This window comes from Roseovarius sp. CH_XMU1461, assembly GCF_037027165.1.
GTDB lineage: Bacteria > Pseudomonadota > Alphaproteobacteria > Rhodobacterales > Rhodobacteraceae > Roseovarius > Roseovarius nubinhibens.
Map to the genome: position 1 here is coordinate 163,567 of NZ_JAYMDV010000004.1, position 93,723 is coordinate 257,289.

Genomic DNA, 93,723 nt, shown 5'->3' on the forward strand with positions numbered 1-93,723 from the left:
GCGACGAGGGGATTTTCGAGAATGCCGCCAAGATGGCGCCGATCTGGGAAGAGATGCTGCACAGCTTTGCCGATGTGCCGGATGTGATCGACATTCGCAACATGGGGCTCATCGGTGCGATGGAGATCGACCCGAATTCCAGCCGCACCGCGCCGGAGCTGGCCAAGAAGGCCTGGGACATCGGGCTGAGCTTCCGGCCGATTGGCAATAATTTCGCCATGTCGCCGCCGCTCACCATCGACGAGGAGCATATCGGCAAAGTGAAAGATATGCTGACCAAAGTCCTGCGCTAAGCCTGTGTAAAAAAACGACAAAGCGGCCTGATCCCGTGCCCCGGGGTCAGGCCGTTTGCGTCTCTGCAGCGACCTCGGCGCGCAGCCAGTCGGCAAAGGCGCGGCTGGCGGGGGTTTCGGCATGGCGCGGCGGCGGGATCATGAAATAGACCTCGGAGAGCGGCAGGCGCTGATCCGGCCAAGGCTCGATCAGCGCTGAGGTCGCCTGCAGCGCGCGGGTCATGAAGCCCTGGCCCATGGCGAGGCCTTGGCCGTTGAGCGCGGCGGAGAGCGAGATCACATAGGTGGACATGAGTTCGACCCGCTGGCCGGGGGCGAGCGGGCGGCCCGCCGCCTCGGCCCAGCTGTGCCAGCCCGAGAGCACGCCCGCGCAATCCATCAGCGGATCGCGGAGCCAGTCGGGCGCGTCACCCGCAAAGCCCGGAGCGCAGACCGGTGAGAGGCTCTCGGTGAAGAGCAGCTCGGCATCGGCGGACATTTCTTCAGGGCGCAGGAACCAGATCTCAAAGTCGGTGTTGCCGGGCTCCATCTGCGGGCCCCAGGTGGCGGTCATCACGTGGAGTTGCAGCCACGGCAGGGCCTCGCGCAGCCGTCCCATGCGCGGGGCGAGCCAATAGGCGGCGAAGGACATGTTGCAATTGAGCCGGAGCCGGTGCCCCCGGTCGCCGCCGACCAGCGCCCGGGTGCCGCCCGCCAGCAGCTGAAACGCCTCACGCACCACGGGCAAGTAGTTTGCCCCGGCTTCGGTCAGCGACAGGGCGCGGGTGCGGCGCAGAAAGAGATCATGGCCGAGCCATGTCTCGAGGCTGCGCACATGCTGGCTGATGGCCGATTGGGTGAGGTTGAGCTCTTTGGCGGCGAGGGTGAACGACAGGTGCCGCGCGGCGGCCTCATAGGCGCGAAGCCAGGTCAGCGGGGGCAGGTCGGGGCGGCTCATGCTCTATGCGCAATCCATGGATAAGTGTAGCTAATGCCATAGCCTCAAATCCATCGCTCGTCAAAACCCGATGCGCGCCGCAGGATGGGGTGAAACGCAATTGTCAAAAGGAATGCCCCCATGTCCATCGCCGCGCATCTGAGCGAGATCAGCAACCTCAGCCATTGGCAGGAGCGCATTGAAATGGCCGCCGCCTTTCGCTGGACCGAGCGGCTCGACATGCATGAGGGGGTGGCCAATCATTTCAGCCTCGCGGTGAACGAGGATGGCACGGAATTCCTGATGAACCCCAATCAGAAGCATTTCTCGCGCATCAAGGCGTCGGATCTCTTGCTTCTCGATGCCAAGGACCCGTCGACCATGGACAAGCCCGGCGCGCCGGACCCGACGGCCTGGGGGCTGCATGGGGCGATCCATCGCCATGTGCCGCATGCGCGCTGCATCATGCATGTGCATTCGATCCATGCCACCGTGCTCGCCTGTCTCAAGGACAGCCGCCTGCCGCCGATCGACCAGAATTGCGCGACGTTTTTCAACCGCTATGTGATCGATGAGGGCTATGGCGGGCTCGCCTTTGAGAGCGAGGGCGAACGCTGTGCCGGGTTGCTTGGTGATCCGCGGGTCAAGGTGATGATCATGGGCCATCACGGGGTGTTGGTGATCGGCGAGGATGTCGCCGACACGTTCAACCGGCTCTATTATTTCGAGCGCGCCGCCGAGACCTATATCCGGGCGTTGCAGACCGGGCAGGAGCTTCGGGTGCTGTCGGATGAGGTGGCGGAGAAGACCGCGCAGGAGCTGGAGGACTATCCCAGCCAGGCCGCGTCGCATCTGGCCGAGCTGATGGGCATTCTCGACGATGAAGGATCGAATTACGCGAGTTGATCGCGGCAGAGAGCACGCGCAGAGAGCACGCGCAGGGAGGAGAGCGCCGATATGCATGATTTTGCCCATGATCCGGAGGCCGAGCGTTGGAATTATCGGCCAGAGGCGCCGGTGGCGCTCAACCCGCTGTTTCACTGGCCGCCGCGCCCGATGGCGGTGCTGCGCTGGTATCGCGGGGCGTGGCTGACGCTCGGCTCGCTCAGCCTGTGTTTGGCGATGGCGGTGGCTGTCTACCTCTGGGTGATGCCGCCGCTGAGCGAAATGCGGGAGTTCGCGCCGGGCTGGATGATCACCGTCTGGCTGATGAATGTGGTGCCGCAATGCCTGGTGGCGGGGTCGCTGCATTGGTGGCTCTATATCCGGCGCGGGCAGGGGATGCGCAAGAAATTCGACAAGCGCGATCTCACCCGCAAGAACGGCAGTTTCACCTTCCGCAACCAGGTACTCGACAATATCTGGTGGACGCTCGGCAGTGCGATGAGCGTGGCGACGCTGTATCAATGGGGGATATTCTGGGCCATGGCCAATGGCTATGCGCCGGGGATCAGTTTCGACAGCGCGCCCATCTGGTTCGTGCTCTGGATGGGGCTCATTCCGATGTGGTCGAGCCTGCATTTCTATTGGGTGCATCGGCTCGAGCATCATCCGCGGCTCTATCGGCATGTGCATGCGGTGCATCACCGCAATGTCAATGTGGGGCCGTGGTCGGGGATCTCGAACCATTGGTATGAGAACCTCTTTTACTTCACGACCTATTTCATCCATCTGGTCGTGGCCTCGCACCCGCTGCATCTGCTCTATCATGTGTATTTTCAGCAGCTGAGCCCGGTGCTGTCGCATTCGGGGTTCGAGAAGCTCATCGCGCGGGACCGCGAGGCGATGCGGGCGGGGGATTTCTTTCACCAGCTGCATCACCGCTATTTCGAGTGCAATTACGGCACCTCGGAGATCCCGTTCGATCGCTGGTTCGGCACCTTCCATGATGGCAGTGCCGAGGCCACGGCGCGGACCCGGGCGCATAAGACGCAGATGTACACGCGGTGAGGTCTAGCCGCGTGTCATCAGCCGTCCGCGCAGCAGCGTCGAGAGCAGGAAGAGCCCGGCGGCGACGCAGACGATGGTCGGGCCGGCGGGCGTGTCATAGTGATAGCTGAGCCCGAGCCCCGCGAGCCCTGAGAGCGCGCCGATGGCGGCGGCGGCGACGGCCATGCGTTCGGGCGTCGTGGCGAGAGGCCGGGCGGTGGCGGCGGGGATGATCAGGAGCGCGGCGATGAGCAGCACGCCTACCACCTTGATCGCGACGGCGACGACGAGGGCCAGCGCCAGGGTCAGCACCGCCTGTTCGCGCGCCGGGTTGACGCCTGCGGCATGGGCCAGATCGGTGTTGAGCGTCGCGGTCAGAAGCGCCGACCAGCGCCACGACAGAAGCGCCAGCACCAGCGCCGCTCCGGTCCAGATCACCAGCAGGTCGAGCCGCGACACCGCGAGAATCTCGCCAAAGAGATAGGCCATGAGGTCGATGCGCACCCCGTCGAGGAAGGAGACCGCAACGAGCCCTACGGCCAGCGCCGAATGGGCCATGACGCCGAGGAGCGTGTCCATGGCGTGGCCGCGTTGGCTCAGCATCGTGATGGCCACGGCCATGATCAGCGCCACGGCGAGCGCGCCTGCAAAGATCGGCAGCGACAGCGCCAGCGACAGGGCGACGCCGAGGATCGCGGCATGCGAGGTGGCGTCGCCGAAATAGGCCATGCGGCGCCAGACCACGAAACAGCCCAGCGGGGCGGCGGCCAGCGCCACGCCGACGGCGGCCAGTGCGGCGCGGATCAGGAAATCGTCGAGCAGGCTCATTCGGCGGCCTCGTGATCATGCGGGTGATCGTGGTCATGGTCGTGGTCGTGGGCACAGCCGGGGCCGTGCACATGGTCGTGATCATGGCGGTGATTGTGGTCGTGGCGGTAGAGCGCCAGCGCGCCCTGCGTGCCCGAGCCAAAGAGCGCGCGGTATTCCTCGGCCTGGGCCACCTGTTCGGGCGCGCCTTCGCAGCAGATATGGCCGTTGAGGCAGATCACCCGGTCGGAGGCGGCCATGACGACGTGGAGATCATGGCTCACCATCAAGACGGCGCAGCCAAGCTCGGCCCGGACCTGTTCGATCCGCTGGTAGAAGGCCGCGGCGCCGGGCTGATCGAGACCTTGGGTGGCCTCGTCGAGAATGAGCAGATGCGGGCGGCTCAGAAGCGCGCGGGCGAGAAGCACGCGTTGAAACTGGCCGCCGGAGAGCCGCGCCATCTGACGTCCGTAAAGATCGCCAGCCCCGGCCCGGTCGAGCGCCTCGCGGGCGGCGGCGGCGCTGACCCGGCTCGGCAGCGACAGGAACCGCGCCACGGTGAGCGGCAGGGTCGGGTCGATATGAAGTTTCTGCGGCACATAGCCGATGCGCAGCCCCGGCGCGTGGCTGATCTCGCCCCGGTCGGGGCGCTGGGCGCCGATGAGACAGCGCAGCAGGGTCGATTTGCCAGAGCCATTGGGGCCAACCACGGTGGTGATCTCGCCCGCGCGCAGAGTCAGCGAGATGTTGCGCAGCACCGGCGCATCGCCAAACTGGACGCCGAGATCGGTGATCCGCGTCAGGGTCGTGTCTTTGCTCTGGGTCATAGAGGGGTCCGGGTCATGCGGGGGCCTGAACCTCGGTGCCATCCTGGCAATTGGGGCAGGTGCCTTCGGCCTCGATCACCGCGCGGTCGACGGTAAAGCCCGCCTCGCTGGCGGTGTCGGCCAAGAGGCCACGGGCGTCGCGGGCGCGGATTTCGGCCACCGCGTCGCAATGGCGGCAGATCAGGAAGGCGGGGCTGTGATCGGTGTCGGGATGGCAGCAGGCGACAAAGGCGTTGAGCCGCTCGATCTTATGCGCGAACCCGTGTTTCACGAGGAAATCGAGGGCGCGATAGGCCACCGGGGGCTGTGAGCCAAGGCCTTCGGCGCGCAGATGGTCGAGCAGGTCATAGGCGCCCATGGCGCGGTGTTCGGTGGCCAGAATTTCGAGCGCCCGGCGGCGCACCGGGGTGAACTGCAGCCCGCTCTTGGCACAGCGCGCCTCGGCCGCGTCGAGCGTGTCGGCGATGCAGCTGTGGTGGTCATGGGCGTCAAAGGCGAGGCGGCTCATGGTCTGGTCCGTTCTGTCGTGTTCAGGGCTTGATATGTTATATTATCTCATCTATCAACCCCGACGCCGGGATTGCCCGGAGTTTTTTAGCACGGATTAGCATGGAGCGCAGCATGACGGGAACAGGCAAACATTGGGTTGGGGCGATGACGCTTGTGGCTGGGCTGGGGCTTCCGGTGGCGGCGGCGGCAGAGCCTGCGGTGGTCACCGATATCGCGCCGGTCGAATCGCTCGTGGCGCGGGTGATGCAAGGCGTGGGGACGCCCGGACGGCTGGTGCCGCGCGGCGCCTCGCCGCATGATGCGCGGCTCAAACCCTCGGATGCGGCGGCGCTGGCCAAGGCCGATCTGGTGGTGATGGTGGGCGGCGGGCTGACCCCGTGGCTCAGCGAGGCGCAGCAGTCGCTCGCGCCCGAGGCCCATGTGATCCGGCTCATGGAGGCGGAGACCAGCATCGTGCTGCCGACCCGGGACGAGGTCGAGTTTGCCCATCAGGATCACGGGCATGAGGCGCATGGTCACGAAGAGCATGGGCATGATGAGCATGGTCACGATGAAAAGGGTCATGATGACCACGGGCATGACGATCACGGGCATGATGAGCATGCGCACGATGAAAAGGGCCATGACGACCATGGTCACGACGACCACGCGCATGACGAGAAGGGTCATGACGGTCATGGCCACGACGAGGCGGGCCATGACGGGCATGATCACGGGCCGAACGATCCGCATGGCTGGCTCGACCCGGAGAACGCGCGGGCCTGGGCGCGGCTGATTGCCGATGAGCTGATCGAACAAGACCCTGAAAACGCAGCGGTTTACCGTGAGAACCTCGCGCAGGCGGATGCCGAGATCGTGGCAGCGCAAGACAAGGCGCGCGCGGTGCTGGCGCCGGTCAAAGACGTGCCTTTCGTGGTCTCGCATGATGCGTTCCAGTATTTCGAGAAGGCTTTTGACGTGACAGCCGCCGGGGCGATTGCGCTCAGCGATGCGCGGGCGCCGGGGCCGAAACGGGTGGCCGAAATCCGCGAGGTTCTGGAGAAACGCGGGGTGGCCTGTGTGCTCACCGAGCCGGGGCTCAACCCGGCGCTGGCGGAATCGGTGGCCGAGGTGACCGGCGCGCGTCTGGTGGCGCTCGATCCGATGGGGCTCGAACTGCCAGAGGGCCCGGGGCTCTATCCGGCGATGATCGTCGAGATGGCAACGCGGCTGGCGGGTTGTCTGAGCGACAGCTGAGCCAGGGGTGAGAGATCAGGCCGCGGCGATGCTGCGGCTCTGATCGAGCACATAATCGACGAAGGGGCGTAGATCGGGCCGGTCGCGGGCATGGTCATTGACCTGCAGGAAATTGGCCCGCTCGACCCGGAGCACATGGGGATGCGCGGGCACCAGCGTGCCGCGCGTCAGGTCCTCGGCCACGATATGGCGCCAGCCGAGGATGACCCCTTCGCTGCGCCGGGCGGCGTCGATCAGGATCGGATTGCAATTGGTGCTCAGCGGGGCGGGCCGGGGCACATGGGTGATGCCGAGGCTGTTGAACCACGAGACCCAAGTCAGCGGCTGCCAGTTGATCGCCCGCGATTGCCAATGGCTGTCGTGGAGGTCGAGTAGCGGCTGACGGGTGAGGGTTTCGGCATCGTCAAATGGCCCGTTTTGGGCGAGGAATTCGGGGCTGCAGACCGGTTGGACCATCTCGGGGAAGAGGTAATAGAGCTCGTCGCCGGCGCGGCTGCGGTCATTGCCACAGATCAGCGCGATATCGACCCCGGCGGCGCGCGACAGGCGGTCATCCTCATCCGAGGCGAGAATGGTGAAGCAAGTGTCGGGATGGGTCTCGCGATAGGCGCGGGTGAGGGCGGTGATCCAATGGCTCGCGACGCCGATGGTGGCGGCGATGGTGATCGGCTGATCCACCTGCGGCGGGGCCGAGAGCGTCGCGATGGCCTCGGTCAGCCGGTCGAGCCCGTCGCCCACCGCGCCGAGCAGCGTGGCGCCCGAAGGGCTCAGCTCGAGCCCGCCGGGGCTGCGCCGGAAGAGCGAGGTGTCGAGCGCGGTCTCGAGCGCGCGGATCTGCTGGCTCACCGCCGCCTGGGTCACGTTCAATTCGCGCGCGGCGGCGGTAAAGCTCAGATGTTTGGCGGCCACCTCGAATGTGGCGAAAGCGCCAAGCGAGGGCAGGTGGCGGCGCGACAGGCGGGGCATGGGCGGTCCTTCGGTGGTTCCCTCTCACTGTGCCGATGTGACCGGGCAAGGCAAGGGGGCGGGGCGGCGCGCCATTGACATGGCAGGGCTTTTTCGGGCTGGCTTGGCGCGCAGCCAGAGGGAGAGAGCATGCGTATCGTCGACATCCGGGAGGTGACCAAGCCCATCGCGTCACCCATTCGCAACGCCTATATCGATTTCAGCAAGATGACCGCGAGCCTCGTGGCGGTGGTCACCGATGTGATCCGCGACGGGCGGCCGGTGGTGGGCTATGGGTTCAATTCCAATGGGCGCTATGGGCAGGGCGGGCTCATCCGCGAGCGGTTTCGCGACCGGGTGCTCGAGGCGGAGCCGGCGAGCCTGATGAACGAGGCGGGCGATAATCTCTGCCCGCACAAGATCTGGGCCACGATGATGCAGAACGAAAAGCCCGGCGGCCATGGCGAGCGGTCGGTGGCGGTGGGCACCATTGATATGGCGGTCTGGGATGCGGTGGCGAAGATCGCGGAGAAACCTCTGTTTCGGCTGCTGGCCGAGCGCGAGGGCGGCACGGCCGATCCGCGTGTCTTTGTCTATGCGGCGGGGGGCTATTACTATCCGGGCAAGGATGAGAGCGCGTTGCGCCGCGAGATGCGGTCCTATGTCGAGCGCGGTTATACTGTGGTCAAGATGAAGATCGGCGGCGCGTCGCTGAATGAGGATCAGCGCCGCATCGAGGCGGTTTTGGCGGAGATCGACGGCGAGGCACAGCTGGCGGTGGATGCCAATGGGCGGTTCGATCTCGAGACGGCGATTGCCTATGGGCGGATGCTCAGCCGTTATCCGATCTTCTGGTATGAAGAGATCGGCGATCCTCTCGACTATCAGCTGCAGGCGGCGATGGCGGGCTATTACGCGCCGCCGATGGCCACGGGGGAGAACCTCTTTTCCCATCAGGATGCGCGCAATCTCTTGCGCTATGGCGGGATGCGGCCGGATCGGGATTGGCTTCAGTTCGACTGTGCGCTGTCCTACGGGCTGGTGGAATATCTGCGGACGCTGGAGGTGCTGGCCGAGGCGGGCTGGTCGCGGCGGCGCTGCATTCCGCATGGCGGCCATCAGATGTCTCTCAATATCGCGGCGGGGCTGGGGCTTGGCGGCAATGAGAGCTATCCGGACCTGTTTCAGCCCTTTGGCGGCTTTCCCGATGGGGTCGAGGTCAAGGACGGCCATATCACCATGCCCGAGCTGCCCGGCATCGGGTTCGAGGGCAAGGGCGATCTGATCTCGGTGATGCGAGATTTGGCGCAGTAGGGTGGGGGCGCGCGCGGGCGGTGAGGCCCGCGCAGGCCCGATTGGCCAAGCTTATTCGACGGTGACGGATTTCGCGAGGTTGCGCGGCTGATCCACATCGGTGCCTTTGGCGACGGCGGTGTGATAGGCCAGCAGCTGTGCCGGGATCGCATAGAGGATCGGGGTCAGCGCGTCGCGCACCGTCGGCATGACGATCTCTTGCCAGATGCCGTCGCGGGCGGTGTCGGCCCCGGCCTGATCGGTGATCAGCATCACCTTGCCACCACGCGCCATGACCTCTTGCATGTTCGACACGGTCTTGTCGAAGAGCGCATCCTTGGGGGCCATCACCACCACCGGCATATGTTCGTCGATGAGCGCGATGGGCCCATGTTTGAGCTCGCCGCTGGCATAAGCTTCGGCATGGATGTAGCTGATTTCCTTGAGTTTCAGCGCGCCTTCATGGGCGAGCGGATACATCATGCCACGGCCCAGGAAGAGCACATCCTTGGCCTGCGACAGGCGCTGGGCGGCGGATTTGATCGTGCCCTCGACCTCGAGCGCGGTGTTGAGAACCGACGGCAGGTTGCGCAGGCTCGAGATCATATCCGCGAGCTCGTCATCGCTCATCCGGCCGCGTTGATGGGCGGCCTCGAGCGCCATGAGGAAGAGCACGGTGAGCTGGCAGGTGAAGGCCTTGGTGGAGGCCACGCCGATTTCGACCCCGGCGAGGATGGGCAGGGCCACATCGCTTTCGCGGGCGATCGAGCTTTCGGGGACGTTGACCACCGAAAAGATGCGGTCGGCCTTGCCTTCGCAATAGCGCAGCGCCGCGAGCGTGTCGGCGGTCTCGCCCGATTGGCTCACGAAGAGCGCGGCGGTGCCGGGGGTCACGGGCGGCTGACGATAGCGGTACTCCGAGGCGATATCGACCTCGACCGGCATCCCGGCGAGCTGTTCGAACCAGTATTTCGCCGTGAGGCAAGCGAGATAGGCTGTGCCGCAGGCGACCATGGTAAAGCGTTCGATCTTCGTGAAATCGATGTCCGCGCCCAGGGTGATGCGGCCGGCCTCGGCGTCGATGTAATGGCTCAGCGCCTCGGAAATGACGAGCGGCTGTTCGGCGATTTCCTTGGCCATGAAATGCTTGTGCCCGGCCTTGTCGACCGCGCCGCTGTCGATATGGACCTGACGGATCTCGCGGTTGACCGGCGTGCCATCGGCATCGGTGATGCGCAGATCGTGGCGCGAGACGACGGCGATGTCGCCCTCTTCGAGATAGGTGATCCGGTCGGTCATCGGCGCCAGCGCTATGGCGTCGGAGCCGACATACATCTCATCGTCGCCATAGCCCACGGCGAGCGGGCTGCCCTTGCGGGCGGCGATCAGCAGATCCTCTTCGCCGTCGAAGAGGAAGCAGAGCGCATAGGCGCCTTCGAGCTTGGCGATGGTGGCGCGGGCGGCCTCTTCGGGGCTCGCGCCCTTGGCCATCAGGTGATGGGTCATCAGCGCGACGGTTTCGGTGTCGGTATCGGTTTCATGGCCGATGCCGTTCTCGGCCAGCTCTGCGCGCAGCTCGCGGTAGTTTTCGATGATGCCGTTATGGACGACGGCCACCGGCCCGGCCTGATGCGGGTGGGTGTTCGACAGGTTGGGCGCGCCATGGGTGGCCCAGCGGGTGTGGCCGATCCCGGCCTTGCCGGCGAGCGGCTCATGGACGAGAAGATCGGAGAGGTTGACCAGCTTGCCCACGGCGCGGCGGCGGTCGAGAGCGCCCTCGTTCAGCGTGGCGATCCCGGCGCTGTCATAGCCGCGATATTCGAGCCGCTTGAGCGCCTCGACCAGTGTCGGCGCAACCTCGTGTTGACCCAAGATACCTACAATACCGCACATTATGCTGCTCCCTCATCGCGTTTTTTCTTTTTGTATTTTAGAATTTCGAACATTTTCTTGGCGAGGCCGGGTTTCACGACCTGTTCGGCGCGGGCCAGGGCCAGCGCGTCATCCTCGACGTCGCGGGTGATCACCGAGCCCGAGGCGGTCATCGCCCCGTCGCCGACGCGCACCGGCGCCACGAGCATCGTGTCAGAGCCGATGAAGGCGCGTTTGCCGATCTCGGTGCGGTGCTTCATCACGCCATCGTAATTGCAGGTGACGGTGCCCGCGCCGATATTGGCATGTTCGCCCACCGAGGCGTCGCCGATATAGCTCAGGTGGTTGACCTTGGCGCCCTCGTCGAGCGTGGCATTCTTGATCTCGACGAAATTGCCGATGCGCACATCTTCGGCAAGCTCGGTGCCGGGGCGCAGCCGCGCATAGGGGCCGATGATGCCGCCGCGCGACACGTGGCAGCCTTCGAGATGGGAAAAGGCGCGGATGCGCGCGCCGCTCTCAACCGTGACGCCGGGGCCAAAGACCACGTTGGGTTCGACCACCGTGTCGCGGCCAATGACCGTGTCATAGGCGAAATAGACGGTTTCGGGGGCGGCGAGGGTCACGCCGTCCTCCATCGCGATCTGACGCATCCGGGCCTGAAACACGGCCTCGGCGGCGGCGAGATCGGCGCGCGAGTTGACGCCGAGCGTTTCGGCCTCGTCGCAGGCGATGGCGGTGGCCGAGAGACCGCGGGCGCGGGCCACTTCGACGATGTCGGTGAGGTAATATTCGCCGGAGGCATTGTCATTGCCGACCGCCTCGATCAGCGAAAAGAGCGTCTCGGTCTTGGCCATGACCACGCCCGAGTTGCAGAAGGTGATGGTGCGTTCCGCGTCGTTTGCGTCCTTGAATTCGACGATCCGATCGAGCCTGTCGCCCGACATCACCAGCCGACCGTAGCGGCCGGGATCGGCCGCCTCAAAGCCCAGGATCACCACGTCATGCGCGGCGCGGGCCTCGGCCATGCGCGAGAGCGTTTCAGGCAGGATAAAGGGCGTGTCGCCATAGAGCACGACGGCATCGCCCGGGTGATCGCCCAAGAGCGGCGCGGCCTGCGCCACCGCATGCGCGGTGCCGAGCTGTTCGGTTTGCAGCGCGACCTGGGCCTCGTCATCATAGTCTTGGGTGGCGGCGGTGACCGCCTCGGCACCGTGGCCCGCGACAACGACGGTGCGATCCGGTTCCAACAGCTGACCCGCGCGCAGCGCGTGGTGCAGCATCGGCGCACCCGCGATCTGATGGAGGACTTTTGGTAAATCAGAATTCATGCGCGTGCCTTTACCGGCCGCAAGAACTATCAAAGCTACAGACATACAGGATTCTCTTCGCGTTTTAATTGCTGCCGTTTTATCCGCTGGCAGGTCTGGCGCAAGCTTTGTATGGATCAAAGAAGATTGCGGAATGTAACAGGTTTCGGCGGTTTCGCGCCAGATCCTGTAGAGAAGGGAGCACAGCATGGTCCAGACGGTGATTTTCGACCTCGATGGGACGCTGGCCGATACGAGCGGCGATCTGATCGCGGCGGCAAACGCCTGTTTCCGGTCGATGGGCGAGGTGGATCAGCTCCATCAGGAGCGCGATGCGCGGGCGGCGCTGCGGGGCGGGCGGGCGATGCTGACCCTTGGGTTCGAGCGGCTGGGCCGGGGCGGCGATACGGCGCTGGTCGACAGCTTTTACAAGCCCTTGCTCGATCATTACGAGACCGCCATCGACACCCATACGCGGTTCTATCCCGGGGCGCTTGAGACGGCGGCTTTGTTGCGGGCGGAGGGCTGGAAGCTCGCGGTCTGTACCAACAAGCCTGAGTATCTCGCGCATCTGCTGCTGACCCGGATGGGGGTGCTCGATGCGTTCGACGCGCTGGTGGGCGCCGATACGCTGCCGGTGCGCAAGCCCGACCCCGAGCCTCTGCGCGAGGCGGCGCGGCGGGCTGGCGGCGATCCGGCGCGGGCGGTGATGGTGGGCGATACGCTCACCGATCATGCCACGGCGCGGGCGGCGGGCGTGCCGTCGATCCTGGTGAATTTCGGCCCCGGCGGCGAAGATGTGGCGGCGCTCGAACCCGATGCGATCCTCGGCAGTTACGAGGAATTGCCCGCGATCCTGCGGCGCGTCGTCGGATAGTCCGAAACCATCCGTCGGCTAATCGAAAAGGTCATCAGCCCTGATTGACCGGCGCAGCAAGTGACCTCAGGGTGGCGATATGACAGAGCGATTCACAGGCAATTTCACCCAGCAGGAACCGATCCCCGACGAGGGTATCGCGGCGGCGCTCGAGGTGATGAAATCGGGGCGGTTGCACCGCTATAATCTGGTGGGCGACGAGGTCGGCGAGACCGGGATGCTCGAGCGCGAATTCGCGGCCTATACGGGGGCGAAATATGCGCTGGCGGTGGCCTCGGGGGGCTATGCCATGGCCACGGCGCTGCGCGCGATTGGCGTGAAGCCGGGGGAGAAGGTGCTCACCAATGCCTTTACGCTGGCACCCGTGCCCGGCGCGATTGCCAGCATGGGCGCGGTGCCGGTGTTTGTCGGCGTGACCGAAGGGCTGACCATTGATCTCGACGATCTCGAGGCCAAGCTCGGTCAGGCGCGGGTCTTGATGCTCAGCCATATGCGGGGCCATCTGTGCGACATGGATCGGCTGATGGCGCTGTGCAATGACGCGGGCGTCACGGTGATCGAGGATTGCGCCCATACGATGGGGGCTGCGTGGTGCGGTGTGCCGTCGGGGCGGCATGGGCTCATCGGCTGTTATTCGACCCAGACCTATAAACATATGAATTCGGGCGAGGGCGGGCTTTTTGTTACCGATGATGACGAGGTCATGGCGCGGGCGACGATCCTGTCGGGGTCCTACATGCTCTATGGGCGCAATGGCACGGTGCCGCCGGCCGAGGTGTTCGAAGAGGTGAAATATCACACGCCGAACGTCTCGGGGCGGATGGATCATCTGCGCGCGGCGATCCTGCGGCCACAGCTGGCCCGGCTCGATGCGCAATGCGCGGCGTGGAATGCCCGCTATCAGACGGTTGAGGCGGGGCTGCGCGACACTGGCGGTCTCACCATCGTGGAGCGGCCTGAGGAGGAGACCTATGTCGGCTCGTCCATCCAGTTTCTGCTGCTCGATTGGAGCGAGGCCAAGATCGACGAGGTGGTGAGCCGCTGCAAGGCGCGGGGGGTCGAGCTCAAATGGTTTGGCGGGGCCGAGCCTGCGGGCTTTACCAGCCGCTATGACAGCTGGCGCTATGCGCCGAGCGAGCGGATGCCAAAGAGCGACCGTATCCTGAAGGGCATTCTCGACATGCGCCTGCCGCTGACCTTTACGGTTGAGGATTGCGCGCTGATCGCGCGGATCATCCGCGCCGAGGTGAGCGCGGTCTATCAGGCGGGATAGGCGGGATCAGACGCTCAGAACTCGAGAATCTCATGTTCGCCAAGATCGGGAGACCCGGCGGTGAGATTTGCCATGGCGAATTGATAGAGCGATTGGGTGGTGCCCTTGGTGGCCCAGATCTCGGCCCGGGTCGGGCGAAAGGCCACGAGACAGACCCGATCATCGTCGCGCCCGCCCTCGAACCAGGCGGTGGCCATCGGCGTCCAGATGTCATCGAGCTTGTCGCGGCTGGTCTCGACCGAGAGCTGGCCGTCGATCGTGGCATAGAGCTTGGCATCCGGGCTGCTCACCACATGGCGGGCGTTGGCGCGGCGATTGGCGGCCTCAGCCACGTCGCTTGCCTTGTCGGTGAGAAACCAGAGCGCGTTGTCTTCGCTGCGCACGGCATGGGCCATGGGGCGCGGATCGGCCCCGTCAGGGATCAACATACCGGCCCGGATTTCGGACAGGCGTTTCCAGAATATGGCCTTGTTCCCTGAGTTCATGATCTCTCCGGTTTTCGGGTGTTGGGAGCCAACGCCAGCACCTCGGAATTTGTTCCGAATTTTTTCGAAATTTTTCTACCTAAAGTTATCTGGACCTAATTCCGAATGCATTTTGGCCCTATTGCCCGGAGATTTCCCTTGCGTAAGGTGGTGGGCAGCCTCGATGAGCTCTGTCGCGATATGGCGCTCGGGGGCCCCCAAGTGGAGTAAAGGTACGATGGATAATGTTGTATTGCTCGCTGTCGATGGCAGCGCCGGATCGGATCGGGCGCTTGACCATGCCCTGAAACGGGCCAAGACCGCGGGATCAAAGCTGGTGATCGCTTTTGTCATCGAATGGTCGCCCTACACCTTCAACACACCGGAAGAAAACGCCCAGCGCCACGAGCGCCGGGAGGCCGAGATCGACCGCGCCAATGAGATGGTGGTGGCGCCGGCGCTGGCCCGTGTCACCGGCGAAGGGATCGAGGCCGAGGGCGTGGTGCGCCATGGCCAGCCCGCCGAAACCCTGATCCGGCTCGCCCGCGACCACAACGCCGCGCAGATCGTCATCGGTCGGCGCGGGCAGGGTGGGCTCAAATCGCTGATCTTTGGCTCGGTGGCGGGCAATCTGATCCAGACCGCGCCGGTTCCGGTCGTCGTTGTGCCGTAACGGATCAAGCAAGGACCGAAGGCAAATACCCAAAAAATAAAACGACAAGGAGGTGCGTGATGACACGTGTACTGATGCTGCTGCTGGCGGCGGTTCTATTTAGCGGTCCGGCCCATGCCGGGATCGACGATGCGATCAACAATTTCACCGCGCCGATTGCGACGGTGATCGGGCAGATCGTCTTTTTCAAGATCACCATTGCCGGGGCCGAGCTGCCGCTCGTGGTGCTGTGGCTGGTGGCCGGGGCGGTGTTCTTTACCTTCTACATGGGGTTTGTGAACATCCGTGGCTTTGGCCATGCGATCCGGCTGGTGCGGGGCGATTATGCCGATCCCGACAGCGCCGGGGAGGTGAGCCACTTTCAGGCGCTGGCGACGGCCGTGTCGGGCACGGTGGGCATCGGCAATATCGGCGGGGTCGCGGTGGCGGTGACCGTCGGCGGCGCGGGCGCGACCTTTTGGCTGATCGTGGCCGGGTTCCTCGGCATGTCGACCAAATTCGTCGAATGTACGCTGGGCGTGAAATACCGCAATGAAAACCCCGACGCCTCGGTGTCCGGCGGTCCGATGTATTACCTCCGCCATGGCCTGAGCGAGCGGGGCATGCCGGGCTTTGGCAAGTTCATGGGCACGCTCTATGCCATCGGGATTTTTGTCGGAGCCCTGGGCATCGGCAATATGTTCCAGTCGAACCAGGCCTATGTGCAGCTCAACAATGTGGCGGGCGGGGCGCTCGACGGCTATGGCTGGCTGGTGGGGCTCATCCTCGCCTGTATCGTGTTTTCGGTGATCATCGGCGGTATCAAATCCATCGCCAGCGTGACCGAAAAGATCGTGCCCTTCATGGCGGTATTCTACTGTGTCTTTGCGCTCATCGTGATCATGATGAACGGCTCGGCCATTCCGCAGGCCATTGCCAATATCTTTACCGGCGCCTTTACCGGCGAAGGTGTGGCGGGCGGGGCGCTTGGCGCGCTGATCATCGGCTTTCAGCGGGCGGTGTTCTCGAACGAGGCGGGCATCGGCTCGGCCTCGATCGCCCATGCCGCGGTGCGGACGGATGAGCCGGTGACCGAAGGCTATGTCTCGCTGCTCGAGCCGTTTATCGACACGATCGTGATCTGTACCATCACCGCGCTGGTGATCGGGACGAGCCAGGTGGCCGACCCGAATTTCGCGGGCGACGCCACCGGCATCGCCATGACCTCGGCCGCGTTCGAGCGTCAGCTGAGCTGGTTCCCCATCCCGCTGGCCTTTGCCGGTCTGCTCTTTGCCTTTTCGACCATGATCTCGTGGTCCTATTATGGGCTCAAGGGCTGGACCTATCTCTTTGGCGAGGGGGAAATGGGGCAGAACGGCTATAAGGTGCTCTACTGCCTGTTCGTCGTGCTCGGCTGTGTCGTGCAGCTCGGTCCGATCCTCGATATCTCGGATGCGCTGGTCTTCCTGATCTGTGTGCCGAACATCCTCGGCCTCTATTTCCTGGCGCCGATCGTCAAGCGGGAGATGCAATCCTACATGGCGCGGCTGGAAAGCGGCGAGATCAAGAGCTTTCGGCACTGATCGCTGAGACATGGAGATCAAGCCCCGGCCGCCGCGCCGGGGCTTTTTTGTTTGCCAGCCCGGGCGACCGAGGGAATCGTTGACGCGATGGGGTGGCTGTCGTTATAAATGAACAAGCGTTCAATAAACTTTGGGAGGTTTGGGGATGTTCAACGCGGTGATGCAGTATGACCTTGGCGAGGATGTGAACGCGCTGCGCGAGATGGTGCACCGTTGGGCGCAGGATCGGGTCAAGCCCTTGGCGGCCGAGATCGACCGCAAGAATGTCTTTCCCAACGAGCTCTGGCCCGAGATGGGGGAGCTTGGCCTGCTGGGCATCACCGTGCCCGAGGAATATGGCGGCGCGGGCATGGGCTATCTCGCGCATGTGGTGGCGGTCGAGGAGCTGGCGCGCGCCAGTGCCTCTGTGTCGCTGAGCTATGGGGCGCATTCGAACCTCTGTGTGAACCAGATCAAGCTCAACGGCAGCGACGCGCAAAAACAGAAATACCTGCCCGGTCTCGTGTCGGGGCAGCATGTCGGCGCGCTGGCCATGTCCGAGGCGGGCGCCGGGTCGGACGTGGTGTCGATGAAGCTGCGCGCCGAGCGCCGCAACGATCATTACCGCCTCAACGGCAACAAATACTGGATCACCAACGGACCCGATGCCGACACGCTCGTCGTCTATGCCAAGACCGACCCGGAGGCGGGCAGCAAGGGCATCACCGCTTTTCTGATCGAAAAGAGCATGACCGGGTTTTCCACCAGCCCGCATTTCGACAAGCTCGGCATGCGCGGCAGCAACACGGCCGAGCTCATCTTTGACAATGTCGAAGTGCCGTTCGAGAATGTGCTCGGCGAAGAGGGGCGCGGGGTGCGCGTGCTCATGTCCGGGCTCGATTATGAACGGGTGGTTCTGGCGGGGATCGGGCTTGGCATCATGGCGGCCTGTTTGGACGAGATTATGCCCTACCTGTCGGAGCGCAAGCAATTCGGCCAGCCGATCGGGAATTTTCAGCTCATGCAGGGCAAGATCGCCGATATGTACACGGCGATGAACTCGGCCCGGGCCTATGTCTATGAGGTGGCCAAATCCTGTGACCGGGGTGCTGTCACCCGTCAGGACGCGGCGGCCTGCTGTCTCTATGCGAGCGAACAGGCGATGGTGCAGGCGCATCAGGCGGTGCAGGCGATGGGCGGCGCGGGCTTCCTCAATGATGCGCCGGTGGGCCGTATTTTCCGCGATGCCAAGCTCATGGAAATTGGCGCGGGCACCAGCGAGATCCGCCGTATGCTCATTGGGCGCGAGCTGATGGGAGCGATGGGGTGAGGGCGCCTGCCGCGCTGGCCCTGACGTGGTGACGAAGATGCTGACAGCCAAAGCCGATTACGACAGCCTCTATGCCGGGTTCAACTGGGCCCTGCCGGCGCATATCAATATGGCGGCGCAGGTCTGTGACGACTGGGCCGCGCGGGCGCCCGAGCGGGTGGCGATCATCGACCTCACGCAGGGCCGTCGCGATGTGAGCTATGGCGAGCTGCAATCCATGGCCGATGCGCTGGCCCATGATCTCGTGGCGCGGGGCGTGCGCCGGGGTGACCGGGTCGGCGTGCTGCGCAGCCAGGAGGCCTGGACTGCCGCCGCGCATATCGCGATCTGGAAAATCGGCGCGATTTCAATTCCTTTGTTCAAGCTCTTCATGCGTGATGCCTTGCAGAGCCGGTTGCAGGATGCGGGCGCGCAATTCGTGGTGACCGATGCCGAGGGGGCTGGGATGCTCGATGGGCAGGTGCCGGTGTTTCCCGAAGAGATCACGCTCGGTGCCGCGCCCTTTACGGCGGTCGAAACCGGACCGGAAGATCCGGCTGTATTGATCTATACCTCTGGCACCACGGGCAGCCCCAAGGGGGCGCTGCATGGGCATCGGGTGCTCGCGGGTCACCTGCCGGGGGTGCAGATGTTTTGCGAGTTTCCGGGCGAGAGCGGCGAGGATGTGCTCTGGACCCCGGCGGATTGGGCCTGGATCGGTGGGCTCTTCGATGTGCTGATGCCGGGGCTGGCGCTCGGCGTGCCGGTGGTGGCGGCGCGCCTGCCCAAGTTCAGCCCCGAGGATTGCGCGAATGTCGTGCGCCAAGCCGCTGTGACACATGCGTTTTTCCCGCCCACCGCGCTGCGCGTTCTCAAGGCCGCCGATACGCAGATCGACGGGTTCAAGGCCATCGGCAGCGGTGGCGAGCCGCTCGGTGCCGAGATGCTCGATTGGGGGCGGCGGGCCTTTGGCGTGACGATCAACGAATTCTATGGCCAGACCGAATGCAATCTGGTGGCCTCGTCCTGTGGCGCGCTCTTTGCGCCGCGCCCCGGCGCCATTGGCAAGCCGGTGCCGGGTCATGAAATCGCCGTGCTGGGCGAGGATGGCCGCCCCACCGAGGGCGAGGGCGATGTCGCAGTGCGGCGCGGTTCGGCGAGCATGATGCTCGGCTATTGGAACCGGCCCGAAGAGACGGCGGCGAAATTCACGGGGGACTGGATGCTGACCGGAGACCGGGGCATCTGGGAGGGCGATTACCTGCGCTTTGTCGGGCGCGAGGATGATGTGATCACCTCGTCCGGCTATCGCATCGGGCCGGCGGAAATCGAGGATTGCCTGCTCATGCATCCGGCGGTGGCGACCGTGGGCGTGGTGGGCAAGCCCGACGCGCTGCGCACCGAGATCGTCAAGGCCTATGTGGTGCCGCGCGGTGGCGTGGCCCCGTCTGACGCTTTGGCGTCCGAGCTTCAGTCCTGGGTCAAGGAACGGCTCGCAAGATATTCATATCCAAGGGAAATCGGGTTTCTGGAGGCGCTGCCCATGACGGTGACGGGCAAGGTGATCCGCAAGGAACTCAAGGCGCGCGCTGCGCGCGAAACGGAGGGGGCCGCATGAAACTGCAAAGCCAGATACTGACCGGATCAGAGGATTTTGCCGCCAATCGCGCGGCCCATGAGGCGGCCTTGGCCGAGATCCGCGAGGCGGCGGACTGGGCCGCGGCGGGTGGCGGCGCGGGGGCGCGGGAACGTCACGTGGGACGCGGCAAGATGCTGCCCCGGCGCCGGGTGGCCAATCTGCTCGACCCTGACAGCCCGTTTCTCGAGCTGGGCGCCACGGCGGCGCATGGCATGTATGACGGGGCCGCGCCCTGTGCCGGGGTGATCACCGGCATTGGCCGGGTGCAGGGGCGCGACTGCATGATCGTGTGCAATGATGCGACGGTGAAGGGCGGGACCTACTACCCGATGACCGTCAAGAAACACCTGCGCGCGCAGGAGATCGCCGAGGAATGCCATCTGCCCTGTATCTACCTTGTGGACAGTGGCGGGGCGAACCTGCCCAATCAGGATGAGGTCTTCCCGGATCGTGATCATTTCGGCCGGATTTTCTACAATCAGGCGCGGATGTCGGCCAAGGGAATAGCCCAGATCGCGGTGGTCATGGGGTCCTGTACGGCGGGCGGGGCTTATGTGCCGGCGATGTCGGATGTGACCATCATTGTAAGGGATCAGGGGACGATTTTCCTCGCCGGGCCGCCGCTGGTCAAGGCGGCGACGGGCGAGGTGGTGAGCGCCGAGGACCTCGGCGGCGGCGATGTGCATACGCGGCTCTCGGGTGTAGCGGATTACCTGGCCGAGGACGATGCCCATGCGCTGGCGCTGGCGCGGCGGGCGGTGGGATCGCTCGGCGGGGCGGCGCTGGCACCGGTGACCGGCGGCGGCGAAGAGCCGGCCTATGATCCGGAGGAAATTCTCGGCGTGGTGCCGGGCGATCTGCGCACGCCCTATGACATTCGCGAGGTCATCGCGCGGGTGGTCGACGGCTCGCGGCTCGACGAGTTCAAATCGCGCTTTGGCGAGACGCTCGTCACCGGGTTTGCCGAAGTTCAGGGCATGCCGGTCGGGATCATCGCCAACAATGGCGTGCTGTTTTCCGAGGCGGCACAGAAGGGCGCGCATTTCGTCGAGCTTTGCAGCCAGCGCAAGATCCCCTTGGTTTTCCTACAGAATATCACCGGCTTCATGGTCGGCCGAAAGTACGAGAACGAGGGTATCGCGCGTCATGGCGCCAAGATGGTGACCGCCGTGGCGACCACCAGCGTGCCCAAGATCACCATGCTGGTCGGCGGCTCTTTTGGGGCGGGCAACTATGGCATGTCGGGCCGGGCCTATCAGCCGCGGTTCCTCTGGACCTGGCCCAACAGCCGGATTTCGGTGATGGGCGGCGAGCAGGCGGCGGGGGTTCTGGCGACGGTGAAACGGGACGCGATCGAGCGCAAGGGCGGCAGCTGGTCGGCGGAGGAAGAGGCCGAATTCAAGCAGCCCACCATCGATATGTTCGAGCGTCAGAGCCATCCGCTCTATGCCAGTGCGCGGCTCTGGGATGATGGGATTGTCGACCCGCGCAAGACGCGGACGGTGCTCGGGCTGAGCCTGCGGGCGGCGCTCAACGCGCCGATCGAGGACACGAAATTCGGCGTCTTCCGGATGTGATCGCCCATGTCCAGCCGTCGCAATATCAATCGGTTTTACCGGGGCGCACGCAGACATCCCAAATGGGATATGGGGGCAGTGCCGAACCCGCGTGGGCGCAGTCCGTTCCGGGCCGCGCGCCGGAGGAGAGGACGAGGACTATCGGTTATCCTATTGGCGGCAATAGTAATTTTTGGGCCGAATGTTCTGGATGCGGCGAGCCTTATGTGGCGCAAAAGTGAGGGCTGTGCGGTCTGGTCGGTGGTTGATGGCGACACGGTCCGGATGGTCTGTCCCGATCTGGGCGCGGTGTCCGGGCGCATCCTGAGCTATGACACGCCCGAGCTCAAGGCGCGCTGTCCGAGCGAGTTGGGCAAGGCGGTTGCGGCGACGTTCTACCTGCGCTGGCAGCTCTGGACAGCAGGCGAGGTGACGGCGCGGCCGACGGGAACGGATCGCTATGATCGGGCGCTGACGGTGCTGGCGGTGGATGGCGAATTGGTCGGCCGGAGCCTGGTCGAGGCGGGGCTGGCACGGTGGTATAATGGGGGCAAGCGGCGCAGCTGGTGTGGCGCATGAGCGGTGTCGGTAACACGTCGGTATTGCGTCGGCAAAGCGACAGTGGGGGTTTGGCCGGGTCCGGGGCCGGTTTAGACTGGGTGAATGGTGGATGTGTTTGTACGGGCGATAGGGATCACGGGGCTGACCGTGGGCGGCTGGCTGCTGCTGGTGCGGCTGGGGCCGGAGAGTGTGGCCGATCCGATGGCGGGCTGTGCGGTGAGCTATGTCTATGACGGCGACACCGTGGCGCTCGACTGTGGGGCGGAGGCGGAGATGACCGCGCGGCTCGTGGGGTTTGACACGCCGGAGACCAAGAGCCCGGGCTGTGCCGAGGAGCTGGCGCATGGGGCGCTGGCGACGGACCGGCTCAGGGCGCTGATCGGGCAAGGCGCGGTGCGCTATGAGCTGCGGGGCCGCGACAAATACGACCGGCTGCTGATCGCGCTGCAGGTGGCGGGCGAGGATGTGGGCGCGCGGCTGATCCGCGAGGGGCTGGCGGTGGCCTATGACGGGGGTGGGCGCATCGACTGGTGCGCGCGGCTCGGCGCAGAGGCCAGCGCAGAGGTGGAGCCGGAGTGATGGGCCTGGAATGAGCGGGTCTGAGAGAGATGAGACTGAACGGCAAGTTGAAAGGGCGCGGCGCGCCCGGCAGAGAGGAAATGCCATGTTTGACACGATCCTGATTGCCAACCGGGGCGAGATTGCCTGCCGGGTGATCGAAAGCGCACGGGCCATGGGGGTGCGGTCGGTCGCGGTCTATTCCGACGCGGACCGGGGCGCGAAACATGTGGCGCTGGCGGATGCGGCGGTTCATATCGGCGGCTCGGCCCCGGCAGAGAGCTATCTGCGCGGCGCGCGTATCATCGAGGCGGCCAAGGCGAGCGGCGCGCAGGCGATCCATCCCGGCTATGGGTTTCTCAGCGAGAACCCCGATTTCGTCGAGGCGGTCGAAGCGGCGGGGCTGGTGTTCATCGGGCCCTCGGCCAAGGCGATCCGGGCGATGGGGCTCAAGGATGCCGCCAAGGCGCTCATGGAAGAGGCGGGGGTGCCTGTGGTGCCCGGCTATCACGGCGAAGAGCAGGACCCCGAATTTCTGGCCCAACAGGCGGCAGAGATCGGCTATCCGGTTCTGATCAAGGCCGTGGCCGGTGGTGGCGGCAAGGGGATGCGTCTGGTGGAGGAGCCGGGCGCGTTCGGGGAGGCGCTCAAGAGTGCGCAAGGCGAAGCCGCCACCGCCTTTGGCAATGAGGCGGTGCTCATCGAGAAATACATCCAGCAGCCGCGCCATATCGAGGTGCAGGTCTTTGGCGATGGTGAGCGGGCCGTGCATCTCTTTGAGCGCGACTGTTCGCTGCAGCGGCGGCACCAGAAGGTGATCGAAGAGGCCCCGGCGCCCGACATGCCGGAGGCGGTGCGCGCGGCGATGGGCGCGGCGGCGGTGCGTGCGGCCGAGGCCATCGGTTACAAGGGCGCGGGCACGGTCGAGTTCATCGTCGACGGCTCGGACGGGCTGCGCGCCGATGGGTTCTGGTTCATGGAGATGAACACGCGGTTGCAGGTCGAACACCCGGTGACCGAGGCCATCACCGGCGTCGATCTGGTGGAATGGCAGCTGCGCGTGGCGGCGGGCGAGCGCCTGCCCAAGGCGCAAGACGAGCTCAGCATCACCGGTCATGCCTTTGAGGCGCGGCTCTATGCGGAGGATGTGCCGAAAGGGTTCCTGCCCGCGACCGGCGTGCTGCGGCATCTGAAATTCCCCGAGGGCGCGCGGGCCGACAGTGGCGTGCGCTCGGGCGACGAGATCAGCCCGTGGTATGATCCGATGATTGCCAAGATCATCGTCCATGGCCCGACGCGGGACGTGGCGTTGCAGCGGCTGGCCGATGCGCTGGCGCGTTGTGAAGTGGCGGGGACGGTCACCAACCTGAGCTTTCTCGGCGCCTTGGCGCGGCACGAAGGCTTTGGCCGGGGCGAGGTCGATACCGGGCTGATCGCGCGGGATATAGACGCGCTCACCGCCATGCCCGCACCGCGCCCGGCGCATTTTGCGCTGGCCGCCTTGGCGGCGCTGGACCTGCTTGGCGATGTCGCCGGGGACACCGGGTTCAGCCTCTGGGCGCCGCTCAACCGTCAGGTGGTGCTGCGCCGGGGCGAGGAGGAAGAGGAGCTTACCCTGCGGGCGCTTGGGCCGGATGCGCATGACGTGGTGATGGGCGAGGCGGTGATCGCGGCGCGGCGCGTCGGCGGGCGCTGGATGCTCGATGGCGAGGTGGCGCCGCCGGTGGTGGTCACGGGCGATCTGGTCACGGTCTTTGCCGATTATGGCATCGGCTTTCATGTCATCGACCCGCTGGCGCGGGCCTCGGCGGCGGGGGGCGATGCGAGCGTCATCGAGGCCCCGATGCCGGGGCTGGTCAAGGCGATGTTCGCCACGCCCGGCGCAGAGGTCAAGGCGGGCGACAGGCTCGCCGTGCTGGAAGCGATGAAGATGGAACATTCTCTACTGGCCGCGCGCGATGGCGTGGTGGCCGAGGTTCTGGCCAAGGAGGGCGCGCAGGTCGAGGCGGGCGCGCCTCTGGTCCGGCTTGCGGATGAGGAGGAGGCCGCGGCATGATCCGGCTGCACCATGTGCCGCTTGGCCGGTCGTTTCGGGTGATGTGGCTGCTCGAAGAGCTCGGGCAGGAGTATGAGGTGGCCTATTATTCGATCCGCGACGGGTCGATGCGCAGCCCGGAGTTTCTGGCGCTGTCGCCTGCGGGGCGGGTGCCGGCGCTCGAATGGGACGGCGAGGTTCTCTTTGAGAGCGCGGCCATCGTGCAGAGCCTCTGTGAGCGCCATCCCGAGGCGGCGCTGGCGCCGCTGCCGGGGGCGGCGTCGCGGGGGCGGTATCTCGAGATGCTGTCCTATGCCGAGACGGTGGGGTGTCTGCTCGAGAACCTCAATCTCAACCGGGTGTTTCTGCGCGACCCGGCGCAGGCCTCGCCGGTGGTGATCAAACTGCTGACCGCGCGGCTGCGCGCGGCGCTTGGCGCGATGGAGGCGCGGTTGACGGGCGCGTATCTGCTGCCCGAGGGGTTTTCGGCGGCAGATATCATGTTCGCCTACAGCTTCGAGCTTGGCCGGTATTACGTGCATCTGGAAGAGTTCCCGGCGCTCATGGCCTATTGGGCGCGGCTGCAGGCGCGGCCGGCCTATCAGCGGGCCAAGGCGCGGGATGGCGAGCAGGATCTCTATGATCGGGACTTTTACCCGCTGCCGGAGGGGTGAGCATGGGCGAATATGTGGAAATCTTTGAGGTGGGGCCTCGCGACGGGCTGCAGAACGAGGCGCGGGATATTCCCGTGGCGGAGAAGATCGCGCTTGTCGATTGTCTGAGCGGGGCCGGGTTCCGGCGCATCGAGGTGGCGAGTTTCGTGAGCCCGAAATGGGTGCCGCAGATGGCCGGGTCGGCGGCGGTTCTGGCCGGTATCAGCCGTGTGCCGGGCGTGTCCTATGCGGCGCTCACCCCGAATATGCGGGGCTTTGAGGATGCGCTGGCGGCGCGCGCCGATGAGGTGGCGATCTTCGGTTCGGCTTCGGAAGGGTTCAGCCGCGCCAATATCAATGCGAGCATCGAGGAAAGCCTGGCGCGGTTCGCGCCGGTGGCCGAGGCGGCGCGGGCGGCGGGCATCCCCATGCGCGGCTATGTGAGCTGTGTCAGCGATTGCCCCTATGACGGGCCGGTGGCGCCCGAGGCGGTGGCCCGGGTGGCGGCGGCGCTGGCCGAGATGGGCTGTTACGAGGTGAGCCTTGGCGACACGATCGGGCAGGCCACGCCAGAGCGGATCGACGCGATGCTGGCGGCGGTCTGCGAGGTGGTGCCGGCCCAGAAGCTCGCCGGGCATTACCATGACACGGGGCGCCGGGCGCTCGACAATATCGAAGTGTCGCTTGCGCGCGGGCTGCGGGTGTTTGACGCGGCGGTGGGCGGTCTGGGCGGCTGTCCCTATGCGCCGGGGGCTGCGGGCAATGTGGCGACCGAGGCGGTGGCCGAGCGGCTCGCGGCGCTGGGCTATGACACCGGGCTCGACCTCGGCATCGTGGCGCGGGCGGCGGATATGGCCCGCGCCATGCGACTTGAGACAGGAACACGGGAGAGCGGTAAATGAGTGACACGATCAGCATCGAGCATGACGCGCGGGGGGTGGCGACGCTCTGGCTCGACCGGGCGGAGAAGCATAACGCGATGTCGGCGCAGATGATCGCCGAGCTGCACCGCGCGGCGGAAAAGCTCGGGGCGGATGCCAGCGTGCGGGCGGTCATTCTGGCGGCGAAGGGCAAGACCTTTTGCGCGGGCGGCGATCTGGGCTGGATGCGCGAGCAGTTCGAGGCGGACCAAGCGACCCGGTCGCGCGAGGCGGCCAAGCTGGCGCATATGTTGCAGGCGCTCAACACGCTGCCCAAGCCTTTGATCGGGCGGGTGCAGGGCAATGCGCTCGGCGGGGGCGTCGGCATGGTGTCGGTCTGCGATGTGGTGATCGGCAGCGATCAGGTGGTGATGGCACTGACCGAGACGCGATTGGGCCTGATCCCTGCGACCATCGGCCCCTATGTGGCGGCGCGGATGGGCGAGGCCAAGGCGCGGCGCGTCTTTATGTCGGGGCGGCGCTTTGGCGCGGAGGAGGCGGTGGCGCTCAACCTTCTGTCGCGGGCGGTGCCGGAGGCCGAGCTTGACGCGGCGGTCGAGGAAGAGGTGCTGCCCTATCTCTCCTGCGCGCCCGGGGCGGTGGCCCGCGCCAAGGCGCAGCTGCGCGGGCTGGGGCCGAAGATCGACGAGGAGACCATCGCCGCATCCATCGCGCTCTTGGCCGAATGCTGGGCGGGCGATGAGGCCCCGGAAGGCATCGGCGCGTTTTTCGACAAGCGCAAGCCGCGCTGGGCGGATTAACGCGCCTCGGGATAGGCGCGCATGAGACGGCGCATCATCCGGCAATAGAGCCGGAAGGCGAGGCGGTTCGCGCCCAATCGGATCGCGGCGACGCAGGGCAGGATCGTGGCCCAATAGAGGGTGCGGAGCCTCGTTTTGCCGCGTGGGTCGCGGGCGAGCGCGGCACAGATGGCCGGGGCGCTGTCGTAATATTGCGCGATGAGGGCCGCGCCATCGGGGTGGGCGCGCAGCCAGCCGTCGCGAAAGCGGCGCAGCGTGGTGAGTTCGGTGCAATCATCGGGCCGGCCCATCTCGGCACAGCAGGCGGTGGTGAGAAAACAGCCCGAGGCTTTGCATTTGCCCGGCTCGAGAAACCCGTCGCGATGCGACAGCGCGTCGGACGCGTCGGCCAGCGCCTGCGACAGGCCGCGGCCCGCGAGCCGGTGATCCGAGAGCTTGACCCAATCCGTCATGTCGCCGCCCTTGGCAAAGAGCGCCATCATCAGCAGAGGCTTGTCGAAAATCAGGGCCAGCGCTTCGTCGCGGCTCGCTTTGGTGCTGACCGGCTGGGCGCTCCAAAGCTCGCGATCCTTGATCTCGGTCACCCCATCCTTGGTCTTGTGGGTGTAGCGGTTGTAGCGGTGGGTGAAGGTGAAGTTGAGCTGAAGCCGGTGGTCCTGACCCACGGGCTGGATCAGCAGGGCGAGCGTGCGCTCGGCCGAGATGCCGCCCTGGGTGGATTTCTCGGCAATCGGCACCGAGGTTTTTTTGGGGGCAAGTTCGGCCCGGGTCGAGGCGATCACCTTGTCGAGCTGGTCATCGCCCAGGATGATCGAGACGCGCCTGGTGTCGGGCGCGGGCGGGGTCTCTGCACTGCGCGGGGTGACCGGGCAGGTGAAGGTGAGTTTGGGGTTTGCGGCCGCGAGGCGCAGGTGCTGGGGCCGGGGGGTGTCGGGTGTCGTGGCGTCGCTCATCGAGAGGCCGATCTGCCAATCCCCGACGGTCTGTGAGGCGCCGCAATCAGAGACGGCGGCACGGGCCACGCTGGGCAGGGAGGCGAGGGCGGGACCGAGGGTCAGCCCCCGGGTGATGGCGCGACGGGAATAGGATCGGGTCAAGGGAAAGCTCCTCTACCAAATGATTTTGCGAGGCGCGGCGGCGGCGGCCCGGATCAATAATGGAAGGAAGCCTAGCATAAAAATGCGCATTAATCGACTGATCCCGCAGTGGATGTGCGGATGTGTCGAGGGGTGGGCGCCAGCCCCGTGACCTCTATGCCCGAGCCCGTTTAGGTCGTCGCCTCGGGATAGGCGCGCATGAGGCGGCGCATCATGCGGCAATAGAGCCGGAAGGCGAGGCGGTTCGCGCCCAACCGGATGGCGGCGACGCAGGGCAGGATCGTGGTCCAATAGAGGGCGCGGAGCCGCATCGCGCCGCGCGGGTCGCGGGCGAGGGCGGCGCAGATGGCGGGGGCAGCGTCATAATACTGCGCGATGAGCGCCGCGCCCTGCGGCTGGGCGCGCAGCCAGCCGTCGCGGAAGCGGCGCAGCGTGGTGAGTTCCGTGCAATCATCGGGCCGACCCATCTCGGCACAGCAGGCGGTGGTGAGAAAACAGTCGCTGTCTTTGCGGCAGGTGGCCGGATCGCCATTGCCGCTGGCCTCGATCTGATCATAGACCATGTCATAGGCCCGGTTGACCGCGCCGTAGAGGTCGTTTGTGTCGATCTCGATCTCGCGCAGCCGGGTCCATTTGCCCGCCGCCTCGTCGCGATAGCCAAAGCGCAGCTGGACGCGGTTTTCGGCGCTCATCAAGATGTGCTGGGTGCGCAGCACATCGGGCATTTCGGTCTCGCGTTCGGGGTGCCAGCCCTGGGTGCTCGGGTTGGTGGGATGCAGCCGGGGCAGCCTCTCGGGATGGGTCTTGAGCACGCAGGCGCCTTCGGTGAGCCGCGCCAATTGCCAGGCGTAGGCGTCGTCTTGATAGTCGTTCTTGCACAGCGCCATCGGGGTGAAGCGCATCACGATGCTGGCCGATTGATCGCTGTCGGGATCGACGATGGTCATATAGGTGCGCACCCGGCGCGGTGTGTCGCCCTGATGATCCGGGGTGAAGAGCTCGAGATAATGATGGTCGGGCAGGTGCAGCCCGCCGGATTTGCCCGCGTCGCGGAGTTTCTTCATTTCGGCGTCGTCATCATGCTGGTGCAGGCCGAAGCGGAGACCGGTGGGACGATGCTCGCCCGTGGTCTGGCTCTCGTAGCCGATGAATGAGTCGTTCGTGTAGCGGGCGACGAATTGCGTCTTGATCACCCAGTCGCCATGGCTGAGCTGCGCCTTGCAGCTTGGGGCGTCATAGCTCTGGGCGAAGAGCGGCAGGGCCGGGGTGGTGAGGCTGGTGGCGGAGAGCGTGCCGAGCAGGCGGCGGCGGGTCAGATGCGGCATGTCTGTCTCTTTGGTGTCTTCTCAATGGCTTGGCGGCAGGGTGCGAAATCCGCCGCCATGGGTCAAGACGTCCTAAAAATTAGGTGTACCTCGCCGGATTGTGGCGAACGTGGCGGTGCCGGGCCATCCGGATTGGCGCGGGCCGAGCTGCTGAATGTCTGTGCGCAATAGAGCGGCAGGGGGCAGATTTGCGGCATGGGGCGAACAAAGACACAAAATTTCGATCTATCCGGCGCAACATGGGGTAAAAAATGAGACCGGCTTGATTGACCCTGCCGAGGGGCAGGGGTAAACCGACATCTGACACGCAGCCATCTGACGGCGCGCCCATGCGGGGCCGCATGAAAGGAGCCACACCTTGGAAGAGATGCTGAGAGAATACCTTCCCATTCTCGTTTTCCTGGCCGTTGCCATTGGCCTTGGCCTTGTTCTGATCTTTGCTGCCATCATCGTTGCCGTCCGCAATCCCGACCCGGAGAAGGTCAGCGCCTATGAATGCGGGTTCAACGCCTTTGACGATGCGCGGATGAAATTCGACGTGCGCTTCTATCTCGTGTCGATCCTGTTCATCATTTTCGACCTTGAGATCGCCATGCTTTTCCCTTGGGCCGTGGCCTTTAAGGATGTGTCGATGGTGGGCTTCTGGTCGATGATGGTGTTCCTGGCCGTGCTGACCGCCGGCTTTGCCTATGAGTGGAAGAAGGGGGCGATGGAATGGGAGTGAGCACGGGAGCCAACAGCGCCGGGGCCGACCGCGAGGTCGCCACGCAGGCGCTCAATGCCGAGCTGCAGGACAAGGGGTTTCTGCTGACCTCGACCGATGATCTCATCAACTGGGCCCGGACCGGTTCGCTGCACTGGATGACCTTTGGTCTGGCCTGCTGCGCGGTGGAGATGATGCATGTGGCGATGCCGCGCTATGACGCCGAGCGGTTCGGGTTTGCGCCGCGTGCCAGCCCGCGCCAGTCGGATGTGATGATCGTGGCCGGGACGCTGACCAACAAGATGGCCCCGGCGCTGCGCAAGGTCTATGACCAGATGCCCGAGCCGCGTTACGTGATCTCGATGGGCAGCTGTGCCAATGGCGGCGGCTATTACCATTACAGCTATTCGGTGGTGCGCGGCTGTGACCGGATCGTGCCGGTCGACATCTATGTGCCGGGCTGCCCGCCGACCGCGGAGGCGCTGCTCTATGGCATTTTGCAATTGCAGCGCAAGATCCGCCGCACCGGGACGATCGTGCGCTAAGGCGCGCAGCAAGGACGACAGCGCGGCCTTGGGTGGCTGTGCGGGAAGAGGACTGAGACTATGAGCGAAGCCCTGAAGGAACTGGGCGCCTATATCGAGGCCAAACGCAGCGATTGCGTGCTGTCCTGGGAGGTGGTGCATGGTGAGCTGACCGTTGATGTGGCCCTGGCCAATATCACCGGGCTGGTGGAATTCCTGCGCAACGATCAGACCTGCCGGTTCTCGACCCTGGTCGATATCACGGCGGTGGATTACCCGGCGCGGCCCAAGCGGTTCGACGTGGTCTATCACTTCCTGAGCATGTACCAGAACCACCGCATCCGTCTGCGCGCCGCCGTGCGCGAAGAGGATATGGTGCCCTCGATCACCGATGTGCACCCCTCGGCCAACTGGTTCGAGCGCGAAGTTTTCGACATGTTCGGCATCCTGTTCTCGGGCCATCCCGATCTGCGCCGCATCCTGACCGACTATGGGTTCCGGGGCTATCCGCTGCGCAAGGATTTCCCGACCACGGGCTATACCGAAGTGCGCTATGACGAGGCGCTCAAGCGCGTGGTCTATGAGCCGGTGAGCCTTGTGCAGGAATATCGGCAGTTCGATTTCATGTCGCCCTGGGAGGGTGCGGAATACATCCTGCCCGGCGATGAAAAGCAGGAGGAACCGAAATGATGGACGGCTCCAAAGGATTTCAGGACGCGCTGACCGGCGAGCAGAAAATCCGCAATTTCAACATCAACTTCGGCCCGCAACACCCTGCGGCGCACGGGGTTCTGCGTCTGGTGCTCGAGCTGGACGGCGAGATTGTCGAACGCTGCGACCCGCATATCGGCCTGCTGCATCGTGGCACCGAGAAGCTGATGGAGAGCCGCACCTATCTCCAGAACCTGCCGTATTTCGACCGCCTCGACTATGTGGCGCCGATGAACCAGGAACATGCCTGGTGTCTCGCCATCGAAAAGCTCACCGGGGTGGAAGTGCCGCGCCGGGCGAGCCTGATCCGGGTGCTCTATTCCGAGATTGGCCGTATCCTCAACCATCTGCTCAACGTCACGACGCAGGCGATGGATGTGGGCGCACTCACCCCGCCGCTCTGGGGCTTTGAAGAGCGTGAAAAGCTCATGGTGTTCTACGAGCGGGCCTGTGGCGCGCGGCTGCACGCGGCCTATTTCCGGCCCGGCGGTGTGCATCAGGATCTGCCCGAGGATCTGATCGACGATATCGAGACCTGGGCCAAGGCGTTTCCCAATGTGCTCGCCGATATTGACGGTCTGCTGACGGAAAACCGGATCTTCAAGCAGCGCAACGCCGATATTGGCGTGGTGACCGAGAAGGATATTCTCGACTGGGGCTTCTCGGGCGTGATGGTGCGTGGCTCGGGTCTGGCATGGGATTTGCGCCGTGCGCAGCCCTATGAATGCTATGACGAGTTCGAATTCCAGGTGCCGGTGGGCAAAAACGGCGATTGCTATGACCGCTACCTGTGCCGGATGGAAGAGATGCGCCAATCGCTGCATATCATCCATCAAGCCATCGAGAAGCTGCGCGCGCCGGACGGCAAGGGCGACATTCTGGCCCGGGGCAAGATCACCCCGCCGAAGCGTGGCGAGATGAAGACCTCGATGGAGGCGCTCATCCATCACTTCAAACTCTATACCGAAGGGTTCCACGTGCCCGAGGGCGAGGTCTATGCCGCCGTCGAGGCCCCCAAGGGCGAATTTGGCGTCTATCTCGTGTCGGACGGGTCCAACAAACCCTATCGCTCGAAAATCCGCGCGCCGGGCTTCCTGCATCTGCAGGCGATGGATCACGTCGCGGGCGGGCATCAGCTCGCCGATGTGGCGGCGATCATCGGTACGATGGACGTGGTGTTCGGGGAGATCGACCGGTGATGCGGATTGTGTCGAGCGTGGCGCTGGCCCTGTGCGGCACGGCGGCCTTGGCGCAGGCTGCGCCGGAGGCGGCGCGGGTCGCGCTCTTTGCCGAGGTCGTGGCCAAGGAGCCCGCCTGCAAGGTCGACAACCGCAACCCGAGCGAAAGCTTTCTCGCGGCGATGGAACAACATGGGTTCGACAAGACCGAGACCAAGGCCATCGCGCAGGTTCTGATCGAGGCGGGCGACGCCACCTATGCCGACCCGACTTTTACACTGACAACAGGGGAGTGCGCATCGTGATCGATCACCTGATGCAAGATGCCGCCACGCCCATGACTACGATGCACGGAAAGGCTGTCTGATGCTGCGCCGTCTGTACAAAGACCAACCCGAAAGTTTCGCCTTCAGCGCGGCCAACCAGGCCTGGGCCGAGGGGCAGATTGCCAAATATCCCGAAGGCCGTCAGGCCAGCGCCATCATCCCGCTGCTGTGGCGGGCGCAGGAGCAGGAAGGCTGGCTCACCCGGCCCGCGATCGAGCATGTGGCCGATATGCTTGGCATGGCCTATATCCGGGCGCTCGAGGTTGCGTCCTTCTATTTCATGTTCCAGATGCAGCCGGTGGGCAGCGTCGCGCATTTCCAGATCTGCGGCACCACGTCCTGCATGATCTGTGGCGCCGAAGACCTCGTGGCCGTGTGCCGCGAAAAGGTCGCGCCGAACCCGCATGAGCTCTCGCCTGATGGCAAGTTCTCGTGGGAAGAGGTCGAATGTCTGGGCGCCTGCACCAATGCGCCGATGGCGCAGATCGGCAAGGATTACTACGAGGATCTCACCGCCGAGCGGTTCGCCGAGATCATCGACGAGATGGCAGCCGGCAAGACGCCGCTGCCGGGGCCGCAGAATGGCCGCTATGCCGCCGAGCCGAAATCGGGGCTGACCAGCCTGACCGAGTTCGACAGCGGCCGCACCAAATACAATGGCTCGGTCCAGCGCGCCGCCGATATTGGCGACACGATCAAGCGGATCGACGGCACCGAAGTGCCGCTGCTGACGCCTTGGGTGACCAAGGGCGCGATGCACAAACCGGCGAAACCCGGCAAGAACATCGCGGCAGAAGAGGGCGACACGCCCGCCAAGACCGCCAAGAAGACCGAGGCCAAGGTGACCAAGGCACCCGCCGCCAAGGAAGCGCCGAAGGATGAGGTGTCGGACAAGGCCGCCGAGGCGCTCAGCAAAAAGTCCAAGGGCCGCCCGGCGTCAAAACCTGAGACCGCAGGCGAGGCCGCGCGCGCCGATGCGCCCGCCAAGGCCCCCAAGGCCAAAAGCGCCAAGGGCGATGTGCCGATGGCCGGGACCAAGGATGGCACGGCAGAGGGCCCCGCACAGGGCAAGAAGCCGCGCACGATGAAAGCACCGCGCAAGGCCGGGGCCGATGATCTCAAGATGATCAAGGGCGTTGGTCCGAAGCTCGAACAGATGCTGCATGGCATGGGGTTCTATCATTTCGACCAGGTGGCGAAATGGAGCGCGGATGAGGTGTCTTGGGTCGACCAGAACCTCGAAGGATTCAAGGGCCGGGTGAGCCGCGACAATTGGGTCGAGCAAGCCAAGCTCTTGTCGGAAGGCAAGGAGACCGAGTTCTCCAAACGCGCCAAGAAGGGGGGCGTTTACTAGGGTAGTTTGAGTAAAGGGGAAGAGCGATGACCAATGGACCGGATACGAGCAATTGCACGTTTATGTGCTGGCTGGGCGCGGGGCTTTTCGGCCTTGTGGTGAGCTATTTTGCGTGGCCGGGGGTCGGGCTGTTCCTCATGCTGCTGATCGCCTTGGGGATCGCGGTGCTGACCGGTTTTGTGCTGACCCAGCTGTTTTGCCGGGCGGCGCCGGAGGCCCCGAGGGCGGCAAGCGCTGAGCCTGCCAAGTCCGAGCCGGTGAGCCGGGCGGCCGAGAGCGAAGCGGCAGCCGGGGCGGCGCTGGCCGCGGCCCCTGCGGCGGCGGCGACGGTGCCTGAGACGGACACGGTGACGGAGACTGTGACCGAAACGGTCACGCCGGAGCCTGCAGCTGCGCCGAAGCCGGAGCCGAAACCGGAGCCGGAGGTGGCGTCCGAGGACGACGTGGTGGTGGTTGAGAAAGTGGCGGCGGGCGATACGGGGCAGAAGCCTGCGACGCTCGAAGCGCCGCGGGCTGGCGGGGCCGATGATCTCAAGCGGATCAAGGGCGTCGGTCCGAAGCTGGAAGATTTGCTGCACGGCATGGGCTATTACCATTTCGACCAGATCGCCCAATGGGGCGCGGCCGAGGTGGCCTGGGTCGATCAGAACCTCAAGGGGTTCAAGGGTCGGGTCAGCCGTGACAACTGGGTGGCGCAGGCGAAAACGCTGGCCGCCGAGACGGGCAATGGGTAACGACGGGCAAGGGTAAGGATGAAGTCGAACAACAGGCAATCCCAGATGGGGCGTCAGGTGGCGCTAATCATCGCCGGTGTGGCGGTGTTCTGGGTTGTTGCGCTGTGGATCGGCGGGCAGATGGGCGTGAGCCAGCGGGTGCTGGCGCTGTTCGATCTGATCGCGCTGGCGGGCTTTGTCTTTGCGTTTTGGAAGATTTATCAAATCTGGCGCATGCGCCGGGACAATGAAGGATAGGGGCGTCATGTTGAAGGACGAGGACCGCATCTTTACCAATCTCTACGGGATGCATGATCGCAGCCTGAAGGGGGCGCTGGCGCGCGGCCATTGGGATGGCACGGCGGGCATCCTGGCGAAGGGGCGCGACTGGATCATCGACAACATGAAGGCCAGCGGGCTGCGCGGTCGGGGTGGGGCGGGCTTTCCCACCGGTCTCAAATGGTCCTTCATGCCGAAGGAAAGCGACGGGCGTCCGGCCTATCTCGTGGTGAATGCCGACGAATCCGAGCCCGGCACCTGCAAGGACCGCGAGATCATGCGCCATGATCCGCACACCCTCATCGAAGGTTGTCTCATCGCCAGTTTCGCGATGAACGCGCATGCCTGCTATATCTACATTCGCGGCGAATATATCCGCGAGCGCGAGGCGCTGCAGGCGGCGATCGACGAGGCCTATGAGGCCGGTCTGGTGGGCAAGAACGCCTGCAAGTCGGGCTGGGATTTCGACATCTATCTGCACCATGGCGCGGGCGCCTATATCTGTGGCGAGGAAACCGCTCTTCTGGAAAGCCTCGAGGGCAAGAAGGGGATGCCGCGGATGAAGCCGCCGTTCCCGGCGGGTGCCGGTCTCTATGGCTGTCCGACCACGGTGAACAACGTCGAATCCATCGCCGTTGTGCCGACCATCCTGCGCCGGGGCGCGGATTGGTTCGCGGGCTTTGGCCGTCCCAACAACGCGGGCACCAAGCTTTTTGCCATTTCGGGCCATGTGAACAACCCCTGCGTCGTCGAAGAAGCGATGTCGATCTCCTTCGAGGAGCTGATCGAGAAACATTGCGGCGGCATTCGTGGCGGCTGGGACAATCTGTTGGCGGTGATCCCCGGTGGCTCGTCCGTGCCTTGTGTGCGCGGCGAGAACATGAAGGACGCGGTCATGGATTTCGACGCGTTGCGCGAGGTCGGATCGAGCCTCGGCACCGCGGCGGTGATCGTCATGGACAAGCAGACCGACATCATCAAGGCGATCTGGCGTCTGTCGAAATTCTACAAGCATGAGAGCTGTGGCCAGTGTACGCCCTGCCGCGAAGGCACCGGCTGGATGATGCGGGTCATGGACCGGCTCGTCAAAGGCGAGGCCGAGGTCGAAGAGATCGATATGCTCTTTGACGTGACCAAGCAGGTCGAGGGCCACACGATCTGTGCGCTTGGCGATGCGGCGGCCTGGCCCATTCAGGGTCTGATCCGCAACTTCCGCGATGTGATCGAGGATCGCATCAAGGCCCAGAAGACGGGCCGGGTGAGCGCGGTGGCCGCGGAATGAACGATCTCCGGACCATAGCAGGCGATGCCGGGCAGGGAGGACGCGCGCGATGAGCGAGCTGTTCGCCCCCTATGCCCATGCGATTGCCGCCATGGCCGGAATGGCCCTCTTGGTGCTTGTCCTGTCGCCGGTGACGGGCTGGATGAAGTCCAAGCTCGGCCTGGCGCCGGGGGCCGCACCTGCGGCGGATTATGGCAATCCCGCCTATCGCTGGCACCGGGCCCATGGCAATGCGGCGGAGAACGCGGCGAGCTTTGCGCTGGTGACGCTGGCGGCGATCCTGGCCGGGGCGAACCCGGTCTGGGTCAATTGGCTGGCGTCGCTCTACCTCTCGTCGCGGCTGGTGCTCTTGGTGGTGCATGTCGGCGGCATCGGCCGGGCCGATATGGGGCCGCGCAGTTTCCTGTATGTCTTCGGTTGGCTGCTTTGCATAATTCTCGGCCTGATGGCCATAATCGCGGTGGTATAGACGATGAAGTTGATGAAGCGTCCAGTTCTGTCCCACGGGGTTCGGGCCCACGGTTTTCGGGCCCACGGTTTTAAGGCCCTCGGTATTCTGGCCCTTGTCGGGCTGGCGGCCTGTGGCGGCGGCGACCGTGTGTTGTTCGACGGCAAATATTACCCGGCCAAGGCCAAGAAGGACGGTGCGCTCGAGCGGTTCGTCGTGACCGTGCGTCGCGCCGATCAGGGGCTTGAGGGCGCGCGCGAGGCGGGGCGCTACGAGGGCACCGATTACTGCATCAAGAAATTCGGCACATCGACCATCGCCTGGGCCCCCGGCCCGGATATGGACCGTGCCGCGATCCTCACCGACGGCGGCAATGTCGTGCTGCGGGGCACCTGCAACAAATGGTAGGTTTTACCCGACATATCAGGGCTTTGACAGGCAAGAACACGCCGGTGTTATTGCATAACAAGGCTGCGGGTCTCCATCTCGGACGCGACCTGCCTTGCATGAAATGCAAGGCCGGCGTGTTTGGATCAAAGGAGACCAATATGCGACTGATCAAGACTGCCCTGCTGGGCCTCACCCTTGCCGGTGCCACCATGGCGAGCGCCTCGGCGCAGCCGGGGCTGGCCAAGGAAAAGGACATCAACGCCGGGCTGCTCGTGGTGGCCGTGGCCGACAAGATCCGCCGCGAGTGCGACAGCATTTCGGCGCGGTTCTTCACCGCCCGGAGCTATGCGCAATCGCTCAAGGATATGGCGTCGGCGCGCGGCTATTCCGAGGCCGAGATCGACAGCTACATCAACAATGACGCCAACCAGGCCGCGATGCGCGAACGTCGCAACGCCTATTTCAAATCGAAAGGCGCGAGCAATCTGGATGCACAGAGCCTCTGTGTGCTGGGCCGCGCCGAAATCTCCAAGAAGAGCCAGATCGGCTCTCTTCTGAAAGCAAAGTGATCGCCAATGTCTGACCTTCGCAAGATCATCATCGACGGGACCGAAATCGAAGTGGATGGGGCGATGACCCTGATCCAGGCCTGTGAACAGGCGGGGATCGAAATCCCCCGTTTCTGCTATCACGAGCGGCTGTCGATTGCCGGGAACTGCCGGATGTGTCTTGTGGAGGTCGTTGGCGGCCCGCCGAAACCGGCGGCTTCCTGCGCGATGCAGGTGCGTGATCTGCGGCCTGGCCCCGAGGGCCAGCCGCCCGTCGTCAAGACCAACAGCCCGATGGTCAAGAAGGCCCGCGAAGGGGTGATGGAGTTCCTGCTCATCAACCACCCGCTCGACTGTCCGATCTGCGATCAGGGTGGCGAATGCGACCTGCAGGATCAGGCGATGGCCTATGGCGTCGATTTCTCGCGCTACCGCGAGCCGAAGCGGGCGGTCGAGGATCTCGATCTGGGGCCGCTGGTCGAGACCCATATGACCCGCTGCATTTCCTGCACCCGCTGCGTGCGTTTCACCACCGAGGTGGCGGGCATTCACCAGATGGGCCAGACCGGCCGCGGTGAGGATGCGGAAATCACCGCCTATCTCGGCGAGACGCTCGACAGCAATCTGCAGGGCAATATCATCGACCTGTGCCCGGTGGGCGCGCTGGTGTCGAAACCCTATGCGTTCACCGCCCGTCCCTGGGAGCTCACCAAGACCGAGACCATCGACGTGATGGACGCGCTCGGCAGCAATATCCGGGTCGACACCAAGGGGCGCGAAGTCATGCGCATCCTGCCGCGCAACCATGATGGCGTGAACGAGGAATGGATTTCCGACAAGACGCGCTTTGTCTGGGACGGTCTGCGCCGTCAGCGGCTCGACAAGCCCTATGTGCGCGACAATGGCAAGCTGCGCCCCGCCAGCTGGGGCGAGGCGCTCGGCCGGGTGGCCGAGGCGATGAAGGGCAAGAAGATTGCCGGTCTCGTGGGCGACCTCGTGCCGGTCGAGGCGGCCTTTGCGCTGCGTCAGCTGATCGAAGGGCAGGGCGGGTCCGTCGAATGCCGGACCGATGGGGCCAAGCTGCCCGCAGGCAACCGGGGCGCCTATGTCGGCAACGCGACGATCGAGGATATCGACGACGCGCGGTTCATTCAGATCATCGGTTCGAACCCGCGCCTGGAAGCGCCGGTGCTCAATGCGCGGATCCGCAAGGCCTGGACCAAGGGCGCGCAGGTCGGGCTCATCGGTGAGGCGGTCGATCTGAGCTATGATTACGCCCATGTGGGCCATGACCGCGCGGCGCTGCAGGGCCTGCTGGATGCCAACCATAAAGACGAGGTTCTCGAGGCGCCGAGCCTGATCATCCTCGGTCAGGGTGCCATTTCGGAAGCCGATGGCGAGGCGGTTCTGGCCGCCGCGCAGACGCTGGCCGAGGCGACCAAGTCGAAGCTCTTGATCCTGCACTCTGCCGCGGCACGGGTCGGCGCGATGGATGCGGGCTGTGTCACCGAGGGCGGGCTGAGCGCGGCGCTCGACGGGGCCGAGGTGGTTTATAACCTTGGCGCGGATGAGGTCGAAATCGCCGCCGGGCCTTTCGTGATCTATCAGGGCAGCCATGGTGACCGGGGCGCGCATCGCGCCGATGTGATCCTGCCGGGCGCGGCCTATACCGAGGAGCAGGGGCTTTTCGTCAACACCGAGGGCCGTCCGCAATTGGCGCTGCGTGCGAGTTTCGCGCCGGGCGAGGCCAAGGAAAACTGGGCGATCCTGCGGGCGCTGTCGGGTGAGATGGGCGCGCAGCTCGGCTATGACAGCCTCGCGCAGCTGCGTCAGGCGCTGGTCGCCGAAGTGCCGCATCTGGCGCAGATCGACGAGGTGCCGGAGAATGAGAGCGTGGCGCTGCCTGCGAAACCGCTCGGGAAATCCGGCGCGGCCTTCCGCAATGCGGTCAAGGATTTCTACCTGACCAACCCGGTGGCCCGGGCCAGCCAGCTCATGGCGGAACTGAGCGCCAATGCGAAAGCCCGTCTCGAGACGCCGGTGGCCGCAGAGTAATGCAGCACGGCGCCATCATATCCCTGATCAGCCTGGCGGCGCTCGCCGGGCTGGCGGGCTGTGACACCTCCGCCTCGGGCGATGAGGTGAGCCGCTTTGCGCCGCAATATGACAGTGTGGAAACCCGTCTTCTCGATGGGGATCTGGTGAATTTCCACGTCACGATGCGCGGCGCACGCGGCATCGAGGATGTGGACCGCTATGCCGCCTGCGCCGCGGCGCAATACACGCTCATCCGGGGCTATGGATTTGCCCGGCATGTGCGCACGAATGTGGCGGAAGAGGGTGGCGTCTGGCGCGGGGATGCGGTTTATACGATCTCGGCTGCGCTGCCCCGCGGCCTCAAGACAATCGACGCAGAAGTCGTCGCCGCAGATTGTGCGGAACAAGGAATACCGATGGTATGAGGGACTGATGGCAGATTTCTTTTCAACCCCGCTGGGCACCCTGGTGATCATTCTCGCGCAATGCCTTGCTGTGCTGGGCTTCGTGATGGTCAGCCTGTTGTTCCTCGTCTATGGCGACCGCAAGATCTGGGCCGCTGTGCAGATGCGGCGCGGCCCGAACGTGGTCGGCGTTTTCGGTCTGCTGCAGTCTGTGGCCGACGCGCTCAAATACGTGGTCAAGGAGGTGGTGATTCCCGCCGGGGCCGACCGCACCGTGTTCATGCTCGCGCCGATGATCAGCTTTGTGCTGGCGGTGATTGCCTGGGCGGTGATCCCGTTCAACGACGGCTGGGTTCTGGCCGATATCAACGTGGCCATCCTCTATGTCTTCGCCATGTCCTCGCTCGAGGTTTATGGCGTGATCATGGGCGGCTGGGCGTCGAACTCGAAATACCCGTTCCTTGGAAGCCTGCGCTCTGCGGCGCAGATGATTTCCTATGAGGTGTCGATCGGCCTGATCATCATCGGGGTGATCATCTCGACCGGCAGCATGAATTTCGGCGATATCGTCCGGGCGCAGGATGGCGACTGGGGCATGTTCAACTGGTACTGGCTGCCGCATTTCCCGATGGTCTTCCTGTTCTTCATCTCCTGTCTGGCCGAGACCAACCGCCCGCCTTTCGACCTTCCGGAAGCGGAATCCGAATTGGTGGCGGGCTATCAGGTGGAATACAGCTCGACCCCGTTCCTGCTGTTCATGGCCGGTGAATATATCGCCATCTTCCTGATGTGCGCGCTGACCTCGCTGCTGTTCTTTGGCGGCTGGCTCTCGCCCATTCCGGGCCTGCCCGATGGGGTGCTCTGGATGGTGGCGAAGATGGCCTTCTTCTTCTTCATCTTCGCGATGGTGAAGGCGATCACGCCGCGCTACCGCTATGATCAGCTCATGCGGATCGGCTGGAAGGTCTTCCTGCCGCTGAGCATCGGCTGGGTTGTGATCGTGGCGTTTCTGGCGAAATTCGAAGTGCTCGGCGGCTTTTGGGCGCGCTGGGCGATGGGGGGCTAAGCGAAAATGGGGGTGGATGTCGCTCTTTTCGACCGGCTTGTTGAGCTCTCCACGCGGTTTCAACCGCGTGGGCGCACGCTCATGCTTGGTCGTCAGAGCTTCACGATCCAGACCCGGCATCGCAATGCCTATGACGAGTCGCTGGCCCGGCATGGCATCGACGCCCGCCGCTTTGATTTCCTGCAAGAGGACGGTTTCGCCGAAACCTTGATGGAAAAGCTCGGGTTCGGGCAGATCGAGACCATGGATTTTTCGGATTATGAAGGCGCCGCGATCCTGCATGATCTCAACAAGAAGCCGGAGCGCAAGCTGTGGAACCAGTTCGACTTTATCTTTGACGGCGGCACGGTCGAGCATGTGTTCAACGTGCCGATGGCGCTCGAAGGGCTGTACCGGATGCTCAAACCCGGTGGCCGGCTGATTTCGGCGAACGGGCTCAATGGCTGGTACGGGCATGGCATGTATCAGTTCAACCCTGAGCTGGTCTGGACCTTCTGGCGTCGTGCCTGCAATTGCAACGTGATCGATTGCCGAGCGGTGCCTGTTGACCCGGACGACGAGTTCGGCCAAGTCGAGTTTCGGGACCCGGCCGAGACGGGGGTTCGGCTCAAGCTCAAGAACCAGATCGGCCCGGGACGCACCTATCTCTATTACGAGGTCGAAAAGACCAAGGAGAGCCACCTGCCGGATTTCGCGCTGCAAAGCGATTATGAGACCCGCTGGAACGGACATGAAAACGCAGGTGCGACGCACCTCGAGACGGAAACGAGGACCTGAGGATATGGCAAATATCGATTATGGGCGCGCGGCGGGCTACTTTCTGCTCAGCGACTTTGTCAAAGGGTTCAAGCTGGGGCTGAAGTATTTCTTCGCGCCGAAGACCACGCTGAACTACCCGCATGAAAAAGGCCCGCTGAGCCCGCGGTTCCGGGGCGAACATGCGCTGCGCCGCTATCCCAATGGCGAAGAGCGTTGCATCGCCTGCAAGCTCTGCGAAGCGATCTGCCCGGCGCAGGCGATCACCATCGACGCCGAGCCGCGCGACGATGGCAGCCGCCGCACCACCCGCTATGACATCGACATGACGAAATGCATCTACTGTGGTTTCTGCCAAGAGGCCTGCCCGGTGGATGCGATCGTCGAGGGGCCGAATTTCGAATTTGCCACCGAGACCCGTGAAGAGCTGTTCTATGACAAGGAACGTCTGCTCGACAATGGCGACCGCTGGGAAGCCGAGATCGCCCGCAACCTCGAAATGGATGCGCCCTACCGATGAGCGACACGCCCAAGAACCCCTTTGCCGAGATGATGGCCCAGGCGCAGGAGATGGCGAAAGCCTTCAATCCGGCGCTTGAATCCTTCTCGCCCAAAGGGTTCGAGGCCCTCTGGCCCACCATGCCCAAGGAACTCATGGAGATGTCCTTTGGCAAGGGGTTGAACGAGAAGGGGCTCGATGCCAAGACGCGGCTTCTGCTGGCGCTGGCCGGGTTCACGATGCTTGGGGCGCAGAACGAGACACAGATCCGCATGACGGTGCGCCACGCGCTGACGGCGGGTGCCACCGAGGATGAAATTGCCGAAACCATCGCCCAGATGACGATGTTTGCCGGTATCCCGTCGATGACCCGCGCCATGGAATTCGCGCGCGAGGTCTTCGCGGAAAACGAGACGAAGGGACAAGACACATGACCGTCTTTGCACTGGCCTTTTACCTGTTTGCGACCTGTGTGATCGTGGGCGGGCTGTTCACCGTGATCAGCCGCAACCCGGTGCATTCGGTCCTGTGGCTGATCCTGAGCTTTCTCAGCGCGGCGGGGCTTTTCGTGCTGCTTGGTGCCGAGTTCGTGGCGATGCTGTTGATCATTGTCTATGTCGGCGCGGTGGCGGTTCTCTTCCTTTTCGTGGTGATGATGCTCGACGTGGATTTCGCCGAGCTCAAGGCCGAGATGGCACGCTACATGCCGCTGGCCCTGCTGATCGGGGTGGTGCTGTTGATGCAATTCGCGCTCGCCTATGGCGCGTGGGATTTTGCCGAAGGCGCCGAAGCGGCGCGCGGCGCGGTCACGCCCGATGGGGTCGAGAACACCGCGGCCCTCGGCCTGCTGATCTATGACAAGTATTTCCTGCTGTTCCAACTGTCCGGTCTCATCCTGCTGGTGGCGATGGTGGGGGCGATTGCGCTGACCTTGCGCCACCGTCAGGACGTCAAGCGCCAGAACGTTCTGGCCCAGATGTACCGCGATCCGGCCAAGGCGATGGAACTGCGCGATGTGAAACCGGGGCAGGGGCTCTGAGCCCCGGACCAACCGGATGACGAAACGAAGCAATCGGTCCGCGCCAGTCGCGGGCCAGCGACGCACAAAGAAACGGGCACGACCCGGAGGGACGACATGATTGGACTGGAACATTACCTGACGGTGGCGGCGGCGCTGTTCGTCATTGGCATTTTCGGGCTCTTTCTGAACCGCAAGAACGTGATCATCCTGCTCATGTCCATCGAGCTGATGCTCTTGTCGGTCAATATCAACCTGGTGGCTTTCTCGAGCTATCTCGGTGATCTGGTGGGCCAGATTTTCACGCTCTTCGTGCTGACCGTGGCGGCCGCCGAAGCGGCCATCGGCCTCGCAATCCTTGTGTGTTTCTTCCGTAACCGCGGCACCATCGCCGTGGAAGACGTGAACGTGATGAAAGGCTGAGCCAGATGATTTTCAAGACAATCCTCTTTGCGCCGCTCATCGGGGCGCTCATCGCGGGCTTTGGCTGGCGGATCATCGGCGACAAGGGCGCGCAATGGGTCGCGACTGGCCTGCTGTTCCTCGCCTGTCTGCTGAGCTGGGTCGTGTTCCTCGACGGGGCGCATCATGCCGATCCCGTTCACATTCTCACCTGGGTGCAATCCGGCACGCTCGACAGTGCCTGGGCAGTGCGGGTCGACCGTCTGACCACGATCATGCTGATCGTGATCACCAGTGTCTCGGCGCTCGTGCATCTCTATTCCATGGGCTACATGGCGCATGACGAGAATTTCGCAGAAACCGAGAGCTATCGCCCCCGGTTCTTTGCCTATCTGTCTCTGTTTACCTTTGCCATGCTGATGCTGGTGACGGCGGACAACCTCGTGCAGATGTTCTTTGGCTGGGAAGGCGTGGGCCTCGCGTCCTATCTGCTCATCGGGTTCTACTATCGCAAGCCTTCGGCCAATGCCGCGGCGATCAAGGCCTTTGTGGTCAACCGGGTCGGCGATTTCGGCTTTATCCTCGGCATCGCGGGTCTGTATTTCATGACCGACTCGATCCTCTTTGACGATATTTTCGCAGCCGCCCCGGAGCTGGCGGAAACCAGCGTGAGCTTCCTGTGGACCGAATGGAACGCGGCGAACCTGCTGGCCTTCTTGCTCTTTGTCGGCGCGATGGGGAAATCGGCCCAGCTCTTCTTGCACACATGGCTGCCGGACGCGATGGAAGGCCCGACCCCGGTGTCGGCGCTGATCCATGCCGCGACCATGGTGACGGCGGGCGTTTTCCTCGTCTGCCGCATGTCGCCGCTGATGGAATACGCGCCTGAGGCGACGGCATTTATCACCTTCCTCGGGGCGACCACGGCCTTTGTCGCGGCGACCATCGGTCTCGTGCAGAATGACATCAAACGCGTCATCGCCTATTCGACCATGTCGCAGCTTGGCTATATGTTCGTGGCCGCCGGTGTCGGTGTCTATTCGGTGGCGATGTTCCACCTCTTCACCCACGCGTTTTTCAAGGCGATGCTGTTCCTCGGCGCCGGTTCGATCATCCACGGGATGCATCACGAGCAGGACATGCGGAACTATGGCGGGCTGCGCAAAAAGCTGCCCTATACGTTCTGGGCGATGATGATCGGCACGCTGGCAATCACCGGCGTCGGCATCCCGCTCACCACCATCGGTTTTGCCGGCTTCCTCAGCAAGGATGCGGTGATCGAGAGCGCCTATGCCGGCACGCAAGGGGGCTATGCCTTCTGGATGCTGGTGGTGGCCGCGCTCTTCACCAGCTTCTACAGCTGGCGTCTGATGTTCCTCACCTTCTGGGGCGCGCCGCGGGGCGACAAGCACACCCATGATCACGCGCATGAAAGCCCGATGGTTATGCTGGTGCCGCTGGGCGTGCTGGCGCTTGGTGCGGTGTTCGCCGGGATGATCTGGTACAACAGCTTCTTTGGGAAAACCGACAAGGTTGCCAATTTCTTCAACGTGCCTTTCGTGGCCGAGGCAGCCCATGGCGACGATCATGGCGCGGCCAAGGATGACCATGGCGCAGAGGCCAAGGCCGATGACCACGGTGCAGAAGCGAAAGCCGACGATCATGCAGCGGCTGACGCGGGTCATGGCGAGGACAAGGCCCATGGCAAGGCAGACGGCAAAGCCGCCAAGCCGCATTACGTCCTGAGCGGCAAGCCGGGTGCAGGGGCGATTTACGCCGGGCCCGACAATGACGTGATCAACGAGGCGCATTACGTGCCGAAATGGGTCAAGCTCAGCCCGTTCATCGCGATGCTCATCGGTCTGGCCACCGCGATCTGGTTCTATCTCGTGAACCCGAGCCTGCCCGGCCGTCTCGCGCAGAACCAGCGTCCGCTCTACCTGTTCCTGCTCAACAAATGGTACTTTGACGAGATCTATGATTTCGCCTTTGTCCGTCCGGCCCGTGCGCTTGGCGCGCTGCTGTGGAAACGCGGTGACGGCAATGTCATCGACGGCACGATCAACGGGGTTGCGATGGGGATCATCCCCTTCTTTACCCGCCTCGCTGGCCGCGCGCAGTCCGGCTATATCTTTACCTATGCCTTTGCCATGGTGATCGGGATCGCGGTCCTTGTCACATGGATGACGATCAGCGGGGGAGCTGAGTGATGTCGAACGTCCTGACTATGACAACCTTCATCCCGCTGATTGCCGCAGCGATCCTTGCGATCTTTCTGCGCGGTGAGGATGAGTTTGCCCAGCGGGCGGCGAAATGGGTGGCCCTTGTGGCCACGGTGCTGACCTTCCTCGTCTCCATCGCCATTCTCGCCCAGTTCGACCCGGCCAACCCCGGCATGCAGATGGTCGAAGAAGCGCCCTGGCTCATGGACATCAAGTATAAGATGGGCGTCGACGGGATCAGCATTCTTTTCGTCATGCTGACCACCTTCATGATGCCGATCACCATTGCGGCCTCGTGGAACGTGACGACGCGGGTCAAGGAATACATGATCGCCTTCCTCGTGCTCGAGACGCTGATGCTCGGCGTGTTCATGGCGCTCGATCTCGTGCTCTTCTACCTCTTCTTCGAGGCGGGTCTGATCCCGATGTTCCTGATCATCGGGATCTGGGGCGGCAAGGAGCGTATCTACGCGAGCTTCAAGTTCTTCCTCTACACCTTCCTCGGCTCGGTTCTGATGCTGGTGGCGATGGTGGCGATGTTCGCGGATGCCGGCACCACCGATATCGTCGCGCTGATGAAGCATGAGTTTGCCTCGGAGAGCTTCTCTGTCCTCGGCATTCATGTGCTGGGTGGGATGCAGACGCTTCTCTTCCTCGCCTTCTTTGCGAGCTTTGCGGTCAAGATGCCGATGTGGCCGGTGCACACCTGGCTGCCCGATGCGCATGTGCAAGCGCCGACCGCCGGGTCGGTGGTGCTGGCGGCGATCCTGCTCAAGATGGGCGGCTATGGCTTCCTGCGCTTTTCGCTGCCGATGTTCCCGGTGGGCGCCGATGTGCTGACCCCGCTGATCCTGTGGATGAGCGCGATCGCCATCGTTTACACCTCGCTCGTGGCGCTGGCCCAGCAGGACATGAAGAAGCTCATCGCCTACAGTTCCGTGGCGCATATGGGCTATGTCACCATGGGGATTTTCGCAGCCAACCAGCAAGGCATCGACGGCGCGATCTTTCAGATGATCAGCCACGGCTTTATCTCCGGCGCGCTCTTTCTCTGTGTCGGCGTGATCTATGACCGGATGCACACCCGCGAGATCGATGCCTATGGCGGGCTCGTGAACCGGATGCCGGCCTATGCGCTCATCTTCCTGCTGTTCACCATGGCCAATGTCGGCCTGCCGGGCACCAGCGGGTTCATCGGCGAGTTTCTCACCATTCTCGGGGTCTTCCAGGTCAACACCTGGGTGGCGCTGGTCGCGGCGACGGGGGTCATCCTCAGCGCGGGCTATGCGCTCTGGCTCTATCGTCGGGTGGTGATGGGCGAGCTGATCAAGGAGAGCCTCAAGTCGATCTCGGACATGACCACACGCGAACGCGCGATCTTTGCGCCGCTGGTGGTGATGACCCTGCTGCTGGGTGTCTATCCCAGCCTCGTGACCGATATCATCGGCCCCTCGGTCGAGGCGCTGATCACCAATTACGATACCGCGGTGTCGGAGGCGCAGGCTGTGACACAGCATGCCGCGACCTCGGCAACCTCGCATTGACGGAGACCTAAGATGATCCAGGCTGATCTGAATATTCTGCTGCCCGAGATTGTGCTCGCGGTCTATGCGATGCTGGGCCTTCTGGGCGCGGTCTATACCGGCAAGGACCGGATGGCGGGGATGCTGGTCTGGCTGACCGCCGGGCTGTTCGTGGCGCTGGCCTTCTATATCGCCTCGGCCACCGGCACGCGCACGGCCTTTGGCGGCATGTTCATCGACGATGGCTTTGCCCGCTTTGCCAAGGTGACGATCCTGCTCAGCGCGGCGGCGGTTCTGGTGATGAGCCAGGATTACATGGCGCGGCGCAACCTGCTCAAGTTTGAGTATCCGATGCTTGTGGCGCTGGCCGCGGTCGGCATGATGGTGATGGTGAGCGCGGGCGATCTGATGGCGCTTTACATGGGGCTCGAGCTGCAATCGCTGGCGCTCTATGTGATCGCCGCATTGCGTCGCGACAGCGTCAAATCCACCGAGGCCGGGCTCAAGTATTTCGTGCTGGGCGCGCTCAGCTCTGGTCTGCTGCTCTATGGGGCGTCGCTGGTCTATGGCTTTGCCGGGACGACCTCCTTTGCCGGGATCATCACCGCGGCCGAGGGTCACGCGCCGCTGGGGCTGCTTCTGGGCCTCGTCTTTGTGATCTCGGGCATGGCGTTCAAGATCTCGGCGGTGCCGTTCCACATGTGGACGCCCGACGTCTATGAAGGCGCGCCGACCCCGGTCACCGCCTTCTTTGCCACCGCGCCCAAGATGGCGGCGATGGGGCTTTTCGCACGGGTGGTCTATGACGCCTTTGGCGGCATCATGTCCGACTGGCAGCAGATCGTGGCGCTGCTGTCGGTGCTGTCGATGTTCCTCGGCGCCGTGGCGGCTATCGGTCAGCGCGATATCAAGCGGCTCATGGCCTATTCCTCGATCGCGCATATGGGTTATGCGCTGATGGGGCTGGCAGCCGGGACCGAGCTTGGCGTGCAGTCGATGCTCATCTACATGGCGATCTATGTGACGATGAATGTCGGCACCTTTGCCTTTATCCTGTCGATGAGCCGGGACGGCCAGCCGGTGACGGATATCCAGGGTCTCAACATGTATGCCCGCGCCAACCCGGTGCGTGCGCTGTCGATGCTGGTGCTTCTGTTCAGCCTCGCGGGCGTGCCGCCCTTCCTTGGCTTCTTTGGCAAGTTCTACGTGCTGCGCGCGGCCTATGAAGGTGGGCTCGCGTGGCTCGCGATTGCCGGTGTGGTGGCCTCGGTGATCGGAGCCTATTACTATCTGCGGATCGTCTTCTTCATGTATTTCGGCGAAGAGCGCGAGCCGCTGGATCGGCCGCAATCGCCGGTGCTCTGGGGCTTTCTCGTGGCCTCGGCAGGTGTGATGACAGTGGGGATCGTGTTCCTCTTCGGCATCGAGAACGTGGCGCAGGCCGCGGCCCTGTCGCTCATCAAATGATCTGAGTTCCGGCCCTTCGGGGTCGGGACGCTCGAGACACCAGAACGGCGCGCCTTGAGGGGCGCGCCGTTTGCGTTTGGTACTGGTGTTCGGTGTCATGTCATGGGCCGCGCGTGGGGCAGGCCATGGTTTCGGGGTATTTGAAACCAGAAAGAGGGGCTGCTGTGCCCGAGTGATGCGGTGCTGCGGGCTTAGCCGCGGGGCATGGTCAGCACGACATTCTTGCCGCGTTTGACGTAGCGCAGCTCGCTGCTGCCGATGGCCGAGACCGAGCCGCCGTCGAGCCTGTCGCCGACCTTGACCTTCTTGTAGCGGCCATTGGAGAGCCGGACGAGGGCGCGGCGGCTGTTGGCCGAGCCATAGACGCCGATGAGATTGACCTTGCGCAGGTTGATCACATTCTGCTCGGTCGCCTGTTTCGAGACAGAAGCCGCCGAGGGGCGCGAGGGCGCGAGGCTCTGTGCGGCGGGGACCGGCGTGCTGGCGGCCACTTTGCGGGCGCGCTCGACCTTGTCAGCAAAGCCGCGCGGGCGCGGTTTGGGTTGCGGCGAGATCTGCACCGCCTGACGGGTGGGAGAGACGAAGGCGCCGCGGGCCGGGTCGGTGGCGGCAACATTCGCCGTAGAGGCGGCGGCCACGGCTGCGGTGATCGCGGCCGTATCGACGGCGGGGGTCGCAGGCTCGGCCGCGGGCTCGGGTTCGGGCTCTTGCGCGGCGGCGGCTTGCACCACGCTTTGAGGGCGCAGGCGCGGGCGATTTTGCGCGAGTTCGGAATTTGCGGCGGGTGTTTCCACCTCGGTGGCCAGATCTTCGGGGCGGAGTTTTGGAGCGACCTCGGCCAGGCTGGCAAGGGCGGCAGTGTCACTGGCGGCTACTGTCGTCTCGGCCGTGGAGGCCTCGGCGCTTGCAGCATCCGCCGGGCGGGCCATGTCGCGCGGTGGGGTGCGCTCGGGTCGGCCGGCGATGACGCGTACGCCTGTCTCCGAGCCTGTGTCGGTTGCCGCCACGGCGGGCCCTGTGCTGGGTTCTGTGCCGGGCCCAGTGCTGAGCTCTGCGTCGAGCGAAATGGCGGGGGTCGCTACCGCGCCTGCTTCGGACGGGGCCAAATCGCCCAATGCGGCGAGGCGGAGCAGGGCGCTCGGCTCTGGGCGCGACAGCGGGAGATCGGCGCTTGTCAGGCCGAGGCTGCCGAGCGGGGTCGCGGCGGGCTCTTCCGGGGCGGCGGGGGCCATCTGCCAGATACCGGTGGCGGCATAGCGAGCGCGCGCCTCATCGGCGGTGAGCGCCACGGGGACCACGGGCGTGGCCGGGCGGCTGGTGTCTTGCGAGCTATCGCTTTGCGGGTCCGGGCGCACCACTCGGGCGGGGGTGGCCTGCGTGCCGGTGGCGAGCGCTATGGGGTCCTCGGGGTCGGGCTGGCTGCTCAGCGCGACGGTCTCTGTGGTCTCAGCTTGATTGTCTTTGAAAAGGCCTGCGAGCCCTTCGTCGAGGGTCGAGGCCCAGAGCGCCACGGCGACCAAGAAGACGATCAGCGCGGCGGTCAGAATTAGGCCGAGAAAGCGCGGCTTACCACCCACCTGCTGTTCGCGCGCGCCAAAGACGGTCAGGCGGTTCTTTTCCTCGTCGCGCGGCCTGGTCCCGGGTCTGGCGGGCTTGCGTGCCTGTGCGGGACTGTCTGCAGCGCTGTCCTTGGCGGATTTCGCCGGAGAGGTTTTGCGGCGGCGGGAAAAGAAGCTGCCCGATGATGTGGCCTCCGGCGTCGCCTCGGCGCGCGGAGAGGCGGCAGGGCGCGACGCCGCGGTGGCGGCGAGAGGGGCGGCGTTCGCAGCTTTGGGAGCGGCAGTGGCCAGCGGGCTGAGCCGCGACACGCCTTCGAGGCGCGGCGCGTCGTCAGCGGCATCGTCACCGCGCTTGGCGCGAATGCTGGTGAACCCGGCCTTGGCGGCGGGGGCGCTGTCATCGCTGCTTAGGCTCTGGGCCAGCGCGTCGCGCATCTCGGTCGAGGGCGGGATGTCTGGCTTTGGGGCAGGGGCTTTGGCAGGCGCGGGTGCCGTGAGATCGACCTCGGGCAGGGCGAGGGTGATCTTTGGCGCGGCGGTCTCCGGCGCCTGATCCGGCAGTGCTGACTCTGCCGTGGTCTCGGGCTCTGCAGGCGCGGGCGAGGCCTCGGCCGGCGCGTCGAGCGGTGCGCTCTGCACCGGGATGACATGGATGCGCGACATGTCGCGATCAACAGTTTCCCCCTCCGCTAGATAGCGACCTGCCACCGAGGTGGTGCCAAAGAAAGGCTCGCCGGTGAAACATTCCTCGGCCGGGAGTGCCACGAAACTGACCGGGGCAAAGTCATGCTCGACGGCAAAAGCCTCGGCCTCGGCCAGAGTTTCACGGGCCACGGCGGCAATTTGCACCCGGTCGCCCGACACCGACCAATCATAGGCCAGATCGGAGAGCGCATAGGGCGTGGCCCCGTCAAGCGCCGCCGCCACGAACCCGGCGCGATCCTCGGCCCAGCTCTCATCCGTTGGCAGATCGAGATATTTGATCTGACCATCCGGGATCACAAGCTTGGTGGTAAAGCCGGAGGGCGCGAATTTTTCCGCCTGGAGCCGCAGGTCGGCCAGCGCCTTGCTCAGGTCCGGCTGATCGAGATCGACCTCGCCCACCTGATGCCAACCCATATAGGCGCGGCGCAGAAGGCCGATCCCGTCGAACGAAAGAGAGAGGGCAAAATTCGGTTTCATCGGCTCAAATTTATCACTGGCTCATACTCGGCGCGAGTCATCATGACAGGCGGGCGCAGGAGGAGGCGGTTTCCTGCTGGAACAGGGGGGATGGCCGATCCGCGAACCGGCCATCCAGAGGTGTCAGCTGCGCTCAGCCATGCGCTGCATTCAGCGCCTGATCGAGATCGGCCATGAGATCCTTGGCGTCTTCGATGCCGATCGAGATTCGCACCACATTGGGCGCGGCGCCGGCGGCCTTTTGCTGCTCTTCCGTGAGCTGGCGGTGGGTAGTCGAGGCGGAATGGATCACCAAGCTGCGCGTGTCGCCGAGATTGGCCACATGGCTAAAGAGTTCGAGACTGTCGACGAATTTGACACAAGCGTCATAGCCGCCCTTGAGCGCCACGGTGAAAAGCCCGCCAGCGCCCTTGGGGCAGATCCGCGCCACCCGGTCATGATAGGGCGACGAGGCGAGACCGGCATAGGTCACGGCCTCGACATGGGGGTGGTTTTCGAGCCATTCGGCGATCTTCTGGGCGTTGTCCACATGACGCTCCATGCGCAGCGACAGTGTCTCGATCCCCATCAGCGTGTAATGCGCCGCCTGCGGGTTGAGCGTCATGCCGAGATCGCGCAGCCCGATAGCGATGCCATGGAAGGTAAAGGCCAGCGGGCCAAAGGTCTCGTGGAACTTGAGCCCGTGATAGGCCTCTTCCGGGGCGCTGAGCGACGGGAACTTGTCCGAGGCGGACCAGTCGAACTTGCCCGAATCCACCACGACGCCGCCGGTCACGGTGCCATTGCCGGTGAGGTATTTGGTCATCGAATGCACCACGAGAGTCGCGCCATGTTCGATGGGACGGCAGAGATAGGGCGTGGCCGATGTGTTGTCGACGATGAGCGGCAGGCCCGCCGCATCGGCGATCTTGGCCAGCGCGTCGATATCACTGACATAGCCGCCCGGATTGGCGATGGATTCGCAGAACACGGCGCGGGTGTCGTCATCGATGGCCGCCTCCACCGCCGCGAGATCATCGGTGTCGACGAATTTCGCAGACCAGCCGAACCGCTTGATCGTCTGGCTGAACTGGGTGATCGAGCCGCCATAGAGCCGGGTCGACACCACCACATTGCGCCCCGGCGCCATGAGCGGAAAGAGCGCCATGATCTGCGCCGCATGGCCCGAAGAACAGCACACCGCGCCAACCCCACCCTCGAGCGTGGCGATCCGTTCCTGCAGCACGGCCACCGTCGGGTTGGTCAGCCGCGAGTAGATGTAACCCACCTCTTGCAGATTGAAGAGCGCGGCGGCGTGTTCGGCGTCGCGAAACACATAGGCCGTGGTCTGATAGATCGGGGTCTGACGGGCACCGGTCGCCGGATCGGGGCGGGCGCCTGCGTGGATCTGCAGCGTGTCGAAGCCATAGCTGGGGGCGTCGGTCATAGGGATATCCTCCTCGGTTGGTTGCGAGAATTGTTAGGGGATCGGCGGGCGGGTCACAATCTTTATCGGCCCCTCAATCGGCACTCTCGCGGTGTCAAATCTGACGAAGACCTTGCCTCTTTCTGGGTCCAAATACCCAAAACCCACGGCCCGGTCCCGGCGGATCATTGGCGTTCAGCGCATCCAGAAGCCTTCGCGCTTGATCTTGTTGCGGATCGCCTGTTCGCGGCGGGGCAGGTCGTTTTGATCGAAGAGCGCGCGCACCTTCTGACCACGGCCCTGATAGACCATGCGCTTGATCGGGTCATAGCTCTTGGCGACCTTCTTGACCCGGTTGGGGGCGAGGGCGGCCTCGATCTCGGCCACAACGGCATCGGATTCGCGCGCATAGAGCAGCGGCAGGATGCGGTAGTGACAAGACACCTCGCCATCGAGAAGCCCGCTGGGCAGGGCCTCGCGGCCACCGCCGAGACTGTGGATCACGAGCGGCAGCGCCACCTGATCGAGCCAGGGATCGAGCTCCTGACAGATCAGCTCTTCGGGGGCGTCGTCGCGGATATGCACGGCGTAGTCGAGAAAACGCTGCCCAAAGACACGCGGGCATTTGTAGAAAAAATAGCCCGCGTTGAAATAGAGATAGCGCTTCCAATATTCATCGGGCTGGCTCAGATCGAGAGAGCTGGCGAAATCGAGGCCGAACTTGTCGTAGAGCGATTTCCACGTGGCGGCATAGCCCGGACCGTAGAGCTCGATCTGCGGCCAGGTGCCTTCGCGGCGCAGCGAGGCGGTGGGGCGGTCGAAATCAAACGGCACCCGCGACAGATCGCCGGTGATGAGCGTGTCCGTGTCGAAAAAGACAAACGGCTCCCCCTCGGGCAGGGCAAAGAGCGCCTCGATCTTGTTGCCATAGGGATAGCTTTGCCCGAAATGCAGGCTCTCGAAGGGCAGGATCTCGGCACCCAGATCCTGCAAGAGCTCGCGGGTCTCGTCGTGTTTGATGCGCGGATCGGAAGTGCCCCAGGCGGGGCCAGGCTGCGGCTCGGCGACGAAAAGCCGGCCTTGAAAATCGGGATTGTTGCGGCGGAATGAGCTGCAGAAAATCACCGCCTCATATTGAAGACGGCCGCCCTGACCGATGATCATCACGTTATAGGGTGAAGAAGGGGTCACCTTGCGCGTCATGCCTGTTCCGTTCACTCGATACTGCTCGGGCGTCACTATAGGCAGAAAAATTCCATGGCAGAAGGGGGAGATGTGCCGATCTCGGGCCAAATCCTTGCGGGGCTTGCAGAATCGCGGCCCGCGCCGGACCATGCCCGCCTATCATCTGCGGAGCCATCATGACCCAAGAGCCATCCCACGCCGATCACAGCACCCATGCCGCAGAAGAAGACGCGCGCAACGAGGCGATCAAGATCTACGTCAATGGCGAGATCTTCCCCAAAGCCGAGGCCAAGGTATCCGTCTATGACAGCGGCTTCATGCTCGGCGATGGCATGTGGGAGGGGCTGCGGCTCTATGATGGCGAATGGGCGTTTTTCGACGAACATATGGACCGGCTGTTCAATTCGCTCAAATCCGTGTCGCTCGACAGCGGTCTGACGCCTGCGGGCGTGCGCGATATTCTCGACCGGACGGCGGCGGCCAATGGCATCACCAGCGACGCGCATTGCCGTCTCATGATCACCCGGGGCCGCAAGGCCAAGCCCTTTCAGCATCCGCAGCTGTCGCGCTTTGGCCCGACCGTGGTGGCGATCATCGAGCATTCGCGCCCCTCGGAGGCGGTGCAGGTCAAAGGCATCCGGCTCGCCACCGTGCCGCAGGTGCGCGGGTTGCCGATGAGCCAGGACGCGAAATACAACAGCCATTCCAAGCTCAACTGCGTGATCGCCTGCCTTCAGGCCGAACAGGCGGGGGCGGATGAGGGGCTGATGCTCGACCCGAACGGCTTCGTGAACACCACCAATGCCTGCAATTTCTTCATCGTGCGACGCGGCGAGGTTTGGACCTCGACCGGCGATTACTGCATGAACGGGGTGACGCGGCAAAAGGTGATCGATCTTTGCATGGCCAATGGCATTCCGGTGCGCGAGAAGAACTATTCGCTTTATGAGGCCTATGGCGCGGATGAGGCGTTTCTCACCGGCACGTTTGGGGCGCAGACCCCGGTGGCAGAGATCGACGGCAAGCGCATCGGTATTCATGAGGGGGCGGGGCCGATGACCCGGCGTATTCGCGCGCTCTACAAGGAGCTGGTGGCCGAGGACGTGGCCAAGCAAAAGGCCGCGCGGGGGTGACGCGCGGCCTATCTAGGTTTTAAACCAGCCGGTTAGACCGTGTAGTTGAGGCCCAGACGCCCGCCGTCGACATAGATCGACTCGCCGGTGATATAGGCGGATTTCTTGGAGCAGAGGAACGCCACCACATCGCCGATTTCACGCGCCGTGCCGGGGCGGCCGAGCGGGGTGCGCGACATCGCGACCTTATAGGCCTCGGGGTTGGCGTTGACGCCGGCCATCATCTCGGTGTCGATCGAGCCGGGGCCGATGGCGTTGACGCGGATGTTGTGCTTGGCCAGCGCGATCGCCGCCACTTTGGTGAGCTGCATGACGCCGCCCTTGGAGGCGCAATAGGCCGGGATCGCGGGGATCGCGAGCTGGGCGTTGATCGAGGACATGTTGACGATGGCGCCTTCGATGCCTTTGTCGACCATGGTGCGGCCGGCGCGCTGCGTGGCGACGAAAACACCGCGCAGGTTGATGCCGAGCACCTTGTCGAAATCCTCGAGACTGTAGCTCAGGAAATCGCCGGGATTGGCGATGCCCGCGTTGTTGACCAGCGCCGCGACGGGGCCGATCTCGGCTTCGATCTTGTCGAACATGGCGTGGATGGCCTCCACGTCGCCCATGTCGCAGATGAGACCCGTCCCGCCGAGCGTCTTGGCCGCGTCATGGACGCTCTCCTTGATGTCGGCCAGCACGATGTAATAGCCGTCTTCGGCGAGGGCTTGGGCGCTGGCATAGCCGATGCCTTGGGCGCCGCCGGTGATCAGGGCAATGGGTTTGTCGCTCATGGTATATCCTCAGTCTTTCAGGTCATAAATCTCGCGGGCCTCGGTGGCGGTGATCTTGCCCGCCTCCAGATCCCGGCGTACCGCATCGCGGTCGCGCTGCACAGGGGGGCCATAGCCGCCGCCGCCCGGCAGGCTCAGCCGCAGGCGCTCGCCATTGCGCACCTTCTGGCGGCCTTTGGAGCGCAGTTTCGTGCCATCGGCAAGCTCGACCCGGCCCGGTGCACCGGGCGCACCGCCTTCGCGGCCTCGGGCCGGATGTTCGACCCGGTCGAACATGGCGTTGAACCAGAAATCATAGCCCTCGCGCGCCTCGATCTCGATCACCTGACCGAGACCGCCGCGCTGCGCCCCGGCGCCGCCCGAGCCTTCGCGCAGATCCTTGCGCCAGACGATGATCGGCCCGACATGTTCGGTGGCCTCGACGCTCATTGTCGAGACGCCCGAGGGAAAAGCGGTGGCGGAAAGCCCGTCGACCTTGGGCCGCGCGCCGGTGCCGCCCGAGTTGAACATCAGGATTTCGCGCGCGGGCAGGCCGCTTGCGGGATCGCTGGCGCGGGCGGCGATCTGGATGTTCCAAAGCGCCGAGGCGCCTTCGGCGGGCACCACGCCGGGCAGCGCATGGTGCAGCGCGCCGAGCACCACATCGGGCACCAGATGGCCAAGCACATGGCGCACGGACACGGGCGCCGGGCGTTTCGCCGCGAGGATACAGCCCTCGGGCGCGGAAATCTCGAACGGTGCGAGAGAGCCCGCGTTATTGGGCACTTCGGGGGCGATGGCGCATTTCAGCGCATAGCAGGCATAGGCGCGGGTATAGACCTCGGGCACGTTGACGCCAAAGGCGCTCATACCGCTGGTGCCGGTGAAATCGGCGCTGATCCGGTCGCCCGAGACCGCCAGCGCCACCGCCATATGCACCGGCGCGTCATAGCCATCGACATCCATCGTGTTGGCATACTGCCCATCCGGCACCTTGGCGATGGTGGCATGGGTGGCGCGGCGGCTGGCCTCGATGATGTAATCGGCAAGCCCTGCCAGATCGGCGATGGAAAACTCGTCCATCATCGCCTGCAGCCGCCGGTCGCCCGCCTCGTTGCAAGCGGCGAGGGAATAGAGATCGCCCACCGTCTGATCCGGGGTGCGCACATTGGCGCGGATCATCTGAATGAGCAGCGGTGAGACCTGACCGCGTTCGGCGAATTTGGTGATCGGGATCAGCAGTCCTTCTTCATAGACCTCGCCCGCATCGGGGCCAAAACCGCGCCCGCCGATGTCCACCACATGGGCGGTGCAGGCGAAATAGCCGATATGCGTGCCTTGCCGGAACACCGGGGTGACCACGGTGATGTCATGCAGATGGCCGGTGCCGAGCCACGGGTCATTGGTGAGGTAGACATCGCCCTCAAAGGTGTTTTGCGGCCCGATCTCGGCGGCGAAATGTCCGACGCTTTCGGCCATGGCGTTGACATGGCCCGGCGTGCCGGTGACCGCCTGCGCCATCATCCGTCCCTGCCGGTCAAAGAGCCCGGCCGAGAGATCGCCCGCCTCGCGCACCGAGGTCGAAAAGGCTGTGCGGATGAGCGTCGTCGCCTGTTCCTCGACCACGGCGATCAGCCGGTTCCACATGATCTGATAGTCGATGTCGGTGGGGCTCATGCTGGGGCTCCTTTCCGGATCAAGAGCAGGCTGCCGTCGCATTGCGCGATGGCGCGATAGGCCGAGGTGACGATGGTGGTGGTTTCGCGTTCGGTGATGACGGCGGGACCGTCGGCGCGCATTCCGGGGCGGAGCGCGTCGCGGGCGATCTCGGCGGCCTCGACGAAATCGCGCTGGGCGGCGTCATAGATGCGGCGCTGTCGGGTGACCGGCGCGGCGCTTTCGCCCTCGGGCATGGCCACCGGGCGCGGCGCGGGCAGGCGGGTCTGCACAACGAGCGACCAATTGGTGATCTCGGCCTCGAGCCCCTCGATGATCCGGCCAAAGAGCCCGCGATAGGCCGCCTCGAACCGATCCCGAAAGAGCGCCGCGTCGGCGGCGGTAAACGTGCCATGGGGCAGGGGGACCGGGATTTCCCAGCCCTGACCCGCGTAGCGCATGAAGGCGGTGAGGCGGATTTCGGTCTCTTGCCCCTCGCTGCCTTGGGCGACAAAGCTGCGCGCCTCGTCTTCAAGCTCGGCCAGCGTAGTGTTGATCGCCTCGGGGGCGAACTGCGACAGGCGCTGAAAGAAACCGCGCGTCGCCTCATAGCTGAACGGTGCCTTGAGAAAGCCGATGGCCGAGCCGACGCCTGCGCCGGGCGGGATCAAAAGCGCGGTGATGCCCAGTTTCTCGCAGAGGCGGCAAGCATGGAGCGGCGCGCCGCCGCCAAAGCCCACCATGGTGAAATGTTCGATGTCGCGGCCATTTTCGACCGTATGCACCCGCGCCGCGTTGGCCATGTTCTCATCCACCATCTCGGTGATACCAAAGGCCGCGTCGGTGGCCTCGAACGCGGCGAGCTTGTCGGCCACGGCGGCCTCGGACAGGGCAGGATCGAGCGGGATGGCGCCGCCTGCGAAATTCTCGGGGTCGAGACGGCCGAGCATCAGGTTGGCATCGGTCACGGTCGGGTTCTCGCCGCCGCGCCGATAGCAAGCGGGTCCGGGCTCTGATCCGGCCGAGCGTGGGCCGACCTGAATGCGGCCCATGGCGTCGATCGAGGCGATCGAGCCGCCGCCTGCGCCGATTTCGACCATTTCCACCACCGGGGTCGAGACGGTCATGCCCGAGCCTTTCTTGAACCGGTAGGTGCGGGCAACTTCAAAGGAATTGGCGGTCTTGGGCTGGCCGTCCTCAATCAAGCAGATCTTGGCCGTGGTGCCGCCCATGTCAAAGCTCAGCACCTTGTCGAGCCCATGACCGCGCGCCAGTTCGGCGGCAAAGATCGCGCCACCGGCGGGACCGGATTCCAAGAGGCGCACGGGCTGTTCCGCGGCGGTTTCGACCGACATGAGCCCGCCGCCGGAATGCAGCATAAAGACCGGCGCGGTGATGCCGGTGTCGCGCAGCCTTGTGACCAAGCGGCCAAGGTAATCGGCTACCTGCGGCTGCACATAGGCATTGGCGATCACCGTGTTGAACCGGGGCAATTCGCGCATCTGCGGCGACACGACCGACGAGATCGACACCGACAGATCCGGCGCCGCCGCGCGCAGGGCCTGGGCGAGCCGCACCTCATGCGCGTCGTTGGCATAGGCATGCATGAAGCCGATGGCGACCGCCTCATAGCCGCCCGCGATCACCAGATCGACGAGCCGCGCCACGTCTGCCTCTTCCAACGGCAGCAGGACATCGCCCTGCGGGCTCATCCGTTCATGGGCGGTGAGCCGGTGCTGACGCGGGACAAGCGGCGCGGGCAGTTCGAGGTTGAGATCATATTGCTCGAACCGGTTCTCCGAGCGCATCTCGATCACATCGCGAAAACCTTCGGTGGTGATAAAGGCGGTCTTGGCCCCGCGCCGTTCGATCAAAGCATTGGTGACCAGCGTGGTGCCATGGATCACCTGTCCGATCCGCTCGGGCGAGACCTGGGCCGCCGCACAGGCCTGAGCAATGCCATCGAGAATGGCCTGTTCGGGGTTGGCGTAATTGGTCAGCACCTTGGTCGTGGCGAGCCCGCCGGGATGGTCGAGGGCCACATCGGTGAAGGTGCCGCCGATATCGACGCCGACGCGAATGTCTTGCTTGGTCATGTCACAGGCTCTTGATGATCTGATTTGCGGTGAATGCGCCTTGATAGAGGCGCGACAGGATTGGGGCGCCGGTCACCGGCGCGGGATCCGAGAGGGGCAGGGGCAGGATCTCGGCGGGCGATCCGGCGATGAGATCGACCATCGCCCGGCCAAAGAGCGTGCCGGTGGTGATGCCACGCCCATTATAGCCGATGGCGGTATAGAGCCCCTCGTCGAGGGCGCAGATGCGCGGGAAATGATCGGGCGTCATGGCGATCTGGCCGTGCCAGGCCTCGTCAAAGTCAAACGGCCCGAGATCGGGAAAGAGCTGCGCCAGCTTCTTGCGTGCCCAGCGCCGCGAGAGGCCGCGCTTGGCATCGCCAAAGACCGTGCCCATCGAGCCGATCACCAGCCGGTCCTGCGCATCGCGGCGCAGCGACATCATCACCCGACCGGTGTCCCAGAGCCCCTGACGTTCGGGCAGGATATGCGCCGCTTCGGGGCCGAGCGGCGGGGTGGCGAGCTGAAAGAAATGGATCGGGGTAAAGCTGCGCTGCAACCCGGGCCAGAGCGTGTCGGTATAGGCATTGGTGGCAAGGATCACATGACGCGCCAAAAGCGTGCCCTGATCGGTGGTGACCCGCCACTGCCCGGCCTTGCGGGCGAGGCCGGTCACCGTGACGCCGGTGCTGATCTCGGCCCCATGCGCCAACGCGGCGCGTGCCAGACCCCGGCAATAGCCCATCGGATTGATCGTGCCCGCCCGGTGATCGAGCAGCCCGCCGTGAAAGGCGTCGGTGCCGGTGAGCCGGGTCATCGCCGCGCGGTCGAGCAGGTCCACCGGTTCACCCATACGCTGCCATTCGGCGTGACGGCCCTGCAGATCGCGCAGCCCCGAGGGCCCGTGCGCCGCATGCAAGGTCCCGGTCCGCGTCACCTCACAGCGGATCTGGTGTTTCTCGATGAGGTCAAAAACCCGAGAAGGCGCTTCGCCAAAGGCCTTGAGGAACTTGGCGCCTTGCGTCTCGCCCATCTTGTCGCGGACCTCGGCAGGGGGCAGCCAGATGCCCGCGTTGACCAGCCCGACATTGCGGCCCGAGCCGCCAAACCCCGGCTTTTCCGCCTCGAGCACATGGGCCGAAAGACCGAGCTCGGCGGCATGCAGCGCCGCCGACAGCCCGGTGAACCCGGCGCCCACGATGGCGATGTCGACGCTTGCGCCATCCTCGGCAAAGCGGCGGCTGACATCGGCCTCTTCAGAGGAGGCATCCCAGAGCGAAAGTGGCATCTGTGGCGGCAAAGGGGTCGACATGGCAAAGCTCGTTTTCAAGAAGGGCTGGCCGCGAAACCGCGCCCGCCCTAACCTGTTGTCAGACGCCAAATGCTGTGTCAATTATTGAAATAAATGTGCTGATATACGGAACAACTCATGCCCAAGCTCAAGAAAACTGCCGCAGAAATGGTCGCCGAGGCGCGCGCCCGGATCACCGAGGTTGAGACGCCCGACCTGATCAAGATGCTCGACGATCCCGATGTGGTCGTGGTCGATATCCGCGACGTGCGCGAACGCCAGCGCGGCGGTTATATCCCCGGCAGCGTGCATGCGCCGCGCGGCATGGTCGAGTTCTGGGTCGACCCCGACAGCCCCTATTTCAAGGAGGTGTTCGGGCAGGAGGGCAAACGTTATGTCTTTCACTGCGCCTCGGGCTGGCGCTCGGCGCTGACGGTGGCGACGCTTCAGGACATGGGGTTTGACGCAGCGCATCTGCGCGAAGGGTTTTCCACCTGGGAAGCGCAGGGCGGGCCGGTCGAGAAGGCCGAGGGCTGATTTAACGGCTGGCGAGCCGGGCACAGACCGTGTCGGCCGCCTGTCGCACGATCTTGCCGAGCCGCGCCAGATCGCCGTCGCGCAGATTGACCTCGGGCATGGAAATGCCCAAGGCCGCCACCGCCTGTCCCTGAGGCAGGCAGATCGGCGCGCCAAAGCCGATCACCCCTTCGCGAAACTCGCCACGATCAAAGGCAAAGCCGTTCTTTTGTGCCAGCTGCAGATCGGCGTCGAGCTTGTCCAGGCTGGTGATCGAGCGGTCGGTATAGGCGGTCAGACGGCTCGCCAGCGCATTGCGGTACTGGCTGTAATTCACCGACAGAATCGCCTTGCCGGTGCCGACGCATTGGATCGGGGCCGCGCCGCCCACCGGGTTCCAGGAACGGATCGGCTGCTGGCTGTCGATCTTGTCGATATAGATGACGCTAAACCCTTCGGGCACGCCGAGATAGACCGTCTCGAGGCTCTCGCGGGACAGCATCTGCATGGCATCGGCGGCAAGGTCGCGCAGGTTGAGATTGTCGACCACCCGGCGGCCCACCTGCCATGTCTTGAGCGTCGCCTCATAGCGGCGGTCCTGGGTCGAGCGGGCAAACCCCATGGCGCAGAGCGTCTGCAAGAGACGAAACACCGTGGATTTGGTGAGCGACAGATCGCGCGACAGTTCCGTGACACCAAGCCCGCCGGGGGCGGCGGCCAATGCCTCGAGGATCACCAGCCCCTTGGACAGGGTGCTGTCGAGCTTGAGCCCGGCGGGCGGCTGCTGATCGGGGGGCGTGTCGGGCATGGATGGGTCCTGATGCGGTCAATCGGGCGCAGCATAGGCCAAGATAATCTAGGCCGCCACCAGGGACGCCACCAGGGCTGGCGACAGCCGCGAGGCCCGAAGGCGCAGGGTTGATATGTCAGGAGAAAATGGCTGGGGTGGTAGGATTCGAACCTACGATACACGGTACCAAAAACCGATGCCTTACCGCTTGGCTACACCCCATTTGTGGCGCGGTAATTACTCCGGGGTGGCGAGGTGTGCAAGGGTGGATTTGGAAAAATTTCAGCAGTTTTTTACAAAAGCGGCCATGACCCTTGCAGCATTGGCCTCTCAGTCGAGGATTTCCCCGGGTTTCACCCCCCAGAGCGCGGATTTCGGCGCCCACCCCTTGTAGCCTGCCACCGCGAGCCGGCACCATTGGGCGGAACATTCGCGAATGCGGGCGACGACGCCGAGCTCGAGCTGGGCCACGATCGGGGCCTTGGGGTCGGGCTGTTTGCGCAGTTGCAGCATGTCCTGCTCCACCAGCACCGTGCGCGCGCCGGACAAGAGCGAATAATGCATCCAGCCACCAGCCCCGTCGCGGTCGCGCACACGGCGCCAATGGCCATGTTCGGCGGTGATTTCCAGCGGGATATTGGGCTGTTTGAAGATCCAGTCGATGCGATGGGTGCGCGAAGGGCCGCGTCGGACATAGCCCTCGGAGGTCTTCATAGACACGAATCGTGGCAGCGGGAGATTCGTCACCGGGCCGCGATCCTGCGAGGCCGCCATGCTGGCGGACAGGATGGGAAGAATCGCCACAAGGGCGGCGGTCAGCATCACATGTCGCATCAATAAGCTCGAATACTTGCCTGATTTTTTTGCCTGTCTTGGGCGTCCGGGTTCTTGTGTCCCGTGGCGTCCTTTGTCACTCTGGCAGCGCGCAGCAGAAATGAAAAGGTCGGGGAGGACCAGCATGCGATCTCAGCCTCTGAGTGTTGTCGTAACGCGACGCCTGCCCGAGCGGGTCGAGGCGCGGCTGAGCGAGCTGTTCGGGGCCGAGCTGCGCGAGGGCGATGCACCGCTGACGCGCGAGGCGCTCATCCGGGCGGGGCGCGAGGCGGATGTTCTGGTGCCGACGATCACCGACCGGATCGATGCCGAGATGCTCGATGCGATGGGCGACCGGCTCAAGCTCATTGCCAATTACGGGGCAGGGGTCGACCATATCGACGTGCAGGCGGCCCGCCAGCGCGGCATCATGGTCACCAACACGCCGGGCGTGTCGGCCGATGACACCGCGGATATGACGCTGGCGCTGATCCTTGGGGTGGCGCGGCGGCTGCCCGAGGGCATGACCACCATGCAGGAAGGCAATTGGGGCGGCTGGTCGCCCTCGGCCCTGCTGGGGGCGCGGATCACCGGCAAGAAGCTCGGCATTCTGGGGCTTGGCCGCATCGGCCAGAAGGTGGCGCGGCGGGCGCGGGCCTTTGGCATGGAAGTGCATTACCACAATCGCAACCGGCTGCGGCAGGAGACCGAAGAGGAGCTCGGCGCGACCTATTGGGAAAGCCTCGATCAGATGGTGGCGCGGATGGATGTGATCAGCCTGCATTGCCCGCACACGCCGTCGACCTTTCATCTGATGAACGCCCGGCGGCTCAAGCTGATGCGGCCGGAGGCCATTCTCGTCAACACGTCGCGGGGTGAGGTGGTGGATGAGAACGCGCTCACCCGGATGCTGCGGGCGGGCGAGATCGCCGGCGCGGGGCTCGATGTCTATGAGCAGGGATCGGGGGTCAATCCGCGTCTGCGGGCGCTGCCCAATGTGATGCTCTTGCCGCATATGGCCTCGGCCACCCGCGAGGGGCGGATCGAAATGGGCGAGCGTGTGGTGATCAATATCAAGGTCTATGAAGACGGGCACCGGCCACCGGATCAGGTGCTACCCTCCCATATATAAAGGATAAATCCCGATGCGCTTCTGGCTCTACTCGTCGCTTTTCGTGATCTTGGCAGGGGCGGCGTCGGGCCAGCAGGCCAGCGATTCCGTGGCGCCGGAGATTGGCGGCACGGGGCAGGTCGCCACGTCGCAGGCGGTGGCCGAGGCGCAGGCGCGCAAGGCCGAAGGACGGCCCGTGGAGGCGCAGGATTGGATGGTTGTCGCGGCGCATCCGCTGGCGGTCGAGGCCGGGGCAGAGGTTCTGGCGGCGGGGGGCACGGCGGCGGATGCCATGGTGGCGGTGCAGGCGGTGCTGGGTCTGGTGGAGCCGCAAAGCTCGGGTCTGGGGGGCGGTGCCTTCCTCGTCTGGTGGGATGCCAAGAGCGGCGCGATGACCACGCTCGATGGGCGCGAGACCGCGCCTTTGGAGGCGACGCCGCGGCTCTTTCAGGACGCAGATGGCCAGCCGCTTCAGTTCTACGATGCGGTTGTGGGCGGGCGCAGCGTCGGCGTGCCGGGGACGCCCGCGCTCTTGCAGGAGGCGCATGAGAGATGGGGGGCGCGGCCTTGGGCGGGGCTGTTTGATCGAGCGATCACGCTGGCGGAAGAGGGATTCGCGGTGAGCCCGAGGCTCTCGGCCTCTGTTGCGGGCGATGCCGATCGGCTCGGTCGGTTCGAGGCCACGGCGCGCTATTTCCTGCCGGAGGGTGCGCCATTGCAACCCGGCGCGCAGTTGCGCAACCCGGACTATGCCGAGACGCTGCGGACGCTGGCCCATGAGGGCGCGCGGATCTTTTACAGCGGCGAGATCGCCAAGGACATCGCCGCCACGGTGCAGAACGCGCCGGGCAATCCCGGTGTGCTCAGCGAGGTAGATCTGGCGCTCTACCGCGTCAAGGAACGCGCGGCGGTCTGTGCGCCCTATCGCGCCTATGAGATCTGCGGCATGGGGCCGCCAAGCTCGGGCGCGGTGGCGGTGGGGCAGACGCTGGGCCTGCTTGCGCCGTTTGATTTGGCCGGGTTTGGCCCGGAAAGCCCCGACACCTGGCGGCTTTTGGGGGATGCGTCGCGTCTGGCCTTTGCCGATCGGGGAAAATTTTTGGCCGATACGGATTTTGTTCCGGTGCCGGTCAAAGGCCTGTTGGAGAAAATGTATCTCGAAAACCGTTCCCAATTGCTTAACGGCGGGGTCGCGCTGCCTGAGGCGGCCCCGGGCGCGCCGGAATTTGACCATGCGCTGAACTGGGCGATGGACGCGGCGATCGAGCTTCCCTCGACCTCGCATATCTCGATAGTTGATTCTCACGGCAATGCGCTGTCGATGACGACCACGGTCGAAAACGCCTTTGGCTCGCGGCTCATGGTGCGGGGGTTTTTGCTCAACAATGAGCTCACGGATTTTTCCTTTCGCAGCCATCGCGACGGGGTGCCGATTGCCAATCGGGTCGAACCGGGCAAACGGCCCCGGTCGAGCATGGCACCGACCATCGTGATGGCGCAGGGCCGGCCGGTTCTGGTGCTCGGCAGTCCGGGGGGCAGCCGGATCATCCCTTATGTGTCCAAGACGCTGGTGGCGATGCTCGATTGGGGGCTCGATGCGCAGGCGGCGGTGGATCTGCCGCATCTGGTCAACCGCTTTGGCACCTATGATCTCGAGGTCGGGACGGCGGCAGAGGCGCAGGCCGAGGCGCTGCAAGCCATGGGATATGCCACAGCGGTGCGCGATCTGACATCGGGGCTGCATGTAATCGACCTGCGCGACGGACGGCTGCGGGGCGGGGCCGATCCGCGCCGCGAGGGCGTCGCCTTGGGCCAGTGACGCGGTCAGTGACGCGGCACTAACGCGACAAGAGATTCGCGCAGGACAGGGGGCGCAAATCGCCCGTATGTCGCAATTTCGATGTTTCTGGTCGGATGGACCCTTCGCCGATTTGCGCCTCTGCTATTGAGTGCGGCAAGAACAACATGCTCGTGGGAGAGCCGTATTATGAAAACCCAGGTCAAAGCTCTGGTCGTGGGCGGCGGTGCCGTCGGAACATCGATTGCCTATCATCTGGCGAAAGCCGGTTGGGAGGACGTCATGCTCTTGGAGCGCGACGAGCTCACCTCGGGCAGCACGTGGCACGCGGCGGGTCTGCTGCCCTTGTTCAACATGTCCTATGCCACGACCCATATTCACAAATATTCGGTCGATTTCTACAAGACGCTCGAAGAGGAAACCGGGCTCAATGCGGGCTTTGCCGTGGTCGGCAACCTGCGCTTGGCGCAGACCGACGAGCGGATGGACGAATACCGGCTCTATGCCTCGACCGCCGAGACCTGTGGCGTCAAATATGAATGGCTGAGCCCCGATCAGATCAAGGAACGCTGGCCGCTGATCGAGACCGGCGATCTCAAGGGCGCGATCTATCACACCGAGGACGGCTATATTAACCCCGCCGACGTGACCCAGGCGATGGCCAAGGGCGCCCGTCAACGCGGCGTGATGATCGAGCGGAAATGGCAGGCGGATGCCTTCCATTGGACCGGTGAGGCCTGGGAAGTCACCTGCACCAAGATGGTCGAGAAGGGCGGCAACCTCGTGCCCTCGGACGAGCAGGTCGTGATCACCGCCGAGCATGTCGTCACCGCCTCCGGCAACCATGCGCAGCGCACCGCCAAGATGCTCGGCATCAAGATGCCCGCGATCCCGGTGGAACATACGTTCATCGTGATGGATCAGGACCCCGAGCTCGTCAAATGGCGGGCGGCGGGCAATGCGGAACATCCCGTGGTGCGTGACGCCGACAATGAATCCTATGCCCGCGAAGAGCGTGGCGGCTGGATCCTCGGCATCTATGAGCATGGCGCCCCGGCGCGGTTCGAATATGGCGTGCCCGACAGTTTCCGCGCCGATCTCTTCCCGCTCGATCTCGACCGGATTGCCGATCAATACATGGCGATGGCCGAGCGCGTGCCGTCCTGTGCCGAAAGCGGTCTCAAGGATGATTTCAACGGTCCGATCTGCTATACGCCCGATGGCAATCCGCTCGTCGGTCCGGCACCGGGGCTGCGCAACATGTGGCTGGCGGAAGGGTTCTCCTTTGGCATCACCGCGGCGGGGGGCACCGGCTATTACCTCGCGCAGATGATGGTCGAGGGCGAGGCCGAGATCGACATGGCGAGCCTTGATCCCAAGCGCTATTCGCAGAACTGGATGACCACCGAGTTCGCGGCGCGCAAGAACGAGGAATGCTACGAGCACGTCTATATCCTGCACCACCCGGATGAAGAGCGCGAAGCCTGCCGTCCGCTGCGCACCGCGCCGGCCTATGACCGGCAGAAAGCGCGCGGCGCCCAGTTCGGCTGGGTCAATGGCTGGGAGCGGCCCAACTATTTCGGCCCGCTCGATGCGCCGGAGAACTTCGACAAGGAGGCGCGCAGCTTCCGTCGTGGGGGCTGGTGGAAACACGCGGTCGAAGAGGCGCGGGCGATCCGCGAGGGCGTTGGGCTCGTCGATGCGACGGCCTTTACCAAACATGTGGTCAAAGGCCCGGGCGCGACGGCGTTCCTCGACTGGTTCACCTGCAACAAGCTGCCCAAGGTCGGGCGGATCAACCTGACCTATGCGCTCACCAGCCATGGCACGACGCGCACGGAATATACGATCGTGCGGATGAAGGAGCATGAATATTACCTCGTCTCAGCCGGGGCCTGGACCGAATATGACGCGGATTTCCTGCGCAAGGCGGCCGAGGATAAGGCGGAAGAGTTCGGCTATATCGAGATCCAGGATGTGACGACGCAATGGGGTGTCTTTGCCATCGCCGGGCCGAAATCGCGCGATGTCCTCAAAGAGATCATCAAGGATGCCGAGCCCGAGACCGCGCTGTCGAACAAGCGCTTCCCGTGGCTGTCGGCGCGCAAGATCGAGCTCGGCATGTGCCCGGTCAACGCGATCCGCGTGGCCTATACCGGCGAGCTCGGCTGGGAGCTGCATCACCCGATCGAGATGCAGAACTATCTCTTCGATCTGCTTGAAAAGGCAGGGGAAAAGCATGGCATGAAGCTGGTCGGTGCGCGGGCGCAGAACTGGCTCCGTCAGGAGAAATCCTATCGCGCCTTCGGCAATGAGCTGGGCCGTGATGCGACGCCGCTCGAGGCCGATCTGCCGCGCTTTGTCGATCTCGACAAGGAGTTCCACGGTAAGGCGAAGATGGTCGAGACCGGGGTGCGGGTGAAATGCTGTACGCTGCTCATCGACGGGCCGGAGGATGCCGATCCCTGGGGTCGCGAAGTGCTCTATACGCCCGAGGGCGAGCGGGTCGGCCGTCTCACCTCGGGAGGCTATTCGGTGGCCTTTGAGAAGAGCATCGGCATGGGCTATGTGAAGCCGGATTTCGCGGTCGAGGGCACCAAGCTCAAGGTCAAGATCATGGACACGCTCTGGGACGCGACGGTGACCTGCGACAGCCCCTATGATCCGAGCAACGCGACCATTCGTGTCGACGGCTAACACGCTCTAGAAAAACAGAAAACGGGCCGCGCGAGCGGCCCGTTCCCGTGAGTGGCTTGCCGCCATCCAGCGCGTTGTTCAGCGCATGAATTTGCCGAGAATATCGTCCATCGCCGAGCCGTCGCCATCGGCGTCGAGCAGATTGTTCAGCGCCGAGAGATCAAAGCCGCCGCCCCGCGCATCAGCGCCGGATTTCTTGCCGCCCAGCAGCCCGCCGATCATCCCCATGAGACCGCCGCCGGAGGCCTGAGCGCCGCCGCCGAGCTGGCCCATCATGCCGTCGATCTGATCGTCGGGCATCTGCTTTTGCAGGCCGCCCTGAACCATCGCGGCGAGCGCGGGCAGGAATTGTTCGACGATATTGGGCTCGGCGCCGACGCGGGTCGCGGCCTCTTGGGCGAGGCCTTGGGCCTGTTCGCGGCTGCCGAGGATTTTCTCAAGAAAAGCAGTGCCTTGCTGTTGGCCTTGCGTGCTGACCGCGGCGCTTGCATCGTCGAACATGCTGGCCTGATTTTCGCCCTTGAGCGCGCCCAGAACGTCGCCCAGACCGCCGCGTTCGGCGCGTTGTTTGGTGGCCGAGCCGATGGCCGGGGCGAGCATCCCGGCGAGCTGATTGGCCTTGTCCTCGTCGAGGCCGAATTGCGCGGCGAGCTGGTTGAGGCCCTGACCGTTCTGGGCCTGTTGAAGCAGTTTCAAAATAGACATGTGAGTACCCCCGAAAACATTGGCATTTGCCCGCGTAGGGTGACAGCCGGGGGCGGTGAGGGGCAGGGGAATAGTGGGGGGAATATCCCCCAAGTCGGGGATTGGCGCGAATCAAGGGGTTAATGCCTTGAAATCATGGAAAAACGACCTGCGGCAACACGTCGGTATTACGACGGTAAAGCGACAGTATGGAGTTCGCGATTTCGGGGGTGCGGCAGGTGTGACCCGACCGCACGCCGGGGCAGGGAAATCTTTAGCCGCCCTTCATATAAGGCATCAGCACGACCTCGCTCTCGGGGCCGATTTCGGTGAACCACGCCTCGCGGTAGATGCGCCCGTCGAGCGCGAGGGACACCCCGCGCTCGATCTGTGGTGTGAGCCCCGGATAGCGCGCCGAGAGCGCGTCGAGCAGCTCTTTGAAGTTGCGCGCCTCGACCGTAACCTCGGTCTCGCCCTCGGCGGCGTCGCGCAGGCTTCCCCAGAGGGTGACCGTGACCATGGGATCAGCCCCGGTCGGTGATCGCCTTGAGGATCTTTGGCGGCGACATCGGCAGTTCGTGCAGACGCACCCCCGCCGCGCGGCTCACCGCGTTCGACAGCGCCGCGAGCGGCGGCACGATGGAGGTCTCGCCCACGCCGCGCACCCCGTAAGGGTGGCCCGGGTTGGGGATTTCGAGGATCACCGTGTCGATCTCGGGCAGGTCGGAGGCCACCGGCACGCGGTAGTCGAGGAAGCCCGCGTTTTGCAGCACGCCATCCTCGCCATAGATATATTCCTCGTTCAGCGCCCAGCCGATGCCCTGCACGGCACCGCCCTGCATCTGGCCTTCGACATAATCGGGATGCACCGCCTTGCCCGCGTCCTGGAACACGGTGTAGCGGATCACCTGCGTATAGCCGGTTTCGGGATCGACCTCGACATCGGCGAGATGCACGCCAAAGCTCACCCCGGCGCCATCGGCATTGACCTCGTAATGGCCGGCAATCGGCCCGCCGGTGTTCGACGAGATCGCGGCAATCTCCTTGATGCTCATCGGTTCGAAATCGCCGGCATTCGGGCCCGAGGGCTTGGCATAGCCGTCTTCCCAGATCACCGCGTCCTCGTCGATGCCCCAGATTTTCGCCACGCGCCCGCACATCTTGCGGATCGCGTCACGGGCGGCCTCGATCGTGGCGAGGCCCACGGCAAAGGTCACGCGGCTGCCGTCGGTCACGTCGTTATGGCCGAGCGAGCTCGTGTCCGCGATGATGGTGCGCACGTCGGAATAGGGGATGCCCAGTTCCTCGGCGGCCATCATCGAGATCGAGGCGCGCGAGCCGCCGATGTCGGGGTTGCCCTCGGTGATGCCGACGGTGCCGTCATCATTGAGGTTCATCGTCACGCAGGTGTTGCCGCCGAAGTTGAACCAGAAGCCGCAGGAGACGCCGCGCCCTTGGTTTTCGCCCAGCGGGGCGGAGTAATGCGGGTGTTTCTGCGCCGCTTCCAGGGTGGCAACGAGGCCGATCTGATCGAAGGTCGGGCCATAGGCGGCCTTGGTGCCTTCGCGGGCGGCGTTCTTGAGCCGCACCTCGAGCGGGTCGAGACCGAAATGCTGGGTCAGCTCGTCCACCACGCTTTCCACCGCATAGATCGCCATCGGCGCGCCGGGGGCGCGATAGGCGGCCTCTTTGGGGCGGTTGGTGAGCGCGTTCCAGCCTTCGGATTTCACCGCCTCGAGATCATAGGCGGCAAAGGCCGCCTGCGCCCCGAAACTATAGGTGGCACAGGGGAACGCGCCGCCCTGATAGCGGAACTTGGCATGGGCGGCGGTGATGCGGCCGTCCTTGGTCATGCCGATCTTGACGGTGGAGGAGGAGGACACGGTCGGCCCGGTGGCGCGGAACACCTCGTCGCGGGTCATCACGATCTTGACCGGGCGGCCCGATTTGCGCGAGAGCGCCAGCGCCACCGGTTCGATGAACACGGTGGTCTTGCCGCCGAAGCCGCCGCCGATTTCAGACGCAGTGACGCGCAGTTGGCTCGCCTCCATGCCGAGGATCGCCGAGCAGAGCGAGCGCACGTTGAACTGACCTTGGGTGCAGCACCACAGATCGGCCTTGCCGTCATTGGTCATCGAGGCGAGGCAGGCGTGGGGTTCGATATAGCCCTGATGCGCGGCGGCGGTCTTGAACTCGCGTTCGATGATGTGGTCGGCCTTGGCGAAGCCCGCCTCCACATCGCCATGACCGAATTCGCAATAGCCGGTGACATTCTCGGAATGCTCGGGTTGGACGTTTTCCTCTTGGCGGCCCGATTGCACCACCGGCGCGCCGGGTTTCATCGCCGCATCCACATCGGTGACATGGGGCAGGGGCGTATAGTCGACCTTGATCAGCTTGAGCGCTTTGCGGGCGGTCTGGGCGTCCTTGGCGGCGACACCGGCCACGGCATGACCGTGGTAGAGCACCTTGTCGCGGGCGAGGCAATTGTCGGCGATGTCGATCATCTCGTCATCGTCGAGCGCGGCGAAATCGGCGCGGGTGACCACCGCCTTGACGCCGGGCAGAGCCTTGGCCTCGGAAGTGTCGATGCTGTTGATCGTGGCATGGGCATGCGGGCTGCGCAGGATCGCGCCGGTGAGCATGCCGGGCACGACGAGATCGGCGCCATATTGGGCGCGGCCCGTCACCTTGTCGATGCCGTCGGGGCGCTTGACACGGGTGCCGACGACTTTGAACTGGCCTTTTTCTCGGGTGATCTTGTTCATGCTGTTTCCCCCCGCATTTCGGCGGCGGCGATTTTCACCGCCTTGATGATCTTGTCATAGCCCGTGCAGCGGCAGAGATTGCCCGCCAGCCAATAGCGGATCTCGCTGTCGCTCGGATCGGGATTGCGTTCGAGCAGCGCCTTGGCGGCGACGAGAATGCCGGGCGTGCAGATGCCGCATTGGAGCGCGGCGTTGTCGATGAAGCTCTGCTGCAGCGGGTGCAGCTCGCCGCCATGGGCGAGGCCCTCGACGGTGCTGATCTCGGCGCCCTCGGCCTCGGCCCCGAGCACCAGGCAGGAGCAGACGAGACGGCCGTTGAGCGTCACGGAGCAGGCGCCGCAATCGCCGGTGCCGCAGCCTTCCTTGGCGCCGGAAAAGCCGAGCCGGTCCCGCAGCGCGTCGAGCAGCGTTTCCTCGGGCGGGCAGAGGAATTCGACCTCGTCGCCGTTGACCTTGGTGGTGACGTGAATTTTCTTCATTGCTTCTCTCCTGCGCGGTCCTTGGCGATCAGCGCGGCGCGCTTGGCCAGCACGCCTGCCACCTGGGTGCGGAATTCAACCGTGCCGCGTTTGTCGTTGATCGGGCTGCAGGCGGCGCGGCAGGCCGCCATCAGCGCGTCGAGCGCCGCATCGTCGAGCGTGGTGCCCTCGATGGCGCGGGCGGCGTCCTCGACCAGCGCGACCTTGGGGCCGACCGCGCCGAGCGCCACGCGGGCGTGGGCGATGCTGCCATCCTCGGCGAGCTCGAGGCTCACCGCGGCGGAGGCCACGGCGATGTCCATCTCGGTGCGCGGGATAAAGCGCAGATAGGCGTCGGAGGCGCGTTTCGGACGGGCGGGCAGGAAGATCGAGGTGATCAGCTCACCCGGCTTCAGATTGAGCTTGCCGGGACCTGCGGGGATGTCGGCCACGGGCACATCACGGCTGCCGTCGGGACCTTCGATCCGGGCCACGGCATTGGCAGCGACCATCGGCGGCACGCTGTCGGCGGCGGGCGAGGCGTTGCAGAGATTGCCGACCATGGTGCAGCGGCCCTGAACCTGGGTCGAGCCGATCAGCTCGCAGCCTTCGACGACGCCGGGCCAGAGCGCCACGACGCCCGCGTGTTCGCCGAGCATCTGCCCCGGCACGCCGGCGCCGATGCGGTAGCCGCCGTCTTCCTCGGTGATCTCCATCATGCCGGGGATTTTCTTGATGTCGATGATCGTGGCCGGTTCGACCATGCCCGATTTCATCTGCACCAAGAGATCGGTGCCGCCCGCGAGCACGCGGGCCGCGCCGCCGCTCTCGGCCAGAAGCCGGGCCGCTTCGGCGGTGGATTGGGCTGTGACAAACTGCATGGCTGTCCTCCTGATTCTGTCGGCCCGGCCGGGGTGGGGCCGGATATTATCTGTGTTTCACTGCGGACCCTGACCCTGTTGCGGGCGAAATGCAAGCCGCGTCGCGGGCGGGATTTGCCCATGGCCCTGTCGCCCGGAGGCTGTGGCGCTAGCCGCCCTCTGCGCCGCTCTGGCAACGCTGAGAGAGGCTTGCGCTGCAGGGGCGACGCGGGGCCGCGCGCTGAGTGTCGCAGGCTGCGCGGCGGGGCTGCGGGGAATTCGGTTTGCCCCGGGGTAAATCCCTCATAGACTTGGCTCTGTGTCCTGTTGCGTTGAAATCTAGAACGGGATATTGATTGACGAGTCAATTAAAAATACTCGCAGGGAGAAGATCATGAACAAATTTGTACTGGGCGCCGTTGCGGCGATGCTGGCCAGCGCAGGCCATGCCGCCGAAATGGGCGCGGTGGACGAGCCGATCAAACTGGCCGTCAACGAATGGACCGGCCAGCATGTCACCACCCATGTGGCGGGCGAGATGCTCAAGGCCGCGGGCTATAAGGTGGATTATGTCACCGCCGGGATGATGAACCAGTTCCAGGCGCTGGCCGATGGCGATCTGCATGCGACGCTGGAAATCTGGTCGTCCAACGTGTCGGATGAATATGCCAAGAAACTGGACGAAGGCACCGTGGTCGAGATCGGTGATCTCGGGCTCGATGCGAAAGAAGGCATTGCCTATCCCGCCCATGTCGAAGAGCTCTGCCCCGGTCTGCCGAACTGGGAAGCGCTGCGCGATTGCGCGGGCGTCTTTGCCGCGGCGGAAACGCTGCCTGCCGGTCGTCTGGTGGATTACCCCGCCGATTGGGGCACGCCGGGTGCTGACCGCATGAAGGGCTTTGATTTGCCGTTCAAGGCCGTGCCTGCCGGGTCGGAAGGCGCGCTCATCGCAGAGCTGCGGGCCTCGACCGAGAAGAAATCGCCGCTGCTCATCACCTTCTGGCAGCCGCATTGGGCGATGTCGGCCTATGATGTCAAATTCGTCGACCTGCCCGAGGGCAACGAGGAATGTTTCAACGATCCGGCCTGGGGCACCAACCCCAACGCGACCCATGATTGCGATTTCGCCCCGAGCCGCATTTTCAAGGCGAGCTGGTCCGGCTTTGCCGAGAAATGGCCTGCGGCGGCCGAAATCCTCTCCAATTATCAGCTCGCGGTCGAAGACCAGCAGCCGATGATGGGCAAGGTCGATGTCGATGGCATGGCCGTGGAAGAGGTGGTCGCCGCCTGGATGGCCGAGAATGAAGGCAAGTGGAAGCCTGTCGTCGACGCCGCGACCGAGTGATCGCGCCCTCATGATTTTGGCCGCGTCCCCGAGGGGGGCGTGGCCTGACAGCTCGTGGCGGGGACCACGAGACCCAATAAAAATGGACAATGGGGATGGCGATGAGTGACAGAGACGGGACCAGTGTAGAGACTGGCGCGCCTGCGATCCGCTGCGAGAATGTCTGGCAGGTCTTTGGCAGCAATGCCACGCAAAAGCTGCGCGCGGCGCAGGAGGCCACCGGCGGCGACCGCGATGCGACGGCGGAACGGTTGCAGGCCGAGGGGCTTGTCCCGGCGGTGCGGGATGCGAGTTTCGAGGTCCGCGAGGGCGAGCTTTTCGTCATCATGGGCCTGTCGGGATCGGGCAAATCCACCATCATCCGCTGTATTTCCCGGCTTCTTGAGGCTTCGGGCGGCAAGATCGAGATTGCCGGAGAAAACATCCTCACCGCCAATAAGGCGCGGATGATCGAGCTGCGGCGTGACAAGCTCGGCATGGTGTTTCAGCATTTCGGCCTCTTCCCGCATATGACCGTGGCCGAGAACGTGGCCTTTCCGCTCAAGATGCAAGGCCAGGGGCGCAAGGCGCGGCTGGAGCGGGCGCATGAGGTGATCGACCTCGTCGGCCTGTCGGGGCGCGAGGCCTCCTATCCGCGCGAATTGTCGGGCGGCCAGCGGCAGCGGGTGGGCATTGCCCGGTCGCTGGCGGTGAACCCCGATATCTGGTTTCTCGACGAGCCGTTCAGCGCGCTCGATCCGCTCATCCGGCGGCAATTGCAGGATGAGTTCATCAAGATCCAGGCGACGCTTCGCAAATCCATCGTCTTTATCACCCATGACATAGCCGAGGCTCTCAAGATCGCCGACCGGATCGCCATCATGCGCGACGGCAAGATCGTGCAGATCGGCACGCCCACCGAGATCGTTCTCAACCCGGTGGATGATTACGTGCGCGAGTTTTCCAAGGATGTGGTCAAGGGCCGTCATGCGCGGATCAAATCCGTGCTGCGCCCGCTGTCGGAGGCGCCAGAGACCATGCCGGACGATCCGGGCATCCGGGCCGATATGACGCTCGAGGCGGCGCTGGCGGCGTGCATGAGCTGTTACGAGCCGGTGCCGGTGCATGATGCGAGCGGCGCGGTGGTGGGGATCGTGCATCCCTCTGATCTCGCCGCTGCCTTGCAGGTGGACGAGGCATGAGCGCGGCAGGCGAAGGCGCGGGGGCCGTGCCGGGGGGGGGCGCGCGGCTCAGCCGGGGGACCTGGGCGGCGCTTGTGGTTCTCTTGACCGGGGCGCTGTGCATGGCGCTGGCGGGCAAGCTGCCGTGGCTGGTGAAATTTCCCGAGGCCTGGGCGCTGCCGATGACGCAATGGGTCGGGCAGGGGATGGAATGGCTCTTGGGGCTCATGAAGCCCGCGATGCGGCTGGTCTCGGCGGGGCTGGGCGTGGTGATGGAGGCGGTGAACTGGCTCTTTAACGCGCTGCCTTGGCCGGTGCTGATCGGGCTTGTCACCGGCTTTGGCTGGTGGGCCGGGGGGCTGCGGCTCGCCGCGCTTGGCGGGATCGGCATGTCGCTGGTGCTCGCCTCGGGCTATTGGACCGAGAGTATGAACACGCTCACCCTGGTGGCGGTGTCGGTGCCTCTGGCCCTCATCGCGGGCGGCGCGGTGGGCATCCTCGCCTATGAGTTTCCGCGCATCAAAGGGCTCGTGCAGGGCATCATGGATGTGATGCAGACGGTGCCGACATTTGCCTATCTCACGCCGCTGCTGCTGCTCTTTGGCTTTGGGCCGGTGGTGGGGCTCATCGCCAGCGCGATCTATGCCGCGCCGCCGATGGCGCGCAATGTGCTTCTGGGGCTGGAACGGGTCGAGAGCGACATCAAGGAAGCCGCGATCATGTCCGGCGGCACGCGGTTGCAGCAGCTCTTTCTGATCGAGATCCCGGCGGCCAAGACGCAGATCATGGTCGGTGTGAACCAATGTCTGATGGCGGCGCTGAGCATGGTGATCATCGCGGCGGTGATTGGGGGCTTTGAGGATATCGGCTGGGAAGTGCTGTTGACCATGCGCAAGGCGCAGCTCGGCCCGAGCCTCCTGGCCGGGATGGTGATCGTGGTTTTTGCGGTGATCATCGACCGGATGAGCCTGCATCTGGCGATGACGCGCGAACGCCATGACCTGCGGATTGCGGGGGCGATTGCGGGCGTCGGCGTGGTGGTGGCGATCTTGCTCTGGGGCCGCGCCGCGCCGGGCGAGGTGGCGGTGATGGAGCCTGCGAAGCAATGGCTCGACACGACGCTGTCGCGGGTGCTGACCCGCAATGCCGGGACGCTCGATGCGATCAAGAATGGCGCGATGTTCTATGGCCTTCTGCCGGTGCGGATCGGGCTCGATGGGGCGGTTCTGCCCTTTACCTGGGGGTTCCAGTGGACGGCGGCGATGAGCGCGTGGTTCCTCGGTGCTGCGGCGCTGGCGGGGCTGGCGCTGGGCCTTGCGGGGCGGATCACGGCGGGGCTGGTGCTGCTCATCCTGGCGGGGGTGTTGGAAACCGGTGTCTCCGAGCTGCCCTGGCCCTTCCTTCTGGTGGCGGTGGCGGCAATCGGCTGGACCGCGGGGGGCTGGCGTCTGGCGGCGCTGACCACCGGGCTCATGGTGCTGGTGCTGTTCAGCGGGCTTTGGCAAAAGGCGCTTTTGTCGCTCTATCTGGCGGGGGTTTCGGTCTTTGCCTGTGCGGTGATGGGCGGGCTGATTGGCCTTGCCAGCGCGGCGAGCCCGATGGTCTGGCGCGTGGTGCGGCCGATCTGCGACATGCTGCAGACGATCCCGCTCTTCGTCTTTCTCATCCCGGTGCTGATGTTCTTTCAGATTGGCGAGTTCTCGGCCTTTCTGGCGATCTGCATGTACGCCATCGTGCCGATGATCCGCTATACGCGGCAGGGGCTGGTGAGCACGCCCGACGAGCTTATCGAGGCGGCGATCAGTTCGGGCGCGACGAGCTGGCAGGTGATGCGCGAGGTGCGTGCGCCCTATGCCGCGCCGACGATCCTCTTGGGGCTCAACCAGACGATCCTCTATGCCTTTGCGATGCTGGTCATTGCGGCGCTGGTGGGGACCACGGGGCTGGGTCAGTCGATCTTCTTGGCGCTTGGTCAGGCGGATGTGGGCCTTGGCATCGTGTCAGGGGCGGCGATGGCCATTCTGGCGCTGGTGGCGGATCGGCTGGTGCAGGGGTTTGCGACCAAGCGCCGGGCGGCGCTTGGCCTCTGATGCGACCTCGGTCACGCGACTGTAGAACGTCGGTATTGCGACGGTGCGGATTTCAGTAGAGATCGGCCACCCGGCCACGGGGGCCGAGCCCCATTTCGCGGCGCAGATGGGCGCGGGCGCGGGCCAGCCGTGACATGACCGTGCCCTCGGGCAGGCCGGTGCGGCGGGCGATGTCGCGCGGGCTTGTCTCGCCCTCCATCACGAGGCGCAGGAGCGCCGATTGCTCAGAGGGCATGGCGTTCAGCACCTCGAAAAGCTCTTGCAGCGCCAGCACCGGAAAGACCTCGGGCGCGCAGGGCTCTTCGGGCAGCGTCTCGAGCGTGTCCTCGCGGCCCAGCCCGCTGCGCCGCCGGTGCAGGTTGCGCAGGATGGTGCGGGCATAGCCGCGCAGATCGTCGATCTCGGCCAGAAGCTGTGGGCGGTGCAACAGCCGCAACATCGTGTCCTGCACGAGATCCTGCGCGCGGTCGCTATCCCCGGCGAGAAAGCGGGCGAGGCGCGTCAGATCGGGCACCAGGGCGGCGCATTGAAGGGGCAGGGCGGCAGCGGAGGAGGCTGCTGCGGGCATCGGAGAAGCATTTGGTCTCATAAACTCGAACCTTGCGAAATGACATGTGTCGCGCTCACTAATGGTCGGGTTCAGCGCACAATCAATGGGGGATTTCCGCCGGTCCACCTCTGGAAGGGGTTGTCGGCGAGGCTTGGCGCACGCGCCGGTAGAATTTGGGCAAACTGTTGCCAATGGGGAATAATTTCGCACCGGGTCGGGACGCAAATCGCCTCTCGATGCCTCCTGTTGTGTGAGGGCCGCAAGAGGCGGCTTTCGAGTGTTAATTACGGACCTGAAACGGGAGACCGACTGTTATGACGAAATATATCGCGCTTGTTCTTGGCATGGGCCTGATGGCCAACGCAGCCTTTGCAAACGAAGGCATCGCCGAGCTCGACACCAATGGCGACGGGCTCATCACCGCCGATGAGCTGAGCGCTGTTTTCCCCGACGTGACCGCAGAAACCTTTGCCGAGATCGACGCCGACGGCAATGGCGCCATGGATGACGAAGAAATGGCCGCAGCGGTCGAAGCCGGGCTGATCCCCGAGAAGGCGCAATAAGCCACTCACGGCGGCCAGTCAGACTGGCAGCGCCCCCGGACCTATGCAGGTCCGGGGGTTTTTTGTTGTGTTTGGCCTAGCTGGTCTGGCGCTGCCATTCTTCCCAGACGAAGGGATACTCCCAGACGCAGTCATGCGTCTTGTCGAGATCGTGCCGGATGCTGTCGCGCAGCGCGGCAAAGCCGGGTTCAAAAAGGTGGAACTGCACCTGCAGCCGGGCGATGGCGGCGATCTGGCCGCCCGCGATCAGCGCCGGCAAGAGATCATATTCGCCGCCCTCGATATTGAGCTTGGCAAGGTCGATCCGGGGCAGCGGCGTGTCGGCAAAGAACTGGTGCACCGGGACGATCTGCGCCTCGAAGGCGCGCTCATGGGCGGCCACGCCCGAGGAGGCGTCGCCCGCATCCGAGAGCCGCAATGTGCCCGGCTCGGAGCCCAGCGCGAAATCATGCACGATCACCCGCGCGTCGCCTGCGAATTTCTCGCGCAGGTCTTGGGCAAAGCCGGGGTGCGGCTCGAAGGCGTGGATGGTGCAGTCGGGCTGGGCCGCGAGGACGAGATCGCTCCATTCGCCGCGAAAGGCGCCGATGTCGAGCACCACCGCCCCGGCGGGCAGGCTCGCGTAATCATAGAGCCGCGCCGGGCCCTTTTCACGTCTCCAGCGTTTGAACGCATCGTAGAAGACGCCTTTCCACGGGTTGCGGCGGCGGTCGAGCCATTTCTTGAGCGATGCCATGCGGGCCTCTTAGCTGACGGGCAATTGCCCTTGCTTAGCCGGTTTTCGGCCTTGGCAGAAGCCCGCAATGACGCGGCGTCAGCCTTTGGCGCGTTGCACCATGCCGAAGAGGTCGCGCGGATCGTCGGGATCGGCGAGCAGATCGAGATCGTGATACATCTCGGTGCCCTTGATCCGGTCGCGCACATAGCGCAGGGCGCTGAAATCCTCGATGGCAAAGCCGACGCTGTCGAAAAGCGTGATCTGATCGGCGCGTGTGCGGCCCTTGGCGGTGCCGTTGATCACTTGCCACATCTCGGTGACGGGATGATCCTCGGCCAATTGCTGAATCTCGCCCTCGATCCGGGTCTGGGGCGGGAATTCGACGAAGATGTCCGAGCGGTGCAGGATCGCCGGGGCCAGTTCCGTCTTGCCGGGGCAGTCGCCGCCGATGGCGTTGATATGCACGCCCGAGCCGACCATGTTGTCGGTGAGGATCGTGGCATATTGCTTGTCGGCGGTGCAGGTGGTGATGATCTGGGCGCCCTGCATCGCGTCTTCGCGGGTGTCGGCCACGGTGACCGAGAGCCCCATGCCCGAGAGGTTGCGCGCCGCCTTGGCGCTGGCGGCGGGGTCGATGTCATAGAGACGGATGTTTTTGACGCCGCAGATGGCCTTCATCGCGAGGCTCTGGAATTCCGACTGCGCGCCGGCGCCGATCATCGCCATCGTGTCGGCGCCCTTGGGCGCGAGGTGGCGGGCAACCATGGCCGAGGTGGCGGCGGTGCGCAGCGCGGTCAGAACCGTCATTTCCGACAGGAGCACCGGGTAGCCGGTGCCGACATCGGCCAGCAGGCCAAAGGCGGTCACGGTCTGCAGCCCGTCGCGGGTGTTCTTGGGGTGGCCATTCACATATTTGAACCCGTAGACCTCGCCATCGGAGGTGGGCATCAGCTCGATCACGCCTTCGGCGGAATGGGACGCGATGCGCGGGGTCTTGTCAAAGAGCTCCCAGCGTTTGAAATCGGCCTCGATATAATCGGCGAGCCCGGTCAGCATCTCTTCGATGCCGATATGGTGGACGAGCTTCATCATATTGTCGACCGAGACGAAGGGCACCAGCGCCTTGTCGGAGGGGGAGAGATTGGTCATGCGACTTGTCCTTTTGAACGGGTGCGGGGCGCGAGGTGGACCCCGGCGAGCATGCAGCGCACCGAGCCGCCCGCGCGTTCCAGCGTGGGGATGGAGAGGGGGAGGAGGCCGGTGGCGGCCTCGATCCGGGAGAGCTGATCCGGGGTGAGGGCGGCGCGCGCCGTCTCGGACAGGGCGAGCACCGGGCCCGCGGGGGTCGACAGCTCGATCGCATTGCCGGCAAAGGCGCGGATCTGGGCCTCGGAGAGGGAGATCACATCGCGGCCGGGTTCGGCCAGCCGGTCGAGGATTTCGGCGCGGCGGGCGGCATCGGGGATCATGCCATCGCCGATGAGCGCAATCCCCGTGCCCACCGCCATCAGCACATTGGTGTGATAGACCGGCGTGCCGCTCGCGTCGCGCGCGTCAAAGACGATGGGTTCATAGCCGAGCCGGGTGCAGACCCGTTCCAGAAGGATCGGATCAGCGCGGTGCGAGCGGGCGACATAGGCGACGCGGCTGATATGGTCGATGACCATCGCGCCGGTGCCCTCGAGAAAGAGCCCATCGGGTTCGAGCCCAGAGAAATCCGCCACTTCCTGCACCCGGTAGCGGGCCTTGAGCAGTTCGATCACGTCCCAGCGGCGCTCGGCCCGGCGGTTTTCGGCATACATCGGGTAGAGCGCCACATAGCCGCCCGAATGGGTCGAGAACCAATTGTTCGGAAAGACCGCATCGGGGGTGTCGGCGCCGCTGTCTTGGAATTCATGCACGGTGATGCCCGCCGCGCGCAGCCGGGTGACGGCGGCGTCGAATTCCGACTGGGCGCGGGCGGCGGTGTCCTCCTCCGAGAGGTCCGAGGCGGTCTGGAACACGTTGTCGCCCGCGGTTTGCGGGTTGGGACGGAAACGGTCGGGGCGGATCATCACCACCGCCGAGGGGGCTTGGACGCTCATAATCTGGCTCAGGTAAAGGCGCGGGTCGGGCGGTCGAAGACCCGGCGGCCCAGCGCGGAGGCGGCGAGATCGACCATCACCTGGGCGGTGCGGCCGCGTTCGTCGAGAAACGGGTTCAGCTCGACCAGATCGAGCGAGGTCATGAGGCCGCTGTCGCAGATCATCTCCATCGCCAGATGCGCCTCGCGCATGGTGGCGCCGCCCGGCACGGTGGTGCCGACGGCAGGCGCGAAGGAGGGATCGAGGAAATCCACGTCGAGCGAGACATGCAGCGCGCCGCCTTGCGCCTCGACATGGGCGAGGAAATCCTTGAGCGGGCGGGCGATGCCGCGTTCGTCAATGGCGCGCATGTCGATATAGCGGATGTCGGAGCCTTGCAGCGCGTCGCGCTCGGCCGCGTCGACAGAGCGCAGGCCGAGGATGCAGATATTGTCCTGCGGCACCGGGTTGCGGACTTCTGGGAAACCGGCAAAGCCTTCGCGCCCGGTGACATAGCCCAAGGGCGTGCCATGGAGATTGCCCGAGCCCGAGCTCTGCGGCGTGTGGAAATCGCTATGGGCGTCGAGCCAGAGCACGAATTGCGGCCGGCCTTGGTCGGCGGCGTGATTGGCGACGCCTGCGACAGAGCCGAGCGACAGGGCGTGATCGCCGCCGAGGAAAATCGGCAGCCCATCGGCCATCGCGGTTTCAGCCGCCTCGATGAGCGTCGCGGTCCAGCCCGCGACCTCTTCGGCGAGATGGGTCTGGGGCGGCAGCCCGTCGATGGGCGCGGTGGCGCGCGGGGTGAGATTGCCGCGGTCGGTGACGCTATGGCCGAGATCGGTGAGCGCGCGGGTGATATTGGCGACGCGGTAGGCGTCGGGCCCCATGAGACAGCCCCGGCGGCGTTTGCCGCAATCCACCGGTGCGCCGATCAAGATGCAATTGGTCACAGCGAGAAATCCCCTCAGATGTCGTGATTGATCTGAGATTTACGCACAATTGGGTTGAAGTGAACTGGCTATTTTGCACGAATGGGAAGGCATTTGAACGAATCGTCAGTTGGAGCGTGCGAAATGGATGAAGTTGATCGCAGGTTGATCTCTGCCTTGCGGCACAATGCAAGGGCGTCGCTGTCGGATCTGGCGATCGAGCTTGGCGTGTCGCGGACCACGGTGCGGTCGCGGATCGAGCGGCTCGAACGGTCGGGCGAGATCGTCGGCTTTAGCGTGGTGGTCAAGGGCGACGCGGCGCAAGACCCGGTGCGCGGGCTGATGATGCTTGCCATCGAGGGGCGCGGCATGGACCGGATCTTGCGGCAGCTCAGCGGGCTCAGCGCGGTGCGCAACCTGCACACGACCAACGGACGCTGGGACGTGATTGCCGAGCTGGGGACGCGGACGCTCGAAGAGCTCGATGCGATCCTGGCGCAGATCCGGCGGTTCGAGGGGGTGGCCCATTCGGAGACGAGCCTGCTTTTGTCGACGCGGAAATCAGGATCGTGACTTAGCTGCGGCGGTAGGCCAGGAACCACAGCGCCGCGAGGCCGAGCGAGAGAATGCCGTTCCAGCTCGCCATCGAGAGGCCGAGCAGCTCCCATGCGACATCGTCACAGCGCACGACAGGCGCGGTCATGATCTTGTCGAAGAGATCGTCGGCGCTCAGGCCAGAGGTGCCGGAGGAGGTACAGGTGGTCGGGCCTTCCCACCAGCCGCGTTCGACCCCGGTGTGATAGAGCCCGACGCCAGCGGTGGTGAGCGCGGCCGCCAGGCCCAGAAGCGGCAGCAGCCGGCCCCGGATCGCCACGGCGGCGACACCGATCAGCACGGCGAGCGCATGCGGGTAGCGCTGCCAGATGCAGAGCTTGCACGGCGGCAGCCCGCCCAGATGCTGAAACCCGAAGGCGCCGACCAGAAGCGCCAGCGAGCCGAGAGAGGCGAGACCGATCAGAACATTGCGTTGCATCAGTTTCATAGCATTTTCACCGCGTAGACGCCGCCCAGGAGCAGCAGGACAAAGAGGATGAACATGAGGCCGAGACGGCGCTCGATAAAGTCACGCACCGGCGCGCCGAATTTCCACAACAGCCCGGCCACGATAAAGAAGCGCAGGCCACGGGCGAGGATCGAGGTGGCGATGAACGTGCCGAGCGGCATCGAGGTCCAGCCCGACATGATGGTGATGACCTTGTAGGGAAAGGGCGTGATCCCTGCGGTGAGAACGGCCCAGAAGCCGAAATCGTTGAACCGCGTGGCGAACTCTTCCATCCGGTCCGCCTTGCCCAGCGCCTCGAGAATGGGCTGGCCGAGCTGATCATAGGCGAAATAGCCGATGGCATAGCCGAGAAGCCCGCCGAGCACCGAGGCGACCAGCGCCACCAAGGCGATGAGCCAGGCCCGCGACGGGCGCGCGAGGATCATCGGGATCATCAAGACATCGGGGGGAATCGGGAAGACCGAGCTTTCGATAAAGCTGACCAGTGCCAGCACCCAGAGCGCACGCGGGTGATCGGCGAGCGACATCGTCCAGTCATAGAGACGTTTGAGCATGAAACGGTCCTTTTCCCTGCTGCACGCGGTTGATCATGCAGGGCAGGGCGGGTCAAGAGGCCTGCGCGCAAACCGGCGTGATCGCGTGCAACGGGTCTGGACGAGCCGCGCGGCTTTGGGTAGAGACATCGCGTGGCCCAAGTGGCGGAATGGTAGACGCAGGGGATTCAAAATCCCCCGGCTTAACGGCCTTGTCGGTTCGAGTCCGACCTTGGGTACCATGCCACCTAATTTGCACTGATTTTATTGACTTTTTTCGGCGTTTTGTCCCACGCGGTTTTGCCGTGGGACACTTTGGGGTATCAGACCAGCTTCAAGTCCCCCATGAGATGCATGGCTTCGGATGCGAGTCGGCGCCGCTCAGCGCTCTTCGTGTAGATCGAAGATGTGGTCGGTTCTGTGTGGCTGAGAATGGACATGATCTGCAGCTCGGAGCATCCCATTTCACCCAAGAGGCCACCCAAGGCTTTGCGAAGGCCATGCGAGGATCGCTTCGATAGCCCGGCTTCTGCTGTCCAGAGCTGCACGCTGTTCCCGAGCACTTCGGGTGTTCGGAAGGGGCGTCCGTGTTTGTTGAGAAGGTAGGTACGGCCTTGAACCTTCATTGCTCGAGTAGCCTGCAGCAGCTGCGGTGCCATAGGTAGGCTGGCGGGTGCGCTTCCCTTCTTGGCTGGCTGCCAGTCCAACCAGGTGATGCCTTCGCGCTGTGTTTCATGGGAGCGGCCTAAGACAGTGAGATCGCCGCGCCGAGCGCCGGTGAAGAGTGCTAGGAGAAGCCAAAGCCTTGGCGTCGACCCCTCTTTGTGGTGCTTGAGGAACTTTTTCAGATCTGCAGGCGTCCATGGGGTCGCGCCACCCTTGTTGCGATGGACCCGCCGCACGCCTGTCGTGGGGTTCTCTTGGGCCCGCCCGCGCTCGATGGCCCATTCATAGGCGGCGCGAAAGGCCTTGATGCAGTTGTCGGCTTGAGCTGTGCGGGCGCCCCAATGGTCACGGATGTGAACCATGGCTTCGCGGGGCATGTCACAGTGTAGCGATCCCATCCGTTCGCCTTCAGGCGAAAGGGCGTCACAGGCGCGCAACATCAAGTTTCGTCTTTGACGCAATGTGTGGGGCGAGGCGTTGCCTCCGTCGACGCTGATTTCAAGCGCGGCGATATAGTCCTGTACCAGCGCGTCCAATGACGCCGCCGGCGCCGCCTTTTCTTTCGGCTCCGCAGTTATGGAATGGCCCATTCTGGCGGCATAGTAATGCTCGGAGAACGCAGGATCGTCGGGGCCGACAGGGATCACTATTCTGCGCTTAGGTTGCCCTTCCACGCGCACCCGGTGCCGGATCGCGCCACTGGGCAGGCGCTCTGGCACATAGCCTTTGAATTTCACCTGCACATCGCTCATCCCTTCTGACCCCATCTCTTGGGTTCAGATTGTCCGTCGCACGGTGATTCTGCCAAGGCTTTATCTTTGGCCTCGACGGTGAAGCTTCCATCAGATCCAACGCGCACCGCCCCCGGGACCATGCCGCAGGCAATCAGTGCCTCGATCACGTTCTTGACTGACGCCTGAGAAGGGCGAGCTCTGGACATGATCGCCTCCGGTGATCTATTTCACACGAAGCTCGACGCCGTCGAGGTCTTCGATGCTGATCGGGTTATGCGCCGGGCCGGGTGAAAGCGGAAAGACAGCGTGGTGGGCCCATTCGGACCCGTCCTCGAGAACATTGGCGGCGAACATCACATACAAATTTCCGCATGCGATATTTGCCCGCCATTGTTCGCGAGGGAGCTTTCTGATTTCCGACATTGGTGGTCTCCCTTCCTGGGTTAACTGGATTGCCGGACCGCGCCGGTTTCTGCGGCAGCCATGTCGGCACAATTCGCCGCGGCTAAGGCTTGAGCCATGATCGGGGGCACGGAATTGCCGCACATGCGGGTCTGGGCGGTTTTGGTGAGGGTTTCGCCCTGCGCGCCGTGGTCGATCTCATAGTTGTCGGGGAAGCTCTGTGCGCGGAATTGTTCGCGCGGGGTAAGCATCCGCATCCCGATATCGGTAATGGCATAGGTGGTCCCGTCGATCTCGACCGTGACAAGCCCGAAGGTGTCGCGCGTCGAAACCGTGTGGCACGGATCCGCGAGGGTTTGGCCAACGCCTTGCCCATAGTATTTCTGCAGGAACGCAGCGACTAGGGCGCCATGCTGGCCACCCGCGCAGATGGAGGGGTGAGGATCGCCCAGGGCGCGCGCGCTGCGATGGCTTCCGTGCATGTTCATGAGATGCGCGGCCACCACCTGTTGCTGGGTGCCGCGCGTGGTCAGGGTGCTGAGCGGCTCCGTCGCGGCGCGGCCAGCGTTGCTTTCCATGCGTGGCCCGGCGTTGTGCTGGGCGAGGAAGGTCGAGATCAGCGCGTGTTTTCCGCCACCGGCAACGATCGTGCCTAGAGGCTTGTCGAGCCCCGGCACGCGCGGTTGCTGCCCGGGCTGTTCGCCATACCCGGTTTGCATCAATGTCGGCACGCAAATGGCGTTCTGGTCCTTGGTGCTGGCGGTGATGGTGTGCAGGGGTGCAAGCCCGGATCGGTTCGCGCCGCCGTGCTGTCCATAGGTCACGACAAAGGTCTCTGCGGCCTCGATCACATAGCGCATTACGCCGCGCGCAATGCGGCGCATGGTGGCATCCTTGAGCGGGCGCTGCGCGCGCAGCCCGTGCTTTTCCCTGATCTCTTCTCTGGTGTCGAAAATCGACGGGCAGGGCAGGGACCAATCAATGATCGCAGCGGCGGGCACCCATGGCTTCTTGAGCCCTGCCGCCACAGCAACGCTATCGGGCGCGCCGTGTGTTTGCTCGGGCCAAACGATTGACCGGCCATCGCATCTGGCGATCAAAAATAGCCGCTTGCGGATGGTTGGGGCGCCGTAGTCACAGGCGCGCAATTCGCGCCATTCGACCTTGTAGCCGAGGCGGCGCAGCCGGTTCACCCACTGGCGGAAGGTATCGCCGCGCCGATCCTTGTCGGGCTTGTTCTCGGCGGTGAGCGGTCCCCAATCTTGAAATTCTTCGACATTCTCGAGCATGATCACGCGAGGGCGCACACGCTCGGCCCAATGCACCACCACCCATGCGAGGTCACGAATATTCTTCGAGACAGGCTTGCCGCCCTTCGCCTTGCTGTGGTGCTTGCAATCCGGGCTGAACCACGCGAGCCCAACGGGCCGCCCGCCGGTGGCCTCAACCGGGTCCACGGCATAGATGGAGTTGATCAGGTGGCGGGTGTTCGGGTGGTTGGCTTCGTGCATAGACAGGGCCACGGGGTCGTGGTTGATCGCCACGTCAGGGCTGCGGCCAAGGGCCAATTCGATGCCAGTAGACGCGCCGCCGCCGCCTGCGAAACTGTCGACAATGATCTCGCCACCTTTGTGGCGGAGCGGCGGGGCGGGAAAGGGAAGAAGGTCGGAGCTGTCCATATCACTCGCCCATCCGTGTCATGCGATCGAGCGCGCGCATCATGCTGCGTTCAAACTCGGTGGCGGCGGGAAGACTTGGCGCGTCCTTGGCGTGGGAGCCGCCAAACATTCCGTAGACGAACACGCCGACTGCCATGAACAGCGAGATGCAGATCAGGAGGAAATAGATCATATCGACCATGCGTCTGCCTCCGTAGGGGTTCCGGCAGGCCGTTCTCCAGGCCGGAATGTGAGTGATGGCGGGGCGGACGGGGTCACAGTGTGCCCGGAACGGCCCCGGTCGGAAACTTGTGCGCTCAGTAGTGGCTACGGCGCAGGTGGCATCTGCGGCAGACCCGTTCGGGCATCTGCGCGCTGCTGCGCCAGTCGTGACGGCCTACACGGCAGAGAAAACGCATCCAGAGTGTCATGAGCAGCGCCCTGTCTTCTGATCGTAGCGGCAACCACTAGGGCGGCCGCAGCTAAGGGTGTCAGCGTGCCAGAAGCTGCATGGTTGGCTGGCGATCTTGCCGGTCCAAGCGTCGAACTCTGTTCGCAAGATCTGGAACTTCAGCTTGGCGGCGCTGTCACTATCCAACTGCCGGCGGCTTTCGATCTTGCAGTAAGTCCTGACGAACTGCGCCGCCGCGCTTTCATTGAACTGCCGCCCTTGGCAGTCGCAAGCTTCTGCCGCGAACCGTTGGAACCGCGCGTCATTACACAGGATGCCGGCCTGCTGCGAGGTGAAGAGGGAGTGGAAGGGCTGGCGAGAGCTCATGCCGCGTCGCCACCCTGATTAGGTAAACGGCGCACCGCAGCTTTGATGGCAGGCTGGGCGCGCTCAATGGCGCGGGCGAGTTCACTGCGCTCGGGATCGGGCTGGACCTCTGCCGGGATCATCTGGGGGATGTTCTCGGGCCGGAATACACCGCCGCGCGCTTTGACCAGAGTTGCGTAGGCGGCGAACCGGGCCTGATCGAGCTGGGTAAAGGCCTGCGCGGTCTTCGGCCCGAATGATTGAGCAACTTCCTTTTGGCGCAGATAGAGGAGTTCGTTGCAGAGTTCTGGCAAAGCGATAGCTAGTATTGCCCGTGTCTCGGGGTCAAACTGACCGCATATTTGAAGGTAACTGGGCCTCGCCAATTGGGTCAGCAGATCATCGCTGATCAATGACGGATTATCACTTGTGTGCATCGCTGTCTCCATCGGTCCAATGGAGTACGTTGTGGTGGGTAAAAATACCTAAGTCAACCATAAAAGGTAAAAATACCTACTTCATGAGCGGCGCGATTGAGGATGTTGGCTGGGTGTGAACCGGTTTTTGTAGCTAATTTTAAATGTTTCTAGGCTCATGGCGCGCAGTTATCTGCGACTCGTAGCAGTTCGGTTTTGATGGGCCGCGATAGTTTAGTGGTTCTTTAAAGGTGCGGTTTGCCATTCGCGGTCTCGTAGCGTCTCGCTACGTCCACGGCGGTTTCGAAGGCTGTGATAAACTCTTTGGTTGCAATTAGTTGGGGATCGCAACCAGGGCGGGTGGGGCGAGGCTCTGTGTGCTTTAGGGTCCTAGTGAGCTCTCTGGATGTTTTGAGTAGTTGCTTTTTCAACAGGTGTTCCCTTAATGTTCCGGAAAGGCGGGAGGGTCTGTTGAAAAAGGAAGAGATTATTTCTTGTCTTGAGGAGGCGATTTCTGCGTCATCTGCCGCGCATCGCGCATCCCTTCTGCGTAGGTTGCAAGGCGAATTTTTTCTTCAGTTGTTAGCTGAGACAGTAAGTCCCGAATACGTTGATTTTCTGCGTCAGCAGGCACTGCCGCTGACTGAAAGGCCCCCGACATAAAATCTTCCAGTGTCGTACCCAGGGCAGCACATATCTTTATTGCCGTGTCGATGCGGGGGTTTTTAGCTTTGCCGGACAGCAGGGATCTGATGGCGCTATTATCTAAGCCAGCTTTCTTCGCCAAACCTGCCGGGGTTAGGTCGGGATTGCTGTCAATGACAGCTTGCAGTCTCTGAGCAAATGTTCGGTCGGACATAGGGAAATAATCCTAGATCGAAGCGACTTGCGCCATCGGTAAATTTACCCTTGCAAATGATCGGTATTTTTACCTACAAGGGGCTATGGAGCATTTTATGGAATTGGTGCGTGCCTATGCTGGTGCGCTTGGGGTCCGCCCCTCGACGGTCGTGCAGCGAGCTGCGCAGGTCGGCGGAGTTGCGTGGGCCAAATGGGAAGCGGGCGACGGGTCGCCGACGCTGCGGACCGCGGACAAAATATTGAAATATATGGAGGAAAATCCCGTCCCTGTGTCCCCGAGTCATGCGGGTATCGAAGCCTATGACCCCATTGAGAGGGCGAGCTGATGCAGGAATGTGTGTGGGGCGTTTCATGGGCTCACGTTGCACTGCTTCTCATTGGGGCGACAGGAAACGAGGTTTCCTGTGATGTCTGATTTCCGGAAGATCGTGCGTGCGAACATGAAGTCTCTGGTTGACTGGTTTGGCTGCTATGACGCGGTCGCGGAAACCTTCAACGCGCGGTGGGGTGGGGGTGCCAGCAAGGGGACGGTAAGCAAGAAAGTCAGCGGCAATTTGGACTGGACAGTTGCCGATGTCATTGCGCTGGAGGATGCGTCAGGCCGCTACCCTGTGACCCGCATGCTGGCGCGCCGGCTCGAGCGCAGCCCTGCGCTTGCAGGCGGCAGCCTTCTGCAGGATGGCTGCAGCATCGCGAAGGAGAGCGGAGAAGCGATTTCCGCAATCTTGGCGGCCGATCAGTCCACCTGCGCAGACGAAAAAGCGCAAGCCATATCGGAAGTGGATGAGGCGCTCTTTGCGCTGCGCCAGGCACGCTCCCGGTTGGAAGCTTCCATGAGCCCGGGAGCGTCCACATGACTGTTTGTTTCTATCCCCGCCGCCATTCAGCCCCATCCCAGCGGCGGGTTCTGGCGTCTGCGTTTTGGCCCTCTGCCTGTGGGCCTTCTGCCGCGCGACGCCAGCCTTGTGCCCCGGAGGCTTGTGTCTGCTCGCGCCGGGGCACCTTTCTCTCCCTGTTGGCTGGACCCTATCGGGCGGTTGGGTCCTGTCGACTGGTGCGCCGAGGCCCGTCCTCGATGAGGTCGGGGTACTCCTCCCTGTCCTCGGCGCACCTTTTTTATCTGCGAGGGGTGGTCGCATGAGCAAGCAAAGCCCGACCTTCGAGCTGGTCACTGACGATGAGATCGACCCGCGCAGCTGTCGCGCGCTGTGGTGTGCGGTGCTCGAAGAGCAGTTCCGCCTCGCGATGCAGACCAAGGCCTTTGATCGGCCCATCGAGACAAAGCTCGCGCGCCGCTGGTTCGGCAGCAAGGACTTCTTCATGGTCTGCTCGCTGGCCGGCGTTGATGGCACCTGGGTGCTGTGGGGCGTCCGGCGACACCTCGAAGAGCAGGGGGTGGCGTGATGGGACGGCGGATCTACCGGGAACTTGAGACCCGTGTCGCGGAGGAGGTGAAGCCATGAAGGCCAGCTCTCTCCAGGTCGTGGATGCAGATGACATCGAGATCTATCCGATCTCTTCAACCGAACGCCTGGACTCGCATTACTTTGTGCCTTGGAACCTGAAGCGATGGCGGGGCAGCGAGTTCCGCCGCTTTGGCTATGCAGATCCCGAAGTCGGTTGGTTCGGCATGGAGCTGTTCTTTCTGGCCCAAGATGAAACTCCTATCGGCACGCTGCCCTGCGATGATGAGGCGTTGGCCTTTCTGCTGCGCATCCCGCCCACGCGGTGGCGCGAGCTGAACAGCCGGGACGTCTCGCCCTTGCACGGTTGGCATCGGGTGCATTGCGACAATGGGCAGGTGCGCTTGGCGCATCCGGTTGTCACCGAGGTGGCGCGAGAGGCCTTGGGGTCCAGAAAGCGCAATGACGCCAGGAATGCCGACGAGCGGATGCGCAAACGCCTGGGCACGATCATCGGACATCTGAAAGCTCTGCCGGGGGCCGCGCGCATCGCGGAGATGGAAGAACGGGTGAACGCGATCAGCGATTGGATCGAGGCCCAATATCCGGGCGGGAGCGCCACGCTGAAGCGTGTCAGGGAGGCTTTGAATGACCTGTCTTCGCGGCAGTGATTTCTTCCCAAAATCTTCCGCCGGAAGAAACCGGAACTTCCTGAGGCGGTTTTTGGAAGTTTTTATTTTTTCCGAAAACCGAGCCGCTGAAAGGACACGAGAAGAAATCAAAAGAAAAAGAAACTACCGGGCGCGCCAATTTCGACCGGATGGGCCTGTGGATAAGTCGGATTGCTGAGAAGAGGGGGAAGAGCTTTGGAAGGTCAGGAATTGAAGGACGGCAAGGCGCGGGTCAGGCTCCATCTGATCGAGCCTTTGGTGAGCGGAGGCATGATGCGCAAGCGGGGTCAGAAGGTCGAGGAGCATGAGCGCTTCCTGTCGAGCCTCGAGGCGCGGCTGGCCTATATGGCGGCAGACCGGTTGCAGGCCTTGGCGGAGGTGGTCGAGCGCTATGCCGGTGGGCCGCAGAAGAACATCTGGCCTGCCGAGGTGTCGATCATGAACTGGGCGCGGCGTCTGCAGGAAGCCCCGGCCAGCGAGAGCCGCCTGGTGCGCTCCTATCTGCAGTCTGGCGCGGGCGAGGCTGCGAAGTCCGGCGGCTATCTGGTTGAGCTCTTCAGCTATCTCAAGCGCTTCGGCATGCCGCCGAATGACTTCGCCATGAAGGAGATCCGGGACCGCTCGGAAGCGAACCAGCGCAAGCGGTCGCAGATCCAGCGGGAGCGCGAAGCGGGGCGGGCGAGCCCGAGCGATCTGGACTGGTTGCAGCGCTACATGGAGGCGCGGCGACGCTGCCTCGACATCATCAAGGCCAAAGAGCAGAGGACAGCAGCATGAGCGTGATTGAAGATATCTGGGCGCGGATGGAAGAGCAGGCGGAGCGGCAGGCGGCGGAGGTGGCGCGGCTCGATGCGGTGCGGGCGAAGGGCTATGTTCCGTCCGAGGTGGGGCCCGAGATCCCGGAGGCGCCGGCGCGGGGCCCGGTGCGGATGGTGGAGATGATGGCCTCCTATCCGAAGGGCGACGATGGCTTTGAGGTGAAGCCTTCCGGGTTCATGGGGCGCAAGACGCTGCAGCGGGCGGACAGCTTTGACGTGATGGCGGCGAAGGCGGCGCGTCACAAGAAGCCCGCGCCGTTCAGCCCGTCGCAGGTGGCGATGGGGCGCTTCTATCGCGATCTGGTCGAGAAGCATGCGAGTGCGGGGATGAAGTGCTCGTCTATGGAAAGCTTGTCGCAACGCGGCTCGGGCAGTGATGGCGGCGGGTATATGGATGCGGTGCTGCGGGACAGCGCGCGGATCGCGGCGCTGCACAAGCGGATAGGCGATGGCTCGGCGCTGGTTGTGCGTCGCATCCGGCCTTCGGCCCGTGGCTCACGGGTCAGCATCACGGATCGGCGTCTGGTCGACATCATCTGTCTGGAAGAGGGCAC

Annotated in this window: 94 protein-coding genes and 2 tRNA genes (1 of these 96 only partly in view); 57 read left to right on the top strand and 39 right to left on the bottom strand. The window is 64.2% G+C overall.

Annotated elements, in window-relative coordinates:
• Window positions 1–293: the end of an aminotransferase class III-fold pyridoxal phosphate-dependent enzyme gene (locus tag WA237_RS13760; protein ID WP_336098318.1), read on the top strand. The gene continues 1,009 nt to the left of window position 1, outside the view; 293 of the gene's 1,302 nt are visible here — the last part of the coding sequence; the start codon falls outside the window, past its left edge; the stop codon is at window positions 291–293.
• 46 nt (window positions 294–339) lie between these two features.
• Here the strand turns inward: WA237_RS13760 and WA237_RS13765 are convergent, their stop codons facing one another.
• Window positions 340–1,230 (bottom strand): LysR family transcriptional regulator, encoded by an 891-nt coding sequence (locus tag WA237_RS13765; RefSeq protein WP_336098321.1) that lies wholly within the window; start codon window positions 1,228–1,230, stop codon window positions 340–342.
• 120 nt (window positions 1,231–1,350) lie between these two features.
• On the opposite strand from WA237_RS13765, the gene WA237_RS13770 reads away from it, so the two are divergent.
• Complete coding sequence (locus WA237_RS13770; protein WP_336098323.1) at window positions 1,351–2,115, top strand: class II aldolase and adducin N-terminal domain-containing protein; 765 nt, start codon at window positions 1,351–1,353, stop codon at window positions 2,113–2,115.
• A 51-nt stretch (window positions 2,116–2,166) separates the two neighbouring features.
• Window positions 2,167–3,159: a sterol desaturase family protein gene (locus WA237_RS13775; RefSeq protein ID WP_336098324.1), complete on the top strand. Its 993-nt coding sequence runs from the start codon at window positions 2,167–2,169 to the stop codon at window positions 3,157–3,159.
• A gap of 3 nt (window positions 3,160–3,162) precedes the next feature.
• Here WA237_RS13775 and WA237_RS13780 read toward each other — a convergent pair whose 3' ends face one another.
• From WA237_RS13780 to WA237_RS13790, 3 genes are read right to left on the bottom strand one after another with little or no spacing between them, the layout of a single operon-like run.
• On the bottom strand, window positions 3,163–3,966 hold the full coding sequence (locus WA237_RS13780) for a metal ABC transporter permease (protein WP_009814842.1): 804 nt from the start codon (window positions 3,964–3,966) through the stop codon (window positions 3,163–3,165).
• Window positions 3,963–4,772, bottom strand: coding sequence for a metal ABC transporter ATP-binding protein (locus tag WA237_RS13785; protein ID WP_336098327.1), 810 nt, complete (start codon window positions 4,770–4,772; stop codon window positions 3,963–3,965). The genes WA237_RS13780 and WA237_RS13785 overlap by 4 nt, the downstream gene beginning before the upstream one ends.
• 13 nt (window positions 4,773–4,785) lie before the next feature.
• Window positions 4,786–5,280 (bottom strand): transcriptional repressor, encoded by a 495-nt coding sequence (locus WA237_RS13790; protein WP_336098330.1) that lies wholly within the window; start codon window positions 5,278–5,280, stop codon window positions 4,786–4,788.
• Between the two features lie 113 nt (window positions 5,281–5,393).
• Here WA237_RS13790 and WA237_RS13795 point away from each other — a divergent pair, with 113 nt between their 5' ends.
• The gene (locus WA237_RS13795) at window positions 5,394–6,518 is read left to right on the top strand and encodes a zinc ABC transporter substrate-binding protein (RefSeq protein ID WP_336098331.1); all 1,125 of its coding nucleotides are present in this window, start codon (window positions 5,394–5,396) and stop codon (window positions 6,516–6,518) included.
• 15 nt (window positions 6,519–6,533) lie between these two features.
• Here the strand turns inward: WA237_RS13795 and WA237_RS13800 are convergent, their stop codons facing one another.
• The gene (locus WA237_RS13800) at window positions 6,534–7,484 is read right to left on the bottom strand and encodes a LysR family transcriptional regulator (RefSeq protein WP_336098332.1); all 951 of its coding nucleotides are present in this window, start codon (window positions 7,482–7,484) and stop codon (window positions 6,534–6,536) included.
• A 129-nt stretch (window positions 7,485–7,613) separates the two neighbouring features.
• Between WA237_RS13800 and WA237_RS13805 the strand changes: the two genes are divergently transcribed.
• A complete protein-coding gene (locus tag WA237_RS13805; protein ID WP_336098333.1) occupies window positions 7,614–8,777 on the top strand; it encodes a mandelate racemase/muconate lactonizing enzyme family protein in 1,164 nt (387 codons plus the stop codon).
• Window positions 8,778–8,828: 51 nt separating this feature from the next.
• Here WA237_RS13805 and glmS read toward each other — a convergent pair whose 3' ends face one another.
• Window positions 8,829–10,649 (bottom strand): glutamine--fructose-6-phosphate transaminase (isomerizing), encoded by a 1,821-nt coding sequence (gene glmS / locus WA237_RS13810; protein WP_336098335.1) that lies wholly within the window; start codon window positions 10,647–10,649, stop codon window positions 8,829–8,831.
• Window positions 10,649–12,004: a bifunctional UDP-N-acetylglucosamine diphosphorylase/glucosamine-1-phosphate N-acetyltransferase GlmU gene (glmU, locus tag WA237_RS13815; RefSeq protein WP_336098337.1), complete on the bottom strand. Its 1,356-nt coding sequence runs from the start codon at window positions 12,002–12,004 to the stop codon at window positions 10,649–10,651. The genes glmS and glmU overlap by 1 nt, the downstream gene beginning before the upstream one ends.
• Before the next feature lie 142 nt (window positions 12,005–12,146).
• Here glmU and WA237_RS13820 point away from each other — a divergent pair, with 142 nt between their 5' ends.
• Both WA237_RS13820 and WA237_RS13825 read left to right on the top strand, forming a co-directional pair.
• Window positions 12,147–12,815 (top strand): HAD-IA family hydrolase, encoded by a 669-nt coding sequence (locus WA237_RS13820; protein WP_336098338.1) that lies wholly within the window; start codon window positions 12,147–12,149, stop codon window positions 12,813–12,815.
• 79 nt (window positions 12,816–12,894) lie between these two features.
• The gene (locus WA237_RS13825; RefSeq protein ID WP_336098340.1) at window positions 12,895–14,088 is read left to right on the top strand and encodes a DegT/DnrJ/EryC1/StrS family aminotransferase; all 1,194 of its coding nucleotides are present in this window, start codon (window positions 12,895–12,897) and stop codon (window positions 14,086–14,088) included.
• 14 nt (window positions 14,089–14,102) lie between these two features.
• Here WA237_RS13825 and WA237_RS13830 read toward each other — a convergent pair whose 3' ends face one another.
• Window positions 14,103–14,573: a pyridoxamine 5'-phosphate oxidase family protein gene (locus tag WA237_RS13830; protein ID WP_336098342.1), complete on the bottom strand. Its 471-nt coding sequence runs from the start codon at window positions 14,571–14,573 to the stop codon at window positions 14,103–14,105.
• A 217-nt stretch (window positions 14,574–14,790) separates the two neighbouring features.
• Here WA237_RS13830 and WA237_RS13835 point away from each other — a divergent pair, with 217 nt between their 5' ends.
• The 11 genes from WA237_RS13835 (at window position 14,791) to WA237_RS13885 (ending at window position 26,758) form a co-directional block, all read left to right on the top strand.
• Window positions 14,791–15,225, top strand: coding sequence for a universal stress protein (locus tag WA237_RS13835; protein WP_009814853.1), 435 nt, complete (start codon window positions 14,791–14,793; stop codon window positions 15,223–15,225).
• 59 nt (window positions 15,226–15,284) lie between these two features.
• Window positions 15,285–16,787: an alanine/glycine:cation symporter family protein gene (locus tag WA237_RS13840; RefSeq protein WP_336098345.1), complete on the top strand. Its 1,503-nt coding sequence runs from the start codon at window positions 15,285–15,287 to the stop codon at window positions 16,785–16,787.
• 145 nt (window positions 16,788–16,932) lie between these two features.
• The gene (locus WA237_RS13845) at window positions 16,933–18,096 is read left to right on the top strand and encodes an isovaleryl-CoA dehydrogenase (protein ID WP_336098347.1); all 1,164 of its coding nucleotides are present in this window, start codon (window positions 16,933–16,935) and stop codon (window positions 18,094–18,096) included.
• A gap of 37 nt (window positions 18,097–18,133) precedes the next feature.
• Complete coding sequence (locus tag WA237_RS13850) at window positions 18,134–19,693, top strand: AMP-binding protein (protein WP_336098350.1); 1,560 nt, start codon at window positions 18,134–18,136, stop codon at window positions 19,691–19,693.
• Complete coding sequence (locus tag WA237_RS13855; protein WP_216016552.1) at window positions 19,690–21,291, top strand: carboxyl transferase domain-containing protein; 1,602 nt, start codon at window positions 19,690–19,692, stop codon at window positions 21,289–21,291. Before WA237_RS13850 ends, WA237_RS13855 begins: the two co-directional genes overlap by 4 nt.
• Before the next feature lie 204 nt (window positions 21,292–21,495).
• A complete protein-coding gene (locus tag WA237_RS13860) occupies window positions 21,496–21,849 on the top strand; it encodes a thermonuclease family protein (RefSeq protein ID WP_336098353.1) in 354 nt (117 codons plus the stop codon).
• A gap of 84 nt (window positions 21,850–21,933) precedes the next feature.
• Window positions 21,934–22,410, top strand: a complete 477-nt coding sequence (locus WA237_RS13865; protein WP_336098354.1) for a thermonuclease family protein — start codon at window positions 21,934–21,936, stop codon at window positions 22,408–22,410.
• Window positions 22,411–22,495: 85 nt separating this feature from the next.
• Complete coding sequence (locus WA237_RS13870) at window positions 22,496–24,445, top strand: acetyl/propionyl/methylcrotonyl-CoA carboxylase subunit alpha (RefSeq protein WP_336098355.1); 1,950 nt, start codon at window positions 22,496–22,498, stop codon at window positions 24,443–24,445.
• A complete protein-coding gene (locus tag WA237_RS13875; RefSeq protein WP_336098358.1) occupies window positions 24,442–25,098 on the top strand; it encodes a glutathione S-transferase family protein in 657 nt (218 codons plus the stop codon). Before WA237_RS13870 ends, WA237_RS13875 begins: the two co-directional genes overlap by 4 nt.
• A gap of 2 nt (window positions 25,099–25,100) precedes the next feature.
• A complete protein-coding gene (locus WA237_RS13880; RefSeq protein ID WP_336098359.1) occupies window positions 25,101–25,979 on the top strand; it encodes a hydroxymethylglutaryl-CoA lyase in 879 nt (292 codons plus the stop codon).
• Window positions 25,976–26,758 carry a crotonase/enoyl-CoA hydratase family protein gene (locus WA237_RS13885; RefSeq protein WP_336098361.1) on the top strand — a complete coding sequence of 261 codons (783 nt, stop codon included), beginning with the start codon at window positions 25,976–25,978 and terminating at the stop codon, window positions 26,756–26,758. Before WA237_RS13880 ends, WA237_RS13885 begins: the two co-directional genes overlap by 4 nt.
• On the opposite strand, the gene WA237_RS13890 is transcribed toward WA237_RS13885, so the two are convergent.
• Together WA237_RS13890 and WA237_RS13895 are read right to left on the bottom strand one after the other, a co-directional pair.
• Window positions 26,755–27,855, bottom strand: coding sequence for a CFI-box-CTERM domain-containing protein (locus WA237_RS13890; RefSeq protein WP_336098362.1), 1,101 nt, complete (start codon window positions 27,853–27,855; stop codon window positions 26,755–26,757). The genes WA237_RS13885 and WA237_RS13890 overlap by 4 nt on opposite strands.
• 170 nt (window positions 27,856–28,025) lie before the next feature.
• Entirely contained in the window at window positions 28,026–29,180 is a 1,155-nt protein-coding gene (locus WA237_RS13895; RefSeq protein ID WP_336098364.1) for a CFI-box-CTERM domain-containing protein, read from the bottom strand.
• Between the two features lie 358 nt (window positions 29,181–29,538).
• On the opposite strand from WA237_RS13895, the gene WA237_RS13900 reads away from it, so the two are divergent.
• The 23 genes from WA237_RS13900 (at window position 29,539) to nuoN (ending at window position 49,030) form a co-directional block, all read left to right on the top strand.
• Window positions 29,539–29,904 (top strand): NADH-quinone oxidoreductase subunit A, encoded by a 366-nt coding sequence (locus WA237_RS13900; protein ID WP_009814866.1) that lies wholly within the window; start codon window positions 29,539–29,541, stop codon window positions 29,902–29,904.
• Window positions 29,895–30,428 carry a NuoB/complex I 20 kDa subunit family protein gene (locus WA237_RS13905; protein ID WP_286906710.1) on the top strand — a complete coding sequence of 178 codons (534 nt, stop codon included), beginning with the start codon at window positions 29,895–29,897 and terminating at the stop codon, window positions 30,426–30,428. Before WA237_RS13900 ends, WA237_RS13905 begins: the two co-directional genes overlap by 10 nt.
• Window positions 30,429–30,488: 60 nt before the next feature.
• Window positions 30,489–31,097, top strand: coding sequence for an NADH-quinone oxidoreductase subunit C (locus WA237_RS13910; RefSeq protein WP_336098368.1), 609 nt, complete (start codon window positions 30,489–30,491; stop codon window positions 31,095–31,097).
• A complete protein-coding gene (locus WA237_RS13915) occupies window positions 31,097–32,317 on the top strand; it encodes an NADH-quinone oxidoreductase subunit D (protein ID WP_198011691.1) in 1,221 nt (406 codons plus the stop codon). Before WA237_RS13910 ends, WA237_RS13915 begins: the two co-directional genes overlap by 1 nt.
• Window positions 32,317–32,601, top strand: a complete 285-nt coding sequence (locus WA237_RS13920; RefSeq protein ID WP_009814870.1) for a hypothetical protein — start codon at window positions 32,317–32,319, stop codon at window positions 32,599–32,601. The genes WA237_RS13915 and WA237_RS13920 overlap by 1 nt, the downstream gene beginning before the upstream one ends.
• Before the next feature lie 61 nt (window positions 32,602–32,662).
• Complete coding sequence (locus WA237_RS13925) at window positions 32,663–33,976, top strand: NADH-quinone oxidoreductase subunit E (protein WP_336098371.1); 1,314 nt, start codon at window positions 32,663–32,665, stop codon at window positions 33,974–33,976.
• Between the two features lie 26 nt (window positions 33,977–34,002).
• A complete protein-coding gene (locus tag WA237_RS13930; RefSeq protein ID WP_336098372.1) occupies window positions 34,003–34,710 on the top strand; it encodes a hypothetical protein in 708 nt (235 codons plus the stop codon).
• A gap of 18 nt (window positions 34,711–34,728) precedes the next feature.
• A complete protein-coding gene (locus WA237_RS13935; RefSeq protein WP_040618104.1) occupies window positions 34,729–34,947 on the top strand; it encodes a DUF5337 domain-containing protein in 219 nt (72 codons plus the stop codon).
• Between the two features lie 7 nt (window positions 34,948–34,954).
• Window positions 34,955–36,250 (top strand): NADH-quinone oxidoreductase subunit NuoF, encoded by a 1,296-nt coding sequence (gene nuoF / locus WA237_RS13940; RefSeq protein ID WP_336098373.1) that lies wholly within the window; start codon window positions 34,955–34,957, stop codon window positions 36,248–36,250.
• Window positions 36,251–36,299: 49 nt separating this feature from the next.
• The gene (locus WA237_RS13945) at window positions 36,300–36,719 is read left to right on the top strand and encodes an MAPEG family protein (RefSeq protein WP_336098374.1); all 420 of its coding nucleotides are present in this window, start codon (window positions 36,300–36,302) and stop codon (window positions 36,717–36,719) included.
• A gap of 129 nt (window positions 36,720–36,848) precedes the next feature.
• Window positions 36,849–37,106: a hypothetical protein gene (locus tag WA237_RS13950; RefSeq protein WP_336098442.1), complete on the top strand. Its 258-nt coding sequence runs from the start codon at window positions 36,849–36,851 to the stop codon at window positions 37,104–37,106.
• A gap of 140 nt (window positions 37,107–37,246) precedes the next feature.
• Entirely contained in the window at window positions 37,247–37,657 is a 411-nt protein-coding gene (locus tag WA237_RS13955; protein WP_040618574.1) for a DUF5333 domain-containing protein, read from the top strand.
• Window positions 37,658–37,663: 6 nt separating this feature from the next.
• Window positions 37,664–39,691, top strand: coding sequence for an NADH-quinone oxidoreductase subunit NuoG (gene nuoG / locus WA237_RS13960; RefSeq protein ID WP_336098375.1), 2,028 nt, complete (start codon window positions 37,664–37,666; stop codon window positions 39,689–39,691).
• Window positions 39,691–40,098, top strand: a complete 408-nt coding sequence (locus tag WA237_RS13965) for a hypothetical protein (RefSeq protein WP_009814879.1) — start codon at window positions 39,691–39,693, stop codon at window positions 40,096–40,098. Before nuoG ends, WA237_RS13965 begins: the two co-directional genes overlap by 1 nt.
• 7 nt (window positions 40,099–40,105) lie before the next feature.
• Window positions 40,106–41,143, top strand: coding sequence for an NADH-quinone oxidoreductase subunit NuoH (nuoH, locus tag WA237_RS13970; protein ID WP_009814880.1), 1,038 nt, complete (start codon window positions 40,106–40,108; stop codon window positions 41,141–41,143).
• Window positions 41,144–41,155: 12 nt separating this feature from the next.
• Window positions 41,156–41,920 carry a methyltransferase domain-containing protein gene (locus WA237_RS13975; RefSeq protein ID WP_336098377.1) on the top strand — a complete coding sequence of 255 codons (765 nt, stop codon included), beginning with the start codon at window positions 41,156–41,158 and terminating at the stop codon, window positions 41,918–41,920.
• A 4-nt stretch (window positions 41,921–41,924) separates the two neighbouring features.
• The gene (gene nuoI, locus WA237_RS13980) at window positions 41,925–42,419 is read left to right on the top strand and encodes an NADH-quinone oxidoreductase subunit NuoI (RefSeq protein WP_009814882.1); all 495 of its coding nucleotides are present in this window, start codon (window positions 41,925–41,927) and stop codon (window positions 42,417–42,419) included.
• Entirely contained in the window at window positions 42,416–42,832 is a 417-nt protein-coding gene (locus tag WA237_RS13985) for a carboxymuconolactone decarboxylase family protein (protein ID WP_009814883.1), read from the top strand. Before nuoI ends, WA237_RS13985 begins: the two co-directional genes overlap by 4 nt.
• Complete coding sequence (locus WA237_RS13990) at window positions 42,829–43,437, top strand: NADH-quinone oxidoreductase subunit J (protein WP_009814884.1); 609 nt, start codon at window positions 42,829–42,831, stop codon at window positions 43,435–43,437. The genes WA237_RS13985 and WA237_RS13990 overlap by 4 nt, the downstream gene beginning before the upstream one ends.
• A gap of 96 nt (window positions 43,438–43,533) precedes the next feature.
• A complete protein-coding gene (nuoK, locus tag WA237_RS13995) occupies window positions 43,534–43,839 on the top strand; it encodes an NADH-quinone oxidoreductase subunit NuoK (RefSeq protein WP_009814885.1) in 306 nt (101 codons plus the stop codon).
• 5 nt (window positions 43,840–43,844) lie between these two features.
• Window positions 43,845–46,028 carry an NADH-quinone oxidoreductase subunit L gene (gene nuoL / locus WA237_RS14000; RefSeq protein ID WP_442970267.1) on the top strand — a complete coding sequence of 728 codons (2,184 nt, stop codon included), beginning with the start codon at window positions 43,845–43,847 and terminating at the stop codon, window positions 46,026–46,028.
• Entirely contained in the window at window positions 46,028–47,584 is a 1,557-nt protein-coding gene (locus tag WA237_RS14005; protein WP_009814887.1) for an NADH-quinone oxidoreductase subunit M, read from the top strand. Before nuoL ends, WA237_RS14005 begins: the two co-directional genes overlap by 1 nt.
• A 12-nt stretch (window positions 47,585–47,596) precedes the next feature.
• The gene (gene nuoN / locus WA237_RS14010; RefSeq protein ID WP_336098380.1) at window positions 47,597–49,030 is read left to right on the top strand and encodes an NADH-quinone oxidoreductase subunit NuoN; all 1,434 of its coding nucleotides are present in this window, start codon (window positions 47,597–47,599) and stop codon (window positions 49,028–49,030) included.
• A gap of 191 nt (window positions 49,031–49,221) precedes the next feature.
• Here nuoN and WA237_RS14015 read toward each other — a convergent pair whose 3' ends face one another.
• The 3 genes from WA237_RS14015 to WA237_RS14025 form a co-directional block, all read right to left on the bottom strand.
• Window positions 49,222–51,771, bottom strand: a complete 2,550-nt coding sequence (locus WA237_RS14015) for a hypothetical protein (protein ID WP_336098382.1) — start codon at window positions 51,769–51,771, stop codon at window positions 49,222–49,224.
• A gap of 133 nt (window positions 51,772–51,904) precedes the next feature.
• Complete coding sequence (locus WA237_RS14020; protein ID WP_336098385.1) at window positions 51,905–53,197, bottom strand: O-acetylhomoserine aminocarboxypropyltransferase/cysteine synthase family protein; 1,293 nt, start codon at window positions 53,195–53,197, stop codon at window positions 51,905–51,907.
• Window positions 53,198–53,371: 174 nt separating this feature from the next.
• Window positions 53,372–54,379 (bottom strand): hypothetical protein, encoded by a 1,008-nt coding sequence (locus tag WA237_RS14025; RefSeq protein ID WP_336098386.1) that lies wholly within the window; start codon window positions 54,377–54,379, stop codon window positions 53,372–53,374.
• Window positions 54,380–54,537: 158 nt separating this feature from the next.
• On the opposite strand from WA237_RS14025, the gene WA237_RS14030 reads away from it, so the two are divergent.
• Window positions 54,538–55,494 (top strand): aminotransferase class IV, encoded by a 957-nt coding sequence (locus WA237_RS14030; RefSeq protein WP_336098388.1) that lies wholly within the window; start codon window positions 54,538–54,540, stop codon window positions 55,492–55,494.
• 32 nt (window positions 55,495–55,526) lie between these two features.
• On the opposite strand, the gene WA237_RS14035 is transcribed toward WA237_RS14030, so the two are convergent.
• Genes WA237_RS14035 through WA237_RS14050 form a run of 4 tightly spaced genes read right to left on the bottom strand, consistent with a single transcriptional unit; the run spans window position 55,527 to window position 61,292 of the window.
• Window positions 55,527–56,270: an SDR family NAD(P)-dependent oxidoreductase gene (locus WA237_RS14035; RefSeq protein WP_216016574.1), complete on the bottom strand. Its 744-nt coding sequence runs from the start codon at window positions 56,268–56,270 to the stop codon at window positions 55,527–55,529.
• Between the two features lie 9 nt (window positions 56,271–56,279).
• Window positions 56,280–57,926 (bottom strand): hydantoinase B/oxoprolinase family protein, encoded by a 1,647-nt coding sequence (locus tag WA237_RS14040; RefSeq protein WP_336098389.1) that lies wholly within the window; start codon window positions 57,924–57,926, stop codon window positions 56,280–56,282.
• Window positions 57,923–60,001 (bottom strand): hydantoinase/oxoprolinase family protein, encoded by a 2,079-nt coding sequence (locus WA237_RS14045; protein ID WP_336098391.1) that lies wholly within the window; start codon window positions 59,999–60,001, stop codon window positions 57,923–57,925. Before WA237_RS14045 ends, WA237_RS14040 begins: the two co-directional genes overlap by 4 nt.
• A 1-nt stretch (window position 60,002) precedes the next feature.
• On the bottom strand, window positions 60,003–61,292 hold the full coding sequence (locus WA237_RS14050) for an NAD(P)/FAD-dependent oxidoreductase (protein ID WP_336098393.1): 1,290 nt from the start codon (window positions 61,290–61,292) through the stop codon (window positions 60,003–60,005).
• A 117-nt stretch (window positions 61,293–61,409) separates the two neighbouring features.
• On the opposite strand from WA237_RS14050, the gene WA237_RS14055 reads away from it, so the two are divergent.
• Window positions 61,410–61,808 (top strand): rhodanese-like domain-containing protein, encoded by a 399-nt coding sequence (locus WA237_RS14055; RefSeq protein WP_216016578.1) that lies wholly within the window; start codon window positions 61,410–61,412, stop codon window positions 61,806–61,808.
• 1 nt (window position 61,809) lies between these two features.
• On the opposite strand, the gene WA237_RS14060 is transcribed toward WA237_RS14055, so the two are convergent.
• The 3 genes from WA237_RS14060 to WA237_RS14070 all read right to left on the bottom strand — a co-directional run bounded on the left by WA237_RS14060 (window position 61,810) and on the right by WA237_RS14070 (window position 63,411).
• Window positions 61,810–62,595, bottom strand: a complete 786-nt coding sequence (locus WA237_RS14060; RefSeq protein WP_336098396.1) for an IclR family transcriptional regulator — start codon at window positions 62,593–62,595, stop codon at window positions 61,810–61,812.
• Window positions 62,596–62,724: 129 nt separating this feature from the next.
• Window positions 62,725–62,799: transfer RNA gene (locus WA237_RS14065), tRNA-Gln, on the bottom strand.
• 108 nt (window positions 62,800–62,907) lie between these two features.
• On the bottom strand, window positions 62,908–63,411 hold the full coding sequence (locus tag WA237_RS14070) for an SH3 domain-containing protein (RefSeq protein ID WP_442970268.1): 504 nt from the start codon (window positions 63,409–63,411) through the stop codon (window positions 62,908–62,910).
• Between the two features lie 124 nt (window positions 63,412–63,535).
• Here WA237_RS14070 and WA237_RS14075 point away from each other — a divergent pair, with 124 nt between their 5' ends.
• From WA237_RS14075 to WA237_RS14085, 3 genes are all read left to right on the top strand, one after another.
• Window positions 63,536–64,522, top strand: coding sequence for a 2-hydroxyacid dehydrogenase (locus tag WA237_RS14075; protein WP_009814900.1), 987 nt, complete (start codon window positions 63,536–63,538; stop codon window positions 64,520–64,522).
• Between the two features lie 13 nt (window positions 64,523–64,535).
• On the top strand, window positions 64,536–66,320 hold the full coding sequence (gene ggt / locus WA237_RS14080; RefSeq protein ID WP_336098399.1) for a gamma-glutamyltransferase: 1,785 nt from the start codon (window positions 64,536–64,538) through the stop codon (window positions 66,318–66,320).
• A gap of 168 nt (window positions 66,321–66,488) precedes the next feature.
• The gene (locus WA237_RS14085; protein WP_336098401.1) at window positions 66,489–68,996 is read left to right on the top strand and encodes a GcvT family protein; all 2,508 of its coding nucleotides are present in this window, start codon (window positions 66,489–66,491) and stop codon (window positions 68,994–68,996) included.
• A 78-nt stretch (window positions 68,997–69,074) separates the two neighbouring features.
• Here WA237_RS14085 and WA237_RS14090 read toward each other — a convergent pair whose 3' ends face one another.
• From WA237_RS14090 to WA237_RS14110, 5 genes are all read right to left on the bottom strand, one after another.
• Complete coding sequence (locus WA237_RS14090; RefSeq protein ID WP_336098402.1) at window positions 69,075–69,701, bottom strand: DUF937 domain-containing protein; 627 nt, start codon at window positions 69,699–69,701, stop codon at window positions 69,075–69,077.
• 253 nt (window positions 69,702–69,954) lie between these two features.
• Window positions 69,955–70,200, bottom strand: coding sequence for a MoaD/ThiS family protein (locus WA237_RS14095; protein WP_009814904.1), 246 nt, complete (start codon window positions 70,198–70,200; stop codon window positions 69,955–69,957).
• A 4-nt stretch (window positions 70,201–70,204) separates the two neighbouring features.
• Window positions 70,205–72,448 (bottom strand): xanthine dehydrogenase family protein molybdopterin-binding subunit, encoded by a 2,244-nt coding sequence (locus WA237_RS14100; protein WP_336098405.1) that lies wholly within the window; start codon window positions 72,446–72,448, stop codon window positions 70,205–70,207.
• Complete coding sequence (locus WA237_RS14105) at window positions 72,445–72,927, bottom strand: (2Fe-2S)-binding protein (protein ID WP_009814906.1); 483 nt, start codon at window positions 72,925–72,927, stop codon at window positions 72,445–72,447. The genes WA237_RS14100 and WA237_RS14105 overlap by 4 nt, the downstream gene beginning before the upstream one ends.
• A complete protein-coding gene (locus WA237_RS14110; protein WP_009814907.1) occupies window positions 72,924–73,787 on the bottom strand; it encodes an FAD binding domain-containing protein in 864 nt (287 codons plus the stop codon). The genes WA237_RS14105 and WA237_RS14110 overlap by 4 nt, the downstream gene beginning before the upstream one ends.
• 373 nt (window positions 73,788–74,160) lie before the next feature.
• Between WA237_RS14110 and WA237_RS14115 the strand changes: the two genes are divergently transcribed.
• From WA237_RS14115 to WA237_RS14125, 3 genes are all read left to right on the top strand, one after another.
• Window positions 74,161–75,111, top strand: coding sequence for an ABC transporter substrate-binding protein (locus tag WA237_RS14115; protein ID WP_336098407.1), 951 nt, complete (start codon window positions 74,161–74,163; stop codon window positions 75,109–75,111).
• A gap of 101 nt (window positions 75,112–75,212) precedes the next feature.
• Entirely contained in the window at window positions 75,213–76,292 is a 1,080-nt protein-coding gene (locus WA237_RS14120; RefSeq protein ID WP_336098408.1) for a quaternary amine ABC transporter ATP-binding protein, read from the top strand.
• Window positions 76,289–78,361 carry an ABC transporter permease gene (locus tag WA237_RS14125; RefSeq protein ID WP_336098410.1) on the top strand — a complete coding sequence of 691 codons (2,073 nt, stop codon included), beginning with the start codon at window positions 76,289–76,291 and terminating at the stop codon, window positions 78,359–78,361. Before WA237_RS14120 ends, WA237_RS14125 begins: the two co-directional genes overlap by 4 nt.
• 52 nt (window positions 78,362–78,413) lie before the next feature.
• Here WA237_RS14125 and WA237_RS14130 read toward each other — a convergent pair whose 3' ends face one another.
• Window positions 78,414–78,929, bottom strand: coding sequence for an RNA polymerase sigma factor (locus WA237_RS14130; protein WP_009814911.1), 516 nt, complete (start codon window positions 78,927–78,929; stop codon window positions 78,414–78,416).
• 296 nt (window positions 78,930–79,225) lie between these two features.
• On the opposite strand from WA237_RS14130, the gene WA237_RS14135 reads away from it, so the two are divergent.
• Entirely contained in the window at window positions 79,226–79,474 is a 249-nt protein-coding gene (locus WA237_RS14135; RefSeq protein WP_009814912.1) for an EF-hand domain-containing protein, read from the top strand.
• A gap of 76 nt (window positions 79,475–79,550) precedes the next feature.
• Here the strand turns inward: WA237_RS14135 and WA237_RS14140 are convergent, their stop codons facing one another.
• The 4 genes from WA237_RS14140 to rocF all read right to left on the bottom strand — a co-directional run bounded on the left by WA237_RS14140 (window position 79,551) and on the right by rocF (window position 83,208).
• On the bottom strand, window positions 79,551–80,210 hold the full coding sequence (locus WA237_RS14140) for an FkbM family methyltransferase (protein ID WP_336098412.1): 660 nt from the start codon (window positions 80,208–80,210) through the stop codon (window positions 79,551–79,553).
• A gap of 78 nt (window positions 80,211–80,288) precedes the next feature.
• Window positions 80,289–81,341 carry an ornithine cyclodeaminase gene (locus WA237_RS14145; RefSeq protein ID WP_216016590.1) on the bottom strand — a complete coding sequence of 351 codons (1,053 nt, stop codon included), beginning with the start codon at window positions 81,339–81,341 and terminating at the stop codon, window positions 80,289–80,291.
• On the bottom strand, window positions 81,338–82,276 hold the full coding sequence (ctlX, locus tag WA237_RS14150) for a citrulline utilization hydrolase CtlX (protein WP_442970269.1): 939 nt from the start codon (window positions 82,274–82,276) through the stop codon (window positions 81,338–81,340). The genes WA237_RS14145 and ctlX overlap by 4 nt, the downstream gene beginning before the upstream one ends.
• A gap of 8 nt (window positions 82,277–82,284) precedes the next feature.
• The gene (rocF, locus tag WA237_RS14155) at window positions 82,285–83,208 is read right to left on the bottom strand and encodes an arginase (protein WP_336098415.1); all 924 of its coding nucleotides are present in this window, start codon (window positions 83,206–83,208) and stop codon (window positions 82,285–82,287) included.
• 123 nt (window positions 83,209–83,331) lie between these two features.
• Between rocF and WA237_RS14160 the strand changes: the two genes are divergently transcribed.
• On the top strand, window positions 83,332–83,760 hold the full coding sequence (locus tag WA237_RS14160; RefSeq protein WP_009814917.1) for an Lrp/AsnC family transcriptional regulator: 429 nt from the start codon (window positions 83,332–83,334) through the stop codon (window positions 83,758–83,760).
• A gap of 1 nt (window position 83,761) precedes the next feature.
• Here the strand turns inward: WA237_RS14160 and WA237_RS14165 are convergent, their stop codons facing one another.
• Complete coding sequence (locus tag WA237_RS14165; RefSeq protein WP_336098417.1) at window positions 83,762–84,229, bottom strand: disulfide bond formation protein B; 468 nt, start codon at window positions 84,227–84,229, stop codon at window positions 83,762–83,764.
• Window positions 84,226–84,804, bottom strand: a complete 579-nt coding sequence (locus tag WA237_RS14170; protein WP_009814919.1) for a YqaA family protein — start codon at window positions 84,802–84,804, stop codon at window positions 84,226–84,228. The genes WA237_RS14165 and WA237_RS14170 overlap by 4 nt, the downstream gene beginning before the upstream one ends.
• A 135-nt stretch (window positions 84,805–84,939) precedes the next feature.
• On the opposite strand from WA237_RS14170, the gene WA237_RS14175 reads away from it, so the two are divergent.
• Window positions 84,940–85,025: transfer RNA gene (locus tag WA237_RS14175), tRNA-Leu, on the top strand.
• Between the two features lie 81 nt (window positions 85,026–85,106).
• On the opposite strand, the gene WA237_RS14180 is transcribed toward WA237_RS14175, so the two are convergent.
• The 7 genes from WA237_RS14180 to WA237_RS14210 form a co-directional block, all read right to left on the bottom strand.
• Complete coding sequence (locus WA237_RS14180; RefSeq protein ID WP_336098418.1) at window positions 85,107–86,201, bottom strand: tyrosine-type recombinase/integrase; 1,095 nt, start codon at window positions 86,199–86,201, stop codon at window positions 85,107–85,109.
• A gap of 204 nt (window positions 86,202–86,405) precedes the next feature.
• Entirely contained in the window at window positions 86,406–86,606 is a 201-nt protein-coding gene (locus WA237_RS14185) for a hypothetical protein (RefSeq protein ID WP_336098420.1), read from the bottom strand.
• Window positions 86,607–86,626: 20 nt separating this feature from the next.
• Complete coding sequence (locus WA237_RS14190) at window positions 86,627–88,264, bottom strand: DNA cytosine methyltransferase (protein WP_336098421.1); 1,638 nt, start codon at window positions 88,262–88,264, stop codon at window positions 86,627–86,629.
• 1 nt (window position 88,265) lies between these two features.
• Window positions 88,266–88,445 carry a hypothetical protein gene (locus tag WA237_RS14195; protein ID WP_336098423.1) on the bottom strand — a complete coding sequence of 60 codons (180 nt, stop codon included), beginning with the start codon at window positions 88,443–88,445 and terminating at the stop codon, window positions 88,266–88,268.
• A gap of 225 nt (window positions 88,446–88,670) precedes the next feature.
• The gene (locus WA237_RS14200; RefSeq protein WP_336098425.1) at window positions 88,671–89,021 is read right to left on the bottom strand and encodes a hypothetical protein; all 351 of its coding nucleotides are present in this window, start codon (window positions 89,019–89,021) and stop codon (window positions 88,671–88,673) included.
• Window positions 89,018–89,437: a hypothetical protein gene (locus tag WA237_RS14205; protein ID WP_336098426.1), complete on the bottom strand. Its 420-nt coding sequence runs from the start codon at window positions 89,435–89,437 to the stop codon at window positions 89,018–89,020. Before WA237_RS14205 ends, WA237_RS14200 begins: the two co-directional genes overlap by 4 nt.
• A 466-nt stretch (window positions 89,438–89,903) precedes the next feature.
• Entirely contained in the window at window positions 89,904–90,275 is a 372-nt protein-coding gene (locus WA237_RS14210) for a helix-turn-helix domain-containing protein (RefSeq protein WP_336098427.1), read from the bottom strand.
• Window positions 90,276–90,684: 409 nt separating this feature from the next.
• Between WA237_RS14210 and WA237_RS14215 the strand changes: the two genes are divergently transcribed.
• From WA237_RS14215 to WA237_RS14235, 5 genes are all read left to right on the top strand, one after another.
• Complete coding sequence (locus WA237_RS14215; protein ID WP_336098428.1) at window positions 90,685–91,134, top strand: phage regulatory CII family protein; 450 nt, start codon at window positions 90,685–90,687, stop codon at window positions 91,132–91,134.
• A gap of 280 nt (window positions 91,135–91,414) precedes the next feature.
• Window positions 91,415–91,681 carry a hypothetical protein gene (locus WA237_RS14220; RefSeq protein WP_216016600.1) on the top strand — a complete coding sequence of 89 codons (267 nt, stop codon included), beginning with the start codon at window positions 91,415–91,417 and terminating at the stop codon, window positions 91,679–91,681.
• A gap of 55 nt (window positions 91,682–91,736) precedes the next feature.
• Entirely contained in the window at window positions 91,737–92,351 is a 615-nt protein-coding gene (locus WA237_RS14225; protein ID WP_336098431.1) for a hypothetical protein, read from the top strand.
• A gap of 195 nt (window positions 92,352–92,546) precedes the next feature.
• Window positions 92,547–93,128, top strand: coding sequence for a hypothetical protein (locus tag WA237_RS14230; RefSeq protein ID WP_336098432.1), 582 nt, complete (start codon window positions 92,547–92,549; stop codon window positions 93,126–93,128).
• The coding region (locus WA237_RS14235) for a hypothetical protein (RefSeq protein ID WP_336098434.1) at window positions 93,125–93,723 on the top strand (599 nt) is incomplete at its 3' end. The genes WA237_RS14230 and WA237_RS14235, both read left to right, overlap by 4 nt.

Coding starts and splice junctions, on each gene's coding strand:
- WA237_RS13765 (WP_336098321.1), bottom strand. CDS start 1,230: ATGAGCCGCCCCGACCTGCCCCCGCTGACCTGGCTTCGCGCCTATGAG.
- WA237_RS13770 (WP_336098323.1), top strand. CDS start 1,351: ATGTCCATCGCCGCGCATCTGAGCGAGATCAGCAACCTCAGCCATTGG.
- WA237_RS13775 (WP_336098324.1), top strand. CDS start 2,167: ATGCATGATTTTGCCCATGATCCGGAGGCCGAGCGTTGGAATTATCGG.
- WA237_RS13780 (WP_009814842.1), bottom strand. CDS start 3,966: ATGAGCCTGCTCGACGATTTCCTGATCCGCGCCGCACTGGCCGCCGTC.
- WA237_RS13785 (WP_336098327.1), bottom strand. CDS start 4,772: ATGACCCAGAGCAAAGACACGACCCTGACGCGGATCACCGATCTCGGC.
- WA237_RS13790 (WP_336098330.1), bottom strand. CDS start 5,280: ATGAGCCGCCTCGCCTTTGACGCCCATGACCACCACAGCTGCATCGCC.
- WA237_RS13795 (WP_336098331.1), top strand. CDS start 5,394: ATGACGGGAACAGGCAAACATTGGGTTGGGGCGATGACGCTTGTGGCT.
- WA237_RS13800 (WP_336098332.1), bottom strand. CDS start 7,484: ATGCCCCGCCTGTCGCGCCGCCACCTGCCCTCGCTTGGCGCTTTCGCC.
- WA237_RS13805 (WP_336098333.1), top strand. CDS start 7,614: ATGCGTATCGTCGACATCCGGGAGGTGACCAAGCCCATCGCGTCACCC.
- glmS (WP_336098335.1), bottom strand. CDS start 10,649: ATGTGCGGTATTGTAGGTATCTTGGGTCAACACGAGGTTGCGCCGACA.
- glmU (WP_336098337.1), bottom strand. CDS start 12,004: ATGTCTGTAGCTTTGATAGTTCTTGCGGCCGGTAAAGGCACGCGCATG.
- WA237_RS13820 (WP_336098338.1), top strand. CDS start 12,147: ATGGTCCAGACGGTGATTTTCGACCTCGATGGGACGCTGGCCGATACG.
- WA237_RS13825 (WP_336098340.1), top strand. CDS start 12,895: ATGACAGAGCGATTCACAGGCAATTTCACCCAGCAGGAACCGATCCCC.
- WA237_RS13830 (WP_336098342.1), bottom strand. CDS start 14,573: ATGAACTCAGGGAACAAGGCCATATTCTGGAAACGCCTGTCCGAAATC.
- WA237_RS13835 (WP_009814853.1), top strand. CDS start 14,791: ATGGATAATGTTGTATTGCTCGCTGTCGATGGCAGCGCCGGATCGGAT.
- WA237_RS13840 (WP_336098345.1), top strand. CDS start 15,285: ATGACACGTGTACTGATGCTGCTGCTGGCGGCGGTTCTATTTAGCGGT.
- WA237_RS13845 (WP_336098347.1), top strand. CDS start 16,933: ATGTTCAACGCGGTGATGCAGTATGACCTTGGCGAGGATGTGAACGCG.
- WA237_RS13850 (WP_336098350.1), top strand. CDS start 18,134: ATGCTGACAGCCAAAGCCGATTACGACAGCCTCTATGCCGGGTTCAAC.
- WA237_RS13855 (WP_216016552.1), top strand. CDS start 19,690: ATGAAACTGCAAAGCCAGATACTGACCGGATCAGAGGATTTTGCCGCC.
- WA237_RS13860 (WP_336098353.1), top strand. CDS start 21,496: ATGTGGCGCAAAAGTGAGGGCTGTGCGGTCTGGTCGGTGGTTGATGGC.
- WA237_RS13865 (WP_336098354.1), top strand. CDS start 21,934: ATGGTGGATGTGTTTGTACGGGCGATAGGGATCACGGGGCTGACCGTG.
- WA237_RS13870 (WP_336098355.1), top strand. CDS start 22,496: ATGTTTGACACGATCCTGATTGCCAACCGGGGCGAGATTGCCTGCCGG.
- WA237_RS13875 (WP_336098358.1), top strand. CDS start 24,442: ATGATCCGGCTGCACCATGTGCCGCTTGGCCGGTCGTTTCGGGTGATG.
- WA237_RS13880 (WP_336098359.1), top strand. CDS start 25,101: ATGGGCGAATATGTGGAAATCTTTGAGGTGGGGCCTCGCGACGGGCTG.
- WA237_RS13885 (WP_336098361.1), top strand. CDS start 25,976: ATGAGTGACACGATCAGCATCGAGCATGACGCGCGGGGGGTGGCGACG.
- WA237_RS13895 (WP_336098364.1), bottom strand. CDS start 29,180: ATGCCGCATCTGACCCGCCGCCGCCTGCTCGGCACGCTCTCCGCCACC.
- WA237_RS13905 (WP_286906710.1), top strand. CDS start 29,895: ATGGGAGTGAGCACGGGAGCCAACAGCGCCGGGGCCGACCGCGAGGTC.
- WA237_RS13910 (WP_336098368.1), top strand. CDS start 30,489: ATGAGCGAAGCCCTGAAGGAACTGGGCGCCTATATCGAGGCCAAACGC.
- WA237_RS13915 (WP_198011691.1), top strand. CDS start 31,097: ATGGACGGCTCCAAAGGATTTCAGGACGCGCTGACCGGCGAGCAGAAA.
- WA237_RS13920 (WP_009814870.1), top strand. CDS start 32,317: ATGCGGATTGTGTCGAGCGTGGCGCTGGCCCTGTGCGGCACGGCGGCC.
- WA237_RS13925 (WP_336098371.1), top strand. CDS start 32,663: ATGCTGCGCCGTCTGTACAAAGACCAACCCGAAAGTTTCGCCTTCAGC.
- WA237_RS13930 (WP_336098372.1), top strand. CDS start 34,003: ATGACCAATGGACCGGATACGAGCAATTGCACGTTTATGTGCTGGCTG.
- WA237_RS13935 (WP_040618104.1), top strand. CDS start 34,729: ATGAAGTCGAACAACAGGCAATCCCAGATGGGGCGTCAGGTGGCGCTA.
- nuoF (WP_336098373.1), top strand. CDS start 34,955: ATGTTGAAGGACGAGGACCGCATCTTTACCAATCTCTACGGGATGCAT.
- WA237_RS13945 (WP_336098374.1), top strand. CDS start 36,300: ATGAGCGAGCTGTTCGCCCCCTATGCCCATGCGATTGCCGCCATGGCC.
- WA237_RS13955 (WP_040618574.1), top strand. CDS start 37,247: ATGCGACTGATCAAGACTGCCCTGCTGGGCCTCACCCTTGCCGGTGCC.
- nuoG (WP_336098375.1), top strand. CDS start 37,664: ATGTCTGACCTTCGCAAGATCATCATCGACGGGACCGAAATCGAAGTG.
- WA237_RS13965 (WP_009814879.1), top strand. CDS start 39,691: ATGCAGCACGGCGCCATCATATCCCTGATCAGCCTGGCGGCGCTCGCC.
- nuoH (WP_009814880.1), top strand. CDS start 40,106: ATGGCAGATTTCTTTTCAACCCCGCTGGGCACCCTGGTGATCATTCTC.
- nuoI (WP_009814882.1), top strand. CDS start 41,925: ATGGCAAATATCGATTATGGGCGCGCGGCGGGCTACTTTCTGCTCAGC.
- WA237_RS13985 (WP_009814883.1), top strand. CDS start 42,416: ATGAGCGACACGCCCAAGAACCCCTTTGCCGAGATGATGGCCCAGGCG.
- WA237_RS13990 (WP_009814884.1), top strand. CDS start 42,829: ATGACCGTCTTTGCACTGGCCTTTTACCTGTTTGCGACCTGTGTGATC.
- nuoK (WP_009814885.1), top strand. CDS start 43,534: ATGATTGGACTGGAACATTACCTGACGGTGGCGGCGGCGCTGTTCGTC.
- nuoL (WP_442970267.1), top strand. CDS start 43,845: ATGATTTTCAAGACAATCCTCTTTGCGCCGCTCATCGGGGCGCTCATC.
- WA237_RS14005 (WP_009814887.1), top strand. CDS start 46,028: ATGTCGAACGTCCTGACTATGACAACCTTCATCCCGCTGATTGCCGCA.
- nuoN (WP_336098380.1), top strand. CDS start 47,597: ATGATCCAGGCTGATCTGAATATTCTGCTGCCCGAGATTGTGCTCGCG.
- WA237_RS14015 (WP_336098382.1), bottom strand. CDS start 51,771: ATGAAACCGAATTTTGCCCTCTCTCTTTCGTTCGACGGGATCGGCCTT.
- WA237_RS14020 (WP_336098385.1), bottom strand. CDS start 53,197: ATGACCGACGCCCCCAGCTATGGCTTCGACACGCTGCAGATCCACGCA.
- WA237_RS14025 (WP_336098386.1), bottom strand. CDS start 54,379: ATGACGCGCAAGGTGACCCCTTCTTCACCCTATAACGTGATGATCATC.
- WA237_RS14030 (WP_336098388.1), top strand. CDS start 54,538: ATGACCCAAGAGCCATCCCACGCCGATCACAGCACCCATGCCGCAGAA.
- WA237_RS14035 (WP_216016574.1), bottom strand. CDS start 56,270: ATGAGCGACAAACCCATTGCCCTGATCACCGGCGGCGCCCAAGGCATC.
- WA237_RS14040 (WP_336098389.1), bottom strand. CDS start 57,926: ATGAGCCCCACCGACATCGACTATCAGATCATGTGGAACCGGCTGATC.
- WA237_RS14045 (WP_336098391.1), bottom strand. CDS start 60,001: ATGACCAAGCAAGACATTCGCGTCGGCGTCGATATCGGCGGCACCTTC.
- WA237_RS14050 (WP_336098393.1), bottom strand. CDS start 61,292: ATGTCGACCCCTTTGCCGCCACAGATGCCACTTTCGCTCTGGGATGCC.
- WA237_RS14055 (WP_216016578.1), top strand. CDS start 61,410: ATGCCCAAGCTCAAGAAAACTGCCGCAGAAATGGTCGCCGAGGCGCGC.
- WA237_RS14060 (WP_336098396.1), bottom strand. CDS start 62,595: ATGCCCGACACGCCCCCCGATCAGCAGCCGCCCGCCGGGCTCAAGCTC.
- WA237_RS14070 (WP_442970268.1), bottom strand. CDS start 63,411: ATGCGACATGTGATGCTGACCGCCGCCCTTGTGGCGATTCTTCCCATC.
- WA237_RS14075 (WP_009814900.1), top strand. CDS start 63,536: ATGCGATCTCAGCCTCTGAGTGTTGTCGTAACGCGACGCCTGCCCGAG.
- ggt (WP_336098399.1), top strand. CDS start 64,536: ATGCGCTTCTGGCTCTACTCGTCGCTTTTCGTGATCTTGGCAGGGGCG.
- WA237_RS14085 (WP_336098401.1), top strand. CDS start 66,489: ATGAAAACCCAGGTCAAAGCTCTGGTCGTGGGCGGCGGTGCCGTCGGA.
- WA237_RS14090 (WP_336098402.1), bottom strand. CDS start 69,701: ATGTCTATTTTGAAACTGCTTCAACAGGCCCAGAACGGTCAGGGCCTC.
- WA237_RS14095 (WP_009814904.1), bottom strand. CDS start 70,200: ATGGTCACGGTCACCCTCTGGGGAAGCCTGCGCGACGCCGCCGAGGGC.
- WA237_RS14100 (WP_336098405.1), bottom strand. CDS start 72,448: ATGAACAAGATCACCCGAGAAAAAGGCCAGTTCAAAGTCGTCGGCACC.
- WA237_RS14105 (WP_009814906.1), bottom strand. CDS start 72,927: ATGAAGAAAATTCACGTCACCACCAAGGTCAACGGCGACGAGGTCGAA.
- WA237_RS14110 (WP_009814907.1), bottom strand. CDS start 73,787: ATGCAGTTTGTCACAGCCCAATCCACCGCCGAAGCGGCCCGGCTTCTG.
- WA237_RS14115 (WP_336098407.1), top strand. CDS start 74,161: ATGAACAAATTTGTACTGGGCGCCGTTGCGGCGATGCTGGCCAGCGCA.
- WA237_RS14120 (WP_336098408.1), top strand. CDS start 75,213: ATGAGTGACAGAGACGGGACCAGTGTAGAGACTGGCGCGCCTGCGATC.
- WA237_RS14125 (WP_336098410.1), top strand. CDS start 76,289: ATGAGCGCGGCAGGCGAAGGCGCGGGGGCCGTGCCGGGGGGGGGCGCG.
- WA237_RS14130 (WP_009814911.1), bottom strand. CDS start 78,929: ATGCCCGCAGCAGCCTCCTCCGCTGCCGCCCTGCCCCTTCAATGCGCC.
- WA237_RS14135 (WP_009814912.1), top strand. CDS start 79,226: ATGACGAAATATATCGCGCTTGTTCTTGGCATGGGCCTGATGGCCAAC.
- WA237_RS14140 (WP_336098412.1), bottom strand. CDS start 80,210: ATGGCATCGCTCAAGAAATGGCTCGACCGCCGCCGCAACCCGTGGAAA.
- WA237_RS14145 (WP_216016590.1), bottom strand. CDS start 81,341: ATGACCAATCTCTCCCCCTCCGACAAGGCGCTGGTGCCCTTCGTCTCG.
- ctlX (WP_442970269.1), bottom strand. CDS start 82,276: ATGAGCGTCCAAGCCCCCTCGGCGGTGGTGATGATCCGCCCCGACCGT.
- WA237_RS14160 (WP_009814917.1), top strand. CDS start 83,332: ATGGATGAAGTTGATCGCAGGTTGATCTCTGCCTTGCGGCACAATGCA.
- WA237_RS14165 (WP_336098417.1), bottom strand. CDS start 84,229: ATGAAACTGATGCAACGCAATGTTCTGATCGGTCTCGCCTCTCTCGGC.
- WA237_RS14170 (WP_009814919.1), bottom strand. CDS start 84,804: ATGCTCAAACGTCTCTATGACTGGACGATGTCGCTCGCCGATCACCCG.
- WA237_RS14180 (WP_336098418.1), bottom strand. CDS start 86,201: ATGAGCGATGTGCAGGTGAAATTCAAAGGCTATGTGCCAGAGCGCCTG.
- WA237_RS14185 (WP_336098420.1), bottom strand. CDS start 86,606: ATGTCGGAAATCAGAAAGCTCCCTCGCGAACAATGGCGGGCAAATATC.
- WA237_RS14190 (WP_336098421.1), bottom strand. CDS start 88,264: ATGGACAGCTCCGACCTTCTTCCCTTTCCCGCCCCGCCGCTCCGCCAC.
- WA237_RS14195 (WP_336098423.1), bottom strand. CDS start 88,445: ATGGTCGATATGATCTATTTCCTCCTGATCTGCATCTCGCTGTTCATG.
- WA237_RS14200 (WP_336098425.1), bottom strand. CDS start 89,021: ATGAGCTCTCGCCAGCCCTTCCACTCCCTCTTCACCTCGCAGCAGGCC.
- WA237_RS14205 (WP_336098426.1), bottom strand. CDS start 89,437: ATGCACACAAGTGATAATCCGTCATTGATCAGCGATGATCTGCTGACC.
- WA237_RS14210 (WP_336098427.1), bottom strand. CDS start 90,275: ATGTCCGACCGAACATTTGCTCAGAGACTGCAAGCTGTCATTGACAGC.
- WA237_RS14215 (WP_336098428.1), top strand. CDS start 90,685: ATGTCTGATTTCCGGAAGATCGTGCGTGCGAACATGAAGTCTCTGGTT.
- WA237_RS14220 (WP_216016600.1), top strand. CDS start 91,415: ATGAGCAAGCAAAGCCCGACCTTCGAGCTGGTCACTGACGATGAGATC.
- WA237_RS14225 (WP_336098431.1), top strand. CDS start 91,737: ATGAAGGCCAGCTCTCTCCAGGTCGTGGATGCAGATGACATCGAGATC.